Origin of the sequence: Sphingobacterium sp. UBA2610, assembly GCF_002339225.1 — a bacterium.
Taxonomy (GTDB): Bacteria; Bacteroidota; Bacteroidia; order Sphingobacteriales; family Sphingobacteriaceae; genus Sphingobacterium; species Sphingobacterium multivorum.
The window spans coordinates 1-115,343 of sequence record NZ_DDKA01000004.1; the positions used below are offsets into that span (position 1 = coordinate 1).

A 115,343-nucleotide genomic window follows, 5' to 3' on the forward strand; every position below is an offset into this window, starting at 1 on the left:
AATATAGCAATTTTGCTATACCCAATCACCGCCACTTTTTAAACGTTTAGGACGCAAGTGATTCCTTTTATATTGTTTTTCATCGAATATCGTCCTTTATCCACTTTAATTCCCCACGTTGTATCAGGACTATATATTTTTACACGTGATCATCGGTCAATAAGCCATTGTCTTCAAGGTGGTAATTGAACTGCTTAGTGAAGGTGTCATACTGAATACTCCCTACATAGGCATTATTGAGATAAATATGCCAAAGGCTGTATTTCTTGGCCCGAACTTCCACGACCTGGCGTTTTCCATGATGATAAAACAACTCAGGCACATCCGTATCAAAGCGAAGTATAAGAGCGTCAATGCACGCTTCCTTGATGTCATCGGCGAGTAGACCGAATGCCAATTCCCACTCTCCCTGAGATTTCCTGAAAACATAAAAAGCAAGACCATTTTTGTTGTAAAGATGATAATCTTTCATGCCCATGCTTTTATCATGCACGGTAATTTGAGCGTACATTACCCGATTTCGGCAAAAGATTTCTAGCGGTTTCATTACACAATATTACTAATAATATTAGTAATATTGTGTACGGTACAGATATTTAGGGTTTCCCATTTTTTATATGTGATCGGATGTATTAAGCCTATCCTAGCCCGATAGTAGCGTTAGCATAAATTGTCTGGGCATGTCGCTTGAGATTGTACATTTCCTGCATCTTCTTCTCATAGCTGGTAGAGCGACCGCCAAAGAAATCGACATAGCTCGCTCTTATATCGCCAAAAACAGTGGTGTCGATGACAACATTGGCAGCTATTGGAATTTTGGTATTGGTATTCGTATGGTATGCTGAATTAATATGTTTTTACAGCTAATAACTTTCAAGATCATTATAAACTGTAAGGCGAAGATATTGGTTTGAAAGTAGGATTGGTTAAAGGAAACCGTAAGACATTATAGGCTATACGATAAACCCAATAGAAAAATACGGGGCATCGTATAGGTAATTTTTTCGGAACTGATGTACTCTGTCAGTACCGCAGTTCGGTAACTCGTATTTTTTAACACGTTTAGCCCTTGAATATAAAAACTGAACGGAGATTTCACTTTCTGGTAACGCAATTCAAAATTTCCATCTATAGTAGTAGGATCAGCACTGCTATCACCCAGCCCTGTCTTCAAGAGACTCCAGTCTGTTTTAAACACAAAATTCTTCAGCTGATATTTCCCGGTAATGCTCCATTTATTGAGCGCGACCTTTTGATTATCTGCCAAACTCTTTTGCCAGCTATCTGTTCTTGTCCAGGCCACTTTTACATCTGCCAACTTTGGTATGAACCATCTTAAGGAAAGGTCTGTCGAAACAGTATTCTGTCGTAGATAAATCTCGCTGTTATCGATCCCTTGTGCTAACCTCATATGGATATAGGACAGATATACACCCGGTTCAAACCTACCGTATCTTATGCTATAGCCCCCAATGTTTGTGAAATTGAGATCAGGCCGATCAAACAACTGCACGGTCTTCAACTGCTCGTAGGAAGAAGTCAAAAGGCTGTTCCCTTTTATCTTATCTTTCAAAGTCAATGTACTGTTAAAGTGGATTACCCGAAAGTCCGTAAGTCTAAAATTGTTATAGGTAAAAGTAAGTTTATGGAATGTCTGTCCCTCCAGCAGGATATTTCCCCGGGACAAACTATTGTAACCTGTGATCCAATAAGACGGATTAAGGTCCATTGCTGTCGCAAAAGTATAACCTCTTCGGTAATTAAGACGAAATCCATCCAACGCACTTTTGCCATATTTAAGATCGACCTCCGGTTGTAGAAACCATTGCCCATGACGATCATCGTTTGTTGGAGTCTGGTTGATTAAATATAAGTAATACTGCTTTAGGGAAAATAGTATCTTTAACTTATCAAAGTCCAACCGATAGCTCCCACCCAAATAATTGCTGCTGTTTCGATAATATTGCTCGTGGTCAAATAAGTGCGCACCTGTTGTATCCTGGGCTCCGATTGACTGCCCCTTCTGCCGTAATAATTCATTTTGAGAGTTCGCTTCCAGATGAAGTTGCTGGTTCTGATTGATGACCCAATAGTATTTATAAGACCCATTGAAAAGATGCGTCTTCCTCTCCACAGGTCTCCTGATACTATAGTTCGGCAAAGAATCAAAACGTATGAAGCCACGTAGGAAAAGGCTGTCCGAAGAAAGGGAAAAATTATCTTTCTCTGAGGTATACTGATGCTGAAAAGCAAAAGAACTATAACTTCGCAAAGAATGCTTCCAGCTCCCTTCGAGATATTGTTTTAATACAATGGAATGTCCATCCTGGATTTGTATACTATTGTTGTCTACTCCAAATCTGTCAATGACATTGTTCGTATGTACCTCCTGCTTGGGCATTGTCCAGAATGTACCCAGGTTGTAACCCAAGCTAAAATAGGGACTTGGCTTAAAATTGCTCGAAATATTGAAAGACGCCTGTCTATTGACCTGCGAAGAACGCATATTGGTTTGTTCTGTATACCGAAGATCGGGAAAAGAATAATGATTAGTGCCTTCTAACATGGTACCCAACCTGTTTTCGGCATACACGCCATAGAGGTTTACGCTAAATTTCTTCTTTAGTCCCTTTTGAAAACCGTTGAATGCGGCGAACTTATTGATGTTCTTTATCACATTTCGATTGTCGCGATCATATCCAGCCAGGTTATTCTTATTAACTGAATTAGAAAAATATTGTAACTCGGCACCCTGAACCCGATCAATATCTTCTTTGGAAACCGGTGAAGTACCGATATTATTGATATCCCCAATAAAAGACATGGTTTTTTCCGGTGAGTAATAAAATAGGGCGGCGTGTTCTTTGTAGGATTTTTCGCTCCCCAATGACGATTCAAGATCCCCAAAGATGAAATTCTTCTTATTCTCTTTCAGTTTGATGTTCATGGCGAGCTGATCATTTACCTGCACGTTTTTCAGCAGGTCGTTCTGGGAAAACCTACTGATCATTTCAACCTTGTCCACTGCTTTTGCGGGAATATTCTCGATAGCGAGCTTACTGCCGCCACCAAAAAAGCGTTCATTTTCCACCAAGGTTACATTGACTTGCTTCCCCTGAAAACGCACTTTTCCATCTTCGATGGAAAAGCCGGGCATCTTTTCAATAAGATCCTGTAATTTTCGGTCGGTACTGTCCCGGAAATAGTCAGCAGAAAAACGGATCGTATCTTTGGCAATTTCAACAGCACGGTATTGGTAGTCGATCTTTACTTCTTCAAGTCTCTTGACGGATTTTAATAATTTGAATTTTTGTTCTACCGATCGAATATCCAAGGTATCAACAACTTTCTGATAGCCTAACCTGGAGATCGTAAGCTCAATTTTTCCTGTGTTCGAAAATTCTAGCTGAAAATGTCCCTGCTGATCAGTTTTCTGAAATACGGGAGCAATTCCGGAAGAAGGAATACGTTTGATCACGATACTTGTGTTCTCCAACGGTTTGTCGCAGTCATCCACAACAAGACCTTTAAATAACAAGCTTTGTTGTGCCAGTAAACTAGTGGGAAGAACTAATAAGAGAATAAATAACAGTATAAATCTTAACTTCACGCGCTATTGATAGGGAATATTTAATTCTTTGGCCAATTTATATAACCTTTCCCGCCACTCGTCTTTTGTTAGGATTTCTTTATCAGGAAATGGTGCAATCTCAGCCTTTGTTGTTAAGTTAATATCAGTTAGTCCATAGACAATCCCGTCATATTGAAACTCGAATATCAAACCTGGTAGGTCACGTGCGAAGACAGGGCCAAAGGGTACAGGAATTTCAGGACAAAACCAGGCAATAACAGGTGTTTTTCTAATTTTGTATTCGCCGCCCTCCCTATAGCTTATTACTTTATCTCCTTTTGCTTTATAGCAGGTAAATTCACCTATTTTTTTCGTTTCCTCAGTGATTTTCCAATCAAAATTGTTATGGGTCTTCAATATAAGTCCTTTTTGACCCGGACCTTTTCTGAGATCCCTGTCAAAACTGTAAAAATACGAAGCATCATGCCAGCTTGTATCTCTATAACCGACCAATGTTTCAGTTGTCTTAATATCTTCATTCGAGACTTTTTCAAGTTCCCTGGTTTTTACCCGATTAAACATTGCGTTCGTGGTTGTAAATTCCAGCTTAAAACGCATCATTGCAGCCACCTTAGGAACAAAAGGATATGCGTTGAGCATCCATAAACCTTCAGGGCCATTATTAATACTATCAGTACTCCTTAATACAGCGTAATGAGCATGGCCCGCAACTTCTTGGGCATTGGACTTGACCTTCACGATGAAGACCAATATTAAAAGAGGAAAAATGTGTCTTAGTTTCATTTTTTATATTTTGAATATGGTTGGGTTAATACCCAACCATATCTTACACTTAAATACTCAATATAGTGTTAACACTATAATTTTTTACAATGAAGAATGGGTACCATTAAAACATTTTTCAATTTCCATTTGTAAGATCTTATCAAGAACATCAGCTGGGTAATGACCCTCCATCTGTTCTCCCCGGATTACAACTCCTGCCAAGCATTGGACAGGTCCTTGCTCTTGTTCAACCAGCACTTCCATTTGTGCAACCGGAACTTCTTCAGCGATGGTTGATGCTTGAACTTGGCTGGCTCCAAAGATAACACCACCTAGTAGCATTACCTTTAAAATACTTTTTTTCATAATTTTTATTTAATATATTCTCGAATATATTTATAAAAATTACATTTATAATACGGTTTTTTAAAATTCACACAAATGTGTAGTAAACAAAAGATTGTCTGAATTAATTAAAATCCCTATAACTACTATTATTTAAATATCTATCACATAACACGCTTAAGAAATTATCGACTTATAGTAAATTACACGAATAAGCGAGCGCCAAAGAAATCGACATAACTCGCTCCTATATCGCGAAAGACAGTGGTACCGATGACAACATTGGCCGCTATTGGAATATTGGAATTGGTCGTGGTTACTATCATGGCATTATACTTTTAATCGGGAAAGGTTAATACCCAAACCTAATATACATTATTTATGCTGAATTGATATGTTTACAACTATTAACTTTCAAGATTATTAAAGATTGTTAGGCTAAGGCATGGGTTTGAAAGTAGGACTGGTTACGGGAAACCATAAGTAACTTATTCAGGTGTTTAGAGAAAAATTTGTATGAAACCGTTAGAACATTGTTCGAATTATTCTTTATTTTTAGTCTATGAATGACTATACTATTTCGCTTGTGCCTAAAGTGTCCAGGTATGTTTTTGATGAAGTTGTTGTAAATGATATTTTAAAGTGGTTAGTTTCGAAAGATATCGTCAAAGCTGAATTATCGGATTGCATACTCGGCAACCTTGGATTTACGTTTTGGAACGGGCCTGAATTGAAACCTGAATTTATAGTTGCATTGCAGTAGAAATTAAACTGTTACCTGGCGGTTGTAAGATCTCATATTTAGTCATTATGAAAAAAGATAACAATGAAGGAAAAAGCATTATTAAGGGAAGCGGTATGCTTCATATTAATTGGGGTGATGAAAAAAATGGATCAGTACTATTTTTTCAAGGAGATACGGTCTTATTAGGAATTAGCAATGTCCCCTTTGCCTTATATACGACAACGATGTTTGACAGAAATACCTTGCCAAATGAACATGTAAAAAGCCTTTATCAACTTGAAAAACTATTTTTAACAGGCGATTACAGTAGTAGAAGGGTAAAAGAAAATAGTCCCTATGAGATCCCGTTATGGATAAATGACCTTGAAAATTTGAGTTTTTTATATTTGGATCATTTTGATTTAATCGGTTTGACTAACCTCAGAATACAAAACCTAAAAACACTGGTTCTTAAAAATGCTCATATTATTGATATTCCCAATCTTTTAATTGAAATATTAACTTTTAAAAACCTAACACATATTGCTTATGATGCGTCATGTATTCCGTTAATCGACCAATTAAGGGAGCATCATACTGGAGAGATTACTTTTGAGCTCTTAGATGGTTTGAGTTAAATTTATCCACCAATCCAAAAATTCTATATATATATTAGATGTAAGGTAAGGTGTGCAAAGGGATTGTACAGAAAAGCCTTAAGCGAGCGCTCAAGGCTTTGATATAATACGAAATACAATTCATTTCTATTCTTGAACTGTAGGGTACTCAATAACTGTAGATAATCCACATGCAGTTTGAGCAGTGGCTGAAATATAAAAATACGGTAAAGCCCCATTTTGCGTGTTAAGTACTTTGACTCTCACAGTATTTGCTGTCGTTGATAATATTGTTCCCCCACCGACAAAGAAACTGACATTCCCCAATGAAGCATCGACTGTATAGGTATAAATCTGGCCCGGATTAACAATAGGTCTCCCAGAAATGTTAAAGCCTGCACCTACATCTATAACTTTTTCAACTGAATAACCTTTCACATTTTTGGTCTTCAGTTTTACAAAACCGGCATAATTACCAGTTCTTGTAACTTTCCACTGATTATTACCTAATGAAGTTAAAGTTGCTATTCCATCAGCGTTTTCCAAGGTTACTGTTCCCGGATTTACTATCGTATATATACCATCAGAACAAATGCTAGACGGTCCATTAATTTTAAATCCATAGAATTGATTTAACCCTTAGATATCACCCTCACTTAAATCATCTCGCTGAGCTGTCCAGGTACCACCGCCGACTTTAGTCATGACATTCGAAGCAAGATACATCATGATTGAATTAAAGTCCAAAATACCGTATGAAGTTGAATAAGGCTGTATCTGATACTGATATGCCTGACTAAGACCAAATATTCTTTTATCCAAAAATGTTGGCAATCTATCCATGGTACTCAAGTCATTCGTCCATTTGTTATCATCAAAAATTCAATCGGCCCACGACAAATTTTAGTATCTGCTGATATTAATCCTTTTTTTTCATTGTAGTAACAATAAACAGTAAATTGTCGAGATTTTTATTCGATTTTGCATGGCCAAAAATGTGAAGCAATTCATTCCGCCCCTCGCCACTTTTACTATCCATTATGCTTTGAACTGAATAGTCTCCATTACAATTATAAATCGTCCAGTTAACATTTTGATCAAACATTTCACTTTTCCGCGTCTCTGTTCTGCAACTTTCATTTTTAGCTGGAAATTGACGAGGATGATTACCAAAATAAAAACCGCCCGAAAAACCAGTGTGATTTGTAGTGTCGACAGGATGAAAATGATAAATGGAAAAATCTTCTCCATTGGTTTCATCTAAAGCGTAAAATGTGGGTAAAGAAATATAATACTTACTTTTCCTATTTGCCTTTCTTCCAATGATTTTATAAAAACCTTATCTGCAGAACTATGTACAGATTTATGATCATTATTTTGTCCGAGGCTGGTCAGAGTTAATATTGTCATGAGGACAGTCATTGTCAATTGCGTATTCATATCTTGGTTGTATTTGTAATGATTGTTGGCTCTAAATTTTATACTTCATAACCGTTAGATAAATTGCAGGTTCCCCTTACCTGAGATTTCGTCGAAATCAACCTTAAGCCCTATAGTAACATCAGCACGAATTGCCTGTGCACGTTACCTGAGCGTTTCAGTAACACGCTTGTACATCTCATGCATCTTCTTCTCATAACTGGTAGAGCGACCGCCAAAGAAATCTACATAGCTCGCTCCTATTTCGCTAAAGATATTGGCGCCGATGACAACATTGGCTGCTATTGGATCATTATATCGTGAAATCTCCCTCCCTTCGATGGAATTGGTCGTGGTTACTATCATGGCATACTACTTTTCAATCGGGCAAGGTTAATACCCAAGCCTAATATACATTATTTATGCTGAATTAATATGTTTACAGATATTAACTTTCAAGATTATTACAAATTGTAAGGCTAAGGTATGGGTTTGAAAGAATGGTTCGATACGGGAAACCGTAGCTGATTTATTCAGCAATTTTAATAAGGCAATAAAATAAACAAAAGGCCTCCCTCGTTAACCGTCGAGGGAGGCCATGTTGGCTAGATGTCCGCTTGGGCTAGATGTTAACCGGCTTTGGGCATTCATCTACTGTAAAGATCGCGAGATTAGTTGAGATAATTGTCGTTCATTTTATTCAAAAGCCTGCTAAAATTCGAATTTTTAATTTTTTTATAAAGTAATAAGATTTTACTGCTAATGATTAGTGATCTTTGATCCAGATTTTGTTAAAAACAGTTAGGTTCATTTGGAAGTAACACAGAGACCAGCATGTTTCACCAGCCTTTGACAGAGTGCGTTTTGTACTCCCTCACGGTCTGCAATCTTTGTCCTTTTTTCATTTCTTATATTATCTAACCAGCTTATCTATATTACACGAGTAACGTGTAAAGCTGATTTCAATTCCCTATTGTATTTCAATCAGAAGAATGGTTCTTAAAATCGAATTACTTTTCTATTATTACCTGTATATTACCTGTGCATTATCTATACATTATAAGCGAGTTACAAACTTTCACACAAATGTGTAGTTTTTTAATCTAGTAAAAATTTCACGATAAATAACTTTAGCTTTATTCCTATAAATCGTTAAGTGAAAAGTAAAATAGAAGTAATGAAAAGCCATTTTTTTACAAGAAACTTTATCTGGCTCCTTATCTTGCTGTTTATCGTAGTAAGTTGTCAGAAAGATTCGTCCCAAGTATTAGATAATGAAAATAAGCCGACTTTGGCTGATATAAAAGAATTTTATGCCAAAGAAGGAATATTTAAAAAGATCAATCCAAACGATAACTTACCAATTCAATGGGAACCTTTATGGGATGAAGTAACTGTCCGTAAAGCAAACGATTCAGTTGAATATATGTTCATTCCATTGCATCCTTTTCTCAAGGAAGATAAGAAGAAAATTACGTTTGAAAAAGGTGGTAAGACATACTTACTCGTAAAAAATGGCAAAGAATTTTACAAAGGCTTTTTTTTCAATGATACGAAGGAAGAAATTACTGATCTCCGCTCCTTTACTGGAAAAATGTTATTCACAAATCTAAAAAGTAACGCTGCAAATTTGATAAAATACCGGAATGGTTCGCCTTATTTTGAAGGAGATGAAAATGTACAGAAAAAGAGGGCTTCATCAACGAAAATGGCATGGGAGCAAAATTGCAACTATCAAACGGTGGATTGTATCTATCAATCAGGAGGATATGGATGTGGTAGTGGTATTACTATATATCATAGCAGAGATTGTTCTTACCCCTCATTTTGTGCTGGATATGGTTGGTCGCTTATTGATAGCCGAGATGAGTACGTCTGCGAAAATGTTTGGGTTCCAGATGCACCTGGTACGGGTGATGGTGGAGGTGGCTCGGACGGAAGTGATATTGCAAACTTCAATGCTAAAATCGATGATACAAATCTTCCAGACTGTATGAAAGGCGTATCGGATACACTTAAAATGCTGAATGGAAATTCTGTCGCTGATATAATCAAAAAGTTTTCGGGAGAAATACCAGGGTATAACCTTAAGTTTACTACAGAAAATTTTAGCGATCCGATGAAAGTGGCTGGTACAAATCGAAATAATAATACAGGAGAAATAATTATAGCTTTCAATACCAATCCACTAGTTATAGGTAATGTTTCCGACTTAGCATTTGCAACAACAATGCTTCATGAATCTATTCATGCTTACCTTACTGCATTTTTTTATGATGATCCAACGGCAGCAACAATGACTTATCCTCAATTATTTGAAAAGTATACAAAGAAAAAAGCTTTTTCAAATGGCGCTCAACATGAGACCATTGCTAGAGATTTTATTACAGATCTAGCCGCATCCATTAAAAATTACGGAGAATTAAAAAGCTATCATTTAGATAAGCAAATATATGACGATATTGCCTGGAAGGGCTTATTAGAAACGGATGCATTTAAAAACCTTTCAGATGTAGATAAATCTCGAATTACAGATAGAATAATGGCTGAACAATATGATACTAGAAAAGACAAAGGAGTTACACAAAAAGGAGTTCGCATGGGTTGCTAGCATTCTTTTATTTTGGACATTGGCAAGTTGTGCAACGAAAAAGAATCTTGACGACTTTGCTGAAATTGATCGAAACAATTGCAGTAGTTTTAATCAGATGGGCAAAGGATATACGGAAAGCGAGGTAGCTCCATTAATACATGGAAAAGTAAGATTATGCTATAATAATGAAATAGTGCCTTACGCGAGAGTCTTTTTTCTTAAAAATGGCAGGGACACCATAGCTTCGCTTACCACAGACGAAAAGGGTGAATTTTCAAAACAAATCTCTCCAGATGGTTTTTGGGGAAAAGTAATTATAGAAAAATTTGGATCGAATTTGACAATTGATGAAGTGAGAATAGATGCATACTTTAAAGATTACTATCTGGATATAAAATTACCAAGGCAACCTGCTTATATAAATGAAGTGGGCCCAAGAAAAGATCAGAAAAAGTTAAGAAAGGAAGTTGAAAAAGCAAGTCGAAAACATCAGTAAATAATTGCAATCTATCCACTCACTAACTTCAAGTGGGGAGGTTGATGTTATCTATTTTTTGAATGTGTAGCTTTTAAAGATCATCCACACCTGATCCGTCAACGTAAAATATTTTTGGTGCTTAGATCATTTACAGTCAAAAATCCGGTAACAGCAAACTTTTTGACAGCTAGTACTCCATGCTCAACAGCTAGAAATAATATTTTTTAAAAACCAAATAGGATTCGATATTGTATTAATAGTACTTTTCAAAAGCTTTAGCATTTGCAAATAATTATGCAACCTTTGGTAATCCACCTGTTGAAATAAATGAAACCTGGGTAAAAAACCCAACTATCACCGTGACGAGCGCCGATGGTCAACCACAAACGATCAAACCATACGCAAACTTAGGCGATGGGAAAAACTGTCCGATCCATAGCGTATCCTCTAGCCCCAATTAATTGATAACAAATGAAGAATAACATTTTAACAATTTTGGGTATTTGTTTTTTAACATCTGCCTACAGTCAAAAAAAAGAAAAGGACTTATCGATACTACAGACTTTGGTCGAAAAAATACATTTGGATCTCCGTGATGTTGCAATGATGTCTGGTGTTCCAAGTAGGACATCTGCTACTTGGGCAAATTTGGTATATGTTCAACGGGGGGATTCCATAACAACTGTGCCGTTTGACAGTCTCACTTCTCCCAAATGGAATCGCTTTGAATATGATATAACGGTTGAATTCGACAGATTTACAGGGAATAGCACTCAAAATTTAAAGGGGGTAATTGTTCTAAAGCGTATCAGCCCTGAAAGAGAGGAAAAGCTCCGAAACTGGATGCTTAAAGAAAAGGAAAAGGCTTTGAAAAGATAAATCTTAAAGTCCGGTCGATATATACGGCTGGACTCATAATAGTGTTTATATTAATGGATGCTTACATAGGTTGTGAATTGCTTTCATTCTTTGGTTTAATTGTATGTAAATCCCACAGATAGTAATTATTCATTTATTTGAATATGTTGTTTAAAAGTTCCTTCCTGATAATACTTTCATTCCGGAATGCTAGTTTATTGCTTCAAATATTATTATCATGTTCACGAACACTCCAGATCAACCCCCTGTCTCGGTAATGACAGCATTCTATTATCAAAAAGTTTTTCCATGATCGTCCACACCTGTCGCACCGTCCGTTATCATTGCTGCAACTTGGGTGATTTCTAATTTTGGAAAAGACTTTATAATATTTATTCATTTATGAGGATGAGGAGTAACTCGGCCTTTTTTTGTTTTTAAAACCAAACAGGATTCGCCCCGCCCAGACTCAAGGTTTTTTTATTCGTCATAGCCCAACTCATCGAGGATAATAACAAGTTCATCGGTGGTCAACCAGCTCGTATTGTTACATAGCATTACCCAATCGCCACTGCGAAAATCTACATTCATTATAAAAAACCGATCAATCATAATTTGCAAGGTTCCACCACCATGCAAAACAGAAACCTCAACCACTTGCTTCTGACCACACACGTCACATTCGAACTTTATATTCTTTTTCATCGAATATCGTCCTTTATCCACTTTAATTCTCCACGCTGGATCATGGCTATATATTTTTGCACGTGATCATCGGTCAATAAGCAATTGTCGTCAAGGTGATAATTGAACTGTTTAGTGAAGGTGTCATAATGAATACTTCCTACATAAGCATTATTGAGGTATATATGCCAAAGGCTGTATTTCTTGGCCCGAACTTCCACTACCTGGCGTTTTCCATGATGATAAAACAACTCAGGCACATCAGTATCAAAGCGAAGTATAAGGGCGTCAATGCACGCTTCCTTGATGTCATCGGCAAGTACACCGTATGCCAATTGCCACTCTCCCTGAGATTTCCTGAAAACATAATGAGCAAGACCATTTTTGTTGTAAAGATGATAATCTTTCATGCCCATGCTTTTATCATGCACGGTAATTTGAGCGTACATTACCCGATTTCGGCAAAAGATTTCTAGCGGTTTCATTACACAATATTACTAATATTATTAGCAACATTGTATACCGTACAGATATTTAGGGTTTCCCATTTTTTATATGTAATCGGATGTATTAAGCCTATCCTAGCCCGATAATAGCATTATGGGAAACCTTAGTCTATATTAAGATTGGAATTGACGTAAGCCGTCGCTACGCGGACAGCTTACCATAAGCGACTTGGTTAAACAGCTCCACTTTCGTATCTTCGATACGGCTACGTTACTTCGCAAAGTCGCCGCTCTACATATACAATGCTAAAAACTACCGTACATACATTCAACGACCTTGACAAATGGTTGTCCGACAACTTCTATTTTGAAGACGGACACGTTTTGGCAATAAAAGAAAATCCGCTTGAAATTATTGTTGGTTATAATGTGAAAGCAAATTATAAGGCAAATTCAGAAAGACACATCTTGCCTTTCAAAATTATTCCATCAAAAATTTATGAATGGACTTTTGACATAGATGTAACAAATGTTGGTGACGACAATTACATTGAATATATTGAAGCATGGGAAGTTGAAAATGGAATTTGCTTAGAGTTCGCTACACCTGCGATTTTTCGACTTGTTACAAACAGCCTTGAAATTGAAGAACAAGAACTAATAAAAACAACATTTAAGCCTTGGACAAGTGAGAAGGAAATATATTTGACCGCTGACCTTTCTGAAGTTCCGAGACCTTTATTTTGGAAAGAAAAATTAAGCAAATACGGACACGACATTCTGTTTCGTTATTATTCAGGTGAAGAAAGACAACCAGAGCAAGTTCCTTATCCAGACTATCAAGGTTACTATATACAACTTGCGGACAGAATTAGCTCGACACAAGAAGGTATTTTTCTCAAGCATATTAAAGTAGAAAACGGAAAATTTAGTTTGAATTTTGAAAACAAGGACGATAAATTGAAAAATGTTTGGAACGACTTAACAGCAATTCTTGCAGAATTTCCTAATGCTCAAATCAAAAGCGGAAATTGCGAGTTTACCGGGACAAAATGGAAACAATATTTAGCGGACAAACTATTACCGAATACAGGATGATGGGAAGCACAGCATATAACGGGAGAGTATAACATAAACTGTGTCAACCAATTTAATCGGCTCGTGCCCTTCATCTATTGGTGGAGCAGTCATCCAAAATAAAGAAACTTAGAGTTTTTCGACCTCTTCGACAGAAAGCCCTGTGCCCTTAGCAATATCAGCTATAGGTAGCCCCATTTCCTTAAATGCTTTAGCGGTTTCAAGAGCTTTTTTACGCTCTCCTTCTGCTAGTCCTTTGGCTTTACCTTCTGCTAGACCTTTGGCTTTACCTTCTGCTAGACCTTTAGCTTTACCTTCTGCTAGGCCTTTAGCGTGACCTAAAGATTCTCCGGATTTCTTGGCCGAATTAAATACGCTCTCAGCATCACGCTTATGTTTTAAACTTGCTTCGTATGACATTAGCTCCTCCTCCGTTAGTTTACCTATCTCTCCTATCTCAAAGATAAGACCAAATATTCTTTTATCCAAAAATGTTGGCAATCTATCCATGGTACTCAAGTGTTTAAGTAAGTACAACCACTGATCCATAACTGTCTTTAGTTCTTCTGGCTGTTTATTAAATAATGGAAGCGAAATCATTTTATATCCCAATTTATCATAGAATATTTCTTTGGTCAATTTGTCACACAGCGCAACATCATAGAAATAAGGCCGCTCTGTGACACGAGATATACCGGTACTACCATTTCTATCCATGTGAAACTCCAAAATACCAATAAAGTAAACCTCCGGTAGGTAATAATCACTACCCTTCTTACCTCGCGCTAATTGTTTATTGATGAGACGTGAGGTATAGTACACTGCACGGTCCTTAAAAAATTCTTGAAAGAGCTGCTGCATCTCAATGATGAAAACCTCACCATCGCTGCCGATACAATGTAAATCAAATACAACACGACGCATTCCCTCATAATCACCATCATGTTCTACAGGCTTATATCTTAGATCCGAAATTATCTTCTCTCCCTGAAACAGACTATTGAGAAACTCAATCAGTAAGATTTTGTTGTCCTCCCTACCAAAGTAAAATTTCCAACCGAAATCGGTACGTGGATCTACATACCTACCCAAATGTTTTTTTGATCTAGCCATAATATTTATTAATTGATTATCAGACAAATATATAACAATAAATTGATTATTGCTAACATATTTAGTAAAAAAACAAGTAAATTATATGGATAGTCAATCACATGAGCTGAAAAATTACAGACAGACTATTCTTTATCAAATTTTATGAGTTATTTAGTATGTAATAAATTAGCACAATAACCTAGTAAATAATATCGATTATGTATAAATTACTTTTAATCACTTTTCTTAGCGTTTGATAGTGAATTATATTAGACTAAAGTAGCCCTTTGCTAAGCGCTAATCTCCAGCAAAGCTGTTTAGGTTTTTTTCCAATCTCCATTATTATTTAGACGATCAGATATATGTTGATTTAGCATTAACTTTTTTTCTTATTTTTGAAATTATTGCAGATTTGCGAGGTGGAAAGTTAAAAATGAAGGAATTATTTCAAACGTTCAAACCAAAAAATCCTATAGTCAAAAAGTATGTTGATTATTACTATTTGGACATTAAACCAAATAATGTGATCAATAAATTCCTATGTTTCCCCCATTTTAATAATACAATTTCAATTTATAGATATCATGTGAGATTGGAAAATGGAGAAATAAAATTTGATGATAACGCAAACCCATTTCAGATTTTCACCCCTATTCGGCAAAAAGTACTTAATGTAAAACAATCTGGAACAGTTTACAGAATCGTCATTGTATTTCATCCTTTAGGTATCCAGCAATTTTACGAAAATTTAAATTTTGCAGATTATATAACAGATTACGAGTTTTTCAGTCCAGAAGAACTAAAAGAAATCTTTTCTACAACTCAAACAAAACATATTTCAGATTTTTTAGACAACGCTTTATTACATCGTTTTAAAAAATTTGAGAGCCCAATTTTAGAACAAGCAATTCAATATATTTTCAGTAATGACGAGAAAATATCTGTCACAGAACTTTCAACTTACATTGGAATCAGCAGACAACATTTAAACAGATTATTTCAATTTCATTTGGGAGTTTCCATAAAAAAATTTTACGAAATAGTTCTTTTTAGGCAGTCCGTCAACAAGAAACTTTTTGAGAACCCTGAAAGTAGCTTCACTGAAATTGCTTATGAGTTTAATTTCAGCGACCAATCTCATCTTAATAAAATCTATAAAAATCTGGTTGATAATTCACCTAGAAACTTTTTTAGCAAAGGAACTATTTTAGGAAAAGAAGATACTTTTTGGCATCTGGATCCTTAACGAGTAAAGTTCCATTTTTACAAGTTCGAGTAAAGTTCCATTTTTACAAGTTTCCGAAATAGTTTGTCTGTAGATTTGCCTGATTAAATTTTGATTTATGAGATATTGTATTGTTTTATTTTTAGTTCTGTTAAGTTTATTTGCCCAAGCACAGGAAAATTATTCAACTTTGATTCGAAAAGCGGTCGAAAACAAAAAAAAAGCAAAAGATTCAATTGCGTATCTGCATGCATTAGGATTATACGAGGATGCATTTGCGCGCTTTCCGGATAGTATAGATCAATTTAGCCGCTATAACGCTTCAATCTTAGCCTATAAATTGAATAATAAAGATAAAGCATTTACCTATTTATCTGCGCTGGCAAAGAAGGAAACCGACTGGAAAACTTATCCCGCTTGGAATTATATCATTAGAGATTATGCTTCGGAAGAATATAAAGATCTAATAGGTGACCCAAGATGGCAAATTTTGAAAAGTAATGCTATTAAAAATAAAGATCGTTTTTACAGCCAATTAAAAGTAAAGGAAGATGAATTTTTCAGCATAGAGCCAACTAACCTAGATAAATTTCAGGATGAAAAATCTCTTTATGAGAAAATAAAAAACTTTAATCCCTACAAAGCGAAAAAGAATCAGGATTATTCTATTTCATTCAAAATAAACGATTCAACCAAAACTTCGTTTTTTATTCATTTACCAAAAAATTACAATCCTCATAAGAAGTATCCCCTGCTTTTCTTTCTTCATGGTGCAGTAAGAAGTAATGCGTTGATTGATTATCAGTTTGCAGATTGGAATTTAGGTGGTTGGAATAGATATTACACAAAATATGCAGAGCAAAATGATGTCATTTTAGTTTTTCCAAAAGGGAGCAGGCAATACAATTGGATGACATCAAATGAGGGCTTTTTTATGATTCCCGAAATGCTTGAAAGTATCAAGAAAGCAGTCAACGTTGATGACAATAAAGTTTTCATTTCGGGACATTCTAACGGAGGAACGGGGTCGTTTTCATATCTGATGAAACAACCTACACAATTTGCAGGTTTTTACGGATTTAACACTTATCCAAAAATATTTACGGGTGGTACTTTCGTTGAAAATATTAAAAACCGTTCATTTATCAATTTTTCAACAGATGAGGATTATTATTATCCACCAAACGCAAATGATGATTTAACAAAATTAATGAACGGAATAAATGCCGATTACAAAGATTATCGCTACAATGGATTTCCGCATTGGTTTCCACAATTTGACGAATCTGAACCAGCTTATCAGATTCTTTTTAACGACCTAATAAGCCGGAAGAGAAATCCTTTTTCGAAAGAAATATCTTGGGAATTTGATGATGAAAAATACGGAAATATTGATTGGTTTTCTGATATAAAACTAGATACCCTAAGCCGAAAATCAAATTGGCACAAAGAGTTAAATTTCAAAATCAACCAATGGTTGAAATACGACAAAAACGATAGCTTAGTTGTGCAGGAGGTTAATAAAAAAGCTTTTGATTTTCCAAGAAAATCAGGAAAAATAAAAGCTGAATATCAAAACAACATTTTCAGAATTAAAACTTCATCTATTAAATCATTTTCAATCAATATTTCGCCTGAAATGGTCAATCTGAAGAAGAAAGTAAAGGTTTACGTAAATGGTAAATTGTATTTCAATGGAAAAGTAAAGTACAATCGTGAATATATGTTGCAGAACTTTGAAAACAACCAAGACCGAGAACAAATTTGGATAAATCGTATTAACCTTAATATATCCTAAAATATGTACGCGTCCTTTTCATCAAAAGGTTGTTAAAAAGAATATATACAGCTCTTAATTTCAAGATGATGACGCATTGTTAAGGCTACGGTATGGGTTCGAAAGAAGAGTTGGTTACGCGGAAGAACAGTCGATTCGTTCGGCAGTTTTAACAAATTAAAAAAAAGGCCTCCTGAAATGCAGGTCTAAATCAATGCACAGCTTGGAGTGAATCTTGCGAGAGGAGCCAATATGGTAGGAACTAATCCTGGGACTGGAGTGAAGAACTGGGATACTAATTGTAAATAAATTCAGATGCGAAAGGAACAAATAACAGAGCAGTTAAAAGAGTATTATCCGGAGGGTGTTACCCTCGACGATATCATGGCTTATTCCGCTTCAGAAGCTTACAATAACCGGAAACAATGTATTGAATCAGCCTGGTCAGACCGCGGGCAATGGGAACAATTAAAAGAGTCCCTTACCGACCTGTCTGCTGAAATCTGGGACTATTCCTTCTTAGGGGGAAGCCCTTCATATCACTTTTCCTTCCCCCTTGAGCAGAATGAAGACATCTTATACTCTTTATTTGTTAGTGTTATTTTACCCTATTTTGCGATCAGGATAATGCGCCTCCCCGATCGGAAAAAATCATTTACCCCAGTATGCGATACTGATTTTCAGGTATTTGAAAAGCTGACAAAGAAAGTACAACATGTTTTCCCCGAGCATCTGATAATTAAAGACGATAGGTTGCTACAAACAAAGGTTGATATCTTCGAGGCAGATGGGGAAAATCCTCCATCAATACAGCACCTTTTATTCTCGACGATAGAAACATAGTTACAGCAGCACTATTCCGCAGTATTTAGGAAGCCTTAAGATCCTCCCAGACTCGAGGTTTTTTTATTCCTTTTATATCGTTTTTCATCGCATATCGTCCTTTATCCACTTTAATTCCCCGCGTTGGATCAGGACTATATACTTTTGCATGTGGTCATCGGTCAATAAGCAATTGTCATCTAGGTGGTAATTGAACTGCTTAGTGAAGGTGTCATACTGAATACTTCCTACATAAGCATTATTGAGATAAATAGGGCAAAGGCTGTATTTCTTGGCCCGAACTTCCACTACCTGGCGTTTTCCATGATGATAAAACAACTCAGGCACATCCGTGTCAAAGCGAAGTATAAGGGCATCAATGCAAGCTTCCTTGATGTCATCGGCAAGTACACCGAATGCCAATTGCCACACGCCCTGAGATTTCCTGAAAACATAAAAAGCAAGACCATTTTTGTTGTAAAGATGATAATCTTTCATGCCCATGCTTTTATCATGCACGGTAATTTGAGCGTACATTACCCGATTTCGGGAATCCGTAGCCAATCTATTTATTCAGTAACTTTAATGAGACAAACAAATTAAGCAATATAAGCTCCTCTCGTTAACCACCAAAGGAGGCAATCTTAGCGAAATATGTTCATACGTATAAAGCTCACAAGATTGGATAGATTCCTATCCCGGTCTATCAAGGATAGAAACTGACTGAAAACACTATCCGCCACTTTTTTATACGAATTATCTTATCGTTTTGGACGTTTCCTCTGTTCCAACTTTGCTTAGAAGATATTGAAATTAGACCTGATATTTTAGCTGATACAATGGTGATTACTGTTTTTATAGCAGAAGAACTTCCAATGGATATAACTGCCAACGGAAATGAATGGCTTTTGCGAGAATATAAAAAATCAGACAAATTAATAATTAAAGAATTAAACAATCCTGATTCAGGACTAAAACCATTTCCCCTAAAACCTTCAAAAATAGAAGAAGATTATCCTGTGTGGATGGAGGTGGTTTAACAAGTGAAATGGAAGATGAAATATTAAAACTTGAAAATTCGGGAGTAATTGAAGGGTATTATGATATAGCTGACAATCAATATGGACACAAACTTGGAGGCTATCCAAGCTTTTGTCAACCAGGCGTTTATTTCGGCAAAGACTTTGAATTTGTATTTCAAATTGCATCCGACGACAAAGCAAATTTGAATATAGTTGATAGCGGAACGATGTATTTTGCTAAAAATGCGAAGACAGAAGAATGGAATTTCTACTGTGACTTTTATTAAAAAAACAGCAGATAACATCGATTTGGCAAAATCTAGTAACTTTATAAAAGCCCGCAATATTTTATTTTCGCAGCATTGACTTTCGAGATATCGAATTCTTTGGTAACTGTACTCTATTTTTGGCTCGACTCACCTGCACTAGCCATACAACGCGTAAAGAAAAGAGTAGAAAACGGGGGACACAATATTCCTTCAGATGTAATAGAAAGACGATATCATCGTGGTTTAGAAAATTTGTTTAACATTTATATTCCAATATGTGATCGCTGGTTGTTTTTTGATAACATGGATTTAATCCCCGAAATTATTGCTCAGGGTGATAAATTTGGAGAATTCGTTTCAAATAGCGAAATTTGGTCAATACTAAAATCTAAATACCGCAATGAACGATAAGGTAAATATTGAAAATATTAATCTTGCTGAACGAATTCGTTTAGGAGTGCAAAAGGCTTTACGAAAACTAGCCGAAGAAAGTGCAGCAAAGGGTGAGAGTTTGGTGGTAAAAGTTGACGGAAAAATACAAGAAGTACCTGCAAAGGAACTACTTATGAATTTACCAAAATAGTTTCTTCTGTAAACTATTTAACTAGGCCCCCGGCTATACGCCAAAAAATCTTTAATTCCTTAACGCGTATATTTATTATCTGGAGTTTCTCTTCTGTCTCTTGATTAAAATAGCCTTACCACTGCATATAAATCTCTGATATATCATACCGAGTGGCTTCATGCTTCACTGCTTTTAGATAGACCATCTATTCCTTGGCAAAAATTCCAGTCGGACTTTGACTTCGCCTGCATGTACCCCGAAATCTAAAGCGCTATTCCGTCCCTGTGGTAAATCGATAAAGTTTTCAATGCACCACCATGCTTCGTAATTTGGGGCTAGCGGTATCTCAATAAAAATTCCGATAGCTTCAGATTCCTCATTTAATGGCGCATCCACTAAATTATAACAAGTGACTTGGCAAAACAGCTCCACTTTCGTATCTTCGATACAGCTACGACAAGTCGCCGCGCCAATTACCTACAAGCATAACACGACACATCAAGAAAACACAATTGCATTTATGACACCGACAGAAAAACTGACATCCATTTTGACAGAACAATATATTTCAGAAGATGGCGACGAATATAAAGTAGAACTAAAAGAAGGTTTGACCAATCAACAGATTGACGAATTGGCCAAACGACTGCCGACAGGACAAATTCCGCCAGAGATAAGAGAATTGCTACAATTTGCAAGCGGTTTTGAATTTTTTGGACTTGAAGAAATCACATTTGACGGAGTAGGTCAATTCGGATTTGAAGAGTTTTTTAATAATTCAGTTCAACTAGCGGGAGATGGGCATACATGCTCAACACGTGTCCCTCAAGCTGTTCAGTGATAATTAATTGTCTGTTAGGCACTACTTTAGGCTCGAACCTTACCGATCTATCCCGGCCTGTCTCCAGCTCAAAAGTTCCGGTATTGAGACCTCGGACTGTCTTTTTTGTCTTGCCATTTCGACGATTGCTATTGCTCGAAGCTTTCTCTTCGTTCAAGTGGTTTTACAGTTGCATACCCAATTTTCATATTTAGTTACATTAAACTCATGTGATATAAATTCATGAAACTTTGTTTACTGATACAAGTTTTGATACAACATCTTTTAAAATTAATCATGCTAATTAAGGATATCGAATAATCTCAATAAACCTCCGTTTTAATGTCTGAGAGGTTACAAATATGTATTGCTTGACGATAGTTTAGGTTAGATCTTTTCCACATTTTTAACATACTAAACCAAGCCTATGTTAGAACGTTTAATCAACAACAATGGTAAGATATCGAGGATTTGATAAAGAATCTTGGGGTGAATTAAAAAGGGTCCATACAATAGCGTTATTTTAGGCAGTTTGATGCAGGGATTCTAACATTCTATTACAGTAAGTTAAGATGGGTTTATTGATATCCCCAAAGGCTACGTTATAACGCTAGTTGACCTTTTTTCATAAGTTTTTGAACCAAATAAAAAATCCTAAAAAACTTAAATGAGCTACATTTGTTATAAAAATGTGTAATTTAAAAAAGATAAACATATATGAAAAAATTAGGATTATTAGTTCGACTAGAAGCAAAAGCTGGAAAAGAAAAAAACGTTGAAGAGTTTATTACAAGTGCGTTGCCACTTGCTAATGAAGAAGTCGGCACTATTACTTGGTATGCGTTTCGTATTGACTCTTCTACATTTGGCATTTATGACACATTTTCAGATGAAGAAGGCAGACAAGCACATCTTGGTGGTAAGATAGCAGAATTGTTAGCTAATCCGCCATCTATTGAGAAATTGGACGTTTTAGCCGCTAAATAAACATACCATAATTATTCTAAAATGGAAGTCTGTCAAAGTTCTGTAAATGAATTTGGACAGGCTTCCTTTGTTTACAAAACAGGTTAATGTTCTATCTGCTATGCTTAGTCTCAATATTTCTTTTCCCTAAAAAGTTTTGAAATCAGGTCCCTATCTGCTTGATTAATGTCTATTGCATCTGTAACCGTTTTTAATAATATATTTATCATAATAGCGACGTATTGGTTCTTTAAAGATCGTAAAAAATTTTATGCCAGGATCAGAAAGTCAAAGGGTGATCGGGATAGCTGGTGTCCTATAACTTAAAGGAAAGCTTGCCGAAGAAAATGCTGCAAAGGATGAGAGTTGATGGTAAAAATTGACAAAAAAACAATAAGCCCCTACAAAGGAGCCACTTATGAAGTGGCCAAAATAGTTCCTTTATTTCGACACTTATAACTTATTCTCAGATTTGGACTTATCTGGAAATTTTATTCGTTGAGGTCGGCCAGGGATCTCGATACGGAATCGGTAGAGATTATTCTCACCGCAGCTACTGGGATAACGCTTCGGTTTCAAAAACGAAACAGGACAATAAATACAGACGACTATTATTGCCGCTACAAATTCAGGCACAATAATACCAAGATAAAATCTATCATATATATCTAGTGGTCATTGATATCGAAATATCCAAAGAAGAAGAAAAATCAATTTTAGCTATTTAAAATATACGTTATATTTATTCGAATATAGCCCCGCTAAAGCAAATGACAGAAACAGAAAAATATCTTGCTGACTTTAAAACAGCTGTTACAAGCGTATATCCCATTTCGGATAAGGCATTTGATTTATTGGCTGAAACGGCCTACGTTCAGCAGTTTAAGAAAAATGAAGTTTTACTTAGGGAAGGGCGTGTCGCCAATGACATTTTCTTTGTCTGTAAAGGAGCCTTAAACTCTTATTTTATTGATGAAAAAGGAGCTATCTGGAATAAATGGATTTATTTGGAGAGGGATTTTGCGAGCACAAGATTTTCGGCAATCATAAAAACGCCCAACGATTTTAAACTGCAAGCTATTGAAAACACTACTGTGGTATGTATGCCTTATCATCAAACAAGAGCAGCTATCAATCAAAATGATGAACTAAAAAACCTTTACATTGCCTATTTGGAGAAAAAATGGATCGTCATTAATGAAGAAAGAGAAATTTCTTTACTGACCGAAAGTGCAACCACAAGATATCTCAAATTGCTGGCGGCACATCCGGGAATTGACAGCAGAATTCCACTACAATATATTGCTTCGCACCTGAGCATTACCCCAACACAGTTGAGCCGAATACGTAAAGGGCTAACCAAATAAAAAAATCATTACGCTCAACCTATGTAGAGTGCGTTTTCGAAATCACACTTTATTTTTGCTTATTATCAAACAATAATAAAGGATACTATTAAACTCTTTGAAATAGAACGCATCGTACTATTAATTGAAGTTTGGAATAGGAGACCGTAATAATTAACAATTGAAATTAAATTATGCAAACAATTTCCAAAACACTAAAAATATTTCTAACCGCACTTATTCTTTCCAATATCGTACTGATGGCTTGTGTGGTCTACTTTTTTCTGAACAACAAGCACAGTTTAAGTGCTGAAAGAATAGATATCAAGGACAGATCTGGAAATAATCGTGTCGTTATTGCAAACACAGATAACATTCCGCAACCTATTATCAAAGGGAAAACATATAAAAGGGCTTACGCTCCCGCGGGCCTGATTTTCTATGATAAAAATGGAGACGAAAGAGGTGGTTTGGCAATTACCGATAATGAAGAGACTAACCTGAATGCACTTGCATTTGATTATCAGAATGCCGATGCCATTGGTATCCTGGCACAGGATAATAAACACGACAATTATTTCAGGGCTGGTCTATTGATTAATGATAAAGATCTATCCGGTAAGCCGGGGCATAATATTAACCGGATAAACCTACTAACAGAGAATGGGAACGCTTCTTTGGTGATGAAAGATAACAATGAGATACCGAGAATTATTTTAAAGGTGGACAGTCTGGGTAACCCTTCTATCGAAATGTTGGACGATAAGGGAAAAGTGAAATGGAAACAATAAGCTATAATCGAGAACTGTGCTGTCATTGATAAAATCACTATCTCCGCTTAAGCGATCGAAGCATAAACCGAAAAACGAAAAAGCAACCTATATCAGTAATCTCATTCGACAGCAGTTTGATATTGTATCGCATGGAACCCTAACAGATTTATCCGTTTGGATGGACACGGACAAGACCAGTAAAGATCATTGCTAATTTGTAAAAAAAAGCTTACTCGTCGCCCCGCTATCCGTAAATGGTTGGATCGGGGTACTTATATGGATGATGTAGCACCATTTGATCAATTATGTTTAAATTCACGTTACAATGATAACTTGCTACGGCCCATGATCAATATACTCTATACCTTTCATGCTTTTTCAGCGGGTGCATTTCTGTTGCTCGGCACCTTAATCGTTATGGGTGTCAACCACAGTTGTTCCCACGCAGACCGGTGGCTTGGGACTTGGTATTATTTGATGGCATGCTTATTTACCCAGCTTTTTCTGGAAGGTTTTCATATCGAGAGCAATGGATTGATCCATACGCTGGAACTCCCGCGATGGGCTACACTCCCCTGCTTCTACCTGGCCGTTCACTACATGGTCAAACCAACAGCAAAAATTCGGTATTGGGGACTACATTTTTTTCCATTCCTCGCTTTCGTTTTCTTCTCCATCATTTATTTAATACCCGGACTTTCTAATAGACACATCCATCCGCCTCAATTACCGCAATGGATCATTTTTGCTATCAAATATTTCTTTTTTGCACAATGTATCTTTTATTGGATTGCCTGTTATAACCTCTTTAAAATACACCAGAAAAACATTCGCCAGCTATCTTCCTATACGGAAAAGATAAACATGGCCTGGTTAAAGTACCTATTGATTGCGCTCTTATTGATGATTGTTGTCCGTCTACTCGCTATGGTTCATTTAGTTTTTAGTGCTGTCGCCCCAATTTTATATTTTATGGGCACAGTGGCACTTGGGTACGCAACGCTAACACAACGGTCAATTTACACAATTGAGTCTACAAAAAACCTCATCAACGAAGCGCAGCATAAAAAGGTTAAAGTCGAGGATCGGCTTACAGCACAACAGGTAGACACATTAAAAGAAAAATTATTACAGAAAACTACAGCTGAAAAGCTATATCTCGACCCGGGTTTAACATTATCATCCCTCGCGGAGCATATCGGGATCAATCCGCACGATCTTTCCTATATCATAAACAATGGACTGCAGAAAAATTTTTACCAGTTTATCAACGAGCTTCGCACGGAGGAAGCGAAACAACTTTTATTATCCGAAGAGGCCAAGCTACTTGATATGTTTGGAATCGCAATAAGGGCAGGTTTCAATTCAAGAACAACCTTTTATGCCAGCTTCAAAAAAGCAACAGGCATTACGCCGACAGAATATATGAAAGTCAATAGTAAACAATCAAACTAACCCGACGCAATGAAGTTTGTTCGATTGCATCCATTCGGACGGTTAGCCTATCAAAAAGACCTACTCTTGTATCATATCAACAAAAGAAATTATGATACAATACACCAAACCAAGCGGGTACTCGAGAGCGATCCGCCAATTTTCCAAAGCAACATATGGTCTTCTGGTGGGAGCATGTTGTCTTTTTGCTTCGATTGATACATTTGCCCAGTCCGCCTCTAAAGATAGCCCCCAGCAACAACAGTTGGTTCCGCTAAAATCATTTCAAGGTTACTACCAGCTACCCAATAAAGTAGCTTTCATTGCTTTCGAGGAGCAAGATAACAACCTGTATGCGACACAGCTGTGGGATCAGAAAAAAAGATATCAGCTGGTCCGTAAAGATGATACGCATTTTGAATCCAAAAATGAAGGCTACGCCATAGAATTTTTAAAGGATGATTCCGGCAATTTTAGCCAAACCAAGATACTGGGTAGAATTGTATGCGAGCGGGTGCCATTTGACCCTAATAAAATTGCGACTTTAACCGCATCTCAACTGAAACAGCTTGCCGGAACTTACCTCAAGGTAAATGATAACAACTTTAAGATTCAAATTGACCCCTCCTCAACCGGCTTAACGCTTACACAATTGTGGGATAACAAAACAATTTCATTTACCCCTCGTTCGGAATTTTTCTTCCTCAATGATGATGGCACCTTTCCATTGACATTTTCTGTTGCCAATGGAAAGGTAGAGCAGATGCAGTGTTTCGAAAATGATCTTTGGCTAAAAACTGATCAATAATCCTAATAAAAAAATATTATGAACAGATTTATTGCCTGCTTATTCCTGCTGCTGGGTACAGCTCAGCTTAGCGCCCAACAGGTGGCGGATGAACAGTTTCATTATCCCATCACCGATCCGCACCACCGGATCGGTGATGGACCGCTACTCCTATTTGACGAGGCACACAACAATCCGGTTACTTTGAGAGGAGCCTACGCTCCTTTTTCAGATCTCCTTCTGGCTGATGGATATCGCCTCCGAAGTGCTAAAGAAAAAATCTCTTACGATCAACTAAAAGAAGTAAAAATCTATATCAGTATAAATGCCTTATATAATCCGGAAAACTGGAAATTACCCACCTATTCAGCCTTTACCGATCAGGAGATAGAAACTCTCCGCCAATGGGTATTTGATGGTGGAAGCCTATTTCTAGTCACCGACCACATGCCTTGTGGCGGATCTGTACAAACGCTCGGTGCGGCATTTGGTATTCATATCGTGAACGGTTTTGCCTTACCTAAGAATGGACGTCCCGAGATCTTTTCAAAGGACAGAGAAACACTGTTATCAAATTCTATAACCACTGGATCAGGTAAAGAAATAGACAGTATTATGTGCTGGGGCGGAACTGGCTTTATCGTACCAACGACGGCACGTATTATTTCTTTATTAAATGAAGAATATGACATCTACCTACCCAATGATGCGAATCAGATAAAAAGGCCTATTCCAGACAATATTCCCCGATTGTCGGGCAAAGGGTTTGCAAACGGTGCTTACCTGCAGTTCGGGAAAGGGAGAATTGTGGTATTCGGAGATGGTGCTCCTTTTTCGGCACAACTCCATGGCATCAAAAGTGAAAAAAGAGGAATGAACCATCCGGCCGCAAAACAGAATGCTCAATTTTTGCTCAATATAGTTCATTGGCTTGACCAATGAACTGATTTGGCTAGGCTAATGCTGATTCCTCTGGGAATAAATTTGTCATATAATTGATATACGATAGTCGAGTGGACTAATTCTTGTTTTCTTTTTAAACAGTCTGGTTAATGACTGAGGTTGATCAAATTGCATTTTTTTAGCGATTTCAGCTACTGATAAATCAGTTTCAGCAAGTAATTCCTTTGCTATTTTAACAATAAAATTATCAATATGATACTGTGCTGTATTTTTAGAAGTTTTTAAAGAAACATCATTGAGAAATCGTGTTGTACAATTTAGTTTCCTGGACAATAATGTTAAACTAGGAAGTAGGGACAAGCATTTTCTTTTGCTATCAAAAAGAGTGTGCAGCTCGCTCATGAAATCTTTTTGTAACGCGCTAAACTCATTCAGCTTATCTTCCATTAACTGTTGATAAAACCTTTGCATATGTTGTAAAAGCAAATCAAGATAAGAAATAAGTATTTTAGACTGCGTTTCACTCATGGGCATCTTAGTCTCGAGGTCTATCAGTTCAAAGATATTTTTTATAAGTCTGTAATCGTTATTCGATAAGATCATCGATTCCTGAATGGAGTATTCTAGAAACCCAAATTCTTTCAATTTATTTCGCAGACTATATCCTGTAAATAGATCTGAACGGAATGCAAAATAAGCCCCTTCTTTAAAATATCCTCTTATTTCTTGGACCGGAAAATACTGGCTGCTGAAAAATAATAAGATATGTTGTCCACGATGATCCTTAGTAGAACATCCAAACACAATCAAGAAATATTTATCATCAATCCATCTTTTGGCAGAATCAAAAAATTGCTCCTCATTTCCAAAATTGTCAAAATAATAACTGAAGCTTGCACTGAAAGCATTTTGAAATTCATTATTATTACCAGTATTTATCATATTTTATTTTTTCTTCGAGACTTTGCGCGTTATTTTTTATTGAATTATTCCCTCAAGAAAAACCCTCGTTAAAACAATTTTGTTTGTAAAATAGAGGGATTTCCTAAAGGATACATCCAGCAGCTTCGTTTTCAACGTTATTTTGTCTTCTATTCAAGAAACCAGATTAACACAGATTTCTAATTCTTTTTTTCTTAGATGGCTTAAAAAACACGTTTAGCACCTGAGACTAGCCGTTACTTCTTTTCATGAACAATTGTTTTACCCGATTTTTCGAGCTCTTTAACAAAATCTCGCCCCCAGTAATGGATATCGTAGTGTTCAATATGCTCGTACAGCCTACGCGCCCTGACCTGAGCCTCTCCGGGTTCCATGACCAGGGCTTTCAACAATGCATCTTTCATGCTCTTACGGTCGTAGGGATTGGTCAATATGGCATAAGGCAATTCGACCGACGCCCCTGCAAATTCTGAGAGCACAAGAATCCCAGGAGTCTCCAATAACCCATGGGTCGCAATGTATTCCTTTGCGACTAGATTCAGTCCGTCCCGCAGAGGCGTGATCCAGGCAATATCACTCAGCGCATAGTGTTTGACCACTTCCTCAAAAGGTAAGGCCCTGTAAAAATATTGGATCGGGGTCCAGTTCATCGTTGCATATTTACCGTTGATCTCACCCACGGCCTGATTCACCTGATCCCGGATTTCGTCATAGATCGTCATCCCCTGTGATGGCGGCGTACAGACATTGACCAGTTCGATCTTGCCCCTAAATTCTGGGTATTCGGCTAGAAATTCACCAAAAGCCTGGATTTTTTCCAAGGGGCCTTTGACGTAATCCAGACGCTCGATGGATATGATACGCGTTATTCCGGATCCGGCTTTGTTTTCTTTGAGGGCATTGATCTCAGTCTTGACCTTATCATCCGTCAAAATCTGTTCGATATGGTCCCTGTTCACCCCCACCGGCTGTGCGCCAAGCCTAATCTGCCGGCCATCCACCTCTATGATCTTGGTCATCTGATCGACGCCGAGTGCACAGCTATAGGTCAGGAACTGATTGGCGACATCAACTTTTTTGACCACTTTAAATGGTGTATGGCTGCGGATCACATCCACAAAATTCTCGACGTAACGCGGGATATGAAAACTGATAAAATCACAGAGCAGCAGGCTGCCGATGATCTCTTTGCGCCAGGGAATAATATTGAAAATATCTGCTGCCGGAAAAGCCGTATGATGAAAAAAGCCAATTTTCAGATCCGGGCGCATGGTCTTTAAAAAAGAAGGCACCATCCACAGATTATACTCATGGATCCAGACCAGCGCCTCCTCGTCGGCCTCGCGGGCAATCCGCTCGGCAAAGCGCTTGTTGATCATCAGGTAATGTTCCCAGTCCTCGTGATTGAATTTTGCCCGGTCAACAAAGGAAAAGATCGTCGGCCAGAACGCCTCTTTGGAGAATACACGATAGAACTTATCGATATCCTCTTTAGACAGCGATATGGTGGAAGCGACCAGATTAGGATATCGGCTTTCGTCCACCAACTGATTTGGAACCGGCTTTCCGTCCTGCTGGATGACTTCCTCCCCGATCCAAAGACCGGAGCGTCCCTTTTCAAATAAGCCCAGCAGCGAAGGAATGATGCCGTTCGGGCTTTTGGGCGGTACCCTTACCGTCTTACCGTTTACCGACTCCTTTTCAAAAGGCAGCCGATGGTACACCATCACCAGCTGGTCTGATTTTTTGGATTTTCTTTTTTGAGGCAACGATTTTTGTTCCCCGCGGATCAGCTGCTGAAACGGGCGGTATTTACCCATGTACTCCAGTATACCGCCCGCTCCAGCGGCCTCTGCACTGTACGCTGTATCCAACTGATCAATGGCCTGCAGCAGCCCCGGCTCAGATTTTCCGACAGCAACACCACGAAAGCCGATCTCAAACAAGGCCAGATCATTCAGTGTATCGCCAGCTACCATCACATCATCTGGGTCAACGGCCAAAAATTCAACCAGCTTCTTTAATGTCGTACCCTTATTGACCCCTCTGGGGAGCAAGTCCAGGTATTTATTGGCCGAAGTAATGATGTCGCAGTCGTACCTGTCCGCTACCTGCTGCACAAGGCTATGGTCCACACCGGCTTCAAAATAAAAGGAGCTGCGGCGCTGCTGCGGTACATGCTGGTAATTCAACTGCGGTATTTCCTCCAGCGCCGCCCGGATGGCATAAGTCTGCGGCCATTTTTCCTCGATCTCACTCTGCAGCGGCTCAATCGCTTCCAGGCTATGGCCGTTAACGACCGTGGCGCCCACATCCGCAATAATGAAATCTGGCACCGGAATAAGCGGGTCGCTCAGCAGCGGCAATACCGACTCCAGCCCTCTTCCGGTAACAAAGACCAGCTGCATATTCGGGCTAGTTTTTATCAATCTATATAATCTGAGGCGGTCTTCCATCTTTCCGCCCAAAAAAGTTCCATCTAAATCTGTTGCTAATAGCATATTATTTTATATTCCTTTCTAAAAGTTTAAATTCATCAATTGCAGCCTTATGGTTGTATAGCACACGATATGTTGTCTGTAAGAGGGGCAAATTGAGCCCGAGGCTCGAGACCGTCGCCATCAGCCCCCGGGTTGCAAAATATCCTTCAGCGACCATGCCCATGAGTTGACGGGCTTCGAACACCGAATATCCCTGGCCAAGGTATTTACCGAAAGTCCGGTTACGGCTATGCGCGGAGTAACCCGTCACCAATAGGTCGCCCAAATAGGTGGAGCTCCCCAGCCGGACATCGGGCGCACCAAGGGAATGCAGCAACAGCCCCAGTTCGTCAATCGCATTGGCCACAAGCACCGCCATAAAATTATCACCATAATGCAGTCCTTCGGCCATGCCACAGACAATACCGACGACATTTTTGTAAATAGCGGCGTACTCCACGCCCAGCATATCGCAGCTATAATTTACCTGCATATAGCTTGAAGCGAAGCCCTTGGAAATCTTACGGATAAAGGATTCGTTGGGACCGCACAAGGTCATATACGTTTTCTTGCTCCGTGCGATTTCTTCGGCATGGCATGGTCCTGCAATGATTGCCTGCTGAAAATCTTCCAATTCAAAATACCTAGCGAGATAAGCACTGGGGAGCAGGTTGTCCGGGCCGACGGTTCCTTTAATAGCGGTGATCACAAACTTTTCGGCAAGGTCCTCTTTGGGGATTGCGGCGCAAACTTTGTCCAAATGCGCACTGGGCACGACGAAAAGAATTACTTTCGATCGAGCCACGATCTCGTCCAGCTGATCGGACGCATAAATTTTTGTATTGTCAAGTTTTAAAAACGATAGGTAGTCAGGGTTAACAGCATCCCGGTTTATCGCGCGAACCTGCTCTGAACGCCGCAAATACCAGTTGGTATGAATGCTATTTTCTGTCAAAATTTTAACCAGGGCCGTGGCCCAACTCCCACCACCTATCACACTAATCTCATTCAAATCGTTGGGGGTTTTAAAGACGCGAAACACAAGAAATTTCGCCGTCGGGTTATCTATTAATTTACTAATATACGTAAAAATTAATCAATAAGCAAACTTTACACGTAAAAACAGCGTTAAAGGGGTATTTTCACGCCAAAATCCGTGTTTATATTTCTTCGTAAATTTGTTTGTTCATATGAAAAATTTAAACATGCTTAACTTCAATGAACAATCATCAAGTTCAATTTATCAGTACATTTTTGATTTCTTTGCCAAATTGGGTTTACCCGAGCAGCAGGCACATATTGTTACGGCCGCCGGATTACTTTTTGCTTTTGCGGTGATGCTCTATGCGCTCGATTATATCATGCGCAAAGTATTTTATTCCGCATTGAACCGGATTGCCCAGCGAACCTCGACCAAATGGGATGATTATCTATTGGAAAACAAGGTGCATGTACGCGTGAGCCGCACCCTGCTCGTGCTGCTTACACGGCAGCTGCTACCGGTGATCTTCGTTGGTTTTCCGGTGCTTACAGCCGCTATTGTCAAGTTTCTGGATATCGTGGTATTGTTCACCATCTACCATCTGGCCAATAGCTTGTTAAAAACCTGCCGCGATATTTTTCGTGGTTCAAATGCGTTTAAGGACAAACCCATCGACAGCTACCTGCAGGTGGTACAGATCTTTTTAATATTTGTGATCGGTACACTGGTCGTTTCCCTGCTGACCGGCAATTCGCCCTGGTCCTTTCTGGTCTCGCTTGGGGCAGCGTCCGCCATCCTCATGCTCGTCTTTAAGGATACTATTCTGGGCTTTGTGGCCAGTATTCAGGTGTCGGCAAATGACTCGGTCCGCGTAGGAGACTGGATAGAAATGCCCAAATACGGTGTGGACGGCGACGTGCTGCAGATCAACCTCAACAATGTGAAGATACAGAACTGGGACAAGACCATTGTCACCATTCCGACCTATACCCTACTGAGCGATTCATTTAAAAACTATCGTGGGATGCAGGAGACTGGTGGCCGTCGGATAAAACGGGCATTGAACATTAAAATGTCTTCGGTGCGCTACCTCAGTGCGGAGGAAATCACGGCATTAAAAACGATACGGCTGTTGGCTCCCTATATCGAAAAGAGGGAGCGCGAGATTGCCGAGTACAATAAAACCTGGCATACAGACAGCTCCTCGCCCGTCAATGGTCGCAGGATGACCAATATCGGCCTGTTCAGGGCCTATGTACTCGCCTATGCCAAACATAACCCCAATATCCATCAGGAACTTACTTTATTGGTCCGTCAGCTAGCCCCCAGTGAATACGGTATTCCGCTGGAACTCTACATGTTTACTAAGGGAACACAATGGGCCTATTTCGAAGATACGATGGCCGATATATTTGATCATCTACTGGCTGCAATTAAGCACTTTCACCTGCAGATATTTGAATTGCCAGCATCTGATGACCTGAGGCTGCTAGGCGCAATGGAGCGCCGCTCCTAACAGCAGCGCCTCTGTTGCGATCTAGGTTTGCCCAGTGGTTTCAATCTTATTGCCGCTGGGTAACTACAATCATTAACTGCGGAAAACAAAACATCAAAATATATCCTCAATTGCTCTTCCGAAAGTACAGGAATTTCTTCATATACCAATGTGATTCCTTTTTTACTAATCCAGCTAAAATCTCTTAGACAATCAAATACAGCACTCCAATTTTCCCCAAAATAATCTGGAAAAGTAAGAATATTGCTCAACTTTCTAAATAATTCATTTTCACCTTCTACTTTGGGCAGATATGCAACGTACTCAACTTCGTTGAAGTAGGCAATCGGATATTCTAAAAATTTAATTTTCTTCATTTTATCAATTAATCAAGTTAATCCTACATTACAAAAAATAGGATTTCTTACTAACAGAGTATTATGACCATTACCGCCGGCTCCTTTTGGCACATTTAAAATTGCTACAAATGTTCCACCTTTAAATTGTCTTTGAAATGGCGTTCTGCCCCCTTCACTTTGTTGATGTTAAGCTACGTATTTTCGTAAGTATAAGAAAAGCCGTCATCCCCTTCTGCATTCCGGTATCTCCCTACTCAACAGCTAGAAATAATTTTTTTTAAAACCAAACAGGATTCAATATTGTATTAATAGTACTTTTCAGAAATAGGTAGTAATTATGAAGTCTTGAGATCCTCCCAGACTCAAGGTTTTTTATTCCTTTTATATCCTTTTTTCATCGAATATCGTCCTTTATCCACTTTAATTCCCCACGTTGTATCATGGCTATATACTTTTGCACGTGATCATCGGTCAATAAGCAATTGTCGTCAAGGTGGTGATTGAACTGCTTAGTGAAGGTGTCATATTGAATACTTCCTACATAAGCATTATTGAGGTATATATGCCAAAGGCTGTATTTCTTGGCCCGTACTTCCACTACCTGGCGTTTTCCATGATGATAAAATAACTCAGGCACATCCGTATCAAAGCGAAGTATAAGGGCGTCAATGCACGCTTCCTTGATGTCATCAGCGAGTACACCGAATGCCAATTCCCACACTCCCTGAGATTTCCTGAAAACATAAAAAGCAAGACCATTTTTGTTGTAAAGATGATAATCTTTCATGCCCATGCTTTTATCATGCACGGTAATTTGAGCGTACATTACCCGATTTCGGCTAAAGATTTCCAGAGGTTTCATTTCACAATATTACTAATAATATTAGTAATATTGTATACAGTAAAGATATTTAGGATTTCACATTTTTTATATGCCCTTGGATGGATGAGGCCTCTCATAGCTGGTAGAGCGACCGCCAAAGAAATCGACATAGCTCGCTCTTATATCGCTAAAGGCAGTGGTGTCGATGTAGCGATTTATTATTGTGCAATTGGTTTATGATCTCGCTTACAGCTTCCACAGTTTGTCCGATTTCTTCTGCTGTAGTGAAACGCCCTAAACTAAATCTTAGTGCATTAAATGCCTCATCCCTACTCAATCCCATAGCTTGAAGTACAGGAGAAGGTGCTGCTTCAAAATAACTGAGTACTGAGCAGTTGGAAACACATATATTATCGAGTTTTTGAACAATATTTTCGCTGTTAATACCATCAAAACGTATTGTACATGTTGTATAGATCCTGTGTGTTTTAGAACCTATTAATTTCGTCCCTCCGATTGCCAATAATTGTTGTTCTAAGATATCACGTAGTTTGCCAATGCGTTCTTCGTCTTCATTCATCTGCGAAGCTGCGAGTTCAGCGGCTTTGCCCATACCAACGATACCCGGCACATTAAGTGTACCATTTCTTGCCTCGCCTTCATGTCCACCAGAAAAGATAAGCGGTTTCATAGGTACTTCGGGTCTAAAATAAATACCGCCTATACCCGTTGGCCCATAAAATTTATGGGCAGAGAATGTGAGGATATCTATTAATGATCGTGCGCGAACAGGGAGTTTTCCGACAGATTGGCTTCCATCGGTCATAAAAAAGGCGTCATGAGCATGTGTTATTTCCGCAATTCGCTCTATGTCCTGAATCACACCAGTATCATGGTTGACATGCATCACACATACTAAAGCTGTAAGAGGTGTAAAGGCCCGCTCTAGTTCTTCAAGGTCTATCAATCCGTCGCTATCAACAGAAAGGTAAGTAACCGCAATACCATTGGTCTCAAGATACCTGCAGGTATCCAAAACTGTGGGATGCTCTGTCTGTACAGTTATAATATGTTGTTTCCCGGGCCTCAATAATCCACGTAATCCCATATTGATAGCTTCAGTAGCACCAGCTGTAAAGAAAATATCTTCTGCATTGGTATCTATAAGATCAGCAATCTGTCTCCTACTCTTCTCGACCGCAGTATCTAAATATTTGCCTAGTTTATGACGACTTGCTGCGTTACCATACTTGTCTGTCAAATAGGGCATCATTTCGTCTAAGACCCTAGGATCCATTGGAGTGGATGCGTTGTTGTCAAGATATATAATTTTGTCCATGTTAGTCGATTTGTCTTGCGTCATTCTTTTCATCCTCATCATACGTTTTGAGCATATAATCTTTTCCAAGGTTGCCTTTAAAAACTTTTACTTCGGCAGTTGTTGGCGGATGCGGAAAATCACCTTCCCATTTCAAAAAAAATAAATTCATCCACCGAGTTCCCCATTCTCTGTTCTCAAATATGGCATCGTTGTAATTTCCTCCAAAAGTAATTACCCAGGATGGTAGCCCCACTTCAGCACGCTCCCATTTAACGACTTGCCGCGCATTAAAAATGTTTATAAGAGATAGCAGCCCGTAGGAATAGACAGTTGAAAAGAGAAAAATAGCGCTTATATAAAAGAATTTCGAAAGTGCTTTTGGAATAATGATTTTTTTTAACCCGATTAACATACTAATGGTTACCATCACAGCTCCACCCAACAGAACCGCCCACGGTAAAAAGTACCAATCATCTTTCAAATGAACTTGATCATATAGCAAAAATGCAAATTCTAGCACTATAACAAAAGTTAATAATCCCAACCCAGATCTGTTGATGAAATATTCAGTCCGCCAATTTTTAAAAAAAAGAACTAATATTAATCCAGAAAACAGTCCGTAAAACAAAGCTATGTATTGATTAAAAAGCATAAAACCTGCACTGTAAAAAATCATAACTAATAACAAACCGATTAAAACTAATCCATCGAATTTCTCGTTTAAATAAGTGCTAAGCTTTTGTATAATACGCATAAATTAGGCTTTTGGTTAACCTTATACGCCTAAGATTAGCCGCATAGGATAAATAACATTAGTTTAAAGATAAGCATTATTCACCAATACTTAATAAGATTAAGGAGTAATTATTTGTATTGTTACATAGAGAAGGCTCCAAACTTCCCCAAATGAGCTGTTAAAATAGAAACCTCATTTTGCTTTAATTTTATCTCTATGCTTTAGACCAAATTTAATTAAAGCATTGGCAACTTCCTCCGTTTCTTTAGCATAGGCGGTGAGCGCATAAGAAACAGTTACAGGTTTGGTGTCATTAACCGTTCTACTAATCAGTAAATTATCTTCTAATTCCTGAAGTTCCTTGGATAGAACTTTTGGGGATATTCCCTGAGCCATCTCTTGCAGATCTTTAAACCGCATTGGGCCGTGTTTCTGCAAATTGTGTAGGATACAAAATTTCCATTTACCACTGAGCAATTCAATGCCATCTTTTAATGCCAATATAGTTTCTTTACCAATATTTTTATTGCTCATAAGATAGTTACTTTCCTAAAGGTAATGAATAGTAAATATATATTGAATATCCAATAGTTTTGTTGTACAAAAATTTAAAGAAAATCATTATGAAAGTAACAGTAATCGCAAATATTTCGGCTAATGGAAGAATTTTGATATCCGATAATCCGCATCATAAACTGCCACCGGAAGCAATGGAATTTTACATACAATTTGTAAAACGGATTGGAAATGTAGTGATAGGATTGAAAACATTTGAAAATTTTCTAAATTTTCCAGCTCAAGTAAAAGAACATTTTAATGGCATAGAAATCATCGTATTGGTTGATAAATCTTATACGGCTGATGGCTACAAGACTGTAGCAAGTCCTGAAGAGGCAATTGCATATATGTCTGCAAAGGGAGTGCGGGAAATAGCCGTTGGAGGCGGAGCAGGTACTTTCAACGCTTTTTTTGACAAGAATTTGGTTACCGATATTTATTTTAACGTCAGCCCTATAATCACTGGAGCAGGAGCAATTTTAGCAAACAATGAGGAGTTAAGTTCAACGTTCAAGTACAAAGGACAGAAGCTTAAAAACGGTTTTCTTCAATTGTATCTAACTAAAGAAGACTGAATATCAGCAGACCAAAAATGTCTTTCAAAAATAGTTGAATGACGGAAACAAACCCGCTAAAATTATTTCTTTCGGATCTATATCTTTCAATTGGCGACTGAATCCACACGACGATAAGTATATACATCATGGTTAAGGGCGCCGGCGAGCGGAAAGAGAATAAGAAAACCGCCAGCTGTCGACTCACTCGGCACGACTAAATCACCATGGTTATCTAGTGCAAAGCAAATAGTCTCGGTAAAGAATCTATTAACTAATACATAGATGTCAAGGTCGGTATTTCTGAAAGAAGCAAAGTTTTGCGGTTCGGGCTTAATTTTCCTCGTTCTTTCACGCACGACATTTCCTAAGGTATCAATTAGTTTGAAATGGATTTTATTTTTTTTTGGTGAGCTGTGGTCAAACGAACAGCTTTTGCACCTAACAAAGAAATAATTGGTGCATATTTCAATGTTGTATTTGCTCTAAACTTACCAAATTTCCATTATCCCAAAGGAGAATAAAACTTTAATAAATCGTTGACGTTTTTGACCAATGTCAACGACTATATCCTAATATAAAGTGCATCTTTGACCTATAAATAATAAGCGATGAGAGAGCAACTATTACAATTGTTACGTGAAAAAGCGTTGTTAAACGAACAGCAATTAACGGAGGCCCTAACTTATTTTAAACCCCAATCGATAAAGAAAAATGACCATCTGCTCAACGAAGGTTCCATTGCAGACTATCTTTTCTTTGTCGGAAAGGGCTGTCTGCGCCTATATTTTCGCAATGACGAACTATCAACGGCAACCCGATTCATGGCTTTTGAGCATACTTTTCTAACCTCTATCGTCAGCTTCATTTCCAGACAGCCAGCTACAGAATTTATCCAAGCCGTAGAAGATACGGAGGTCCTAAGCATCAGCAACACTGATTTTATCTTTTTGAGAGCAAATATGCCCGGCTGGGACAATTTTTATATCTACATCCTCGAATATGGATTAACTGTTGTTAATAATAAGCTCAGCAGCTTATTAACCCAAACTGCTAAAGAACGTTATCGCGATCTATTGAAAAATAATCCCGAACTCATACAGCGTTTGTCTAATGCTAACCTTGCGGCTTATCTGGCGATATCACCCGAAACACTAAGTAGGTTAAAATCTACTATTTAACTAATAAAAAATGAGAAGCGACGAAGTAAAGAAGGGATACCAACGTACTCCCCATAGAGCCCTATTTCGGGCCACAGGCGTAAATGATAACGATTTTGATAAGCCTTTTATTGGAGTGGCAAATTCCTTTATCGAAATTATACCCGGACATTTTTTTCTGAATAAGGTTGCTGAGATCATTAAAGACGAAATCAAGGCAAACGGATGTATTCCTTTTGAATTCAACACGATCGGTATTGACGATGGTATTGCTATGGGACACGATGGAATGCTGTACTCGCTCCCCAGCCGAGAATTGATTGCCAACTCAATTGAAAGCGTCATGAATGCACACAAATTGGATGCTATGATAGCTATCCCTAACTGCGATAAGATTGTACCCGGCATGATTATGGGTGCGCTACGTGTAGATGTGCCTACAATCTTTGTCAGTGGAGGCCCCATGAGAAAAGGGTATATCAAAGATGGCACTGCCATTGACCTGTCTACAGCTTTTGAGGCTGTAGGCAAACACGAAGCAGGATTAATCAGTGACGAAGAGCTCAAAGACATCGAGTGTAATGCATGCCCCAGTGGCGGTAGTTGCTCGGGTATGTTTACAGCAAATTCCATGAACACCCTGATGGAAGCTATGGGTATAGCACTACCTGGTAATGGAACCATATTGGCATTAACACCCGAGCGTGAAAATCTATATCGGGAATCAGCCAGAAGGATCTGTGAAATCGCCAAAGACGATCAGCTTTCCAAACAATTCAAACTTAAAAACATCATCAATGAAAAAGCCATCCAGAATGCTTTTGCAGTGGATATGGCCATGGGCGGTAGTACCAATACTGTCCTTCATATGCTTGCTATAGCTCACGAAGCGGAAATAGATTTTCAGCTTAGGGACATTAACTCAATATCAGATCAAGTAGCGCACATTGCAAAAATATCGCCCAGTTTAAGCACCGTCCACATGGAAGACGTCCATCGCGCCGGAGGAGTAAACGCTGTAATGAACGAAATGACCAAGCGCAACAACCATGTCCTTCAGGATAATATAACGATCAGTGGCGAAATGTTATTCAAAAAGATTGCCAATGCAGCGATCAAAGATGCAACAATCATACATACAATAAATAATCCATACAGTCCTGTTGGAGGATTGGCGATTCTATTCGGAAATCTTGCAGAGCAGGGAGCTGTTGTAAAATCTGCAGGAATCACTGGCGAAAAAAATTTTAGCGGGACTGCGGTTTGCTATGATAGTCAAGAAGAGGCCATAGTAGGCATCCTTGCCGGTGAGATCAAAGCTGGAGATGTTGTGGTGATCCGTTACGAAGGTCCCAAAGGTGGCCCGGGGATGCAGGAAATGTTGACACCTACTAGCCTGATCATGGGGATGGGATTGGGCAGTTCTGTAGCGTTGGTAACAGATGGCCGATTCAGCGGAGCTACCCGCGGAATAGCTATTGGACATGTCTCACCTGAGGCTGCTGAAGGTGGATTGATTGGATTACTAAAAAACGGAGACTATATCGTTATTGATATCGACCAACATATGCTTTCAGCTGACATTAGCGAAGATGAGATTCAATTGCGAAGAAAAGGCTTTATTCCGATCAGAAAAAAACTAAATTCTAAATGGTTGAGTCAATATCGGCAGCTTGTTGGCAATGCTAGTAGTGGTGCCATATTAAATTGTGATTTTTGAAAATAAAATCGTTTCAGCTTAGCAAATTGACGTGATAGCCAAATTCTAATGTATTTAGGCAAATAAGGAAGGTAACAGAAAAAGAACAGAACTGGTGGTGGTTACCATCATGGCATGCTATTTTTCAATCGGGCAAGGTTAATACCAAAGCCTACTATACATTATTTATTCTGAATGAATATGTTGGTCAATTTTAACTATCTAGATTATTACAAGCTGTAAGGCTAAGATATTGGTTTGAAAGTGGGATCGGTTACGGAAAACCGTAAGAATGTCTAACAGGCAATCCTTAGGTTTGAAAAGACAATACAAACCGCATTAATCAATAACATATGAAAGATAAAACAACCGCAGCTTTAATGGCATTTTTCTTGGAGTATTTGGTGCACATAGATTTTACCTAGGGCAGACCGGATTAGGTTTCCTTTATCTCCTTTTCTGTTGGACGCTTATACCTGCTTTTATCGCATTGATCGACTTTATTGCTTTTCTAACAATGCGCAAAGAGAATTTTGATTTAAAATACAACCGCGTATATTTTTCACAACCCGTCGTTCATAATTATGTGCCTATCTCCCCCATTACCCAAAAAGATGCTGCGACTGAAATAGAACGATTACATGGATTGATGGAAAAAGGAATGATTACACAAGCAGAATTTGAGGATGCAAAACTTAAACTGCTGTAAAGGATTGATGAATGTCAAGAGAGACATTATTAGCTATGACCTGGAAAAATAGGGCATCAAATGGCACCTTTATAACGGTTAAATGAGGCAATATGAAATCAAACTTTTATTCGAAGATTTGGGAATTGGTTATAAAAAAGAATGTGAAGTATGGCATTATTACAATGATGAGCTTGGTGACCATCGCTATAGTCGGTGGTTTCACTTTAAAGGATCATTTCAAGACAAAAATTATGTCAGCCAAACAAATCAAATTTGTCCCATAATCGATCTCGTTCCAATTAATGAGAATTTCAGCATAGGCTTTAGCGAAAATAATCAACCTACGGCATTGTCCCAAATCAACGTGGCTATGGTAACTCATCCTGCCCAACTGAAGTAACGGATTATAACATAAAGCACTTGACTGCTGACCTTATCCGCTCTACTTGATCATTTCGGATACAAAGATGCTACCTTCGTCGGTCATGACTGGGGTGCTAATGTGGTGTGGAATCTCGCACTATTGTATCCTGAACGGGTAAATAAAATAATAAACTTAGCGCTGCCTTATCAGGAGCGCGGAGAACAACCATGGACTGAACTGATGGAAATCCTATTTGGAGAAGACTTCTACTTTGTTCATTTCAATAAGCAGATCGGAATTGCAGATGCCATAATGAATGAAAACGTACACCGGTTCCTGCGGAACATATTCCGCAAGGATATCCCTCCCGCTCGACCTGATCCCGGCATGCTCATGATCAATCCCGCGAGAGCAGTAGAACCAATTGGCAAGCCTCTGATGGAAGAAAGCGAACTGTCTGTATTTGTCTCGACCTTTGAATCCGCTGGATTTACCGGAGCAAACAAATCGTATTATATCTGCTTAATGAGAAGGCTAATTTGTCATTTTACGTAGCAAAAATTGGGAGTGTTTTCGTGGTCATGTTGTGGAATTTTATTGACAATTATTTCTTTGTATTCCATCAATAGCACTGAGTGTAATTAGATTAACAGGATAATAGCAAGTTCATCGATTGTCAACCAGCTCGTATTGTTACATAGCATTACCCATTCGCCATTGCGAAAATCTACATCCATTATAAAAAAACCGATCAATCATAATTTGCAAGGTTCCACCGCCATGCAAAACAGAAACCTCAACCACTTGCTTTTGACCACACACGTCACATTCGAACTTTATATCCTTTTTCATCGAATATCGTCCTTTATCCACTTTAATTCCCCACGTTGTATCATGGCTATACTTTTGCACGTGATCATCGGTCAGTAAGCAATTATCTACGAGGTGGTAATTGAACTGCTTACTGTCATACTGAATACTTCCTACATAAGCATTATTGAGATAAATATGCCAAAGGCTGTATTTCTTGGCCCGAACTACCACTACCTGGCGTTTTCCATGATGATAAAACAACTCAGGCACATCCGTATCAAAGCGAAGCCTCATATATAGGCTGCTTAATATGAGTAAGAAGTGGCGCGACATACTTCGGTAATTTTGTAGCTAAATATATAGTGGTATGTCGCAAAGTCTAATAAGAGTACCATCTGATCAGGAGAGCAAATATATACGCCTCCGACGTCATTGTTCTTGCCTTCAGAATACTATAGTGCCGGCAAGCTATATTGTGACGATTGGGCATTACGATTCACTTTCATAAACAAATCTTCGTATGTAGTTTTCCAGATCAGTAAGTTCAAAAGGCTTTGCTAGAAAACCCTCGGCCCCACATTCCAAAGAGATTCTTCTTCCGTCGATATGACCTGACATCATAATCACAGGCAGCTTATCATATTTAGCTGAACTCTTGAGATCACGCAGTATCATGTCACCATTCCGTGCATGCATATGAATGTCCAAAAAGAGTATATCAGCATTCATAGTATCCAACACTTCCGTCAGGACTAAACTGTTTGCTACAGATATAACAATCGTATAATGATTCTCTAATACCAAGGAAAATGCATTTAGTATTTCTTTATCATCATCGCACACTACTATTGTCTTTTTCATCTTATTTTTTTAAGAAATATTTTTTTCATCACTTATTAAAAAATGGATCTTAGGCATAAGATCCACCTTCCTTGATTGTTGATTAGCTCTTAATGAGCTCTTCCATTGAGTAAGTCTATGGCCCTAGAGCTTTTTAAAATTGAACGCCCATCGAATATATTTGGTTCTACTTCAAACGTCATTACCCATACTTCACGTGTATATTCAGACGAAGACGTATAAAAACATCGCTTTGTGATGAAACTCATTTTGTTGTCAAAACAATGGGTATATCATTCAGCTTTGCAAATTAAAAAAGCGAGCAAAAGCCTGGTGATAATCCAGACTGTATACCCGCTTCAAAATAATCTGCCTTGTGCAAGTGCAAAAAATAAGCTACCTTTTCGATTGCCTATTTCTTTTTTTTACGGAAAACATTATCCGTTAACTCTTTAGAGGAGCCATCTTTTTCCTTTTGATAAGAAGATTGTGCTTTCTCTTTGGTGCTTTTTTCCTTTTTAATGTCTTTACTCATGATGTATGGATTTTATAAAGTGATGGTCCTTTTACTTTCAATAGCTAAGATTGATCGGAAGGAATAATATTAAGCTGAATCGTATTTACTCTTTGAAGTACGCAAGCTGCTAGTTGTTGAACTGAAAATTTCCGAAAGGTATATCGTGGAGAATTTAGAGATAAAACAAGTGTATTTATCATATCGGATCTACTGAATGGGTTAAGATGAATAGCAGATCGCAGTAATAAATGTACGCATAATAATTGACAATCAGGCATCAAGTTTTTTAAATACACTAACGAACAGGTTCATTCATATAATCCGCCATCTTAACCCGGGCCATTAAATAGCTTATTGTGGATTCTGCGCCTTGATTGATGTTGATCGTGTGTTCACAGAAAAGCTTCAAATAAAAACGGTCAAATTTTTTCACCCTATAATTTGTTTAAATAATACATGGTATTATTCTTCTATACTCTTCTTGAATTCAAGGCTTTGCTCCATTGTGTTTTATTGCATCTTGGACATGCCTTTGATTCGTTCTTAAAACTAAATACGACATGGCCGCAATACATGCATGCGAATGGCCCTTCAGCACTCATTACATCAACCTTTTTGAAAGAAGACGGGAATAATGGTAGCCCATACCTCACATCACTATCAGCATAAAATAAAACGCTTAATGTTCCATCGACTTCTAGAATGCCTTCCTTAACCTGCCCCAAATGTTCGACATTTAAATTTCTCAGTTCAGAAAAAAATTCCATACGCGAAAAGGTATTATCATTTTCATGTTTTATATCAAATACGCCATCCTTAACTACAGGTAAAACTTTACCTTCCAATAAATGGGCAATATTCTCTGATCGGGAGGTAATCCAGGTTACCAACTTATAGACAAAGATTACACATATAAAGACAACAATCGCATAAAAGATGGGTATTTCTTCTTGAAACATGGGATCTCCCGCAGCTGAGCCCAAACTGATTATAATCGCAACCTCAAAAAGAGTTAACTGCCGAACTCCCCTTCTACCCGAAAGCCTTAGAATGATCAATATTAGAAGAAACATTATAATTGTTCTCGCACCTATTTCAATAAGAAAGGAGCTTTCCACCCCCTCTGCAAATATTTTTTGTATATCAATCATAACCTTTTAAAATTCAAAAATCTTACTATAGCCGCCGCCATTCAATCCTAAACATTCCTCCGGTCGCAATAGTTCATCACTTGGCAAAAACAACATACATAAGGTATCAATCTTCAATGATGGAAACAATCCCGCTAAAATTATTTCATTCCGATCTATATCTTCAATTTGCGACTGTATCCATACGACAACAGGTATATGAATCATGGTTAAGGTCGCCGACGAGCGGAAAGAGAATAAGAAAACCGCCTGTTTCTCAAACTAATATTAATTCCAGCAACAATTCGTACAACAAATCTGTACTTATTAAAGAATAATACTTTGTCAACAAATTTAGCTAGCTCGAGTCATTCATTCATTGGCGGGGCAGTCACCCCATAGTAGAGAACATTTTGAAAAACTGAAAGCCTTATGTCGATTGACGACTTGCAGATCTGATTGTGACTTATTCATTGGTTAACCATTGACGACTTCTCCGCCATTGGGATGTAAAACTTGACCGCTCATAAAATGTGAATCTTTGCTAGCTAGAAATAGAAAGCTTGGTGCAATTTCATTTGGCATTCCTGCCCTTCCCATTGGGGAGTCGCTTCCAAATTCGGAGTTTTTTTTAGGATCAAATGAAGATGCTATCAATGGAGTCCATACCGGACCGGGCGCAACAGCATTGACCCTAATTCCTTTATCCATAAGATTTGCTGACAAGCTTCGTGTAAAAGAAATTATTGCACCTTTTGTTGCAGAATAATCGATCAACTTTGGACTGCCTCGATATGCAGTCACCGAGGATGTATTAATGATACTTGCCCCCTTCTTAAGATAAGGCATGGCATACTTCGTAATCCAGAAATAGGAATAGAAATTATTCTGAAAAGTCTTGTGTAACTGTTCAGTGGTAATTTCTTCAATTGATTCTGTTTGCCAATGTAGCCCCGCGTTATTAACGATAATATCAATTTTCTTATGCGTTTTTATCGTAAATTCAATTACTTTTTTACAGTGATTTTCTTTTCCCAAATCACCTTTAATCAGCGTACATTTTCTTGAGAAGGATTCAACCTCTTTCTGGGTTTGTTTTGCATCTTTTGTTTCACTAAGATAGGCAATAACAATATCAGCTCCCTCCTTGGCAAATAACAAAGCTACAGCTTTCCCAATGCCGCTATCTCCTCCAGTAATTAATGCTACCTTATTTTTCAATTTTCCTTCTGCAGGATACTTTAACGGCGAAGTGTCAGGAACTGGTGTCATATTTATTTCTAATCCGGGTCGCTTTTGCTTTTGCAACGGTCGAATCTTTTTACTTGCTGCTTTTTTCATACCATTTTTTAAAATAATGACAGACATAGCTGATTTCCAAAATGTGTAAGGGTCAGTGCAAATGGCAAAGTCCTAAAGTTTCGGTAATCTTTTATAACCTTTATTGATAAATTGATGTAATCGGCATTTTGCGAAAGAGTTTAACCGATTCATCCATAAAGTGAACAAAGCCAAAGTCTAAAAGGTTTGAGCTATCTACATTTGCGCTATTGCTTTTGCCTTATCTTCAATTAAAGCCTTCTCATACTTAAATACAAAACCCGGTGGTCAATAATCCCTGGTCACCTGTAAGTCCTTTTACGTGAACTATAGCAATGCAATCCAAATAGCTGAATTTGCAGGAAATACTAAAGATGACGAGCTACTCCTACTGGCTTTGATTCATCTAAAAATTCTTTTCTATGATGCTCCCCGAGCCCGAAGACATGCAATCCTGCCTGATCTGCAAACGCTATCTTTGACAATAGGGCTTTCATTGCTGTTATATTTTCCGCTGAACTCAACCCACCATCATATGCTCCGGTAGCGATAAAACTATCTATTCCTATTTCGTTAATTACTTTTAATCTGATAGACTTCCCTTATTGAAAGCTATTCAAATTTCAATTTTCCCGACGGCTTAAAACGATGATCTAGATCAAAAAAGATGTTTTTTCATTTTAGATTGGCGCTTAAAGGGGCATGCATTGAACAATGTAATCTGATAAATTTACCAACTCTAGTCTTTCCTAACTCTTGCTCATCGCTTTCATGGCTAGACCAGCGGCCACTCCTCCGATCACATACCAGGCCAAGGTCATAAACTTGGTACGATCAGTCTTTTTTATTGGCTTGGCATCCAGTCCGGCCTGTTCTGGAATAGTCAGTGTTGCCAGACCAACTACCGTTCCGAGCAACGCTCCTTTGAGCAGCATATTTTTCTGACCTCCATATCCGATGAGGGTATATAACATGGCATTGGAAGCTACATCTGCCCCAAAAGTTGCCGCCACCAATGCATTGCCCTTTGGCGGTTTAAATCCAGCAAAGCGCACCGTTTTCTGCATCGCTTCTTCGCCCACTTTATCCACTTCTGGAGCTTTGGGATCGAATCTCTTGGCAGCACTATGGACCACATTGAGTACGAGCGCACCGATCAATCCGCCCAACATATTTTTATTAAATCCATTCATATTTTGCTTTTTACGTTTTCAACCTTTTTTGTACTGTTTTTGTACAGTTATTCTGAGAACAATGGACAACCTAAAATCGTTTAATCAAATCCACAGAAGAAATTTTTGCTACAATGTATTAAGCTTTCAGGACAGTCCGGAGAAGTTTGTTCAGAACTGGCAAATCGATCGTATGGTCATATGCTAGCCCTTGTTGAGGACGGTTTCAGAAATACCTTACACGATATTGAAGTAACTTTTTCGGAAGATTATTTTAAGTTTTCTTTTGTGAATGCTGCGATGTCCCGAAAAGCTTCTCTGGTTTCTCTTAAAACAGCTCCCATATGCAAAAAACCATTGGCAATCTCTTTGTAATGAGTAATTTTGACTGGAATTTCGGAGGTTTTCATATTCTCTGCCAATTGTTTTCCTTCATCCCGCAACCGATCGTGCTCAGTCAATAAAATCAACGTTGGAGGCGTATTCTTAAAATATTCAATCAAAAGAGGAATTGCTATGGGGTTCTGTTGATCCATTTGGTCGGTTAGATACCAATTCCAGGCTTTTATTCCTTCCTCCTTATTAATAATCGGACCATTTTGATAGTCTTTCTTTGACTGTACTTAATTGATTATCAGCTGCCGGATAAATCACACATGAAACCTCAAATGCTCACCAGGCCTTGTCGAAACTCCTACGGTTAAAGCTGCCCCGCACTGTCGCCAATAATTCCAATCATAGTTTTATCGATGTTTAAAGAGTCCGAATTATTAACGATCCACTCAGTCGCTGATTGAGCATCATCGAAACCAGCCGGAAAAGGATACTCTGGCGCCAGTCGAAAGTCCACAAAAACAATGGCACAACCCGTAGCGTTGGCCAATTGACAGACAATAGCATCGTGCGTCTCAAAACTTCCAGAAATAAACCAACCGCCATGAAGATAAATGATGGCCGGTGATTTTTCATTTATAATTTCATTGGGTCGGTGTATTCTCACAGGAATTTCGTGATTCTTGCTACGAATATTAAATTCTTCTAACATTTTCACTGCTTCTTTTTTGCCGCTGAGCCGAATGCCATTGCCTCATATCCTTTGCAGCTTTATTTCTAATGAATTTATGCCGTCAAACACATGAAGCTTGTTCAGGTTTTCAATTATTTTAATTATTTCAGGAGTCAATTTAGTTGTATTCATTTCTTTACTATGATTTATGTTTTTATAGAAAATCATTGCCGGTATCACGCGTATTCCGAGAATCTTTTTGGTAGGCTATCAAAATTTCAAGTAAAATTAACTAGAAGTCATACATTTACTACAATATACCGCTGAATGTACGTTACTAACAAATTTGTATGTAATATTTTAGGCAATATTAGCATATGTTACCAACACTCAGTTTATGTTGTTTGGTGTACAGTACCACGTGCTAGCTAAACTCCTGACGCGGATTTATACGTGTTTTTCAAAAAAAACAGGCTGTTTTTCATTGGTTTTAGTTTTATAGATTAAATTGGACAACGATATTTGGAATACAACACTATATGGGAAAACGTGCGTCAGGCATTAATGAATTAAATATATATCTTAAGGCTTTAAATTCTGCTTATTCAGGCATTATTATCACCGATAATTTGCAGCATGATAATCCGATTATCTATTGCAATAAGGCCTTTGAAAACATCAGTGGTTATTCACACGATGAAATTATCGGTCACAATTGTCGCTTTTTGCAAGCGCAGGATCGTTCTCAACCTGAACGCTACATCCTCAAAGATTGTATCAAAAATGGTGAAGAATGTAAGATCGAAATTCGCAATTAACGCAAAGACGGAACACTTTTTTGGAATGAGCTTTTCATTTCACCTGTGAAGAATGAGGCCGGCCAGGTGACGCACTTTATTGGTGTTCAAAATGATATTACCTCGCGTAAAAAGGCCGAACACGAACTCCGGGAGGAAAAAAACAATGTTGAGATCAAAATACAGCAACGAACCAAAGAATTGCAGGAGAAGGAAAGCTTCCTCTCGAGCATGATTGAAACGGTTCGCGAAAGTCTTCTAGTACTCGATGGCAATTATATTGTGCTGAGTGCAAATAAACATTTTTTAACATCATTTCACGTCTCCTCAGAAGAGACTGTAGGAAAATTATTGTTTGATCTGGGCAATAAGCAATGGGATATCCCCTCCTTGAAGGAACTTCTTACGCATATTTTACCAACCAGCAATCCCGTAATTGATTACGAAGTAGAACATGTATTTCCGCATATCGGCCGCAAAGTGATGCTATTAAATGCCTATCGCATAGAGTTTGAAGGGCAATATAAAGACCGTATCCTGATCGCCATTGAAGACATCACCGAGAAAAAAGAACAGGATCTACTTTAATACGATTTTTTGTCCGTCGCTAGTCATGAACTAAAGACGCCCCTAACGACCATTAAGGGGCTTGTACAGATTCTGCAACGACTTAGTATAGACCATTCCGACAATAAATTTGTCAGTACACTGGATAAAATTTCGGCCTATATAGATCGACTGAATATATTGATTACTAAATTACTAGACACCTCAAAAATACAGTCTGGCCATATTGAGCTCCACATGGAGCCATTTGCCATAGATCATACAATTCGGGAAGCCATTGACAATATAATGGTAGGTGTACCTGGTTACAAAATAAACCTATTAGGCTCCACAGATGCTACAGTTAGCGGCGATGAATTACAAATTATTCAGGTAATCAATAATCTGTTGTCCAATGCGATCAAATATTCACCGGGTTCAAATAGAATCGACGTTGCCATTCACAGGGTTGCCAATTTTGTCAAGATCTCTGTACGAGACTATGGCATGGGAATAGCAAATGTCGACAAGCAAAAAATATTTGAGCGCTTCTTTCGCGCCGGCCATACCCAAAAGAAATTTCCGGGATTAGGTATTGGACTGTATGTTTCGCACGAGATCATAACGCATCACAACGGAACCCTTTGGGTAGAAAGCGAACCCGGAGAAGGTTCTACTTTTAATTTCACATTACCAATAATGAGGACAGAAAACGATGAAAAGTAAGAAAATAATGATCCGTGACGATGACCAAGGCATTGTTGAGATGCTGGAATTATTCTTGGATCTGGAGGGTTACCAGGTCTTAAGCGAAACAAACAGTACAAATCTGACCAAACAGCTCATAGCATATCAGCCAAATCTTTTGTTATTGGATCTCTGGATGCCCGTGCTTTCGGGCGACCAGCTGATTAAAATCATACGCAATACACCCGAAATCAAAAATATACCTATCCTTGTTCTATCCGCCAGTGTAGATGGTCGCGATGTTGCCGAAGGACTTGGCGCAAACGGATTTATTGCGAAACCTTTTGATTTAAATGAAATTACATCCAGTATTCACGACGTATTGGCTAGTTAAAAGTATAGTACAATCTCGTAATTTCGTCCGACTTCGTTGGGTAGGCCCTACTGGCACACAAAACTATACAGTCGAAAATCCGGATATCCTTGATTTCTTGATCACTAGCGGTTTTTCTAATAAATTAGAAACTTTGACCACTAGGTTGTTGTTATAATAATCAAAAATGTGACTTAAATAAAGTAAAATATCATGGCAAAAAAACAACAGAACTCAAAACAGGAAATTGCGAACTTTTTAGGTGAAATGATTTCATTCAGAAACGCATTGAAGCTGACCCATTGGTCGATAACAGGAAAAGGGAGCTATGAGGCTCATATTTCTTTAGACCAAGCGATTGAGTCTCTTATTGATATTACAGACAGACTGGTGGAAACCACTTTTTCATTGGAAGGTACACTTGATATCGTGATTCCCCAAACGTCAAAACCGGCTAATTACATCAAATACATTGAGGATTTTTACAAGCAAGTTGAAAACAAACGAGAAGGACTTTTTAAGGAAAACTTCTCACAATCCATTATTGATGATGCGCAAGAAGCTGTCCAACAGTTATTGTTCAGATTAAAAAGATTGGAGTAATGCCCATGTTCGGGAGCTTTTCCTGAGTAACGGTCGAACCTATATTCGGCCGTTTTTTATAGATTAAATTGAGTAACCAATTGCTCTCCCCTCCAGTAACAAAAATAATAGCACGCTATTTTTACTAGCCAACGTCTTGATTACTGCATTTTTTAATGATTTTATTTTCTTGCTCTTTGCAAGAAAATAAAAGAGAAATTTTGTATAAACTAAAATACTTTACCGACTAGAGCAATTAGGGGTATTATCCTAAAATTCTTTTTAAAATTATTGTCCGCAGTCTATCTTCGTTTTGATCACCCCACTGTCCTAATGCGGAAATTATGGGTATTAAACTCATCCCTAAATCTGTAAGCGAATATTCAACTTTTGGAGGAACGACAGGATATATTTTCTTCATGACTACCTCATGATCTTCCAGTTCTTTCAGCTGTATATTCAGCACCCGTCTGGAGGCGTCTGGTATCTTACGCTGCAATTCACTCGGTCTTTTATGTCCCTGGTCAATAAACCAGAGCAAGCGTATTTTCCATTTTCCGTAAAGCACTTCACCTATCAAGTCGAGACCGCAATTTAGGTTCGGAATTATTTTTCTCTAATACATATTTTCAAAATTAAAGGTATGTTCCGATTTGTACAATAGGGGAAAAATTTATCCCTATATGAATCGTAATGCCGTACTTGCACAGGCTGGTTTTATACCTCAATTTTGTCCTATAAACAATTTGTAAAAATGGAACAATTTAATTTCAACAACGAATTATCAGACAAGATTGCCTTGGTAACAGGGGGTACAAAAGGCACTGGAAGAGCAATCGCGGAAAGACTATTACAAGCTGGAGCAACAGTTGTGATTACCGCAAGAAACGTCCCCGACCTGGAAAACAGCAAGCTGCATTTCATTGCTTCCGATCTGAGTACAGCAGAAGGGGCTCAAAAAGTGGTGAGCGGAGTGCTTTCGAGCTATGGTAGACTAGACATCTTGGTAAACAACCTTGGCGGATCTTCTACCCCCGCAGGAGGATTTGCTGTGTTAAGTGATGAGGATTGGGAATCGACACTGCAAGCTAACCTTTTGGCTCCGATCCGTCTAGATAGGAGCTTTTTACCGCAGATGATAGAACGCAAAAACGGTGTGATCATCCACATTGCTTCTATTCAGGGCAAATTACCCTTATATGATTCAACATTACCTTACGCAGCGGCAAAGGCTGGATTGAGGAACTACAGCAAAAGCTTATCGAACGAGGTTACTCCTAAAGGTGTCCGCATACTGACGGTTTCGCCTGGCTGGATCAATACCACCGCATCTGAAGCCTGGCTAGGCGAAATTGCAAGAAATTCGAACAGTACTATAGAAGAGGCGCAACAGGGCGTAATGGATGCACTGGGCGGGATCCCTTTCGGGAGACCTGCAGAGCCTGCAGAGGTAGCTGAACTTGTTGGCTTTCTAGTTTCACCAAGAGCCAGCTATCTAACGGGGACAGAATACGTAATTGACGGCGGAACATTACCAACCATTTAATAATCTTCCTAAGATTTGAAAATATGAATTTACCAAACATTATCTCCGAACTCCTGAAAGCACAAAACAAATTTGACAGTGGTGCTTATGCGAAGTTTTGAGATATCATTTCCAGTTGTTTAATGATCGAATTAAATATCTGAAAATAACAACTTAACAGTGCAATATATTATTGGCGCCGATAGTAGCATTGTCCACCTTTGGATTATTATTCAAAGTATTCAATAGGAAATCTGGGGTAATTATTTACTTTTTTAGTATCTTAACAGTAAACAACCATCCTATGCCAAAAAAAATTATTAGAAATCTTCAGATCGGTGTAATGCTCTCTTTAATACTGCTGATTACGGGTTCTATAGCCTCTTATATTAGCATACATAAGCAGATGGAAAGTAGGCAAAGCCTCTTAAAAACGAAGGAATCTATCAGTTTAATAAAGGATATTTTAAACACGCTGTTAAATGCTGAAACTGGCAATCGGGGTTACCAGCTTACCGGCAAGGAAGAATTTCTTGAACCGTTGGATAAAAGCGGGAAAGAATATCCCCTGCTTATTGCTGACAAAGAAAGGTTTAATCTTAAAGATAAACTCCAAATTAATATCTTTCATGAACTGCGGCACACCTCAGACCTGCTGATGAAAGAATATGCCTCGCTGATTAATAATCGTAAAAAGGGTATATTAATGACCCCAGAAGAGCTTGAACAAAACAAGCAGATCATGGATAAATGTCGAATGCTTGTTCAGGAATTTGTAAAACATGGAGAAAATCAGCTTGCTATAAAAAATGAAGACCTGAATAACTCCACCAAACGGACCGTTTTGTTCATTATATTTTCTGCAGTTGCGGCAATCGGTGTCACCATTTTCGTCTATATTCAACTAAAATCTGACATAATGCGCCGGGACAGGTTGGAAAAAGATCTGTTTTATACGAAGGAAATGCTCGAGGAAACAAGTGCGGTTGCCCAAGTGGGAGGCTGGGAAGTCAATATGAAAAGCGGAAAACTCACTTGGTCTCAAAGTGTGCGAGAAATTCATAAAACTAACATTAATTTCCAACCAACTTTTGAAAATGCCCTTGGATTTTACGAAGGAAAAAATAGAGAGCGAATAGAATATCTATTTGACAGAGCAGTACAACAAGGAATTTCTTTTGATGAGGAGCTGCAACTCATGCGTAATGACGGCGTTACGATTTGGGTAAGGATAAAGGGTATTCCCGAATTTGAAAATGAAATATGCCACAGGGTTTTTGGAATTATTCAGGACATTGATGCCTTCAAAAAAATGTTTCTAGAGGTTGCCGAGAAGGAGGCTATGATGCAGTCTTTTGCCACCGATGTTCCTATTCCATTGGCAATGTTGGACAAAGCCCTTAACTACGTTGCTGTAAGTAGTAGATGGCGAGATGAATTTAATATGAATAATGTCGATCTTATCGGCAATAATCTATTTACAATATCGCCTAATATTCCAGAAGAAAGAAAAAAAATTTACAGGAGTGCGCTTTTGGGAGAAACGTACATCGATGGGGATTTTGCGGTAAAGGTGGAAGGTAAAGAAGAAATTCAGCATTACGACCTTAAAGTCGGGCCATGGTATCTTACAAAAGATGAGGTTGGAGGTATAATTATTTCCATACAGAATATTACAAATGCCGTAAAAATAAACGAAGAACTGAAAAGCGCTAAGGAAACTGCGGATATAGCCAGCAGGGCAAAATCCGAATTTCTGGCCAATATGAGTCATGAGATCCGTACGCCTTTGAACGGAGTTATTGGATTTTCAGACCTCCTCCTCCGTACACCGCTGAATGAAACACAAACACAATATCTGAATTACATCAACGAATCAGGAGAAAACCTGCTCAGCATCATCAATGATATACTGGATTTTTCTAAAATAGAATCCGGAAAAATGGAACTTTTGATCGAAAAAAGTGACTTGTATGATATGTTAAGTCAAGTCATCAACGTGATTCTTTATCAATCCCAGAAAAAAAACATCGAACTTCTTCTCAACGTTGAGCCGGGCCTCCCGAAAACACTTTTTATTGATGAAGCCAGGTTAAAACAGATCTTGATCAATCTGCTAGGGAATGCTGTGAAATTCACAGAAAAGGGTGAGATCGAACTAAAAGTAGAGAAATTGCGCATGGATGATCATACGATTGCTTTGCGTTTCTCGGTAAGAGATACAGGAATCGGCATTCCTGTTGAGAAACAGAAATATATTTTTGATGCCTTTACCCAAGAAAACAGTTCAATCAGCAAGCGATTTGGCGGTACGGGACTAGGGCTAACGATCTCAAACAATATCTTGGGCTATATGGGGAGTCATTTATCTCTAAACAGCGAGATAGACAGCGGATCTGTATTTTTCTTCGATCTCACGGTTCCATACGAAAAGTCTGAATGGAAGGAAGAAGATGAAACGGCTATTAAAACGGCATTAGTGGTAGATGATAATGAAAGCAACAGGATTATCCTTGAACACATGCTTACCTATAAAAATATCAAATCCACATTGGCTTCTAACGGCATGGAAGCACTGGATATCATGTTGAAGGGTGAGCGGTTTGATGTGATTTTGATGGATTATCATATGCCTATCATGTCTGGATTGGAAACAATTGAGAAAATAAAAGGCTTGTTAAATCAGCGAAAGGAGATCGCTCCATTTATAGTACTTTCTTCTTCTTCGGAAGAACTGGATATACTTACTTCAGTTAGAAAAATAGAAAATACACATTTGCTGTTGAAGCCTATAAAATCACATGATCTATACAAAACCCTAAAAAAGGTAGACAGAAGTACTGTATTAGAAATTATTCAGGATCAGCCAGAAAAAGATTCGCATGCATTTGCACGGGAATTAGATGTGCTTTTGGTTGATGATAACCCAGTAAATATGGTCCTGAACAATAGGATAATGAAGTCTCTAGCTCCCAACATACATTTAACGGAAGCTGCAAACGGTTTACAAGCTTTGGAAGAATGCAGGAAAAAGCAGTTTTCCCTTATTATTATGGATGTACAGATGCCGATAATGAGTGGTATTGAGGCGACACAACATATTAGAATGCTGTCAAGATATCAACACATCCCGATCATAGGTGTTACCGCCGGAAATGTGCTGGGAGAAAAAGAAAAATGTCTTGAATCCGGAATGAACGACTTTCTTCCCAAACCAATACGGCGGGCAGACCTTCTCGAAGTACTCAAAAAATATATTAGTGTTTAATAATTATAGAAAATGGGCGTGCTTAGCATATAAATGAGTTCATATTATCGCGTCATATATAATTTATCGTCCACCAAAATGCTGATAAGATAATTGTTAATACATGTGCTATGTCAAGCTTAGGCTGGATACTAACGCTTAATTTTGGTTATCACAACAAAAATTATAAAACCGTCAATTTGGAAAATTACAGTATTACAATACCGCTGCATTCACCTGCAGAAAAAGTATTCGGTACATCGATCAATGATATTCCACTATGGTGGATTGAAATTTTTGAAGGCATTTCAAATAAACAAGGGGAATCTTTTACGATTCTTTTGGGAGAACCGGTATTTAATCAATTTCGCCTACAGGAGCTCGAAGCAAACACAAAAGCTGCGTTTTATAGCATCCTCTGAGTTATTTTGCCGGTATTAAATAAAACTATTTACTTTAACTAAAAACCTCCAATGAAACTATTTAACCTTCTTCTTTTCATGCTATTGACCACCTGTGTATCCGCGCAGACAGCTTCTACGACATGGCATAAATTCCTCTCAGACTTTAAGAAGTTAGAACAGGAATATAATAATTATTACCCGGCAAAGGATTATCAAAAAGCAGCCACAGTATTAAATGCCATATCGGCCAAAATGGACAGCTTACAGCTATCTGAAAAAGAAAAGCAGGAATATCGAACTACGATAAGTGAAATCAATGCGAATATAAACTACAACCTTGCTTGTTTACAATCATTACTCAATCAAAAAAAACAAGCTGTTTCAAGTTTTGAAAAGGCAATTTTGTGGGGATATACCGACTATCGTAATGCTTTAAATGATCAGGATCTAGATAATATTCGAAAGGAAAGCAAATTTGTAAAAGCATTGGTCCAACTGAAGCAATACGATAAATTAACCCTGTTGCAGCAATCAGGAGGATACGTTTCAGCAAATAGTGACTCTTTGCCGATATTTACCTACGAGGTAGCGAGCGATCGTAATTTATTAGCAGTAAAAAATTTTTTCAACCTGGACTCGATAGCTGGTAATGGCGACGAAATTTCCAAAATCCGTAATATCATGTTTTTCGTGGCAAATAGCATTAAATATGACGGCAGCAATTGGGCGCTATGTGAATTTGACGCAATTGATTTTTACAACTACCACAAGGCAACGGGAAAGGGTATCAACTGTCGGCACAAAGCGATGACGTTAAATGAAATGTACCTCGCTATGGGATTTAAGTCACGCTATGTTACATGCATGCCAAAAGACGACAAAGATACTGATTGCCATGTGATCAATAGCGTATATGCTGAAACTCTAAAAAAATGGCTGTGGATGGATCCTTCCCATGGTACATTTGTGATGGACGACAACAACAATTTACTGAGCATTGAAGAAGTTAGGGAGCATTTAAAAAATAATCAATCGCTCAAGCTAAACGCAGAGTCCAAAGTAAGCAAACTTTGGTATCTGGATTATTATATGGCAAAAAATTTATACTGGATTCAATGCACGAATAAAAGCCAGTTTAACACAGAAAGTAGATATAGGCCTGCCGACCCCAATCTGCAGTACATTTCTTTAGTTCCAAGCGGGTTTGACAAAAGCAATAACAAATATTTAAAAAACAACGTTATTACGTTTGATCCCGCCTACTTTTGGAGATCTCCGCAATAAATAACAACATACCCGTCTTTATTAACGATTTTTGCAAATTGTGCATTCGCTAATTGGCTTACTACAATGAAAATTAGTGCTATTAGATTTTTGTGGTTCATTTTTTATCATATTATTGCTCATCATAATTTGGCAACGTTTCGAAATAGAATTTTAATTTCTCACTCGGACTCGAAGGCTTTGACTTTACGTGAATGCCCTTCATTACCGCGTATTTATAAACACAATTTGTTGATCGCAGATTTTCATACGCTTAAATTCAACTTGTCGGACTATCATTTTTATTTACAATCAATTCTTCAATTTCCTGCTTCCAAAATTCCGAACTTGATAGCAAATTAGCGTTTATTTTTGAGAATTTTTGTTTGAGTGTCTCAATATCCTCTTGCCTGTACAAGTTATCAAATAAAGCTTCCGCACCATATTTTGATTGTACAACGTTAATAAACATTCTGTAGGCCAATATTGAATCCAAAAACTCATCTATGTTTCTGTTTGTTGAGACAATCTTCTCCAGTTCAAAATCTAAAAGGACAATTTCGCTGTTGTTTAATTTATTAATACAAAAAGGATTCCCAGCTCCGTCTGATCCAAATACAATATATTCTAAACCATTTTCAAAATTCTTATCGAAATAATCATTTAGTGTTTGAAAGTATATAAAGCTCTCTTTCCTATTAAAACTTGAAAACGGAGCAAATGATTCTGGAACACCGTCGTTTAAAGCTTTTACTACTTTGTTGTCAGAAATTAAATTACCAATCAGATCAAGGTTTAATTCGAGCCATTCTTCATATTCATGAGGCCTCCAATTTTCTTTGCTAAATTTCATATACGATTGTTTTGGTACACATAGGTTCACCATCCATTCTAGACTTATCCCTTATAAACTGAAAAAGATCTATCTTTATTTCTTCTAGATTTTCCATCATAATTTTTTTAACATAGCTAATAATTTTGTAAGGCTGGTTTTAAAGCATCTATACTTGAGGTGATAACCATCAATTTCAATGACAATTAAAGCTTTTCAGTTCAAAGTAACAGTCTTCACATATAAGTTTGATATTTGCGAATTTCTCAGCATCTTCGTTCCAACCATTATTTCTGAGCCTGACCTTTTCACATTTATCACACCAAGCTTGAAAATCGTCTTCGTCACCAAGTTCCATCCCTCTATATGTTTCAAAAGCCTTTTCAAAACCTTTGGGATCCTCTAAGTTTAGATGCTTACAAACGAATGCGGGTCTCGATCGTCCATGGATTTTGCATTCAACTTTTGCTTGGTTAAAATTGATAACTTCCCGAGAATCTTCCTCCAAAACGGCAATAATGAGAAAATAGTTTTGGAGCTTTTCGGTGGAAACCCTATACACACCGATGCCGCCCAAAAGATCAAAAGATATCGCCGCAAATTCCCAACAATCGAACTCATCGGCCGGGAAAGTTCCATCTGTCAATTTTCGGTAATCGTTTTTGATTCCAAATTCTCTAACTGCAAATGTGATATCCTTATTAGGCTCGATACAATGGTCATTGCACCAACTCCACATCCACGTTTCTGATATAAGTGAAAAAGTACCAATAGGAATATATTTGAAATACAATTGATCTTTATCGTCATTGTATAACCGCAAGAGTGCAAGTTCAGCATCGTAAAACCAATGTTGATAGCCGTCCATGCCCAATTGTTCTCTAAATATTTCCTGGATTTGCATAAGTTCACGACACTTTTTACCAGCAAACTGTCCGTAATTTATTCCCAACTTTGTATATGTTTTATTTTTGGCAGTCTTTACAACATTTCTAACTACTTAAAACTGAATGACTATCTGGCCTTTCAGCTTCTATCAGAGTGACAATATAATGATATGGCATCTATTGATCAAAATAAAATTTTCTTCTGTATCCCGCAATGGAATAAACCTGAATCAATGTAATGCAGTCTCATCTATGTCATTTTAGAATAATAAACGTTTGCTTCTTCCTATAACTAATTGTCCGAAATCAATTTATACAATACTTTTTTTAATTCACTACTCCGAAGGTTTCGTGCTACAATCTTTCCTTCTTTGTCTAAAAGAAAGTTGTCAGGAACTCCTTTTAAACCAAAAATCTGATAAAGTTCACCACTAAAGCCCCCTTTGTCCCTTACATTAGTCCATAAAAGCTTTTCATTATTTATCGCTGTAAGCCAGTCCATACGTGATTCATCGATCGATACGGCCAGGATCTCAAAGTTTTTTGATTTGTATTCGCTATACAAAGATTGCAAAAGGGGAAATTCCTTGCGGCATGGCCCGCACCAACTTGCCCAAAACTCCACCAAAACATATTTACCTCTGAAGTCTTCAAGACTAACGAGATTGCCGTTATCGTTTGCAAGCTCAAATATGGGAAGACTTTTGCCGATTTCAAGCTGAGGCTGAGCCTTTACCTTTTTGTTCAAAAGTATGCCTGTGAAGCTATTTTTTTGCTCGGTTGACAATGCGTTATACAAAGTATTTAGCAAATCGGGGTGTCTACTCAAGGACGAAAAAGATTTGTTCAAAAGGTACAAGCTATAGAAACTGTTAGGGTTACTTTGGATAAATTTGCTTATTATGCTGTCCTCTAGTCCGGTCGCTTTTTCTTGGTCTTTATTTGATAAATAGATGGCTCTTCGGTTTTCGCCATAGGTAATTGCTATCTTATCCAATGTGGAACCTTTCAATACATATTTGCTATCATCTATTCTCAAATTGCTTTTAGGGCCCACAAGCCAACCTGTTAGACCATGAAAGTCTACCGTATCCCCCGGCGAAACCCAAAATGAGTAAACAATTTGATCTTTTACACGTCGTGGATTGAAATCATTATCAATAATAAAATTAACCCGCGTCGGCTCACCAATACTACCATGAAAAGTAAACGTTCGATCCGCAGATAATTGTAACGAATCATCTATTTTCTTTTCATTATTTCTATACATAATTCTATATTTCGCATTCGGAACAGTGTCGATCTTTCCTTGAATAATAAAGCCGTTATTTCTCTGCCCTAAGATTATCAAAGGCATCGATAACAAGAATGAAACGATAGCCAATAATGCAGTTGACCGTTTTCCCATAACTATTAAATTAGGTTTATACTAATCAAATTACTAGTTATAGATCACAAATGCAATTCATCTGCAAAAAACTAATCCTTTGGTTAGAAAATTACCATTGTAGTATCAAGAAAAGATAGGTTGTCAGTTCCCATCTAATCACATAGCCTCATTGAACGAAATCTATCCTATCATAAATATTGAGAAAAAGTCTCCCTTGATGATGGTCAAAAGAAGCTCTATTAATTTGCTCTTCCCCAAATGATCATTTATCTAGTTCCATTCAAAACTATAATATGTTAGATACCAATGTCCTGACACAGATTGAAATCTAAAAAATAAAACAATGTCGTCCAACTTTGACCGATAGGTTATCTCATAATAATTATCTCCTTTCTTCTTTAAAAAGGAATAATCTTCAACATTATTAAGAATAGCGGACTGGATGAAGGTCCAATTCATTTTAGTCCAATAAAATTTCCTGTCCTTAATGAAAAAGAAGTTTCCTACTGAATCTCTTGCTTTTTCTTCATTAAAAACAAACTCAGTTGACATGCCTCTGAGTGGAAAATCTATTCTGCTCATTTGAAATATTGAGTCACAAAAGAAATGAACAAGAAAATCATCAAACTTCTCAACATACACTGTACTCTCTTTTTCAGTAAATGTTAACCTGTTTTCTTTATTAAAATTTGAATTTTTATTTTCTTTTTGGTGACAATCCGTGAAAAATCCAAAAATTAGGGCAGCGACTATTAGATTATAGATTCTTTTTTTCATTTTCTTTGTGCTCCGTTTCTGTTTGTTGATTATTTGGATTCTCCTATTTTAGCTCCAATGATTAATAAACTTTGAGGATCACTAGCTAAAACAAAGTCATCATATTAAACCAATCCAATCCTGATATTGTCAATAAAAAGTTTAAACAAATGAAGTTTTTTACCATTGAATCGATTTGCATTTTTAATGCTTTTATAGGTCATAAGTTAGCACCCAAATTGTTGAAAACAAAGAAAATTATCGGGCGAAATTTGTAGTCTGGTTGCAGGACATGAAATGCTTAAACAATTCTTGAAAAATATAGGTCATCCTATACTTTTTGAAAAATCGGTTTGATCCGTAAAATACTCAAGCCCTATAATCAATACAATGGTGCTGCCATTATTTATTTTCTGTATCAATGAAAGCAAATCCCACTGTCCTGTAACATACAAATAGGTTGCATAATAAAAGATGAATAAACATAACACGCAATAATATTTAAAAAAAGTGAGTTTAGATTTAAGCACGTATACGGTAATACATACCACGCATGAATAAAACAGATTAGTTGAAATAGCCAACATCAAATCATGAAAGCGTGTAATTATAAAAAATGTAAAGGGCATGGTAAGTACTCCAACATACTTTATGAAATTTGACGCTGTTGTATTTGGAATTTTTTTTGACATACGAACAAAAAATACAGCACAGCTTATGGAATAGAAAAACATACCTATAAATGCCCAGTATTTAGCGTGTTTTCGGCTCCATTTAATGCTTTTTCTCCAAATAAGTTACTAAAAAAATTCTTTGACCAATCAAATCCAATCGATGATTCATTCTGGTACGTCCCACCCGGATAAATCGAAATTGCAATGTACATAAAAATCAATGCAATGATCATCCCTATCAACACAAAATATCGTTTTAATAACTTCATTTACAGACTATTAATAATTTGTTATATTGGGATTCAATTTTCTAGCGCCAGCTTACCAATGGCATACGTTTTATTTTAAGAGCAAATTCACTTATTTTTCATAAGGAAACCTTAATCGCATATTCATTGAAAGGTATAAAATCAAATTCCCATACAATATAGTCTTTCTCTAAACGGCAACCCGCGCCTTGAATTATGATCAAAGGTTCTTAAAAGCTGAAACATTTGTTCCAGAATACTTTTTGAAAAACCGGCTAAAATGGGCAGGACTTTCAAAACCAAGTTCGTAGGCTATTTCCTTCGCTGACTTCTCGGTATAATGGAGGTACCTTTTAGCCTCAAGAATTATTCGGTTACGGATAAGAACAGATGGCGCTGACTGTTTCAACAGACCAAATACATTACTCAGTGTTTTTGGTGATTTGTTGAGTGCAGCGGCATAGAACCTGACTTCATGTTCCTCTTTAAAGTTACATTCCAGTAGCAATGCAAACTTTCTCACAATATCCATTTTTTCGTCGGGAAATAGCTGATGGCTTTCACTTTGGAGCTTTGCAATTCTTGTGGTATTGATAATAACTCTCTTAAGAAGGGTGCGCAGCATTTCACCCTGAAAATTATCTTTTACCATCATCTCATTGGAAAACACATTCTCCAGATGAGACATTTCTTCGACAGCAGTATCATTTAATACAATGAACATTGGATGTCGAATACCATAGAACAGAAAACCAACACAACCGACCTCAGCATCGTGGTCAACGATACAATAGAACTCCCTATTAAACTGCCAGGCAGTCAGCGCATCGGGCTGCTCAAATACAAAATGCTGATTGGAAACCAAAGGAAGTATACACCTTGCTGGCATCGTATAGCTAATCTCATCGATCGTCACTTTCTGTTCGCCGCCCTTGTTGTAGATAAATGTGTTGATAGGCAGAGAACCCGCACTTCGAAGTCCCCTACCTGAAAACTGGTTGTTGTCACTATGCATCACAAACCGTGCTGCGGTCACGTTATCATTATACTCCCTAATCATGTTGTCGTTTACTTACAGCATTTCAATTCGCTTAAATTTAATCATTTTCTTAAGAGTCTACGACCCAAAAACTAGAAATTTAAAGGTCTTCTTTAATGCTGCTTGCAGCTGCAAGCAGCAGATTGGAGGACAATCTCTGTTTAAAATTGGGATTGATAAATTCGAAGTGTATGGTTCCCATTTGATCGACTATAAAAACCGATGGCACTGGGAGCAATAACTCGCTGTCCTTACCTCCAGTTGTTTTCGGAAGCATCTCCCAATAGTCTTTTGGAGCTTTATATGCAATCCCCATTTGTTTCGACAGCGCAAGATCTGAATCCGATAAAAGTGTATAGCTTAATTTTTCTTTTGCTGCAGCTTCCATTAGTCCTTCAGATTCGTCTGTGCTTATGGCAATCAACTGATACCCCATTTCTTCCAATCCTGAAAAGGCCTCTTGTAAGCCCGAAAGTTGTCTGATACAATAAGGACACCAGCCACCGCGGTAGAAAACCAAAATGGTCGGTTTTTGGGAAATCGCCCTATTGAGATCAAATCGTTTACCGGAAACGTCAAACAATACGGCCATCGGTATTTTTTCTCCACACAATAGCGGGCTGATGTCTTCCGGATTTTGCGGAATATGATAAGGGGATTCCTTCATTTCGATTTTATGTATCACGACGTCAGCTTTACTCATGCGAGAAGGCTCTTGCGCATTGGCTATGCCTGCGATGCACGTCGTGAATAACAGCAACGCAATAAACGCAGCTAATTTTGTTTTTATATAATTTTTCATTTTACAACACATTTACTACTTATTAAACTGAATCTATACTTTTTCCCCATGGAAACTCAATCGATACTTTAGCCCCGCATGTAATAGGTTGCTGATTGTCCTGTCTCCAGTAAGGACAATAATATCCATGAGATTTTCGTACGTATAAGCGGACTCAAAAATTAGTTGATTGTTACTTTTATCATGCTGGAAATTGATGGCAGTGTGGTGAACCCATTTGGATTAGGCACTTCTATAACAGGTTTACGTTCTGTCGCAGGAGTGCCGCCTAATCCTGCTTGCTCATTGCCGGCTCCGGGAAACTGATTAATCGCTGTCCCATTGTCAAACAATCCGATTGAATAGAATACATCTCCTTTTACTGTTGCATCAATTCCATTATCTTTTGTGGCGAAGAACCAATCGTTGGAAAGCCCATACATGCTTGCAATGGCAATTCGGTCTCCACTTGCTACACTTAACTGCTGCGAAACGCTACTTCCCGCCTGCGCTCCGATTTTAGGAAGTAATACAGTTGAGCTAGCCGCCGGAAGGATATAAACAGCTTTTACACCTGCGAGTGTTTTAAGATAAGTCGCCAGGCCTGATGCATCACCTTTTTGCGCTAAATCTTTCAGTCCTTTTCCACGGTCATTTTCACCGGTTTTATATATCGGGTTTTCGATGCCTTTATACAACACTACCAAAACCGGAGATAATGGTGTAAAAATACCTGTTTGTGTATTGATATAATTTCCTAAAACGCTATTGTCTCCCATTTCCGCAATATTTGTCATGCCATTTGCACTTGGTTTTCCTGCCTCAAATAATGGATTAGAATTTATCAGCTTGCCTCCTGCGATATATGAAATCGCCCAAACTCCGGGACTGAAGGGAGTCGGATTGCTCGTATCGCCAGAGGTATTCGTGATTATAAGTGTAAAATTGGAATTCCCTTCATAATGAAGTGTTGCCTTCATTAAAGTAGAAGCTGCAGCATAAGTATTGCCCTGTGCATCGGTTCCATTTACTTCGCTAATAGCTTTTGGAGCAGTTTCTGTGGTTCCCGGGTGCATTACAGCTGCGCCTGGTTTCTGATTGATACGAGTACCATTATCCCATAATTTGATCTGTACCGAAACATCGCCCTCAACCGGAGTTCCATTGTCCTGATACAGCTTTATGCCAGGATTTTCTGGAGCAAAAAACAAATCATTCGACCAACCATACATCGTTGCAAAGCTAAGCGCTTGTCCCTCGGCTGCAGAAAACTTAATTGAAATTGCTTCACCAGGCATAATCACTGGCGAAGCACCATTGTTTTTAAAACGACCAGACTCGACCAATGGTTTCGAATCCAATACATTTTCTATCGTGATGGTCGTCTCCGACATCGATGGCATAGCATCATTTCTTTTGCAAGCGGTAATTAGCGAGGGGAGTGCTGCTATAGCCCACAAAATTGAATGTTTATATTTCATAATGAATTCTTTTTAAATTACATTACAAATGTAAATTTCATCAGAGGAGCTGCAGGTATCTGGATTTCCCGCTGTGTTGCCGATATTTCCCGATGGAATAGTTTATAGGGAAGTAGGTGTTGGACTGTATTGATAGTACAAGAGGACTGATCCGCCAGAAAAAGGCTTTGTTTTTAATAATTTAAAAACTTTTCTATCGATTATATTTTCAAAAAGTGAAAGCCCCTGTCCTACAACAACAGGATAAATGCACAGTTGAAATTCGTCGATCAAATTGAGATTCAACAACTGTACAATTAAACTTCGACTCCCAACCAAAATATCCCTACCGGATTGCTGTTTCAATTTCAATAATTCATCTTTAAGTATACCATCGGCCAATTTTGCACTTGCCCAGTCTATATTTTTCAGGCTATTTGAAAAAACAACTTTTGGAATTTTATCGATAGCCAATGCAAAGTCATCCATTGATTTTTCACCTGAGGGACTTTTCACAAAAGGCCGCCAATATTCCATAAGCTGATAAGCAATCCTACCATACAAAATGACATCAGCGTTATTTAATAGATGCGTATAATGAAGATGTATTTCCTCATCGGGAATGCCTGCTGTATGATCACAAAACCCGTCAAGGGTCATATTGAATGCTGCAATTACTTTTCTCATATCCTTACGATAAGCTTCTTTTACACCATAAATCTAACATTTTATATATTGAAAAGACTTTGCATACGACAAGAAATAAAACTGATGTGCTATTTTACATTTTTCACCATCAAGATTATTATTTTAATTCTTATTTTCACAAGCGCAACAGGAAGCAAAATCCGTTACCCCTGCTGTAGGATCAATGCTTTTGCAGGTGCAGTGGCGTCTGTTAGTGAAGTAGTAAAGAAATATACTTAGCAATGCTCAGACAGTTTCTGGATCTGAGATACACGTTTAGAAAAGAATATATGAAAAAAATCGTGTTGTTAAATACCATGTTTATTCCATTAATCGGATGGGCTCAATTACAGCCAGTTTTTAAGCATAAAGTAGATTCTATTTATGATAAAAATAAAGATGCAATCGGGATTATTGTTCATGTAGAAGCGCCGAAATACAATATTTCCTGGAGTTATGCAAGAGGAGTAGCAGATACCAGCACGAACCAAGCGCTGGAAGACCAACAGCCTGTTTTGATTGCTAGCAACACAAAACCTTATGTTGCTGCAGCAATGCTAAGATTGGTAGAAAAAGGTGAATTTTCTATTGATCAACCGATTGCCAATTTATTATCAAAAAAAACACGTCACCTATTTGAAAGCGATGGCTATAATCTAGCAGGAATTACTATAAAGAACTTGCTGTCACATACTTCGGGAATTCAAGATTATGTAGATGAAGCTTATTTTGAATTCGTCAATCAGCATCCTAAATATAAATGGAAAAAAGACGAGCAGATCAGAAGATCCATCGATATCGGGAGCCCACAGCCTGTCGGGGAAAAGTTTAGTTACGCTGATATTAATTATTTGCTCCTCACCGAGATTATTGAGCAAAAAACGCATCTGCCATTTTATACAGCTATTCGAAATTTACTGAAATACAAAGAATTAAATCTTACAAAGACATGGTTTATAAACTTAGAGCATTATCCTGAAAGCACCTTGCCACTCGCCCATCAATACGCTAACAAATACAACTGGGACTCTTATGCTATTGATCCTTCCTGGGATCTGTACGGAGGCGGCGGAATCGCAACAACAGCCAAAGAGACTTCCCTGTTTTTCCAATATCTATTTAACGGGAAAATCATTCAGGATAAAAAGCTTCTAGAAGCGATGCATACCTATGTTCTTTCGTCGGATAAATCTAAATATTGTTTGGGAATTTATCATTTTGACATGGGATTCAACGCCTACTATCATGGGGGTTGGTGGGGAACAGATGTGATCTATTCGCCGGAGTCTGATGCGACTATCACTGTCTTTACATTGCAAAAAGGATTTCAGCACGTCATCAATCCATTTATCGGAAAAGAATTTCAAAAGCTATTGATTGCAAAATCAGCAATAAAATAATAGTTGGTTTCGCTGCATTACTATGGAAAGCTTAAAATTCGATTGCCAACAGAATCATGCACTTTATTAGGCAAGGACTAGAAAGGCTGTCGCTTACGATATTGAATAAAGTACACAATTACATTTAGCAAAACAATAATGGCTGCCATTATAGCCGCTGCATATACAGTGCTATTAACTAATTTATTAGCAGCTGCAATGGCTATTAAAGCCCATACGGCGACAAGTCCAAATACCGGCAAATGACGTTGCCAGATCATCAATAAGTGAAGAATTAATGCAATTGAAAACATGATAATAGCCCACATGGTAGCTGATAATCCAAAACCTCCCCAGCCTATCTTCGTCAGATAGGCTGCAATATTGGCAATCAAAGCGACAGAAATCCACCCTGCATAAAGTTGAAAAGGGATCTTAAGAAATATACGCTTGCTGCGTGCAGCATGAAACGCAATAGTTTGTGTATAGTAAATTATCTTTAATAGCGACACAAAAAGTAAGACCATCAATAAAATAGTTAAAAAGGTATAGTCATACAACCAGGTAATGACCCATAAACTATTTGCTAGACAAGAAATCAAGAACCACCATCCGACTTTTAAAACTACTTTATCTTTTTCATTTGTCTGTCTGACAAAAGGACCAAAATAAATTACAAATCCAAACAACCCCAAATAAATGAGACCCCATATGGAAAAGGCATATCCCGCAGGTGTAAATAGATTTTGATATTTAGCAGAAATTGTTGCCATGGTCTCCCCATTAAAAATCCCCGTATTGGATAGGTAATTAATGATCACAGTGATGACCAAAGCAACTCCATTGCTTATTTGATAAAATTTCTTCATTGTAGACTACTTCTTTCTTTTCGGTCACGTGAACTGCAATAGATTCGTTACCACTAATTCTGAGTTTGATTAAATAATTTTTCTAAAACCTGATGACGGTAATCGAAGATTCGCTCCAACTTCCTTTTAACAAAAATTCCATGCGCAATTGTGCCTAGAATCCCCAAAGGCAATTCATAGTCAACCCTGTCTTTCATGAGTACCCCATTTTCGTTTGGAATAAATTCATGAAAATGATTCCAATAGGCATAAGGTCCCTTTAGTTGGAAATCAGTAAAACTTTTATTCTTTTCCACCTGCGTTATTTTGGTCTTCCACTTCAGCGGAAACCGAAGAATCGGAGATACCAAATAATCGATGATCATTCCTTCAAAAATTTCTTGTTGATCACAGTCTGAGGTGACTACAAAACCCATATCTTTTGGAGTAATTTCTGAAAGATTCATGGGTGACGAAAAAAATGCCCATGCGGTATCCATATCGCAGGTCAATTGCTGTTCTCTATATAATTTGTACCTCATCTGATTTGAGCTAACTTTATTGCTTGCCAATATAACAATATTAATGCAATTTAGTTTATTATTACACCATAAAACGCCTTTACGAGGTACTGAATCGGTGTTATAAAGAATATTTTTACACAAATACATTATTTAAATTGAAGCTAGCTTTTAAAGCATACTTTTTATCAATGGCTATTTAGCAGCAATATCCTTTTCCAATGCTTTTACGAGCGCCTTTGTATAACTTTTAGAAAAATCTGCTAAGCTGGAAGGGTTGATCGTTTCAGACTGTACACTCCAAAGCAGTTGTTCGGAGCTAACATCATATAGATTGCTTTCCAGATAGTACATTTTATCCGTCGTGTAATAACCAGGATCGTATGCAATTGGGTACCAATGGGAGTAATAGCTCCAAAAATTACCATACCAACCAAATCTCGGATAAGGCATATAAGGCCCATTTCCCGGTACATATCGGGTCTCGCTGGCTTTGTCGATCAGGGTAACAGTGAAAATGGCATCTGCATTCAAACTGTGTACTGCTTTCATCACTAAATCTTTGTTTTGACTTTCATCTTTGGTAAACGTCCGTTTAAAAACGTCGCTGCTTTTAATAGCCTTGTAGCCATGCATGGAAGCTGCTTCTGCCAAATTGGATTCAATGACCTCCTTTGCTTTAGCGTGGTTTGTCATTGCAATAATGAATATTGTTTGATATTGTTTGGGAGTAAGGTCTCTATTTTTATAGATATCTGTTATCCTTGTTGAAGTGCTACAAGCCAACAACAATAAGCTTGAGACAATTGCGATTAAAAATGACTTCGATTTCATATGTTTTAAAAATTAGTGTCGTTTAAATTGTTGAAGAGCGTCTTTTCCGAGGGATGGTAAAATTACACCAGTAAATAGAATTATAATGGACAGTTTAATAGCACATCCTATCTAACCTTTTGTTAAACAACACTTTTACAACAACATTTGTTTTCACAATTATTGATCGTAAATGAAATACTTTAATTTTTAATTGATATTATCAGAAAATCATCTTGACCATTTCAATCTGGTTGATTGTGTTGACCAGGCCTTGTCTTTGTAGAAATAGTTGCAAGTTTTTGGCTTTTTCATCAACGTTAGTAATTTGTACCTTTGCGCTGGACACAAACACTTTCAGCTCGGATAAAAGCTGTGTTGCAATACCTTTCCGCCTATGCGGCTGTGCTACCGCAATTTGGTAGATCCGTCTATTGGACGAATTGAACAAGATATATCCCACCAAATCGGAGCCAATAAATGCCCCCAACCCTTTAAGCTGAATTAATTCACTACGCTCACTTCTATTTTGCCAGCTGGGTTCAACATCCCAAAAAGACTGCAAAATATCCCAAGAAAAGTCATGGATAGACTGTATACGGATAGGCTGTGTTCTGCCAGATAAAGCACCCATCTTTACATGAAGTTCTCCTCCAAAGCACAGTAATCTACGGCCTTTAACAAAACCATTTTTTTCATATACCCGAATAGCACGTCGATTACTTTCTATCACTTCCAATAGTAATTTTTTCACGCGATACTCTCTGAAGGATGGCTGCATAAATCTGTACATTTCACCGACTAATCCGCTGTTCCGATAGGCGGGCAAAACACCTGTACCAGCATTGTAGATCACTTTACTACCCTCAATTTCTCGCATGCTATGCATAATAAAAGCTACCAGTTGTATTCCGTCAAAAACACCAACTGACAAGTCCATTAAAATATCCTCGCCTCTGATCTTCGACTCCAATTGCAATGCGTCTAACTGAAATGGTACAATATAGTCGGCAAAAGCTCCATTAATTGCCTTTAATAAGTCAGCACTATCTCCCGCTTTCAATTTCCGTATCTCCATCCCTTATTTTTTATGGACTATTAAATTTACTGATGCCTGAACAAAGAGCTCTCATGCTATCCTTTCCTAAATTTTTTTATTCGGACAAAATCTGATTTCTGTGATGCTTCAAATGCACCACATAGTCAAGCATTAAAAATTCGAGGCTATGGTCATTACAAGTCCTTTGAATCAATTTGTTCGCAATTACCTGCTTAAACAAAAACAACAATTGTTCGTTTACCGATCGCCATAGATTGCATAATTTCTCGGTCTCAGCATGTTGGTAACCTGCAGATGCACAATAGGCTACCTGATCATAGTATATTTTTGGATTTTCTTCAAATTGAGCTCTTATAAACCGTTGGTAATTAACAAAAGCGCTATCGACTAGATGACCCAGAATCTCTTTTTTGCTCCATTTATCTGGTTCTAATTTGCGATTAAAATCGTCATCATTTATTTCCAAAATTTGCGAAGAAAACTTCTGAATAATATGCTCAAATTCTTCCAATAATGTATTCATACCTAAATTTAGCTAGTATAACCTTAATTTCTTACCAATTTAATCCGATCCATCCACGCTGCTTTGTCCAAGGTTCTCATTGTAATACCATTCTATTGTTCCGCAACCTTTATTGTACCACTCCACAGCTTTTGCTTCATGCTCTTTCAAAAATTCATCTTTCGCATCATTATAATCGTTACCATCTTTCCATTGCTGCAGTACCAATTTTTCTTTGAGTGCCTGATAGCGATCTCTTACATTGTCGTGCGCACGCAGGTAATCGCGAAAGGCTATATGGCGCAACCAGTGTTTTGATTGCAAGGGTATGCTATGGATATGTGCTACTCGTAACGAATGGTCATGCAATCGTGCTGGAATTTCATCGCCAGGTGCGATTTGCTCTGGTAATCCTAATACTTCAGGACGATCAATCAGGGCGATAAAAAAACGTCTGTAAGGCATATCCTCATTGTATTTTTCATAATATACATAGCAATTGTCCCGCAACAGGAGCGGAATACGATCAAGATCGTTTTCTTCCTCTAAACCGATCAATATATCAATGATTGGTTTGGCAGACAATCCCTCAACGGCCGTACTGCCTATGTGATCAACCCTCGACCTTATTGGTTTCAACAACGTAAAAAGTTCATGTTGAATACTGTCAAAATTCGCTTTCCATATCGGATTATAAGGTTCAAACGGTAAAATCATACGCTGTTTTCTTTGCCAATACAAGATAAATACACATCATTCGATCAAATACGCCTCGAATGACACCCTAAAAGTTAAAGTTAATAAATTTATCGTTTTCCGAGAGAGCCTATAATCCAGTTCTCTTTTTTCTAATGCATTTATCGGGCAAATCTCTTCGTTCCAACGACACAAAGAATAACAGCAACTGTTACGGCCAGCATGCCAACACCGACTTGTTCATGAAGAAGCCCGGCGGCTAAAGCCAGACCGAAAAAAGGCTGGAGTAACTGTAATTGTCCGATGGTCGCCGTGCCACCTTGGGCGAGTCCTTTATACCAAAAAACAAAGCCAATAAACATACTGAACATCGACACATAGGCTAAACTGGCCCAGGCCCCGATAGGCACAGTGTCAAAAGACGATGGAAGGTAGACAAAGGTAAGTGGCAACATCAACGGCAGCGACAAAACCAAGGCCCAGGAAATGACCTGCCAGCCCCCTAGCGTCTTGGTCAATTTTGCACCTTCAGCATAGCCCAAACCACAGAGAATGACCGATAAAATCATTAAAACGTCGCCTAAAGGTGAGGCTGTTAGTCCTTGTGCCAGCGCATAGCCGATCACCAGTAGACTCCCTAGAGCAGAGAACAGCCAAAAGATTGGCTTCGGACGCTCGCCACCGCGTATAATACCAAATACGGCTGTCGATACGGGCAAAATACCGATAAAAACGATGGAATGCGCGGACGTGATGTGCTGCAGAGCCAAAGCGCTCAGTAAGGGAAATCCAACGACACATCCTATTGCCACGATGCATAGCGACCCCAATTGCTTTCTTTCTGGACGTTTTTCCTTAAAAACCATCAATGTTATCAGTGCCAATATGCCTGCAATGGAAGCCCTTGCTAATGTAACAAATACAGGGTCAAAAGCTAAAACCGCCATGCGTGTTGCCGGCAACGAACCACTAAATAATACCACACCAATAAAACCATTTAACCAACCGCTCGTTGTATTTTCCTGTAATTTACTTATACTTAATTGCGCCATGTATCAATCTTTTACACAAAGTTCGTCCATTACAAGAATTAAGCACAGTCACAGTTTTTGATAATTCAATGGACACAGTTACCTTTAAAGACGAACACTAATCCTAATTTGATGAAAAAAGATTATTTGTATAATGAAATAGCAGACAATATTGCCAATAAGATTAAATCAGGCGTCTTAAAAGCTGGCGAAAAACTACCTTCGGTGAGGAACCTAAGCGCTGAACACGGTATCAGTATAAATACCGCAAAAAGGGCATTTCTAGCGTTGGAAGAACGTTCTCTTATACAGTCCAAGCCCCAATCCGGCTACTTTGTTAGTCCTCCAAACTATTTGCAACTTCCGTTGGCGGCAGCCAGTCAACCTATTCCAATCGCCAACAACAGAGAACCGGATCAATTGATGAATAAGGTGTATTCAACCATGGGACGTCGCGACTTAACCTTATTTTCAATCGGTGTTCCTTCCGGAAGTCTCCTACCTACCGCAAAATTAAAAAAAGAAATCGTCCTCGCTACACGGGAGCTCAGCGATGGTGGCACAGCATATGAACCCTTGCAAGGCAATATAAAATTACGTCGTATGGTGGCCGTACGTTCATTGGCCTGGGGTGGAAATCTAAATGAAGATGATGTCGTTACCACCAACGGCTGTATGAATGCTTTAGTTTTGTGTCTGATGGCCTTAACCAAACCTGGAGATACACTGGCTCTGGAAAGCCCCTGCTATCCGGGTATCCTCCAACTTGCCGTCAGTCTAGGGCTTAAGGTGCTGGAAATAGCTACGGACCCCATCATAGGAATAGACATTGAAGCCCTCAAAAATCTGTTGCCCCAAATTAAAGTCTGTTTACTGGTCCCCAATTTTAACACCCCTTTGGGTTATTGCATGCCGGATGAGCATAAGCGGGAAATTGTGGCATTGCTGTCAAAACACCAAATTCCGCTAATCGAAGATGACACCTACAGCGACCTCCATTTTGGCACGCAACGCCCCAAATGTTGCAAATCTTTTGACCGGGATGGCAATGTCCTCTGGTGTGGATCCGTTTCAAAGACGTTGGCTCCAGGCTTCCGTGTCGGATGGGTTGCTCCTGGAAAATACAAAGAACAGATTATCAAACTAAAACTGATCCATTCCCTGTCATCTACGGCGATCATCAATGAGGCGGTTGGAAATTTTCTATTAACCGGAAAGTATGAAAACCACCTGCGTAAACTTCGTAGATCATTAACGGAAAACTACCAGCGCTACGCTGCTATCATTTCGGCCCATTTTCCGGAAGGCACTAAAATTAGCCGTCCACAGGGTGGACTTGCCCTATGGGTCGAGTTTCCAAAACACATCGATACAGGCAAGCTATATAACTATGCGCTTAAACTACAGATCAGCATTTCACCGGGGCGGATTTTCACCTTACAGGATCAATTTCACCATTGCATGCGTCTCTGTATTGGTTTACCCTGGAGCAATGAACTCGCTTTAAAATTAAAACAGCTCGGTAAACTTACAAAAGCACTCTAATACATAACATGATAAGAGCATAATACCAACGGTCGGGGCAATAAAACAACAGATCGGAGCCTATGATTACTTGAGTTCCAGCTCCAGCCTATGTTTACCAGCCTCCAATTGGACGGCATCGCTACTGCTAATGCTAACATTATCCGGCGGATAAAATGTCGCCGTGGCATTTGCGGGTATTTGGATATCATAAACAATCTTTTTATCCTTTAACTTCCATTCGGAAACAATTTTACCGTAGGGTGAATCATAAGAAATAGAAGATTCTTTCAGTTCCTGGGGAAAGATGGGTTTTAAAAGCACATGTTTAAATCCAGGTTGTTTAGGATCTGGCAGAATCCCGCCGATAGATTTAAAAAACCAACCACCGATTTCGCCAAACATCATGTGGTTGTCTGAAATATCACGCGTTGCTTTTAAATCCCAGTTCTCCAACAATGTTGTCGCGCCATTTACAATCCACCATCCCCAAGACGGATAAGTATCTTGTACCGCAACCTTATAGGCTGTCGTTGCATAACCGTTATCTTTTAACGCATTCAATAATGCTTTTGCACCCAATACTCCTACATCTAAGTGAAAGTTGGCCTCTTCCACTTTCTTATTCAGGTTGGCTGCAACCCGGGCTTTCATTTCGTCAGGTACCACACCCCAATAGAGTGGAACACTCAGTTCAGTCTGTGTTCCATTGCTATAAATACCCTTGGAAGCATCTAAAAATTTAGCGTTGATGGCCGTCTTAATTTTTCTGCTCAGCAGTTCATATTTTTGTTGATCTGCTGTGTATCCAAACAATTTAGCCGTAGCAGCCAAGATGGTCGCATCCACATAAAAATAAACCGAGGAGGTCAACTCCAGATTCGACTGTGACTTCACTGGCACCCAGTCTCCACGCCCAAAAGTTGTCAACCCAGATGGGCTGATTCCGTCGACATAATCCACATAGCGTTTGATATTAAGATAGCATTCTTCTAATGCACGTGGGTCTCCATAAAACTGATAGATCTGCCAGGGAATGATGGCAATGGTACTTGTCCAATCCAAACCATTCGCTGTACCATAACCCCATCCCCCAGTTGGAATAATATCGGGTAAGACACCGTTCTCCTGTTGCTCATCACGATGATCCGCCATCCATTTTTCATAAACTGTTATCCCGTCAAAATTGTACAAAGCTGTTTCAATCGCAAGGTGCCCATCCCCTGTCCAACCGTTCTTTTCGCGCTGCGGACAGTCTGTCGGATAGCCCATCAAATTGGACAAGTAGGCATTGTTGGTCGCTTCCCATAGTTTGTTGACCAACGCTGATGACGTCTTGAGCTGTCCAATGGCGGGCACATCACTATGCATAAAATAAGCGGTCACAGCCGAACTATCCAATGCAATTGCCGCACTACTACTAATTTCGACGTAACGAAATCCTTTGTAACCGAACTTTGCCATAAACTCATCATTACGACCGCTTAAGGTCAGAATGTCCGTTTGAAAGGGCTCCTTTTCCTTATCGCCCCGATAATAAACATCAATATTGGACAAGTCAAGACGCCCATCTGCCGACAATCGTTCACCATGCTTGATACGTAGCATAGTCCCTGCAGCTCCTTTGACTTTGACTTTTGTAATCCCAGCCATATTTTGGCCCATATCGAAAACATAAGTACGTTGGTCTATCTTTGTCGCTGATTTGGGCTTATAGGACTTCATGAGCCGAATCGGTACCATCTGTTGGGAAACGATATGTGCAGATGGCGCATTTCTATACTGAACAGCCTGCCAAGTTGAATCATCATATTTAGGTTTGTCCCAGTTGGGTATTTCCAGTCTTGCATCATAATGCTCACCAGTGTAAATATTATTATAAGTAATTGGTCCCGAAGCTGTTTTCCACTGCTCATCTGAGACAATAGTTTCTACTGTACCATCTGTATAAACGATTTTCAGCTCTAAACAGAATGTTGGTCGGGCCCGCCACGGTGCTTTATCAAAGTTCCAAACCGCCAGTGGTTGGTGATTATACCAGCCATTCCCCAAAACAACGCCAATAGCGTTCTGTCCTTGTTGGAGCTGCTGGGTTACGTCCGTCACGACATATAATGTACACCGGTCGAATCGAGTATACATTGGATCCAGGCGATGGTCTCCTACGCGTTGACCATTCATGGAAAGTTCATATAGCCCTGCTGTGGCAATATACGCGCGTGCAGACTTTATCGGCTTATTTATCTTAAATTCTGTTCTAAAATAAGGCGTTTCTCGCGCATGAATATCCTTATTGTCGCTTATCCATTTTCCCTTCCAAAGGTCCATTCCCATCATTCCAGTTTCGAACGATGCTATTTTAGAACTTGTTGATATACCATCCTTATCCCATACTTTAACCTTCCAGAAATACGTGGTCTGTGGCTTTAACTGTGCGCCGTTATAGGGCACTAACATGGACGAGCTGAGCTGTTTGCCACTATCCCAGCTATTTTTCGTCTCCTTCAGTAGTGCCAGCGAATCTTGCCCTAAAAGGATCTGATAAGCCTGTTGTACCGCACCATTACGTTGGTCCTCAAGTCGCCAGCTAAGTCTCGGCTGGGTTGCATCGATACCCAATGGATTGACCAGATGTTCGCATGTCAACTGTACCGCGATACAGTTGCTTTTAGGTTGGGCATAAGTGCTGTTCGTTATACACAACAGTATTGTAAATAAAATCCTACGCATGAAAAGATACTATCTTGGTGGTTGTTAAATTGTTTTAGCTGATTTAAAAATCTAATATATCAAATATTTTCCACATGGTGACCTGTACTTTCCTGCACGATATACCTCAGGCAGCAAAATAAATTCTTGCAACTTTCATAAAAATAACCTTATATTAGTCGCAACTTTAGGGGTGTCTGCTCATGCAGGCTGAGATTTTACCCTTAGAACCTGATCCGGATCATACTGGCGTAGGGAAAAGTGAGCTGTCTACAAGGTGCATTGCTGCGCCTTTGTGTAGCCATTCCTAAAGTTTTACCAAAAAAAATTAAGGAATGGAACTTACAATAAACCATCAAATTCGATTTTTCGATCCCGCACTTACTTCACTAGAAGACTTGTTACTTTTGGAATTATCTGGCAAAACCCAGGGCGTGGCTGTAGCCATCAACAACCAAGTCATCCCCAAAAAGGACTGGGCTACGACAACACTTAAACCTTATGATCAGATTATCTTAATCACTGCATCTCAAGGCGGCTAGCCTTTCAAAAAAAATCAACCGAGTAATTCACCACAATACAGAAAAAATGACAGCTGAAACAATTACGCAATCCCCCTTTCCAAATGCAAAGAAAATTTTTGTAGCCGGAAAACTATTTCCTATTCAGGTCGCTATGCGTCAAATCTCCTTGAGCTCAACCAAATTAACGAATGGACAGATCGAAATTAATCCGCCGGTAACAATCTATGATACTTCTGGGCCTTATACAGATGACACCATCCTTATCGATATCCACAAAGGACTCCCTCGCCTTCGCGAGCAGTGGATCTTGGATCGTCAGGATGTCATACAGTTGGCTGGCATCAGCTCTGAATATGGACAAAAACGACTTTCTGATCCAACGTTGGACGAACTCCGATTTGCCTATAGCCACAAACCGAAAGTAGCCTCCGCCGGCAAGAATGTCACCCAATTACATTATGCAAAGCAAGGCATCATTACCCCGGAAATGGAGTATGTTGCTATCCGAGAAAACCAACGTATTGAGCAGTTGGAAGCTAGTACCCCTGGAATGGATCATCAGCATCGGGGGCAAAACTTTGGTGCGAGAACACATGATAAAGCTATTACACCAGAATTTGTCCGTGAAGAAATCGCCGCCGGAAGAGCGATCATACCCAATAATATTAATCACCCTGAAAGTGAACCCATGATTATCGGACGCAACTTTCTTGTTAAAATCAATGCCAATATTGGCAATAGCGCCGTAAGTTCAAGCATAGAGGAAGAAGTTGAGAAAGCGGTATGGGCCTGTCGTTGGGGGGCTGATACCATCATGGATCTATCCACTGGCAAAAATATTCACGAAACCCGCGAATGGATTATCCGTAACTCGCCAGTCCCAATCGGTACAGTACCGATCTATCAGGCGCTCGAAAAAGTAAAGGGGGTGGCCGAGGATCTTACCTGGGAAATATTCAAAGATACCTTGATTGAACAGGCCGAACAGGGTGTTTCGTACTTTACCATACACGCCGGCGTATTGCTTCGTTATATCCATCTCACGGCATCCCGAGTTACTGGAATTGTCTCCAGAGGCGGCTCTATCATGGCCAAATGGTGTCTTTTTCATCACAAAGAAAATTTTCTCTATACCCATTTTGAGGAAATATGCGAAATTATGAAACAATATGATGTGGCTTTTTCACTTGGCGACGGTCTTCGCCCCGGAGCTATTGCAGATGCAAACGATGCAGCTCAATTTGCGGAGCTCGAAACCCTGGGCGAACTCACCAAAATCGCCTGGAAACATGATGTTCAGGTGATGATCGAAGGGCCAGGACATGTTCCTATGCAATTGATCAAAGAGAATATGGACAAGCAATTGGCCTGTTGTGACGAAGCGCCATTTTATACCTTAGGTCCCTTAACAACAGATATTGCTCCAGGCTATGACCATATCACATCCGCCATTGGAGCGGCTATGATCGGTTGGTATGGCTGTGCAATGCTTTGCTATGTTACCCCCAAAGAACACCTGGGTCTACCAAATAAAAAAGATGTCAAAGATGGTGTAATCACCTATAAACTAGCTGCCCATGCGGCCGATTTAGCCAAAGGACACCCTGGTGCACAATATCGTGATAACGCCTTGAGTAAAGCCAGATTCGAATTCAGATGGGAAGATCAATTCAACCTTTCCCTTGATCCAGATACCGCACGGGAATATCATGACGAAACATTGCCGGCAGATGCGGCTAAAGTTGCGCACTTCTGCTCCATGTGCGGTCCCAAATTTTGCTCGATGAAAATAACGCAGGAAATCAGGGATAGTGCCGCCCAGGGGATGCTGGAAAAATCGCAGGAATTCATCGCACAAGGAAAAGAGATCTATTCATGATTATTGCATTGACAGCAGCAGAAACAATCCGTTCTGAACAGGCGATTATAGCAGCGTTGTTTAAAGAAGGTCTTGATATTCTACATTTGCGTAAGTATCATTTTACAGACTTACAAATGTCGCGATATATAGAAACTATAGCTCCTATATACCGCGACAGATTGGTTCTACACTCACATGCGCATCTATCGGCTGAGCTTGGGATTGCACGAATCCACCTGAACGATAAAAGTAGACTGCATCGATCTGCAAATCAACTGGGGCCTACAACAATCTGTTCAACATCTGTGCATGATATTGATCAATTCAATAGCCTTGATGAACGTTGGGCCTATGCTTTTTTCAGTCCATTATTTCCGAGCATCTCAAAAGTGGGGTATGGAACGCATAATGCAAGACTAGGTCAACTACCGTCACGCGCCAACTTTGCTGTTCGTCTCATCGGTCTTGGAGGGATAAACCAAAACAACTGTCTTATTCCGATGCAGCAAGGTGCAGATGGAATTGCCTTATATGGCACTTTATGGAAACATCGGGATCCTATTCAAAATTTTATTGCATGCAAACAAAAACTATGGAAAGACTCCAATATATCTCACAAGGTAAAACTATAAGGGAACAAAAAAACAACATGCTGAAAGCGCTGGACGCTGGGGCCAAATGGATACAGATCCGATGGAAGGAAGCCGAGGAAAAAGATCTTTATGCGCTCGCCGAAGAGATCAGGCAGGCTTGTTCCGAATTTGGTGCCAGCTGTATCATCAATGACCATCCTTCGCTTGCAGCGGCTGTAGACGCTGATGGGGTGCACTTGGGACTGGACGACTGCAGTGTAGCAGCTGCCCGGCACCTATTGGGTGCAGGAAAAATAATTGGCGGTACAGCCAATAGCTTTGCCAATGTAAAGCAAAGAATAAGTGAACATTGTGACTATATCGGGCTCGGGCCATTCAACTATACCACGACAAAACAAAAACTAAGTCCCCTACTGGGGATTGCAGGATATGAAAACATCATCCAACAAGTCCACCGAGAAGGCCTAACCCCTATTCCAATATTCGCAATTGGCGGTATAAGCCAACTTGAAGATATCCAACATCTATTAGAAATTGGCGTCTACGGTGTAGCACTCTCGGGAATCGTAACCAAGACTCCAAACATTGTTTCATCCATCAATAAAATTTTACTATGAGCAACTTACATATAGCCGATCGCGTATTTGAATCCAGATTATTTCTCGGTACGGGCAAATTCGGTTATCTCACGGAAATGAGCGCTGCCATTGTGGCTTCGGCTTCCCAATTGGTCACCGTCGCCCTCAAACGAATCGACCAGACCGGCTCATACGACAGCCTCATCAGCGCGCTCGATCTGGCGGCAATCCATTTGCTTCCCAATACTTCGGGAGCACGAACAGCTGAAGAAGCAGTACTTGCGGCTCAACTTGCTCGCGAAGCACTGGAAACAAACTGGGTGAAATTGGAAATTCATCCCGACCCACGTTATCTGCTGCCCGATCCTATTGAAACCTTACGCGCAACCGAATCACTTGCTAAATTGGGTTTCGTCGTCATGCCCTATATTCACGCAGACCCGGTACTTTGTAAACGTTTAGAAAATGCAGGCACAGCTGTCGTTATGCCTTTAGGTGCCCCTATTGGAAGCAATAAAGGGCTGCGTACCTTGGACTTTCTCGAAATTATTATTGAGGAAAGTAATGTCCCAGTGGTCGTAGACGCTGGAATCGGAGCGCCTTCCGATGCCGCTAAAGCCATGGAAATCGGAGCTGATGCGGTGCTTGTCAATACGGCAATTGCAGTCTCTAATAATCCGATACGTATGGCCGAAGCTTTCAGAGAGGCCGTTATCGCTGGACGGAAAGCTTATGAGGCCGGATTGGGAAAGATAGGCTCCCACGCAATCGCTTCGAGCCCCCTAACTTCATTTTTATTTGACTGATAATTCACTATGACAGATTTCAAAATGATACGCGATGAATACTCCTGGGATGAGGTCCATGCACAGATTTATGACGCTACGGATCAGGATGTACAACATGCGTTAGAAAAAGACCATTTAACGCTCTCTGACTTTAGAGCGCTCATCTCACCGGCTGCAGCACCATATCTGGAGCAAATGGCACAAAAAACCCAACAAATCACGCAACGTCGTTTCGGTAAAACCATACAGCTCTATGCCCCGCTTTACCTGAGCAATGAGTGCCAAAACATCTGTACATATTGCGGTTTTAGCATGGACAATAAAATCAAACGCAAAACGCTGAGCAACACCGAACTATTACTGGAAGCAATGGCACTTAAAGCCATGGGAATCAATCATATCTTACTGGTCAGCGGAGAAGCCAACAAAACTGTCGAGATCACTTATTTCCTAAATGCTATTCGGCTTTTAAAACCTCATTTTTCACAGATATCCATTGAAGTACAGCCATTGGAAGAATCCGAGTACCGATTACTGCAGGCAGCCGGAGTCTATGCAATATTGGTCTATCAGGAAACCTACCATCGCGAAGTTTACAAACAATATCATCCGAAAGGAAAAAAGTCCAATTTTGACTATCGTTTGGATACGCCTGACCGTATAGGCCGGGCGGGAATCCATAAAATCGGACTGGGCGTATTACTTGGGCTGGAGGACTGGCGGGTGGACAGCTTTTTCACCGCGGCACACATCGCCTATTTACAAAAACGATATTGGCAAACACGCTATTCGATTTCCTTTCCACGCCTGCGACCAGCCGCAGGTTCTGTTGAGCCAAATTTTCATTTGGCAGACCGCGATCTACTGCAGTTGATCTGTGCATACCGCCTGTGGAATGAAAATTTAGAAATCTCCATTTCCACCCGAGAGAACGAAACCTTCAGGGATCATATCATACCTATTGGCGTAACGACCATGAGTGCCGCTTCAAAGACCAATCCGGGAGGCTATGTTGTTGATCCGCAAGCTTTGGAACAATTTGAAGTAAGTGATGAAAGAGATATGGAAACAATAAAAAATCAAATCCGAAAGATGGGCTATTCTCCAGTGATGAAAGACTGGGAGAGCAATTATGCCGGTATAGTACGTTAAATACATGAAAAATAACATTTTTGATCGCTATAGCAGACAGATTTTTATTGAAGAGATCGGCGTTGCCGGACAACGGAAGATTATGGATGCCAAGGTATTGGTCGTCGGTGCAGGGGGACTCGGGAGCCCTGTCGTTCAATATTTAGCCGCAGCTGGTATAGGCAAACTTGGCCTGGTTGATTTTGACAGGGTTGAAATCCACAATCTAAATAGACAGATCATTCATTCCGAAGATAATATACACCAGGCAAAAACAGAAAGTGCCACAGCCTATATACGGCAACACAATAGTACAATTCATTTTGAGCCCTTTCAGGTAAAAATAGATGCAGACAACGCGCTAGCATTGCTCGCTCCCTATCATATCATTGTCGATTGCTGTGATAACTTTACAACACGCTACCTGCTTAATCATACGTGCCTACAACTCGATAAACCTTTGGTGTACGGTAGCATCTATGGTTTTGAAGGACAGCTGGCTGTCTTTAACTATCAGGGTAGTAAAAACCTATTGGATATCTTTCCAACGCCCCCCGATCCGGAACAGGTTCCAAATTGCGATAAAAATGGGGTGCTGGGTCCTTTACCTGGTATTATCGGCAGTATGATGGCCATGCAGGTGCTTAAAATAATAACCGGATTACCCGTAGACAGCAACCAGTTAACGGTTGTTGACACATTCCATTGGCGTTTTTCGAAACTCTCCTTCTAAGGATTATTTCGGAAGGCGTTCCGCAAAAAGAGATAGAACGCTTTAAAAGAGCTCAAAAATTTATTTTAAAACAAAAGCAGACAAACAAAATTTGCTAATTTTAGTTTATATATTAGCAAGCTTAAATGTCAACTTTACGATCTAGAATGAAAAAAGTAATTTATCCATTACTCTCCCTCTCTTTATTACCCTTATTTTCAATTGCGCAAGAGACGAAACTCACTGCTGATGATCTCTTTGTAAAAGCGCGAAAGGTAGCCTTTGATTCAAAAGATTATCCGCAAGCCATTCAATTATCCAAACAGGCGCTACTTCAAGCACCGGATTACTCGGATATCAGTATCTTTCTCGGACGGCTTTATACCTGGTCGGACAAAATTGATTCGGCAAGAACCATCTTCACAGAACTGGACAAAAAGAATACAAGTGATGAAGATTTCTTTTTAGCATATGCCTCATTGGAATATTGGAATGATCAGACTGACAAAGCTATTGCAATTACAGACAAAGGGCTTAGCCTACATCCGCAGTCGCAGGATCTACTTCTGTTAAAAGGTAAAATTAGTTATGACAACGATCATTATGAAGCTGCCGAAAAGGCAATTCATAGTTTATTGGCAATTAATCCTAAAAACACAGAAGCTCGAGCACTGGCAAAAAGTATTGAAGAATATACGGCTAAAAACGCAATCGGTCTGACCTACAACTTCGTCTATTTTGACAAACAGTTTGATCATAATTGGCACATTGTCGGCTTAAGTTATAAGCGGGCAACCCCCATAGGATCAGTTATTTTCAGGACCAACTATGCAAATAAATTTGCAGAAAATGGCGTACAATTCGAGATGGAGGCTTATCCTCGTCTTTCAAAGATATTTTACCTCTACGTGGGTGCTGGATACTCCAATAATGTGGGGATTTTTGCGAAATATAGAACTGGCGTGTCTCTCTATGCCAATCTTCCGAACAGCTTTGAGGGAGAGATCGGATATCGTCAGCTTTATTTTAGTGACAACATCTGGATGTACACGGCTTCAGTCGGAAAATATTACCAAAACTTTTGGTTCAATCTGAGGACTTATCTTACACCGGGCGAAAAGAATATTTCCCAATCCTATACCGGAACAGTCCGCTATTATACAAAAGGAGCAAACGATTACTTCGGATTTAGTGCCGGAACGGGTCTGAGCCCCGAAGAAAACCGAAATAATCTATTGGACAACGCTTCCTATAAATTAAAGACATTCAAAGTAGGTGCCGAGTATAACTTCTCGGTGAAACAAAGTAACCTATTTTCAATTTCGGGCACCTATTATAACCAAGAATTCAGGCCAAAAGAGAAAGGAAATCAATTGGACATCATCCTTGGTTATATTCGAAAATTCTAGTTCTTCTTTGTTCTATTAAAGTAATTTGTATACACACTGTCTGGAAGAAGTCGCTTCTGGGTATAAAAGAGTTTGTTCTTGCGCTTAAATAATTCAAAGTGCTTGGACAATTCTTCTTTCGCATTATCCGCGGTGGCATCTTCATTGAGTATTCCATCCAGTTTATACAGTTGTCCATCGGAAAGATGGTAACTGCCTTTTACAAAATCAATCAATTGATTTTTACTCTGCATCATGGCAATGCCATCTCCCTGAGCTGAAGTGCCCTTGTCAAGGCCCTGACCGATCCAGGTAACTTGTGTAGGAGTTTTCATACCAAAATTCTCGCGATAGTAGGCCAATATGGAAGGCGCGACATCAAAATGGCTAACAAAATTATGAAAAGTCTTTGGCCCTTTCAAAAGTGGTGAATAAATCAACAGTGGAACATGATAACGATCGATTTTGCTTTGCAAGGGTATCTCAGGCATCGCGTGGTCCCCAGTTATGACAAAAATAGTATTTGCAAAATCTGGTCTCTTTTTATATTCATTAAAGAACTGCTCCATCGCATCATCTAGATTCAGCACCGAAACAAGCTGGGTACGGTTTTCCAAAGCCCACTTTTTTTGTTCGGGTGTAAGGTTCAATGTTGCGATACGTTGATCAAATAGTTGCTCATAATGAGCCGCATTATTAATCAAAAACGGATTATGGGTTGATAGTGTCAAAAGAACATGGAAATAAGGGTGTTCCTGTACCTTCTGTACTTCAAGAAGTTTGCTAAAGACAGCTTGATCTTCATATCCCCAGCTCTCCCCACCCTTTTCGGGTAATTTTTTATAAGGAGGTCCGAATGCGGCTTGGTCCATGAGCATATCTATTTTATTATAATCCATGAACTTTTTCATGAAATCAAAATTAGAATGACCGCCATAGAAAAACCCAGTATTGAATCCATTACTCTTCAGAATATTAAATAGATTAAAGTTGTCAGGCAAGGTGTCTTGTTCCATGAATCCATGTGTTGCAAAAGGCAACGAACCTGTTATGGTCGGCAAAACGGAAAATGTCCGACCCGAGGAACTCATATTATTATCCCAATACAAAGACTGTTGCTTCAATGTACCTATAAAAGGCGTAAAGTTGCCAATATAGCCATTTTCAGCACTATAGGCATGTCCTAAACCCTCGATAACAAGAATGACCAAATTGGGTACTTTCGCCGTTTTCTGCATGTATGCCCCTAGGAAATCTTTAGTATCCTCTTTTTTCAAAAAGGGAAATTTAGTATCTACCACTTTTGCATCATCGTCGTCTTTATTGAACATAGCGAGCATCCCAGGGTGCTCATCCACGTAATTAGTGAAATTGGAATCGAAAAAATAACGCCACTTACTCCGGCTTGCATTGGCGACGAATTCATCTTTTTCGGAGCTCCCCCCCAAAAGCGAAGCCGAGGAGACAAAAAACGATATGATCCCCAAAGATAACAGTGCAATACTCGCATAAGCCTTTTTGAATGTCTGTTTATTGGCTACCCAAAGGGGAACCCAAGAAATTACGATCAATAATAAAAGTAAAGCAATATTGGTAAAACTCAACATACCACTGGCCTCCAAAATTTGCTTCATCTCTTCCGAACTATAATAGAACATATCAGCCCCAAGCAAATTTCTCGATTCGCCAAAATACAAAAACAAGATGAATTGCATAACGACAATAAACGAGAACGATATGACCATAAGAAGTCTTGCCCAAAAACTGCTGATGAACTGAAGCAATAAATAGCCGATTCCCAAACAGGCCAAGGATTGAAAGATAAACAAGATGTTATCCAAAAACAGGTATTTCCCGGCATGTGACTCCGAAAGCTGAGAAAATCGACGACCGTACCACCACCACTCGACACCAACAGATAACATATACAAGGCAAAGACAACCAACATAACAGGTCCTAAGCTCTGTAACGACAGAGTTAATCGCTGACCAAGGTATTTCCAAACCGACTCATTGGCATCTTTTTGTTGAAAGCCTTGCCGTGTCATTTCTCCCCAGCCATGCTGCTTACGAAAGTAATCAACAACCCCCTGTACCCCAGCTTTAACAACAATGGGATGAAAGTATAAAGGTTCTAGTATCGCGGTAGTTATCAGGGTGGAAAGATCTCGTTTCTTCGAATAGACCTGATGGCTAACAAGATCAACCAAGATGGCATAGATCGAATACAAAATTCCGGAAGCAATCACCAGTGCAAATAGTGCAACGAAAAATGGCCAATTGATTATTCCTAGAATAAAAAAGATTAGAAAAACAATATAGCCCGTAAATTCGACAATGGGTCCCAAGAATTCAAAGAAAAACCAATAAGGCATACTGAGCATACCAAAACGGCCATATTTGGGGTTGAACATAAGTTTACGATGTTTCCATAAGGTTTCCATCGTGCCCCGCATCCAACGATTGCGCTGCTTACGCAATACTTCTTTTGACTCGGGTACTTCCGTCCAGCACAATGGATCAGGAATGTTGACCACCTCGTAGGCTTGCTTTTGCTCCTCCATATAGCGGCGCATACGAACAACGAGTTCCATGTCTTCTCCCACCGTATTTCGGTCATAGCCCCCGCACGCTAATACAATCTCCCGGTTAAAAGCGCCAAATGCCCCGGAAATAAGAATTAATCCAGAAGCCCTGGACCAAGCCATACGGCCTAAAATAAAAGCGCGGATATACTCCAAAGCCTGCGTACGTCCCAACCATGATTTTGGTAGATTAACGTCGACCACCGAACCGTTCACGACATTACAGTTATTAGCCAAACGTATAACGCCGCCACAGGCTATAACCCGTTTGTCGGTCTGCTCCAAAAATGGCTTTGCTAATTTTAGAATAGCATCCTGTTCCAAAATGCAGTCCACATCAATACAGACGATATAATCTCCCGAAGAAATATTAACGCCGACATTGAGCGCATCAGCCTTACCGCCGTTTTCCTTGTCAACAACAATCAGCTTCTTAAAAGCTGGATTTTTGCTCTTATAGATCCCCCTTATATCCTTGGTCTCAATAGTTCCCTGAACAAAAAAGGACGTTGGTTCAAGTTCATAAGAAGCTATCAATTTCAAAATTGAGTCGTCTTTACTACCATCATTAACGATAATAATTTCCAGATTATGATAATACAGCGACAATAATGAACGTACGTTTTCAACGATGGTCATCCCTTCGTTGTATGCTGGCGCAATCAGACTGAATGTTGGCGCGTTGGGGTTGGTGGCAATAATACTATAATCCGTAAATGTATTATTGTGTTTGTAACGAAACACCGCTCCATAAGCGTATAGCCCTATCCAAGTATAGATAATGAATACTGCTGCCGAATAAAGCAAAAATAACCAAACTATAATTTCGTATACGATATGGGAAAACTCTAACATTTTTTCTCTTGCAAAGCGTGTTTAATAATTTGTGTAAGTTCGTCGTATGTATCTTCACGTTGTGAAATCTCGCGCAAATACTGTTCTTCGCCCAGTACAACGAGTACTTCTGCTGCAGAAATTTTAATTGACACTTGGTTATGATTCCACAGTTGATCCTTTAGAAAATACTCACTTTCTCTACTTTTGGCAATCTTCATTGCTTTAAGGATTTCGATCTGAACTTCTATTGGTTGCAGATCAAAATTTTGCATAAATTGCTGAATTGTCCCACTGTTCTCAATAGCCTGCAACGTTCGTATGGCTTGTACACGAACCTTCGTAGATGGATGATCCAATAGGCTAAAAACTTCGGTATAAAAAGTCATCAATCTAAATTTTCGGATCAAACGCAATGTAAATACGACGACAGAATCATTTGAACTCTTAAGCCAGGTATCCACATGTAACTCCGAAAGCTCGGGTATTTCATGAATAGAAAACAATAAACGCAATTGTTGCCAGTCAGATAAGGGACGATCGAAATGGTCCAAAAAACCAAGTCCCTCATATCCCTTAAAACTTACGATCGCATATTGTGCTTCTTGATATACCGCAGTACGGGGATCATTAAGCTTGGCTGTTATCTCAGGGATTGCCGGTTCAACATTCATCGCGGCAAGCTCTTGAACCCCACCCGCAACCAGATAAGCTTTTCTATGCCGAAGCTTTCGCCAAGCCTCATCCTCCAATTTAAAATCATGAAACAACCTATTGATCGATTGTTTCGCTCCACCAGAAAATTTTCGATCCGAGTCGACTAATACATCCAAAAAAAGAGCCCGAAAAGAAGGTTCCTTCAGGTATTTCGCAAACTCCAGGTCTCGATCGCCATTCTCATCGCCACCTACTATAGTTTCCATAATTTTGTACTCGATGATCTGTCGCCAAGATTGCCTATTATGAAGGATTCTATAGCTATAAAAGCTGTATCCCAGCACTGTGATAATCAATAATAGTACTAAAATCAATACGATAACAATCGCCAGAATAAGCTCATGTAGCTCGATATGGTGGTGCATAATTTTATTTATTTATCAGGCGTTTTATCCTAAGAATCAGTTCGTTTGGACTAAATGGCTTAACCATAAAATCAGATGCGCCTAAATCAAATGCATCCACCACGACCTCCTCTTGGCCCATACTCGATAATACAATAACCGGGATTTTCTTTCCGATACTCTTTATTGCCGAAAGAATTTCAATACCAGAAGCAAAGGGCATCATAATATCCGTTACAACTAAATCCAAATTCAGTTCATTAATTTTCTCGATGGCTTCACGGCCATTTCTGGTCAGCACCACTTCGTGTCCTTCTTTCACTAATTTGTGTTCAACAGTACGTAGTATCAATTCGTCGTCTTCCGCTATTAAAATCAACATATCATTATTTATTTAAGATTTTTGCAATTAATTCCAATCCGATATCCATTTCTTGTTCGATGGCCACAAAAGCGATCGCAAGGTCTGTTTCAATCGTTGGGCTGATCTCCAGGTCCTTGGTCATTTGAGCCAATTTAATAAGTCCGGCTGTCGATGAAGTTCCCCGCAACTTATGAAGGAGTTCTTTGATGCGTACAATATCGTTTGTATCAATGGCCTCCTTTAACTGCTTTCTAGACCCCTTTATTTCCCGTACGACCAAATCCAGAAAAAAGGTTAAAAATGCGGGATCATCGCCAGCCTGTTCTTCCAGCCGTCGCATATCCAAATGCTCGTCCAAATCTTCCAGATCCGAGGCTTCGGCAGCACTGGGTTTAACCGATAACATGGCTTTTTCCAAGGCCTTGAATAAATCCTGTTGACGAATAGGTTTAGCTAGAAAGTCTGACATTCCCGCTTCCAGACAGCGTTCCTTTTCGCCTGAAATATTACCGGCAGTAACACCGATAATAGGTGTCTCAGCATAGGATGACATTTGCCGGATCTGTTTGGTTGCTTCAATACCATCGACCTCGGGCATCTGAACATCCATCAAAATAAAATCAAATTGTTTCTCTTTGCAAGCACGAATGGCTTGGGCTCCGTCAGAAACTTCGGTTAACTGGGCGCCAGGCATGATGCTAGCCATCATGCGTAAATTAAGCGCCATATTAACGGCATTGTCGTCTGCCAGGAGCACCTGAACGTCTTGACCGTACGAATCTGATGATAACGATAAGTTTGCATTCGCCTTTACTTGCACAGCATCTTCCCTATTTTGTTGTATCGCCCTTCTTAAAGTCGAATACAGTTCTTCAGATTTAATCGGCTTAAGTAGACAGAATGACCGCTCCTCCTGTCTAAATGCAGAAATCACCTCATGCTCTTCCGAGGAAGTATGTAATACAATCAATGGAATGCCTTCTTCTTGTTTTCTAAAGAGTTCCTTAATCTTTTCTATCGTTTCCAGACCCGATAAGATAGGCATATGATAGTCCATTAAAATCACATCGAATCGTTCACCTTTCATCAGCAACTGTAAGGCTTCCATACCGTTTTCTGCGAGGACAGACTCAACGTTTTTATAGGCCAACATATGTTGAAGGATAATCCGATTATTAGCATTGTCATCGACAACGAGGACACGATTTAACGGTAAGTCTGTATCTTCCTCCTCCATTTCTTCGCATCGGACCTCGATATCAAAATAGAACGTCGATCCGACGCCCAGTTCGCTTTCCAGATTCAATTTACTACCCATGTATTTCAGGAGGTTATTGGAGATTGTCAAGCCTAGTCCCGTGCCGCCGTATCGTTTACTGACGGAGCTATCTTCTTGTGTAAAGGCATCAAAGATGCGTTGTTGTTTCTCTGGTGGAATTCCTATCCCCGTATCTCTAACCGAAAAACGTAAGGTCAATTTATCCTCATCGTTGCGAAGTTTACTGATCTTAAATTCAATCTCACCTTTTTCCGTAAACTTAACGGCGTTACCTAATAGATTCACCAATACTTGCTTAATACGTGCCTCATCAATCCAAACAAAAGCCGGCAGCCCCTGTTCAATGTTCAAAAGCAGTTCGACTTCTTTGCGTTGTGCTTGATAGAGAACAACATTAATAACCTGATTCGCTACATCATATACATTATACTTATCGACAAATAATTCAAGCTTACCGGATTCGATTTTTGAAAAGTCTAAAATATCATTAATAATATTGAGTAAGCTATTTCCAGATTCATTGATATAGCCTAAGTATTGTAACTGTGTGTCATTTAATGGTGTTTTTAATAACAAATCGGAGAATCCAATCACACCGTTCAATGGCGTTCGAATTTCGTGACTCATATTGGCGAGGAATTCGGACTTTGCCTTACTCGCCAGATCGGCCAACTCTTTCGCTAATTTTAATTCATCATTTATTTTAACCGATTCAGTGATATTTTGTGTAAAAATAATGATCCCACCTATACTTCCATCAGCGAGATGCCACGGTCTTACTTCCCAATTGAAATGTTGTGCTTCGGCAAGTCCACCAGCCTGTATGACTTCATCCGTATTCTTATACGGTATTCCCTCCAGCGCATCAAGGTAGATTTTTTTTCTATTTTCCGGTATATTTGGAAACAATTGAAAAAAGTTACTATTTGGCGGCAAACTTACTCCTTCGTGAAAATCTTCCAACCATTGATTACTCACCGAAATATAGTTAAAGTCTCGGTCAAACATAGCAACCGAAGCAGGAACATAATCCACAAAAGCCCGTAACATAGATTCTTTGCGTTCCAGTTCCAAGAATAGCGATTTACTTTTATCAATATCCTGAATAATTCCAAAAACACGTTTACACACATCATTTTCAAATTCGGGAATACCTTTTACCCGCACCCAAATTGATTCACCATCTTGTTTTAATAGACGCAATTCGGTATCATAGGGTGTTCTTGTTTTAACGGCGTTTTCAAAAATTCCATGCAAAATAACCTGGCTTTCCGGCTCATAAAATCCGATTGCATGTTCAAAATCAGGTGTAAAATCAGGATCCACACCATGAATTAACTTCGTGGAGTCGGACCAATAGACCTTGTTTTCAGCTAAATTGACCTCCCATCCGCCTACCTGAGCGACAGCATTGGTCTGCTCCAGGATTTGTTTGGTATGCAAAAGATCATTTTCAAGGCGCAGTCGATCCGTCATATTCAAGGCCGTACTGACAACATAAGATCGTCCATTTTCATCCGTTTCCAACATATTATGGTATAGCCAAGAAATGTCTTCACCATCTTTTGTTTGAAGAACCATCATTCCCGAGTCCTCTTTGTTGCTTGCAATACGTTTGAGATAGTCTTCAACAAGACCGACATGATGAGACGGCACCAATTTCTTGAGGTTAAGTCCTTTTACCTCTTCTTTGGCATACCGCAATATCTCCCGTCCTTTTTCATTCACGGATAGAATATTACCGTCCAAGTCATGCATGCTCATCAGACCGATCGCATTTTCAAAAAAGCTACGGAATCTACGTTCAGAATTCTCCAACTTGAGTTTTTCTTCGCGCTCTTTTGTTACGTTTCTGCCAAAAGCCAGAATATCATGATTTATTGGATCATATTTGAAATGCCATTCAATTTCAACAACTTGGCCATTCTCTATTTTAGTCCTACTCGTTGATTGAACGCCGTATTTGGTTTCCTCAACCCGACCTAAGTCCGACACTAATTCCCTTTCAGTATCTCCCAATAAGGTAAAAATAGATTTGCCTAAACTATTCGACCTGGACAATCCCAGGACTTTACTAAATGCGGGGTTAACTTCTTTTACCTTGCGCGCCTCATCCAATACACAAATAATATTGTTCGTCAAGTGAAAAATTTCGGAGAAATAACCAGCCTGTACTTTTCGTTTTTTTCCCAATAATATTTTGGTCACCGCTTTGCCTAGCTCCTCCAACGAGTCTTTTTGCTTATCCGAAAGCTTTTTCGGATGGAAATCAATGACACAGATTGTTCCAAGAGCATCACCATCATCATCCAAAAGAGGAACCCCAGCATAAAAACGGATATTTCCTTCGCGAATCAATGGATTGGAAGATGAGCGTGGATCTTCAAAAGTATCTTCAATAACAAGGACCTCCTTGCTCATTATCGTGTATTGACAGACTGTATTCTTCCTTTCAACGGTATCCAGCTCCATCCCAACGCAACTTTGAATCCGTTGTGTTTCTTGCTCCATCATAGCAATTAAAGCTGCAGGGCAATCTGTAATCAGACAGGCTGCCTGCGCAAAAACGTCCAGCTCAGGGTCTTTCCCGAGTCCCATTAACTCATAGGACTTTAATTTTTCTATCCTTCTTAACTCATTTTCAGGAAAAACATTATTTGCCATTCACTTCTACTATTTAGATCTGGTTTATTGTGACCGTGAAGTTAATAAAAACATTGTTTAACGCCTAAACAATAAGGAAATATTGATCAGTAATGTTTTATAAAGAACAAACAACTGGTCAATTAGTTGGTGCAATACAAAGATTTACGATACATCTTCTTTATAATTTAGTTATTTACTAATTGAATTTTATAAAGTTTGACCTTATTAATAAAGGCGATCTGTACCTCTAGGGAATCTGTACAAACTATTCAAAAAATAGCGTAAAAACCAAAGAGCCCCCGCTAGATTTGATAGCGGGGGCTCTGCGATAGGTATAAGTTAAAAAAGTTTTTCAATACTCTATTCGGCATAGCCGGCACTTGCTGTCATTCCCTTCCCTCCGATACCGGTTCTAACATGTATCTTTGAGCTAACGTCGATTTCAAGAATATGATCTTTGTGCTGCGAATAATAACCTGCCCAAGAGGATGAAATCGAGGCACGCTCCATCGGCATGATACGGTTGGCTTCTGTAATCATCAATTCATTGATATAGGAATTCACAGCGAAGCCCAATTCATCAAGTCTGTTGCCCGCTGCATATTCGTGCGAATCACCGATAATAATACTACCATCCGTGGCCTGTTTAAAAAGTATATGAATTCCATAATTGCGTAGCTCCTGATAGTGATCAGGCAATGGAATTGTTTGAAAAGATGGGCAGTATTCTTCAAAACTCTCGTATCGACGAATGGTCAGTCCTGTTAAAATATTCCCTGGCAAATGGATATGGGCCAAAGGTTTCGTTCGCATCATTTGCAACTTGCTAATTTCAAGTCCACTATTGTCAAATAAGGAACGATATAAAATTTTAAACTCGTATCCATTGCAAATAAGCAATTTCTTCCCTTCAAAGTTTTGCAACGTACTGCTTGTGACAACAACAGCATCATTTTTATCCTCACAGGCCACAATTGTCGTATCGTATTTCAACGTATAGTCCACAAACTTATTTTGCATATAAATATGCAGCTGTCTAATCATTGACTCGGGTTCTACACTGAGTTCCTGCGGAAAAAAGATGGCCTCTTTAACATAACTAGCATTCATCACAGGATATTTCAATAAAACCTGTTCCTTCGACCAAAGTTCATGTTCATATCCTTTCGCTTGATAATGCTTAGATAACTCATGAAGTACCTGAACTTCATCATTATCTGAAGCAATATAGATACTACCATTTTTTCTAACGGATATATCCATCTCCCGCTGAATAGATTGATATATTTCAAGTCCACGTACACCATAATCAAACCATTCACCGGCCATCCCCGATGGCACTACTTGTCCAAAATTACGAACGGTAGATCCCACGGGAAAATTATCCTTTTCGAGTTGGAGCACACGTAACCCCTTTTGTAACGCATGATAGGCATGAAAGGTCCCTAAAATCCCGCCCCCAACAATAATTAAATCATATGTATTTGTTTTCATCTTTATAAATAGAATATCATAAAAAAGTATAGTTAACTAATTTGTACTTCTCCTTTTGTCGCATGCCAAGGAGCCAACAACTCATCGTCGCTTTCTTTCATCTGTTCTTTTTTTCGAATAAAATAAAGTAGGGAGAAGATGCCCAAAATCGCTCCGATAATAGACGCCGAAAAAACCAATTGAATAAAGTAATTTCCCCAGGTAACAGAATTTGGCATAAACTCTTTGTTCACCAATATCAGAAAACTACCCAAATAGCCGATTGAATCAGCCATATACATCACAAAACCAATATTACTTTTCATACGATATGTAGCGATCATTCTTTCAAAAAATATAGCGTTATAAGGAATGTATGCCATATATAACCCCAAACCGACAAGCAACATCCAACTTAAACCATCAATCCATTGCCTCGTAAACAAATAGGTAGAAATACCTGCAGTAAGGAACCCCATAATGATCATATAGTGAATCAACTTAAACGCTTTAAGATTGTTTTTAACCATGATAAGACAACTCACCAACAGCAATACAATTAAGGAAATAGTCCCATCAACTTTTGCAAAAATACCCGCTCCTTTTACATGTAACATCTGCCAGATTTCTACCTCAAAGTTATCCCGCACGTCACGTAAAATAGTAAGCATCGTGTACACGATAATAGTCAATACAATCCCGGGATTAAAGGTTTTAAAAAAGTGTTTTCGCATTTGACTGTTCATTGCAACGCGTTCTGTCCGTAGCTTCTTATCCTCCGTTGTAGGTTCTGGGGCATTTTCAAGTATCCATACGCACAAAATAAAGGGTAGAAAAAAAAGTAAACCCGTCAAAAATGGCATCCAAAATTCATTAATATGAAAAGAAGACATCAACCACCGTCCAACAGTTTTTATCAGTCCAGAAGCAAAAATCAGACTCACGGACATTACTGCCCCCATAATCTCTGTAAAACGCCTTCCTTCTAAATAACTAAATACCAATCCCCAAACCATTCCCAATGGAAAACCATTGATAAAAAGAAAGACAACATTCCAAGGCCTTGGACAAAGTGCAAATGCCAAAAGCCCTATCCATGAAATACAAATCAATGCGATTAAATACCGTCCTCTATTACGTTGTTTACTTTCAGAAATAAATTTAATGCCATAGAACTTTGACAACAAATAGCCCAGCATTTGAATGACCACCATACAGACTTTATAATCGACACCAAAAATAGTATCATTTGCAAAGGCAGATGCCGTAAATGACTTTCTAAATGAATACATACTCGTATAACATAAAAATGCTGTAACAGCCAGAACAATAGCCACAGATTTCTCATCCAGTCTATTTATGCGTCGTTTTATTCGTTGGTTTAACTCCATCATCTAAACTTGTTAACAGACCTCATCGTCCGCAATCAAAAGTAAATTTTGGAAATTAACACAAGACTAAACTTTTTGTTAAGTATTTATAAACAAATATAATTGTCCATTTGTAATACGAAAAGTATAGAATAAAAAAAGCATCATTGAATGATTCAATGATGCTCTAATACTTAACGTGTTATTATCTATTTCTTATTTTCAAAAAAGTATACAATTAGCATGACGGCCTTTCCATTTCCAACATTGCGCGGTGTATGTGATAGTCGTCCATTAAAGAAAATCGAATCGCCCTCCGCTAAGCTAATTTTTTGATCATTGAAGATATACTCCACCTGTCCGCTAATGATATATTTATATTCATAGGCTTCGGTCTCCACCATGGGGCGTTCTGCATCTGGAAGCAACTCCAAAAGAACAATATCCATGGTCGAACTATCCATCGCAGTTGTAAAAATCCGTTTATAATGAAAACCTATCGCCGACTCTTTTTCAAACGGACTATACGTATCTTTTTTCCGAACGACCACAGGGCCTGAATCCAATTCAGAATTAAAATCTTTAAAAAACTCGTTAAGATCAATATTCAGTGCATTGATGATATTAATCAATACGAGTAAGGAGGGTATTGTTCTGTTATTTTCAATCTGCGAAATAAGCCCCTTGCTTACACCCGCTCTATCGGCAACTTCCTGTATGGTAATTCCTTTTTCTTTTCGAATTTCCTTAATTTTATTGCTAATCTTGAATATCGTATTATCTTCCATAACTTGGCCAAAAGTAAACATTTTTATGAGGTCGTGTATATTAAGTTTTTATCACTTAATCATAGGTCACCTATAAAATTATGATATTTTACTGTTCTCAGAAAACTAAGGTTCAATAACAGTAGATTTTTTTTCATCATTCATTTTGCTCAGCATTGGTGAGTACTATTGGTAAACTTTAACCCAGTCAACACGCATCTCAACGGGTAGCTTGTCTTGATTCACTTCACCAACCCAGCTTCCGCCCAACTGTTGGTCAATCAAAAGATAAAAGGGTTGATCATAAGGCCACTGAGAGGGATCTACACCATCAACTCTTGGGTAAGTAAAGGTGTCAACACCATTTAACTGAAATACGATACGGTCGGGATACCAGCTTATACCATATATATTATACGCGTCAGTGTTGACCGAAGCGGTACCAAAATGTTTCGGATTCTCCTTTTGCCCCAGATCCAACGTATAATAGGAATGCGTGGTCTGGTATATGATATTGTCAAAATTAAGATGCTCCATAATATCGATTTCACCATTTCTAGGATATTTCCCATACTTGTCCAACTCTGCCAGCATCCACATGGCAGGCCATGCTCCTTTTGCACTTCCTAGCTTGGCTCTGATTTCTATGCGTCCGTACTGAAAAGCAAACTTCCCCTTGCTCCATATCCCGCCTGTCAAAAATGGTCTTGAATCGCTATTTTTGTCTGTATTTTTTATTCCTTTGAGAATTAACTCACCATTTTCCCATCCAAAACAGGCGTCATCCATGCTCATATGCCGATTCCAATCGGCTTCCCCTGCTGGAATCCGGGACCATTTACTACTATCTAGCTTTGGGGAATTGAAGTTTTCTTCCCATACCAGCTTCCATTCTTTAAGCTCACGATCCTTCTTTTGCATATACACATAAGGATATTCTTTTGGACTATAATGAACACTACATGCAGAAAACAGTAAGAAAAAACAACTTAGGCTTAGGACTCTCTTCATAATTAAAATAGTGGTTTCGCAAAAAATGATTTAGGCCTTAATTTAGACATAAATTACCATAACCGACAACTCCGCTAAAAATTAATAGAAACAAAGATTCAAACGCAAAAAATGAGATTGCGCAAAGTCCTTAAAACATAGGGTGAGCATTTGCCGCGTTCTTAGGTACATCTTGCTGCGCGTCCCAATGCTCTACGATTTTACCTTCTTCCAATCTGAAGATATCGATTGTCGATTTAAGGCTACCATCTGGATTCTTATTTTTTAGGTGTATGAAGACCAAGTCGCCGTCAGAAGCAATATGCTGTACATCAATCTTTGTCTTAGGCTGCCCTTCAAACCACTTTGTCGCAGCGAGCTTAAACGCTGCTGCCCCATCCGCAACAGCGGGATTATGTTGGATATACTGAGGAGAAATGTACTTGTCAACTGCAGAAATATCCTTATCACCAAACATTTGCTGATAAAAATCTAAAACGATTCTTTTATTCTCTTTGTTTTCGTCAAGTTGTTTTTGCGCAGCTTCTTTGGATTCATCTGTCGAAGGTTGCTGACAACCCAGCGTTAGCAATAAAACAGAGAAAGTCATAACCTTAACCATTATTCTATTTTTCATCTTTAAATCCATTTTAATTGAAGTCATCGATTCACACCTCACCTTAGCACACTCCAATTTACCTAATTTATACAATATAAACAGCTTTTATCTGAGGTCTTTTACTTTATAAATATTGGCATGATAATTGGATTTATTCCTATAGTATAATATTCAGAAATATACATTTCATAAATTTAGGTTAATAATTGGTTAGGTTAAACACCTGAAGTCCCCAACTTCAGGTGTTTTTTATATATTTTCGAAAATCAGTATTGCTATAAAAACAAAAATGACAATTATCGCTTTTATTAATCTAGTTCAATAAAATTCCTTATTGCGCGATGTAACTTTACGTCAGTTAAGAAAATAAAATTATCAACTATGGAAAATAAAATATTAGGACTACATCACATTACGGCGATAGCAGACAATGCAAAGCGAAATCTCGATTTCTATACAAAAGTACTGGGCGTACGCCTTGTCAAAAAAACAGTTAATTTCGACGACCCAAGCACCTACCACTTCTATTTCGGTAATGAACAGGGCGAACCAGGAACGATTCTTACGTTTTTCCCTTGGGAAGGTATCGGAAAGGGTACTCCGGGAGCGGGAATGGCGACTCATATTGGCTATGCCGTACCTCAAGGGAGTTTGGATTTCTGGAAAAATCGCTTAGCGGAACATCAGATTAGTTTACAGGAAAATGAGATTTTTGGAGAGAAGCTGATTTCATTTAATGATCCCGATGGATTGCAACTTCAGTTTATTGAAACTAACGACCCTAGAAAGGCATGGACAACTACCGACGTCAATGCAGATCATGCGCTAAAAGGATTCCATAATGTCACGCTTTCATTAAAAGAAGCAGATCCAACTATACGCGTATTGACCGATATTTTAGGTTATTCGTTTCATCAGCAGGATGAGAACCGCTATAGATTAACAACTGACAGCATTGAAACAGCAAACATTGTCGACATAATAGCGGATAAAAATCTGCCCTATGGCAAAAATGCGGCCGGCACAAACCATCATATCGCATTCCGGGTAAAGGATGATAATGTATTGATGGAGTATCGCGAAAAGGTCCTTTCGGCAGGGCTGAATATCACAGAAAAAATAAATAGAGATTACTTTTTCTCACTCTATTTTCGTGAACCTGGCGGTGTCTTATTTGAAATCGCGACAGACAATCCCGGGTTTACAGTAGATGAACCCTTATCCACTTTAGGAGCGGCACTCAAATTGCCAAAACAATATGAAAGCTATCGTTCGCAGATTGAACAGACATTGCCAAAAATCGATTAATAAAAGTTTATAAAAATCATTTTACAAAAGAAAAAGTTATGGAAAGAACTGAAATTGTATTAGACAAAAATCAACGTGGGGAGCTCCAATTATTCTCCGACGATCACAAAGCAGGTTTAATGAGCATCGCTATCATTGACGGGAATTTAGTAGTTTACCATACAGAGGTAGACGAAGCTTATGAAGGCCGAGGATTTGCCAAAATACTTCTTGAGAAATTGGTATCTCATGCGCGTGAAAACAACATGAAAATTGTTCCTTTATGTCCTTATGTAAATGCACAGTTTCATCGTCATCCAGAGCTTTATCAGGATGTTTGGTTTAAAAAAACGGTATAAATTACCATAAAAAGAAGGGACAAAATGAGTCATTCAATCAATATTAAAACGGCTGGGCAAAGTTTGGAACAGGCAAAAAAAGCCATCGTCATGATCCATGGTCGTGGGGGAAGTGCAGAAGACATCCTTGGTATGTCATCCTATCTTCATGTCGATAATTTTGCGTTACTTGCACCACAGGCAGAAAATCACAGCTGGTACCCCTATTCTTTTATTGCTCCCGTACAAGAGAACGAACCCTGGTTGAGTTCTGCAATTGATCTGATCGATCATACGGTCAAACTAGCTTTAGCCAATGGAATCCTCACCGAAAACATCTATTTTTTTGGTTTTTCTCAGGGTGCCTGTTTAACACTAGAATACCTTACACGGCATGGTCAACGCTATGGTGGTGCTATAGCAATTATTGGCGGAGTAATCGGTGAAGAAATTAACAGGGATAATTACAAGGGTGACTTTGCTCAAACACCTATTTTTATAGGCACTAGCGATCCAGATTTCCATGTTCCTCTTGAACGGGTGGAAGCTACAGTAGCCATCTTAGAACAAATGAATGCCAATGTAAAGCTCATGGTATATCAAAACGCAGGCCACTCCATCAACCGCGAGGAGATCGATCTTGCAAACGAATTCGTTCTTTAAGAAAGACAGAAATGATCCATTGGTAAGAGTGATCCATTGGTTGTTGATTAACTATGATTAATCAACAACCAATTTTTTCGACACATTAGACTTTAGGGTATTTATAGCCATTATGATAAACTGATGCCAGGTACCTATTCGCTTTCTGATCCGTAAAATGCTGTTGTTCTTTATCCCAATAGAGTTTTTGTCCTGTCCTAAATGCAATATTTCCCAATTGAGAAAAGATGGCAATATGGGCTCCTACTTCAATTGGTGCATGGAGTATTTGTGGATTACATTGGCGAATGGCAGCCACAAAATTTTCCATATGTTTATCCAAGCCATTGTCTAAAGAAGGTTGGATAGAGACCGCTTCCATCCTTCCTTTTTCTGGAATGACCTCCCATCCCGATCTATTCAACACCAGCGTACCATTGTTACCAATAAATGCGACACCATGATTACGATTATAAGGTCCGAGATCAATACCCTTAGCATGCTCCCATTGGATGTTGAAGCCCTCAAACTCATATACGGCAGTCATGGTATCAGGCGTTTGGCCAGCATCGTCCGGGAATGCGAACTTACCTCCTGAGGCCATGATGGATTTTGGATCAGAAACTTTCATCCCCAGTAAAGCATAATCCAACATATGCACGCCCCAATCTGTCATCAAACCACCCGCATAGTCCCAAAACCAGCGGAAATTAAAGTGGAATCGATTCGAATTAAATGGTCTTTTTTGTGCCGGACCTAGCCATTCCGTATAATGCACACCTGCGGGAACCGGTTCATCGGGTACAATGGGAATAGCACTTTTCCACCCCTGATAAGACCAAGCTTTCACCAATCGTATTTTACCTAATTTACCCGAATGAACAAAATCAATGGCGTCCTGGAAATGTTGCTGGCTCCGTTGCCACTGTCCAACTTGCACAATAGCCTTATTCTTTTTTGCCGCCTGAACCATTAATTGACATTCAAGGATAGAGTTACCAATAGGCTTTTCGACATAGACGTGTTTCCCCGCATTTACGGCATCGATCATTTGCAGGCAATGCCAATGATCCGGAGTTGCAATAATGACCGCATCCACCATTGGGCTGTTGAGCATTTTTTTATAATCTACAAATGTTTCGACATGTATGTTTCTTTTTTGAAGTTCTTCCGCTCTCTTTTTAAGAATATTTTCATCCACGTCGCAAAGAGCGGTACAAACCAAGCCATCATTCTTTAACAACGCATTCAAATCAGCCCAGCCCATACCATTTACACCAATTAATCCAACCCGGATGGATTGATCTAAAAAGGTTGAACCTTTCGCATTTAAAAAAAAAGTTGAAGCAGCTAAAACAGTAGACGTTTTGATAAAATCTTTTCTATTCATTGGATATTGGTTTAAGTTTTGTTTTTAACGGATATCATCTAAATATCAAATATGAATAGACTACATATGCTTGGATGAATGCCATTTAACAAGAATTACGTTCTTTATTATTAAAAACAAATTGCTTCGATGAAAATACAAAAATGAATTTAGGTGCTCGCAAAAAGCATTGTAAAATATATATCGACAATTGTTGTGGAACCTTATGGACAAAACGAAAAAATGGTCGAGTTAGAATCACTCGACCATACATCTACCTATGAAAAACATGCCCTTGGGAGGGGCGCATGAAGTTAATACTAATTTCACGAAGAACAAACATTTTAAAAAATATTTATCTAAATAATTAATAATACTATTAACAATGGAATTATTAATTGATCATGTTACATTGGTTGGAGGGATTGTGTTTTATTAGGCATTTATGTTCAATAATTTCCTTCCTCTAGCGCTGTTCCAATCAACATCTTCTTCAAAAAAAGCCTCAGTTACATAACACATTTTATAATTCATTTAAAAAAAATAAAAGATTAATCATTTATTATGCCTACCTTGCCGCACTTAATTAAAAATAATGAATACAGGTAAAATTAAATTTTTCAATGAAACTAAAGGTTTTGGTTTTATTACACCAGAGGATGGTAGTGCAGATGTTTTCGTACACGTTTCTGCGCTTAAAAACCAAGTATCTGAAGGCGACGTTGTAACTTATGATGTAGAAAGAACTCCAAAGGGGATCAGCGCTACAAATGTAAAATTGGCGTAATCCAAAAAATACACTTTCTTGTTAATGGGGTAATTCTTAATGACTTATCCCATTTCTTTTTCCTATTCTTCCTTTACAATTTTTCAGCAATCCTTTACTTTTCCGTTGAAGACTTTTAGTTTTCAAATAAAAGCATAAAAAGGATTCTCAAAGGTTTTATTTAAGACAAAATTCGAACATACTATTTATGGAATTTAAACAACTCAGTTTAATCGCTCCGCTTTTAAAAGCAATAACAGAAACAGGCTACACACACCCCACTGCAATTCAACAGAAAGCCATTCCAGTTGTATTGCAAGGCAACGATCTTATTGGTTGTGCACAAACGGGAACAGGCAAAACCGCCGCTTTTGCACTTCCGCTTTTACAACGTCTTGAAGAAACTAAGACTTCAGGTAAGCTCGTTCCGATTAGGGCTTTGATCCTTACGCCAACACGTGAACTAGCCATTCAAATTGGAGACAATATAAACTTATACCGGAAATATCTAAAACTAAACTACTGCACTATTTTCGGTGGTGTAAGCCAAGAAAAACAAGTTAAAGAAATTAAAAAGGGCGTCGATATTCTTGTAGCTACCCCAGGCCGCTTACTGGATTTAATGAATCAAAAAATAGTTTCTCTAGATAAAATCGAAATCTTAATATTGGACGAGGCGGACAATATGCTGGACATGGGCTTTATTCATGACATCAAAAAGATCCTGGCCAAAGTTCCGTCAAAACGACAAACATTATTCTTCTCGGCAACGATGCCACCCAATATCCGTAAATTTGCACATGGCATATTACATAAACCTATTGAAGTTGACGTCACCCCGGTAAGCTCAACGGCCGAGAAAGTCAATCAATCTGTATTTTTTGTTGAAAAGAAGGATAAGATAAAATTATTGACGAGCATACTAAAAAAGCTGAAGCATGAGCGTACCATTGTCTTCTCCCGAACAAAACATGGAGCGGATAAAATCGTTAAGTTACTTGCGAAAAATGGTTTGAGAGCAGCAGCCATTCACGGAAATAAATCTCAAAATGCGAGACAAAAAGCGCTAGGTGAATTTAAGGACAGTCATCTTAAAATATTGATCGCTACCGATATTGCTGCAAGAGGAATTGATATCGAACAACTCCCCCTTGTGATTAATTATGATCTCCCTAATGTACCGGAAACCTACGTTCATCGCATCGGAAGAACAGGAAGAGCTGGACAGGAAGGAAAAGCCGTTTCTTTTTGCGATGTAGAAGAAAGACCATATTTAGCTGATATTGAAAAATTAATCGGACTAAAAATCAAAATAGAAAAGATCAATAAATAGATCTTTATAAAACCTCAAGTAAAAGCCCCTAAATTATTGGATTTAGGGGCTTTTATGTTTTATTTATGGTTTGCGATCTGCCATCAACAGTGTCGATGGCGTGAAAGGAAGCCAATGTACTTTTTTATTGACAATTTTGTTCCAGCTGGGAAGGCTGATCAACATTAAGTCTTGCTCCTGCCAGGTCTCACGGTTTAACTCTTTTTCAGTTATTGTAAGATGATTTGGTACAAGTTGTTCCAATTGCCTCAATTTCTCTTTAAAGCTCTCATTGGTTTTCAGCACTTGGTTGAGATCCCACACAATGACTTGAGCATCGGAATGCTGTATTAGACGCTGTATCATTTCACCAAGAAATTCATCGTTTTTTAAGACAACAGGAACAACCACACGCTTTGCCTTTAGAAAATTTTTATCGATTAAGATACCTACCTGTGCATTTACTTTAGCATTGATTTGCTGATTTCGATCGAAAGTCATGAAAGGAGACTCTGCATTTGTAACCGTATGGAATAACTTCTCGGGATTCACAATCCGGGTAGTAAAATCTAAAAAACGCCCCAATAAGCTTCCCTCATAAATTGATTCACTGACACCCAACAATAATAAGTCCTGATTGCGCTCATTGGAAGTTTGAACAATCTCGCTGTCAATATCACTGGAGATTTTAAAAATTGTCTGGATCGGTTGCTCAAGCTGCATCGCCACCTGCTTAATTTCACGGAAACTATCCAGCTCCTGGATTTCCACTTCATAATGATGTAATTCGTTGGCAGGCTCAATATGTAATGCCGTAATTTCAGCGTTCTTTTTTGATTTCAACGTTAAAGCATCAGCCAGATACAATAGTGAAATCCCCGTGTTACTTTTCGCAAAAGACAATAGAATCTTAAATTTTGATTTATCACGGAAATCTTCCTGTAGTGAATTTTTCTTAGGTCGATAGAGGAAATTGATTAAATCTAAAGATGGTCCCGTCATAAAAGTAGTGACCAACGCCATTACAACCATCATCGAAAATAATTCAGCACTTAAAACGCCAAGATCGTATCCAATATTGAGGACGATAAGTTCCATTAGCCCCCGCGTGTTCATTAAGGCACCAATACTCAAACTATCTTTCCAGCTTTGACCAACAAAGCGCGCCGCTAACGTACTACCTGCAAATTTACCAATAACCGCAACCAAAATAATCCCAATGGTAATCATCCATAACTGAGGGTCATTAAGCAGACCGATCTGCGTGCGGAGACCTGTAAAGACAAAGAATAAAGGTAATAGTAACAAGGTTGAAACATCTTCGATTTTTTCGATAAATGCTGTCCGGAATCGACTCCCTTCGGGCATAATAGCTCCGGCCATAAATGCTCCAAAAAGTGCATGGATTCCGATTACTTCGGTCGCATAAGCCGACAATAACAGTACAATAAAGAAAATAGCAACAACAGGCTTACTTAGTGCTTCTTTACTTCCTTTTACCTCTCCAACGCGCATCAAAAATGGACGAACGATCTTAATCATGATGAGCACATAGGCAACAGCCAGCCCGATGGTATATAATGCACTAGCAAAATCACCCGCTTTGACAATTGCTATCACGACAGCCAGAATACACCAAGCTGTAATATCGTCTGCAGCGGCGCAGGTAATCGCCATTGCACCTAACTTACTTTTTTGCAATCCCCTTTCTTGTATAATTCTAGCAAGAACAGGAAACGCTGTTATACTCATGGAAATACCAATAAACAAGCTGTAGGATAGAAACTCTACATTTGTGGGTGGATGGAATAGGTATAAAAAATAAGCCAGTGAAATTCCCAACGTAAATGGGATCACAATGCTTGCATGAGAAATGACAACAGCATCATGCGCTTTATTTCGCAGCACATTCAAGTCCAGCTCCATGCCAATGATAAACATAAATAAGATTAGCCCAATTTGGCTCAGAAACTGCAAGTTACTAAGCGATTCTACAGGAAAAAGTGTATGCGAAAATTCGGGAAAATGGAGTCCCAGCAACGATGGCCCCAATATGATACCGGCGAGCATCTCTCCGATGACGACAGGCTGCTTAATCTTTATGCAAATCCAGCCCATGATACGTGCAGCGATAATGATTGTCACGATTTGCGCCAGTAATATCGCTAGCGGATGCTGCAGACTATGGAATAAGGTTGATGTAAAATCGTTCCAGGCACCTTGACTTGTTTTCTGTCCACGCAGCAGCTCTGGAGCCTCCAGCTGTGTCCCCAAATGAATCACCCAATACATCACACCGAGTAATGTACCCACTAACACTACGTAGAAAATTGTATTCCTATATCTCCTCATCTTCAATGGCAATTAAAATAAATATAATGACAATAGCATACTAAGTCCCGACCAATATTCTTTAAATAAAGGGGGGATAAAATACATTCTCAACAAAAATATAATTCTGTTGCAGTTTTAATGCCTTTCAGCAGGTAGGTCTAAGAAAATATGTAATGAACCAAAAGAATTTTGTAATCAACTGAATTTCTCGAAAAACATTTTCTTGTACGATTCGCCCAAATTAAAAACAAGGGGTAGATTTTGTTCGTCCAACAAAGTGCTTGTAATTTCATCAGCCGAGAAAAATTTGACGATCTTGGCTGCAATGATCTCTTTTTTATTGATACGGATAAAATCCTGTTCAGGCAAGATCTCCATCAGCTTATCAAAGCTTATATTTTTCAATAAAATAAATGAACCATCCGCCAAATAAACTGTTTTATCCCGGCTGTCTACTTCAGCTATTTGAACATAGTTAATCTGTTCGAAATACAATACTGTTTTTCCTTTATTCGTATTAAATTGCGCAAATGAGACAGTTTCAGATCGCTTGCTGATTAGCTGCTCAACCTTCATAATGGCTTGTTGAAGACGTTCCAAGGACAGTGGTTTACGCATATAATCTACTGCGTTGATGTCAAATGCCTCGCTCGCATATTGTTTATATGCGGTAGAAAACACAATTGGAAAGTCTTTTAGCTCTATGGCTAGATCAAATCCGTTAAATTCCGGCATTTCAATATCCAGAATACAAAAATCAAAACTCAACTTGCGGTATTCACTCAATAATACAGTTGGATCATTAAAAGTTTTCACCACCTCCAAGCCAGGAATCTGTTCACATAGCATTTTCAAAAATCTCAAGCTTGGTATTTCATCATCCAAAAGAATACATTTCAAATTTTTTTCAATCGGCATACAATCTGATTTGAAGGTGGGCAGTATAAACATCATTTTCTACAAATCTGCGCAGATGATGTCTACCTGGATAATACAACATGAGACGCTCTTCCAAAGTTTTGCTACCTATTCCACTTTTAGACTTTTGCAATGGTGAACGTTTTGATATTCGATTGTTTACAACTAATTCGAATAAACCGTTCTTAAAGGTCAACATGATTGCGATAAAAGAATCCGGACCGTGAAAGTCCGCATGCTTAAACGCATTTTCAATTAAATCAACCGACATCAGAGGAACAAAAGAAGGTGTGTTCAATATAGCGTCATTTAGTTCATCAATATCAAATTTTACGCGGATATCAAATAAAGGGCTTAATTTTACTTTATTAATCTCAATGAGATTGCGGGCAAATTCAATTTCGGCCTTTGGTGAAACGAGCTCATCTTCACTTTCATACAACACGTAATCCAATACCATGGCCAATTTGTCCATCGTATAATAGGTTTGATAAGCATGGGAAAGTATTCCGTTCAACGAATTTTTAAGCAAATGTGGATTTAATTGAGCCCGATGGAAATGTGCTATCTTTTGATTGTCCATACGATTAAAAAGATCTTTTTGTCGTCTATTTTCGACCTCCAGTTTCCGGTATTTTTGTCTTAACAATAGAAACAAAACCAATACTACAGCAACAATGGTCAGCAATAATAGAATGATTATATTCGAGATTTCAGTCGTCATGTTCACCCAAACTTAGTTAAAATTTCATTCTAAACGAAAAACCAGTTGCAGAAAACCTGGATAATCAAACTCGTTAACGATCAAATGAAATCTGAGCAATCTAAACAAAATACAGCACTGTAAAATTCTCATGTATTTATTACAAAAATTAACAGTTTCATTACAATTTAGTCACTTTGAAACATTAATTTCAGATTATTATCCTTATATTGAGACTATTGTAATTAGCCGATCAAATGATTGTCTACGCTATTTTGGTTAAACCCGCCTGATTTTTAATCAGGCCTAATATGAAACACTATGGAAAAGCTCATTTTCGAAACTAATGCACAACATCCCAGTCTTGTAGACAAAATTAAACAAGCTGTTGAAAAACTGAATGGCATCCACGAATGGAAAATCGACTTGGATTCTATTTACAATCTGTTAACCATAGAAGGAATTCGATTAAACCCGACGGAAATCGAATCGGAGCTTGCGCTCCATGGCGTCGAAGCAAGTCGTCTATATGAAGAGTAGACAAACGACTTGATAGCAAATAAAATAAGTTTCTTGGAAGCTAGATGGTTAATAACAACCGAATTCAATAAAACCGAACTTCTTCCAGCATAAGATTAATGCATTCTTATGCTGGAAGAAGCATCAAATCTTTTTAATAACCATGGCAGAGGCACCACCGCCACCATTACATATCGCAGCCAGTCCTAATGATCCCCCTTCCTGTCTTAAGATACTACTAAGTGTTACCACAATTCTAGCTCCCGAACATCCCAATGGATGCCCCAAAGATACCGCCCCCCCATAAACGTTTACTTTGTTCAAGGGTAAGCCTAAAATTTGTGCATTTGCCAAAGCGACAACAGAAAAGGCTTCATTAAATTCGAAATAATCAATATCATCAATGGTAAGGCCTGCTTTTTTTAATACTTTATTTGTGGCAATACTAGGCGTTGTCGTAAACCATTCTGGCACTTGTTCAGCATCAGCATAAGCAATAATCTCGGCTAAGGGGACAAGTCCAAGTTCTTCCAATTTTTCACCAGACATGAGCAGTACCGCAGCAGCTCCATCACTTATCGTCGATGCGTTCGCTGCAGTTACAGTCCCCTCTTTTTTGAAAGCGGGTTTAAGCTCAGGTATCTTGTCAAAATTAACCTGAGAAAACTCTTCATCCCGCGAAACAAGCACCTCTCCTTTTCGACTCTGTACCGTTATAGGTTGGACTTCGCTCAAAAACTTATTTTTTTGCCAAGCATCGAGACTTCTTTTATAGGAACTTATTGCATAATTATCCTGTTCTTCACGACCAATATGATATTTTTCGGCGCATAGTTCCGCGAAGACTCCCATGGCATCATTTGAATAAGCATCACTCAAGCCATCGCGTTGCAAGCCATCACTCAGGCTTTGAGCACCAAACTTAGCACCCCAGCGCATAGCATCTGCATAGTAAGGTACCCTGCTCATGCTTTCCATCCCCCCTGCAATCACAACATCCGCATCTCCCAATAGAATACTCTGCGCAGCAACCGCTATGGCTTTCATGCCACTTGCACATACCTTATTGATGGTTGTTGCAGTTGTATGATCTGATAAACCGGCGAAACGAGCAACCTGTCGAGCCGGTGCTTGTCCTAAATCAGCTTGCAAAACAGCCCCCATAATAATCTCGTCGACTAAATCACTGGCAATTCCAGCTTCATCAACAACCGCTCGGACAACCCGGGCTGCGAGCTTCGTGGCTGAAATTGACGATAGCGCTCCACCAAAGCTTCCAATTGGTGTACGTTTCGCTGCAACGATAAATACGCTTTTTGACATGATATAAAAATTTATAATTGTTTTGCTAAAATTAGGAGGCCTATCCTAAGCGTATCCGCAACAGCCCTTCCTCATCTTAAAGATAAAAAATATAACAGATACCCCACAACAAGTCGGTTTTATTTTTTTTATAAAAACAGAATAAATAGAAAAAAAACAACCCAAAAACTTCCCTACTTAAACTATTAAACGAAAAATAAAGAATAAAAATTTGCAAAAAGCCAAGCCTTTTCGTTAAATTCGTTTAGATAACATCCTAATGGACGGGCATTCAAGAGGCCCCCTTACATAAGATAACCAGAAGCAAGATAAACGATTATGCAGACAATCCGGTTTACAGCTGAACATCAGACTTTTCGCGATACACTTCGCGCATTTATTCGAAAAGAGATTACACCTTACATCGATGATTGGGAAAAACAGGGGGAGATCGACCGGAAAGTGTGGAAGAAAATGGGTGATATGGGATTTATGGGCCTCAATTATCCAGAAGTGTATGGCGGACTAGAACTCGATTTTTATTATTCCTTGATACTCTGCGAAGAATTATCGTGTTGTTTTTCTGGCGGATTTACCATTTCCGCGCTTGTCATTCAGTTTATGTCGGCTCCATACCTACTGAAATATGGATCAGAAGATCTGAAAGAACGCTATCTTAAACCGGTTATTGCTGGTGATATGATCAGCGCTGTTGCTATTACTGAACCCGGGGCTGGTTCTGACGTAAAGCAGATCAAAACAACAGCTGTCCGCGACGGAGATTTTTATATTGTCAACGGATCTAAAACATTTATTACCAACGGTTACTACGGTGATTTTTTCATTACAGCAGTCAAAACGGCTCCTGACCAAGGAACAAAAGGAATAAGCTTGTTAATTATTGACAGAAATGCAAGCGGAGTCACTTCAAGCAAAATCAATAAATTAGGTTGGCACGCCTCAGACACTGCCGAACTAGGTTTTAATAATGTGCGAGTCCCTATTTCTCACCTTGTTGGCATTGCCGGAGAAGGATTTCGCTATTTAATGGATGGACTTCAGTTGGAAAGGCTTACCGCAGCTGTTCATAGTCTCGCTACCGCAGAATCCGCATTTCAGTATACGCTTGATTATATCGCACAACGCGAAGCCTTTGGAAAAAAGATCCAGGAATTTCAAACCATACGGCACCGGATCGCACAAATGGCAGCCAATATTGCTACCACGAAAGCCTTTGTCTACCATTGTTGTGATCTCCAAGACCAAAACGAATATGCAGTCCAAGAATGTTCCATAGCGAAGCTACAAGCAAGTGAGCTCGCCGTCAATGTCGTAAACCAATGTCTCCAATTATTTGGCGGTTATGGCTTTACAGAAGATTATAAAATCGCACGTTTATATCGCGATGTCCGTGTCGGCACCATTATCGGAGGAACCTCAGAAATCATGCTCGAAATTATCGCGAAAATGACAATAGATCATGTGACTTATCAATCCGGAAAGTCCAAACAATAGAAAGCTTTTAAAAATCAGGACCAATACAATGGATGAAAATAAATCTTATAGGACACACCCTCTCTTTCGTGTAGAACAGGATAATCATCATATCATTACAATCCAACCTCTATCGGCAGCAGCTCCAGAGCAGTTGGATATGATAGGCTATCTCACACAATTTGTCGATTTGGTTACGTTCATTCTCGAACGGGAAGATACGGTAGGCGTCGTATACACTTGCCCGATTCAAGACGAAAAAATTGAGTATGCGCAATTATTTAGGCAGTTTTCTTCGAGCCGCTCGAGCCCTTCGGACTTATTCGAGCTTACATCAAAAGTTTTGCGTTGGGAAACGTTTAAAAAGCCAATTGTCTCTCTTTTCACTAACAATTGTACTGCGATTGCCCTAGCGACTATGCTATGGTCTAATTATCGTATCGCCTCCGAAAAACTTCAGTTTGGTTTTCCGGAAAGTAGGTATGGTTTGTTTACGGCTTTTGGTGCAACGATCTATTTGCCAGCATTGATAGGTACTGAAAATGCCCTAAGTCTGCTGACACAAAACAAACTTGTGAGCAGTGAAGAAGCACATCAACTTGGGTTAATCAATGAATTGGCGCAGAAGCCGGACGATTGCCTATCTTTAGCAAAAAACTGGATTCTTCATCCTCCCAGCATTGATGCCAACCAGCACACAAAACAAATGGACGAACTGGGGCCTGAAGCAATTCTCGCTATCCAAAAAAAAGCACGCGGCTTATACCCCGGTACAAATGCAGTTATTGAATTATTACAAAAAAAACAATTATCTACACCGTTTGAGGCCGCCGAGCAGGAAGCAAACTTGTACCTGCATGTATTAAGACGTCCCGAGCCACTCAGCATGGTCCGTACACTTCATTATGGTGTCCAATTGGCGAAATCACCCAAAAGTATAAACCATTTTGAGGATTATAGCCTAAAAAAAATAGGCATTCTGGGTGCCGGAATGATGGGTTCGGGGATTGCTTATGAGGCGGCCCGGGCAGGAATAGAAGTTGCTTTAAAAGACGTTACACTTTCCCAAGCCCAACGCGGCAAAGCTTATGCTAAGCAGGTTTGTGAAAAATCACTGGCTTTAGAGGCCATGACCGCATCCCAAGGGGAACAATTGCTTGCACGCATAAAACCAACGGAACAAGTCGGTGATCTGAATGGATCTGACTGTATTATTGAAGCTGTATTTGAAGATTTCCACCTAAAAGCTAATGTCACACAAGAAAGCTTACCCTATTTAAGTGAAAATGGGTTCTTCGCGACAAATACGACATCATTGCCCATTACGGAGCTTGCGAAAGCAAGCTCCGAACCTAAGAGTTTTATCGGCATGCATTTCTTTTCTCCTGTTGACCGCATGCCTCTTGTCGAAATCATCTGTGGTAAACAAACCGCGCAAAAAACGTTGGAGAAAGCACTCGCCACAGCTTTACGCCTCAATAAAATTCCGATAGTCGTACAAGACGGTCCAGGTTTTTTCACCTCGCGTATTTTCTTCAACTATTTACTGGAGGGTATTACAATGGTATTGGAAGGAATCTCTCCAACTCTTATTGAAGAGGAAGCGATAGCTGCAGGTTTTGCCGTAGGTCCCTTAGCGGTATTAGACGAAATCTCCTTGGAGCTAATGCTCCATGTATATGATCAACTTCCACAACTACATGCCAGCCAAAAGCGCACATACAATTACCTCAAAGGTATGGTGGATCAAGGAAGAAAAGGAAAAAAATCAGGCGCCGGATTCTACGATTATGACACTGAAACCAAAAAGAAGAAAATTTGGAAAAACCCTATAATTGCATCTGTAAAGGAAAATATAACGGCTACAATTATCCGTAAGCGTTTATTGCATGTTATGGCATTGGATAGTTACCGATGCCTCGCAGAAGGTGTACTTCATCAACCCATCGATGGCGATATTGGTTCCATCTTAGGGGTTGGTTATGCAAGCCATACAGGGGGGGTATTCGGTCACATCGATCTCACAACACTTCCTCTATTCGTTTCGGAATGTCAACTATTTCAGCCCTACGGTGAACAATGGGATATTCCAGCATCTTTAAGAGAGCTGGCAGATAAAGATTTCAGATTTTATAATGGTTTCGACTCAAACTGGTCTTAAAACCGACCTGTGCTCAACTGAAGAAGTTGTCTAGCACCTATTAAATGCTACCCTAACAGATAACCATTAAAGGGTTAAAAAACTACCAAACAAAGGATTACATCTTTAAAACTAAATATTCTATATAATTGCGTAATGATGTTATAAAGTACTAAACAAAAGCTAGGGCGACAAATAGGGTGAGTCGCCCTAGCTATATCATTAGCGCACAAACAAATCCATGAGACGCGAAACATCCTGTTCGAGGAAAGTATCGTAGTCCAAGGTAGCTGCAAGTATTTCCTTTTGCTGTTTTTCAGAAAATACCCGAGCAAGATTTGTTTTGTATTTTTCAATTAACTTAGGTATTCCTTCTGCCCTCCTTCTTGGATGACCTATTGGGTATTCGACAACTACCTCAGGCAATAAGGTCCCATCAGTCAATTCAATGGTCAAAGCATTTGATATCGCCCGCTTTTGTGGATCGTGATAATCAAGGGTGAATTGAGTATCTTCGATACAATAAATTTTATCGCGCAGTGCATCAATTCTTGGATCAGAAGCGATATGATTTTCATAATCTTCAGCTGTCAGACGTCCAAAGATCAGCGGCACAGCAACCATATACTGAATACAGTGATCACGGTCTGCAGGGTTGTGCAAAGGCCCCTTTTTATCGATAATCCGGATAGCCGCTTCATGTGTACGAATGGTAACACGGGCAATATCCGAAGTACTTTTTCCGAATTCCTTCAATTGCTGATGAAGTAACATTGCTGCTTCGGCTGCAGTCTGTGCATGGAACTCAGCGGGAAAAGAAATCTTAAAAAGAATATTCTCCATCACATATGATCCGTAAGCACGTTGAAATTTAAATGCACTTCCTTTAAAGGATACATCGTAGAATCCCCAGATTGGAGCTGTCAAAACAGATGGATAGCCCATTTCTCCTGTTTTTGCGATCATGGCCAGTCGAACAGCACGTGAAGTTGCATCTCCGGCTGCCCATGATTTTCGGCTACCTGTATTTG

The 115,343-nt window shown here is 38.9% G+C and carries 117 protein-coding genes, 3 pseudogenes and 1 riboswitch (1 of these 121 running past the window's edge); of the genes and pseudogenes, 54 read left to right on the top strand and 66 right to left on the bottom strand.

The annotated features are described in order from the left end of the window. Window positions 1–139: 139 nt before the first annotated feature. From B4Z47_RS02810 to B4Z47_RS02830, 6 genes are all read right to left on the bottom strand, one after another. Complete coding sequence (locus B4Z47_RS02810) at window positions 140–547, bottom strand: hypothetical protein (protein WP_286726739.1); 408 nt, start codon at window positions 545–547, stop codon at window positions 140–142. A gap of 91 nt (window positions 548–638) precedes the next feature. After that, window positions 639–851, bottom strand: a complete 213-nt coding sequence (locus tag B4Z47_RS24660; RefSeq protein ID WP_159333570.1) for a heavy metal-binding domain-containing protein — start codon at window positions 849–851, stop codon at window positions 639–641. 95 nt (window positions 852–946) lie between these two features. Next, window positions 947–3,517: a hypothetical protein gene (locus B4Z47_RS02815; RefSeq protein WP_286726741.1), complete on the bottom strand. Its 2,571-nt coding sequence runs from the start codon at window positions 3,515–3,517 to the stop codon at window positions 947–949. A gap of 96 nt (window positions 3,518–3,613) precedes the next feature. Next, the gene (locus B4Z47_RS02820; protein ID WP_159333568.1) at window positions 3,614–4,375 is read right to left on the bottom strand and encodes a GLPGLI family protein; all 762 of its coding nucleotides are present in this window, start codon (window positions 4,373–4,375) and stop codon (window positions 3,614–3,616) included. Window positions 4,376–4,459: 84 nt separating this feature from the next. After that, window positions 4,460–4,723: a hypothetical protein gene (locus B4Z47_RS02825; RefSeq protein WP_159333007.1), complete on the bottom strand. Its 264-nt coding sequence runs from the start codon at window positions 4,721–4,723 to the stop codon at window positions 4,460–4,462. A gap of 182 nt (window positions 4,724–4,905) precedes the next feature. Beyond that, window positions 4,906–5,028 carry a hypothetical protein gene (locus B4Z47_RS02830; protein WP_262886169.1) on the bottom strand — a complete coding sequence of 41 codons (123 nt, stop codon included), beginning with the start codon at window positions 5,026–5,028 and terminating at the stop codon, window positions 4,906–4,908. A 236-nt stretch (window positions 5,029–5,264) separates the two neighbouring features. Here B4Z47_RS02830 and B4Z47_RS02835 point away from each other — a divergent pair, with 236 nt between their 5' ends. Together B4Z47_RS02835 and B4Z47_RS02840 are read left to right on the top strand one after the other, a co-directional pair. Next, window positions 5,265–5,465 (top strand): hypothetical protein, encoded by a 201-nt coding sequence (locus B4Z47_RS02835; protein WP_070564605.1) that lies wholly within the window; start codon window positions 5,265–5,267, stop codon window positions 5,463–5,465. 47 nt (window positions 5,466–5,512) lie between these two features. Then, window positions 5,513–6,064: a hypothetical protein gene (locus B4Z47_RS02840; protein ID WP_070564598.1), complete on the top strand. Its 552-nt coding sequence runs from the start codon at window positions 5,513–5,515 to the stop codon at window positions 6,062–6,064. Window positions 6,065–6,190: 126 nt separating this feature from the next. On the opposite strand, the gene B4Z47_RS02845 is transcribed toward B4Z47_RS02840, so the two are convergent. The 3 genes from B4Z47_RS02845 to B4Z47_RS02855 form a co-directional block, all read right to left on the bottom strand. After that, window positions 6,191–6,589 carry a hypothetical protein gene (locus B4Z47_RS02845; protein ID WP_159333008.1) on the bottom strand — a complete coding sequence of 133 codons (399 nt, stop codon included), beginning with the start codon at window positions 6,587–6,589 and terminating at the stop codon, window positions 6,191–6,193. Window positions 6,590–6,682: 93 nt separating this feature from the next. Next, window positions 6,683–6,886: a hypothetical protein gene (locus tag B4Z47_RS02850; protein WP_159333009.1), complete on the bottom strand. Its 204-nt coding sequence runs from the start codon at window positions 6,884–6,886 to the stop codon at window positions 6,683–6,685. A gap of 741 nt (window positions 6,887–7,627) precedes the next feature. Further along, a complete protein-coding gene (locus B4Z47_RS02855; RefSeq protein ID WP_115049168.1) occupies window positions 7,628–7,828 on the bottom strand; it encodes a heavy metal-binding domain-containing protein in 201 nt (66 codons plus the stop codon). A 790-nt stretch (window positions 7,829–8,618) separates the two neighbouring features. Between B4Z47_RS02855 and B4Z47_RS02860 the strand changes: the two genes are divergently transcribed. From B4Z47_RS02860 to B4Z47_RS02870, 3 genes are all read left to right on the top strand, one after another. Continuing rightward, complete coding sequence (locus tag B4Z47_RS02860) at window positions 8,619–10,073, top strand: hypothetical protein (RefSeq protein ID WP_286726742.1); 1,455 nt, start codon at window positions 8,619–8,621, stop codon at window positions 10,071–10,073. Further along, window positions 10,018–10,551, top strand: coding sequence for a hypothetical protein (locus B4Z47_RS02865; RefSeq protein ID WP_070564584.1), 534 nt, complete (start codon window positions 10,018–10,020; stop codon window positions 10,549–10,551). Before B4Z47_RS02860 ends, B4Z47_RS02865 begins: the two co-directional genes overlap by 56 nt. A gap of 453 nt (window positions 10,552–11,004) precedes the next feature. Next, the gene (locus B4Z47_RS02870; RefSeq protein WP_070564582.1) at window positions 11,005–11,412 is read left to right on the top strand and encodes a hypothetical protein; all 408 of its coding nucleotides are present in this window, start codon (window positions 11,005–11,007) and stop codon (window positions 11,410–11,412) included. A 459-nt stretch (window positions 11,413–11,871) separates the two neighbouring features. On the opposite strand, the gene B4Z47_RS02875 is transcribed toward B4Z47_RS02870, so the two are convergent. Beyond that, window positions 11,872–12,096: a hypothetical protein gene (locus tag B4Z47_RS02875; protein WP_115049171.1), complete on the bottom strand. Its 225-nt coding sequence runs from the start codon at window positions 12,094–12,096 to the stop codon at window positions 11,872–11,874. Next, on the bottom strand, window positions 12,093–12,560 hold the full coding sequence (locus B4Z47_RS02880) for a hypothetical protein (RefSeq protein ID WP_159333010.1): 468 nt from the start codon (window positions 12,558–12,560) through the stop codon (window positions 12,093–12,095). Before B4Z47_RS02880 ends, B4Z47_RS02875 begins: the two co-directional genes overlap by 4 nt. A gap of 345 nt (window positions 12,561–12,905) precedes the next feature. Between B4Z47_RS02880 and B4Z47_RS02885 the strand changes: the two genes are divergently transcribed. Beyond that, on the top strand, window positions 12,906–13,619 hold the full coding sequence (locus B4Z47_RS02885) for a metallophosphoesterase (protein WP_147282049.1): 714 nt from the start codon (window positions 12,906–12,908) through the stop codon (window positions 13,617–13,619). Window positions 13,620–13,727: 108 nt separating this feature from the next. Here B4Z47_RS02885 and B4Z47_RS02890 read toward each other — a convergent pair whose 3' ends face one another. Beyond that, window positions 13,728–14,711: an Rpn family recombination-promoting nuclease/putative transposase gene (locus tag B4Z47_RS02890; protein ID WP_070565937.1), complete on the bottom strand. Its 984-nt coding sequence runs from the start codon at window positions 14,709–14,711 to the stop codon at window positions 13,728–13,730. Between the two features lie 415 nt (window positions 14,712–15,126). On the opposite strand from B4Z47_RS02890, the gene B4Z47_RS02895 reads away from it, so the two are divergent. From B4Z47_RS02895 to B4Z47_RS02905, 3 genes are all read left to right on the top strand, one after another. Further along, a complete protein-coding gene (locus B4Z47_RS02895; protein WP_070565939.1) occupies window positions 15,127–15,939 on the top strand; it encodes a helix-turn-helix domain-containing protein in 813 nt (270 codons plus the stop codon). Window positions 15,940–16,036: 97 nt separating this feature from the next. Next, a complete protein-coding gene (locus B4Z47_RS02900; protein ID WP_115049179.1) occupies window positions 16,037–17,716 on the top strand; it encodes an alpha/beta hydrolase-fold protein in 1,680 nt (559 codons plus the stop codon). A gap of 294 nt (window positions 17,717–18,010) precedes the next feature. Then, window positions 18,011–18,538 carry a hypothetical protein gene (locus tag B4Z47_RS02905; protein ID WP_112376275.1) on the top strand — a complete coding sequence of 176 codons (528 nt, stop codon included), beginning with the start codon at window positions 18,011–18,013 and terminating at the stop codon, window positions 18,536–18,538. 84 nt (window positions 18,539–18,622) lie between these two features. Here B4Z47_RS02905 and B4Z47_RS02910 read toward each other — a convergent pair whose 3' ends face one another. After that, window positions 18,623–19,015 carry a hypothetical protein gene (locus B4Z47_RS02910; protein ID WP_147282050.1) on the bottom strand — a complete coding sequence of 131 codons (393 nt, stop codon included), beginning with the start codon at window positions 19,013–19,015 and terminating at the stop codon, window positions 18,623–18,625. 341 nt (window positions 19,016–19,356) lie between these two features. On the opposite strand from B4Z47_RS02910, the gene B4Z47_RS02915 reads away from it, so the two are divergent. The 3 genes from B4Z47_RS02915 to B4Z47_RS02925 all read left to right on the top strand — a co-directional run bounded on the left by B4Z47_RS02915 (window position 19,357) and on the right by B4Z47_RS02925 (window position 20,391). Then, the gene (locus B4Z47_RS02915; RefSeq protein WP_115049183.1) at window positions 19,357–19,557 is read left to right on the top strand and encodes a hypothetical protein; all 201 of its coding nucleotides are present in this window, start codon (window positions 19,357–19,359) and stop codon (window positions 19,555–19,557) included. 8 nt (window positions 19,558–19,565) lie between these two features. Beyond that, window positions 19,566–19,826, top strand: coding sequence for a DUF1963 domain-containing protein (locus tag B4Z47_RS02920; protein ID WP_115049185.1), 261 nt, complete (start codon window positions 19,566–19,568; stop codon window positions 19,824–19,826). A gap of 382 nt (window positions 19,827–20,208) precedes the next feature. After that, entirely contained in the window at window positions 20,209–20,391 is a 183-nt protein-coding gene (locus tag B4Z47_RS02925; RefSeq protein ID WP_028069684.1) for a hypothetical protein, read from the top strand. A gap of 174 nt (window positions 20,392–20,565) precedes the next feature. Here the strand turns inward: B4Z47_RS02925 and B4Z47_RS02930 are convergent, their stop codons facing one another. Then, window positions 20,566–20,769 carry a hypothetical protein gene (locus B4Z47_RS02930; RefSeq protein WP_286726745.1) on the bottom strand — a complete coding sequence of 68 codons (204 nt, stop codon included), beginning with the start codon at window positions 20,767–20,769 and terminating at the stop codon, window positions 20,566–20,568. Window positions 20,770–20,782: 13 nt separating this feature from the next. Here B4Z47_RS02930 and B4Z47_RS02935 point away from each other — a divergent pair, with 13 nt between their 5' ends. After that, window positions 20,783–21,214 (top strand): hypothetical protein, encoded by a 432-nt coding sequence (locus B4Z47_RS02935; RefSeq protein WP_286726746.1) that lies wholly within the window; start codon window positions 20,783–20,785, stop codon window positions 21,212–21,214. Here B4Z47_RS02935 and B4Z47_RS24665 read toward each other — a convergent pair. Then, window positions 21,174–21,377, bottom strand: a pseudogene (locus B4Z47_RS24665) (transposase); the annotation flags it as partial. The gene B4Z47_RS02935 and the pseudogene B4Z47_RS24665 overlap by 41 nt on opposite strands. Window positions 21,378–21,910: 533 nt before the next feature. Between B4Z47_RS24665 and B4Z47_RS02940 the strand changes: the two are divergent. The 6 genes from B4Z47_RS02940 (at window position 21,911) to B4Z47_RS02965 (ending at window position 27,441) form a co-directional block, all read left to right on the top strand. Further along, window positions 21,911–22,180 carry a putative quinol monooxygenase gene (locus tag B4Z47_RS02940; protein WP_286726748.1) on the top strand — a complete coding sequence of 90 codons (270 nt, stop codon included), beginning with the start codon at window positions 21,911–21,913 and terminating at the stop codon, window positions 22,178–22,180. A 749-nt stretch (window positions 22,181–22,929) separates the two neighbouring features. Continuing rightward, a complete protein-coding gene (locus B4Z47_RS02945; protein ID WP_115049191.1) occupies window positions 22,930–23,526 on the top strand; it encodes a Crp/Fnr family transcriptional regulator in 597 nt (198 codons plus the stop codon). 173 nt (window positions 23,527–23,699) lie between these two features. Continuing rightward, complete coding sequence (locus B4Z47_RS02950) at window positions 23,700–24,296, top strand: hypothetical protein (protein WP_070565714.1); 597 nt, start codon at window positions 23,700–23,702, stop codon at window positions 24,294–24,296. Window positions 24,297–24,485: 189 nt separating this feature from the next. Next, window positions 24,486–25,733, top strand: coding sequence for a helix-turn-helix domain-containing protein (locus B4Z47_RS02955; protein WP_286726751.1), 1,248 nt, complete (start codon window positions 24,486–24,488; stop codon window positions 25,731–25,733). 91 nt (window positions 25,734–25,824) lie between these two features. After that, window positions 25,825–26,520 (top strand): hypothetical protein, encoded by a 696-nt coding sequence (locus B4Z47_RS02960; protein WP_286726753.1) that lies wholly within the window; start codon window positions 25,825–25,827, stop codon window positions 26,518–26,520. An 18-nt stretch (window positions 26,521–26,538) separates the two neighbouring features. Beyond that, window positions 26,539–27,441: a hypothetical protein gene (locus B4Z47_RS02965; RefSeq protein ID WP_075993100.1), complete on the top strand. Its 903-nt coding sequence runs from the start codon at window positions 26,539–26,541 to the stop codon at window positions 27,439–27,441. Window positions 27,442–27,486: 45 nt separating this feature from the next. Here B4Z47_RS02965 and B4Z47_RS02970 read toward each other — a convergent pair whose 3' ends face one another. The 3 genes from B4Z47_RS02970 to B4Z47_RS02980 form a co-directional block, all read right to left on the bottom strand. After that, window positions 27,487–28,344 (bottom strand): helix-turn-helix domain-containing protein, encoded by an 858-nt coding sequence (locus tag B4Z47_RS02970; protein WP_286726754.1) that lies wholly within the window; start codon window positions 28,342–28,344, stop codon window positions 27,487–27,489. A gap of 236 nt (window positions 28,345–28,580) precedes the next feature. Continuing rightward, a complete protein-coding gene (gene ggpS, locus B4Z47_RS02975) occupies window positions 28,581–30,845 on the bottom strand; it encodes a glucosylglycerol-phosphate synthase (RefSeq protein WP_286726756.1) in 2,265 nt (754 codons plus the stop codon). Window position 30,846: 1 nt separating this feature from the next. Continuing rightward, entirely contained in the window at window positions 30,847–31,836 is a 990-nt protein-coding gene (locus tag B4Z47_RS02980) for an NAD(P)H-dependent glycerol-3-phosphate dehydrogenase (RefSeq protein WP_286726757.1), read from the bottom strand. Between the two features lie 178 nt (window positions 31,837–32,014). Between B4Z47_RS02980 and B4Z47_RS02985 the strand changes: the two genes are divergently transcribed. Then, complete coding sequence (locus tag B4Z47_RS02985) at window positions 32,015–33,322, top strand: mechanosensitive ion channel family protein (protein WP_286726760.1); 1,308 nt, start codon at window positions 32,015–32,017, stop codon at window positions 33,320–33,322. Here the strand turns inward: B4Z47_RS02985 and B4Z47_RS02990 are convergent. The 5 genes from B4Z47_RS02990 to B4Z47_RS03010 all read right to left on the bottom strand — a co-directional run bounded on the left by B4Z47_RS02990 (window position 33,319) and on the right by B4Z47_RS03010 (window position 37,074). Continuing rightward, window positions 33,319–33,678 (bottom strand): barstar family protein, encoded by a 360-nt coding sequence (locus tag B4Z47_RS02990; RefSeq protein ID WP_070565728.1) that lies wholly within the window; start codon window positions 33,676–33,678, stop codon window positions 33,319–33,321. The genes B4Z47_RS02985 and B4Z47_RS02990 overlap by 4 nt on opposite strands. Before the next feature lie 376 nt (window positions 33,679–34,054). Further along, the gene (locus tag B4Z47_RS02995) at window positions 34,055–34,522 is read right to left on the bottom strand and encodes a hypothetical protein (RefSeq protein WP_286726762.1); all 468 of its coding nucleotides are present in this window, start codon (window positions 34,520–34,522) and stop codon (window positions 34,055–34,057) included. Between the two features lie 148 nt (window positions 34,523–34,670). Further along, window positions 34,671–35,822: a cysteine desulfurase family protein gene (locus B4Z47_RS03000; RefSeq protein WP_286726764.1), complete on the bottom strand. Its 1,152-nt coding sequence runs from the start codon at window positions 35,820–35,822 to the stop codon at window positions 34,671–34,673. A 1-nt stretch (window position 35,823) separates the two neighbouring features. Further along, window positions 35,824–36,558, bottom strand: coding sequence for a hypothetical protein (locus tag B4Z47_RS03005; protein WP_070570598.1), 735 nt, complete (start codon window positions 36,556–36,558; stop codon window positions 35,824–35,826). A 174-nt stretch (window positions 36,559–36,732) separates the two neighbouring features. Beyond that, window positions 36,733–37,074: a winged helix-turn-helix transcriptional regulator gene (locus tag B4Z47_RS03010; RefSeq protein ID WP_070570596.1), complete on the bottom strand. Its 342-nt coding sequence runs from the start codon at window positions 37,072–37,074 to the stop codon at window positions 36,733–36,735. An 89-nt stretch (window positions 37,075–37,163) separates the two neighbouring features. Between B4Z47_RS03010 and B4Z47_RS03015 the strand changes: the two genes are divergently transcribed. Further along, on the top strand, window positions 37,164–37,673 hold the full coding sequence (locus B4Z47_RS03015) for a dihydrofolate reductase family protein (RefSeq protein ID WP_286726766.1): 510 nt from the start codon (window positions 37,164–37,166) through the stop codon (window positions 37,671–37,673). 86 nt (window positions 37,674–37,759) lie between these two features. On the opposite strand, the gene B4Z47_RS03020 is transcribed toward B4Z47_RS03015, so the two are convergent. After that, on the bottom strand, window positions 37,760–38,011 hold the full coding sequence (locus tag B4Z47_RS03020; RefSeq protein WP_159333026.1) for a hypothetical protein: 252 nt from the start codon (window positions 38,009–38,011) through the stop codon (window positions 37,760–37,762). Between the two features lie 252 nt (window positions 38,012–38,263). Here B4Z47_RS03020 and B4Z47_RS03025 point away from each other — a divergent pair, with 252 nt between their 5' ends. From B4Z47_RS03025 to B4Z47_RS03045, 6 genes and pseudogenes are all read left to right on the top strand, one after another. After that, window positions 38,264–38,833 carry a Crp/Fnr family transcriptional regulator gene (locus tag B4Z47_RS03025; RefSeq protein ID WP_070570592.1) on the top strand — a complete coding sequence of 190 codons (570 nt, stop codon included), beginning with the start codon at window positions 38,264–38,266 and terminating at the stop codon, window positions 38,831–38,833. Between the two features lie 10 nt (window positions 38,834–38,843). Beyond that, window positions 38,844–40,532 carry a dihydroxy-acid dehydratase gene (ilvD, locus tag B4Z47_RS03030; protein ID WP_286710005.1) on the top strand — a complete coding sequence of 563 codons (1,689 nt, stop codon included), beginning with the start codon at window positions 38,844–38,846 and terminating at the stop codon, window positions 40,530–40,532. A 364-nt stretch (window positions 40,533–40,896) separates the two neighbouring features. Next, window positions 40,897–41,004 (top strand): annotated as a pseudogene (locus B4Z47_RS24670) (TM2 domain-containing protein); the annotation flags it as partial. 24 nt (window positions 41,005–41,028) lie between these two features. Then, window positions 41,029–41,220: an SHOCT domain-containing protein gene (locus B4Z47_RS03035; protein WP_286726767.1), complete on the top strand. Its 192-nt coding sequence runs from the start codon at window positions 41,029–41,031 to the stop codon at window positions 41,218–41,220. An 82-nt stretch (window positions 41,221–41,302) separates the two neighbouring features. After that, on the top strand, window positions 41,303–41,602 hold the full coding sequence (locus tag B4Z47_RS03040; protein WP_070570588.1) for a hypothetical protein: 300 nt from the start codon (window positions 41,303–41,305) through the stop codon (window positions 41,600–41,602). 27 nt (window positions 41,603–41,629) lie between these two features. Next, window positions 41,630–42,121, top strand: coding sequence for an alpha/beta hydrolase (locus tag B4Z47_RS03045; RefSeq protein ID WP_236560358.1), 492 nt, complete (start codon window positions 41,630–41,632; stop codon window positions 42,119–42,121). 138 nt (window positions 42,122–42,259) lie between these two features. Here the strand turns inward: B4Z47_RS03045 and B4Z47_RS03050 are convergent, their stop codons facing one another. The 9 genes from B4Z47_RS03050 to B4Z47_RS03090 all read right to left on the bottom strand — a co-directional run bounded on the left by B4Z47_RS03050 (window position 42,260) and on the right by B4Z47_RS03090 (window position 48,358). Beyond that, window positions 42,260–42,673: a hypothetical protein gene (locus B4Z47_RS03050; RefSeq protein ID WP_159333028.1), complete on the bottom strand. Its 414-nt coding sequence runs from the start codon at window positions 42,671–42,673 to the stop codon at window positions 42,260–42,262. A gap of 195 nt (window positions 42,674–42,868) precedes the next feature. After that, window positions 42,869–43,240 (bottom strand): response regulator, encoded by a 372-nt coding sequence (locus B4Z47_RS03055; RefSeq protein ID WP_070570584.1) that lies wholly within the window; start codon window positions 43,238–43,240, stop codon window positions 42,869–42,871. 391 nt (window positions 43,241–43,631) lie between these two features. After that, window positions 43,632–43,754 carry a hypothetical protein gene (locus B4Z47_RS03060; RefSeq protein WP_256604652.1) on the bottom strand — a complete coding sequence of 41 codons (123 nt, stop codon included), beginning with the start codon at window positions 43,752–43,754 and terminating at the stop codon, window positions 43,632–43,634. A gap of 452 nt (window positions 43,755–44,206) precedes the next feature. Beyond that, a complete protein-coding gene (locus tag B4Z47_RS03065; RefSeq protein ID WP_070570582.1) occupies window positions 44,207–44,887 on the bottom strand; it encodes a DUF421 domain-containing protein in 681 nt (226 codons plus the stop codon). 6 nt (window positions 44,888–44,893) lie between these two features. Continuing rightward, on the bottom strand, window positions 44,894–45,094 hold the full coding sequence (locus tag B4Z47_RS03070) for a hypothetical protein (RefSeq protein ID WP_070570580.1): 201 nt from the start codon (window positions 45,092–45,094) through the stop codon (window positions 44,894–44,896). 249 nt (window positions 45,095–45,343) lie between these two features. Beyond that, a complete protein-coding gene (locus B4Z47_RS03075; RefSeq protein WP_112376594.1) occupies window positions 45,344–46,207 on the bottom strand; it encodes an SDR family oxidoreductase in 864 nt (287 codons plus the stop codon). Between the two features lie 728 nt (window positions 46,208–46,935). Further along, on the bottom strand, window positions 46,936–47,379 hold the full coding sequence (locus B4Z47_RS03080; protein ID WP_070570577.1) for a hypothetical protein: 444 nt from the start codon (window positions 47,377–47,379) through the stop codon (window positions 46,936–46,938). A gap of 248 nt (window positions 47,380–47,627) precedes the next feature. Further along, a complete protein-coding gene (locus B4Z47_RS03085; protein ID WP_201303624.1) occupies window positions 47,628–47,948 on the bottom strand; it encodes an alpha/beta hydrolase in 321 nt (106 codons plus the stop codon). A gap of 110 nt (window positions 47,949–48,058) precedes the next feature. Next, window positions 48,059–48,358, bottom strand: coding sequence for an alpha/beta hydrolase (locus B4Z47_RS03090; RefSeq protein WP_201639094.1), 300 nt, complete (start codon window positions 48,356–48,358; stop codon window positions 48,059–48,061). Window positions 48,359–48,903: 545 nt separating this feature from the next. On the opposite strand from B4Z47_RS03090, the pseudogene B4Z47_RS03095 reads away from it, so the two are divergent. From B4Z47_RS03095 to B4Z47_RS03115, 5 genes and pseudogenes are all read left to right on the top strand, one after another. Beyond that, window positions 48,904–49,299: pseudogene (locus B4Z47_RS03095) on the top strand (PAS domain-containing protein); the annotation flags it as partial. 63 nt (window positions 49,300–49,362) lie between these two features. After that, a complete protein-coding gene (locus B4Z47_RS03100) occupies window positions 49,363–49,749 on the top strand; it encodes a PAS domain-containing protein (RefSeq protein WP_286726820.1) in 387 nt (128 codons plus the stop codon). A gap of 9 nt (window positions 49,750–49,758) precedes the next feature. After that, window positions 49,759–50,433, top strand: coding sequence for a sensor histidine kinase (locus B4Z47_RS03105; protein WP_112376260.1), 675 nt, complete (start codon window positions 49,759–49,761; stop codon window positions 50,431–50,433). After that, entirely contained in the window at window positions 50,423–50,788 is a 366-nt protein-coding gene (locus tag B4Z47_RS03110; protein WP_286726771.1) for a response regulator, read from the top strand. The genes B4Z47_RS03105 and B4Z47_RS03110 overlap by 11 nt, the downstream gene beginning before the upstream one ends. 192 nt (window positions 50,789–50,980) lie before the next feature. Further along, the gene (locus tag B4Z47_RS03115) at window positions 50,981–51,370 is read left to right on the top strand and encodes a DUF5856 family protein (protein WP_046672983.1); all 390 of its coding nucleotides are present in this window, start codon (window positions 50,981–50,983) and stop codon (window positions 51,368–51,370) included. A gap of 244 nt (window positions 51,371–51,614) precedes the next feature. Here B4Z47_RS03115 and B4Z47_RS03120 read toward each other — a convergent pair whose 3' ends face one another. Beyond that, the gene (locus B4Z47_RS03120) at window positions 51,615–51,929 is read right to left on the bottom strand and encodes a winged helix-turn-helix transcriptional regulator (protein ID WP_286726773.1); all 315 of its coding nucleotides are present in this window, start codon (window positions 51,927–51,929) and stop codon (window positions 51,615–51,617) included. A 174-nt stretch (window positions 51,930–52,103) separates the two neighbouring features. Here B4Z47_RS03120 and B4Z47_RS03125 point away from each other — a divergent pair, with 174 nt between their 5' ends. The 4 genes from B4Z47_RS03125 (at window position 52,104) to B4Z47_RS03140 (ending at window position 57,809) form a co-directional block, all read left to right on the top strand. Further along, window positions 52,104–52,895: an SDR family oxidoreductase gene (locus B4Z47_RS03125; protein ID WP_204991090.1), complete on the top strand. Its 792-nt coding sequence runs from the start codon at window positions 52,104–52,106 to the stop codon at window positions 52,893–52,895. Window positions 52,896–53,178: 283 nt separating this feature from the next. Next, entirely contained in the window at window positions 53,179–56,142 is a 2,964-nt protein-coding gene (locus B4Z47_RS03130) for a response regulator (RefSeq protein WP_286726774.1), read from the top strand. 110 nt (window positions 56,143–56,252) lie between these two features. Further along, the gene (locus B4Z47_RS03135; RefSeq protein ID WP_286726775.1) at window positions 56,253–56,543 is read left to right on the top strand and encodes a hypothetical protein; all 291 of its coding nucleotides are present in this window, start codon (window positions 56,253–56,255) and stop codon (window positions 56,541–56,543) included. A gap of 51 nt (window positions 56,544–56,594) precedes the next feature. Beyond that, window positions 56,595–57,809: a transglutaminase-like domain-containing protein gene (locus B4Z47_RS03140; protein ID WP_286726777.1), complete on the top strand. Its 1,215-nt coding sequence runs from the start codon at window positions 56,595–56,597 to the stop codon at window positions 57,807–57,809. Window positions 57,810–58,068: 259 nt separating this feature from the next. Here the strand turns inward: B4Z47_RS03140 and B4Z47_RS03145 are convergent, their stop codons facing one another. From B4Z47_RS03145 to B4Z47_RS03185, 9 genes are all read right to left on the bottom strand, one after another. Next, window positions 58,069–58,641 (bottom strand): SMI1/KNR4 family protein, encoded by a 573-nt coding sequence (locus B4Z47_RS03145; RefSeq protein WP_146753194.1) that lies wholly within the window; start codon window positions 58,639–58,641, stop codon window positions 58,069–58,071. A gap of 175 nt (window positions 58,642–58,816) precedes the next feature. Beyond that, a complete protein-coding gene (locus B4Z47_RS03150; protein WP_286726778.1) occupies window positions 58,817–59,572 on the bottom strand; it encodes a DUF6882 domain-containing protein in 756 nt (251 codons plus the stop codon). 227 nt (window positions 59,573–59,799) lie between these two features. Continuing rightward, complete coding sequence (locus B4Z47_RS03155) at window positions 59,800–60,915, bottom strand: TlpA family protein disulfide reductase (protein ID WP_112376255.1); 1,116 nt, start codon at window positions 60,913–60,915, stop codon at window positions 59,800–59,802. A 252-nt stretch (window positions 60,916–61,167) separates the two neighbouring features. Continuing rightward, complete coding sequence (locus tag B4Z47_RS03160) at window positions 61,168–61,674, bottom strand: hypothetical protein (RefSeq protein WP_286726780.1); 507 nt, start codon at window positions 61,672–61,674, stop codon at window positions 61,168–61,170. 715 nt (window positions 61,675–62,389) lie between these two features. Next, window positions 62,390–62,596 carry a hypothetical protein gene (locus B4Z47_RS03165; RefSeq protein WP_112376252.1) on the bottom strand — a complete coding sequence of 69 codons (207 nt, stop codon included), beginning with the start codon at window positions 62,594–62,596 and terminating at the stop codon, window positions 62,390–62,392. Window positions 62,597–62,795: 199 nt separating this feature from the next. Then, window positions 62,796–63,635, bottom strand: coding sequence for an AraC family transcriptional regulator (locus B4Z47_RS03170; protein ID WP_286726783.1), 840 nt, complete (start codon window positions 63,633–63,635; stop codon window positions 62,796–62,798). A gap of 79 nt (window positions 63,636–63,714) precedes the next feature. After that, window positions 63,715–64,416 (bottom strand): peroxiredoxin-like family protein, encoded by a 702-nt coding sequence (locus tag B4Z47_RS03175; RefSeq protein WP_286726785.1) that lies wholly within the window; start codon window positions 64,414–64,416, stop codon window positions 63,715–63,717. A 161-nt stretch (window positions 64,417–64,577) separates the two neighbouring features. Beyond that, window positions 64,578–65,876: a spondin domain-containing protein gene (locus B4Z47_RS03180; RefSeq protein ID WP_286726787.1), complete on the bottom strand. Its 1,299-nt coding sequence runs from the start codon at window positions 65,874–65,876 to the stop codon at window positions 64,578–64,580. A 102-nt stretch (window positions 65,877–65,978) separates the two neighbouring features. After that, complete coding sequence (locus B4Z47_RS03185) at window positions 65,979–66,542, bottom strand: dihydrofolate reductase family protein (protein WP_070570559.1); 564 nt, start codon at window positions 66,540–66,542, stop codon at window positions 65,979–65,981. A 290-nt stretch (window positions 66,543–66,832) separates the two neighbouring features. On the opposite strand from B4Z47_RS03185, the gene B4Z47_RS03190 reads away from it, so the two are divergent. Then, entirely contained in the window at window positions 66,833–67,942 is a 1,110-nt protein-coding gene (locus B4Z47_RS03190) for a serine hydrolase domain-containing protein (protein WP_286726789.1), read from the top strand. Window positions 67,943–68,019: 77 nt separating this feature from the next. Here B4Z47_RS03190 and B4Z47_RS03195 read toward each other — a convergent pair whose 3' ends face one another. From B4Z47_RS03195 to B4Z47_RS03225, 7 genes are all read right to left on the bottom strand, one after another. Continuing rightward, entirely contained in the window at window positions 68,020–68,790 is a 771-nt protein-coding gene (locus tag B4Z47_RS03195; RefSeq protein WP_112376248.1) for a tryptophan-rich sensory protein, read from the bottom strand. 53 nt (window positions 68,791–68,843) lie between these two features. Continuing rightward, a complete protein-coding gene (locus B4Z47_RS03200; protein WP_070570553.1) occupies window positions 68,844–69,311 on the bottom strand; it encodes an SRPBCC family protein in 468 nt (155 codons plus the stop codon). 174 nt (window positions 69,312–69,485) lie between these two features. Further along, complete coding sequence (locus B4Z47_RS03205) at window positions 69,486–70,124, bottom strand: hypothetical protein (RefSeq protein ID WP_070570550.1); 639 nt, start codon at window positions 70,122–70,124, stop codon at window positions 69,486–69,488. Between the two features lie 202 nt (window positions 70,125–70,326). Beyond that, window positions 70,327–71,181 carry a GNAT family N-acetyltransferase gene (locus B4Z47_RS03210; RefSeq protein WP_286726791.1) on the bottom strand — a complete coding sequence of 285 codons (855 nt, stop codon included), beginning with the start codon at window positions 71,179–71,181 and terminating at the stop codon, window positions 70,327–70,329. Window positions 71,182–71,257: 76 nt separating this feature from the next. Further along, window positions 71,258–71,686 (bottom strand): DinB family protein, encoded by a 429-nt coding sequence (locus B4Z47_RS03215; protein ID WP_046672965.1) that lies wholly within the window; start codon window positions 71,684–71,686, stop codon window positions 71,258–71,260. Window positions 71,687–71,725: 39 nt separating this feature from the next. Then, window positions 71,726–72,382, bottom strand: a complete 657-nt coding sequence (locus B4Z47_RS03220) for a GrpB family protein (protein WP_159333034.1) — start codon at window positions 72,380–72,382, stop codon at window positions 71,726–71,728. 140 nt (window positions 72,383–72,522) lie between these two features. Next, the gene (locus B4Z47_RS03225) at window positions 72,523–73,413 is read right to left on the bottom strand and encodes a DMT family transporter (protein ID WP_286726792.1); all 891 of its coding nucleotides are present in this window, start codon (window positions 73,411–73,413) and stop codon (window positions 72,523–72,525) included. A gap of 111 nt (window positions 73,414–73,524) precedes the next feature. On the opposite strand from B4Z47_RS03225, the gene B4Z47_RS03230 reads away from it, so the two are divergent. Next, a complete protein-coding gene (locus B4Z47_RS03230; RefSeq protein ID WP_286726793.1) occupies window positions 73,525–74,937 on the top strand; it encodes a PLP-dependent aminotransferase family protein in 1,413 nt (470 codons plus the stop codon). 66 nt (window positions 74,938–75,003) lie between these two features. On the opposite strand, the gene B4Z47_RS03235 is transcribed toward B4Z47_RS03230, so the two are convergent. Beyond that, window positions 75,004–77,646, bottom strand: coding sequence for an alpha-L-rhamnosidase (locus B4Z47_RS03235; protein ID WP_286726794.1), 2,643 nt, complete (start codon window positions 77,644–77,646; stop codon window positions 75,004–75,006). Between the two features lie 158 nt (window positions 77,647–77,804). Further along, window positions 77,805–77,900, top strand: a riboswitch (TPP riboswitch). 60 nt (window positions 77,901–77,960) lie between these two features. Here B4Z47_RS03235 and thiS point away from each other — a divergent pair. The 8 genes from thiS to B4Z47_RS03275 all read left to right on the top strand — a co-directional run bounded on the left by thiS (window position 77,961) and on the right by B4Z47_RS03275 (window position 85,221). Next, window positions 77,961–78,167 (top strand): sulfur carrier protein ThiS, encoded by a 207-nt coding sequence (gene thiS, locus B4Z47_RS03240; RefSeq protein WP_115049258.1) that lies wholly within the window; start codon window positions 77,961–77,963, stop codon window positions 78,165–78,167. A gap of 46 nt (window positions 78,168–78,213) precedes the next feature. Beyond that, window positions 78,214–80,028, top strand: a complete 1,815-nt coding sequence (thiC, locus tag B4Z47_RS03245) for a phosphomethylpyrimidine synthase ThiC (protein WP_115049260.1) — start codon at window positions 78,214–78,216, stop codon at window positions 80,026–80,028. Beyond that, window positions 80,025–80,642, top strand: coding sequence for a thiamine phosphate synthase (locus tag B4Z47_RS03250; RefSeq protein ID WP_286726796.1), 618 nt, complete (start codon window positions 80,025–80,027; stop codon window positions 80,640–80,642). The genes thiC and B4Z47_RS03250 overlap by 4 nt, the downstream gene beginning before the upstream one ends. Beyond that, window positions 80,603–81,220, top strand: coding sequence for a thiamine phosphate synthase (thiE, locus tag B4Z47_RS03255; protein ID WP_070570530.1), 618 nt, complete (start codon window positions 80,603–80,605; stop codon window positions 81,218–81,220). Before B4Z47_RS03250 ends, thiE begins: the two co-directional genes overlap by 40 nt. Beyond that, the gene (locus tag B4Z47_RS03260) at window positions 81,217–81,987 is read left to right on the top strand and encodes a thiazole synthase (protein WP_286726799.1); all 771 of its coding nucleotides are present in this window, start codon (window positions 81,217–81,219) and stop codon (window positions 81,985–81,987) included. The genes thiE and B4Z47_RS03260 overlap by 4 nt, the downstream gene beginning before the upstream one ends. A gap of 9 nt (window positions 81,988–81,996) precedes the next feature. Next, window positions 81,997–83,121 carry a 2-iminoacetate synthase ThiH gene (thiH, locus tag B4Z47_RS03265; RefSeq protein WP_070570527.1) on the top strand — a complete coding sequence of 375 codons (1,125 nt, stop codon included), beginning with the start codon at window positions 81,997–81,999 and terminating at the stop codon, window positions 83,119–83,121. Between the two features lie 4 nt (window positions 83,122–83,125). Beyond that, complete coding sequence (locus B4Z47_RS03270; protein ID WP_070570525.1) at window positions 83,126–83,833, top strand: HesA/MoeB/ThiF family protein; 708 nt, start codon at window positions 83,126–83,128, stop codon at window positions 83,831–83,833. Window positions 83,834–83,979: 146 nt separating this feature from the next. Further along, complete coding sequence (locus B4Z47_RS03275) at window positions 83,980–85,221, top strand: YaiO family outer membrane beta-barrel protein (RefSeq protein WP_286726802.1); 1,242 nt, start codon at window positions 83,980–83,982, stop codon at window positions 85,219–85,221. Here the strand turns inward: B4Z47_RS03275 and B4Z47_RS03280 are convergent. From B4Z47_RS03280 to B4Z47_RS03320, 9 genes are all read right to left on the bottom strand, one after another. After that, window positions 85,218–88,640 (bottom strand): sulfatase-like hydrolase/transferase, encoded by a 3,423-nt coding sequence (locus B4Z47_RS03280; protein ID WP_286726804.1) that lies wholly within the window; start codon window positions 88,638–88,640, stop codon window positions 85,218–85,220. The genes B4Z47_RS03275 and B4Z47_RS03280 overlap by 4 nt on opposite strands. Next, window positions 88,634–89,701 carry a hypothetical protein gene (locus B4Z47_RS03285; RefSeq protein WP_115049269.1) on the bottom strand — a complete coding sequence of 356 codons (1,068 nt, stop codon included), beginning with the start codon at window positions 89,699–89,701 and terminating at the stop codon, window positions 88,634–88,636. Before B4Z47_RS03285 ends, B4Z47_RS03280 begins: the two co-directional genes overlap by 7 nt. 4 nt (window positions 89,702–89,705) lie before the next feature. Beyond that, window positions 89,706–90,062 (bottom strand): response regulator transcription factor, encoded by a 357-nt coding sequence (locus B4Z47_RS03290; protein ID WP_070570518.1) that lies wholly within the window; start codon window positions 90,060–90,062, stop codon window positions 89,706–89,708. Window positions 90,063–90,066: 4 nt separating this feature from the next. Beyond that, window positions 90,067–93,987 carry a response regulator gene (locus B4Z47_RS03295; protein ID WP_070570516.1) on the bottom strand — a complete coding sequence of 1,307 codons (3,921 nt, stop codon included), beginning with the start codon at window positions 93,985–93,987 and terminating at the stop codon, window positions 90,067–90,069. Window positions 93,988–94,329: 342 nt separating this feature from the next. Continuing rightward, window positions 94,330–95,463 carry a TIGR03364 family FAD-dependent oxidoreductase gene (locus B4Z47_RS03300; RefSeq protein ID WP_286726806.1) on the bottom strand — a complete coding sequence of 378 codons (1,134 nt, stop codon included), beginning with the start codon at window positions 95,461–95,463 and terminating at the stop codon, window positions 94,330–94,332. A gap of 32 nt (window positions 95,464–95,495) precedes the next feature. Further along, window positions 95,496–96,836: a DUF5690 family protein gene (locus tag B4Z47_RS03305; protein ID WP_286726808.1), complete on the bottom strand. Its 1,341-nt coding sequence runs from the start codon at window positions 96,834–96,836 to the stop codon at window positions 95,496–95,498. A gap of 185 nt (window positions 96,837–97,021) precedes the next feature. Beyond that, window positions 97,022–97,621, bottom strand: a complete 600-nt coding sequence (locus tag B4Z47_RS03310) for a helix-turn-helix domain-containing protein (RefSeq protein WP_254667692.1) — start codon at window positions 97,619–97,621, stop codon at window positions 97,022–97,024. Window positions 97,622–97,765: 144 nt separating this feature from the next. Beyond that, window positions 97,766–98,590 carry a glycoside hydrolase family 16 protein gene (locus tag B4Z47_RS03315; protein WP_070565327.1) on the bottom strand — a complete coding sequence of 275 codons (825 nt, stop codon included), beginning with the start codon at window positions 98,588–98,590 and terminating at the stop codon, window positions 97,766–97,768. Window positions 98,591–98,720: 130 nt separating this feature from the next. Then, window positions 98,721–99,206 carry a nuclear transport factor 2 family protein gene (locus B4Z47_RS03320; RefSeq protein ID WP_070565661.1) on the bottom strand — a complete coding sequence of 162 codons (486 nt, stop codon included), beginning with the start codon at window positions 99,204–99,206 and terminating at the stop codon, window positions 98,721–98,723. Window positions 99,207–99,569: 363 nt separating this feature from the next. On the opposite strand from B4Z47_RS03320, the gene B4Z47_RS03325 reads away from it, so the two are divergent. From B4Z47_RS03325 to B4Z47_RS03335, 3 genes are read left to right on the top strand one after another with little or no spacing between them, the layout of a single operon-like run. Further along, entirely contained in the window at window positions 99,570–100,496 is a 927-nt protein-coding gene (locus B4Z47_RS03325) for a ring-cleaving dioxygenase (protein WP_070565329.1), read from the top strand. Between the two features lie 38 nt (window positions 100,497–100,534). Next, a complete protein-coding gene (locus B4Z47_RS03330) occupies window positions 100,535–100,834 on the top strand; it encodes a GNAT family N-acetyltransferase (RefSeq protein WP_046672947.1) in 300 nt (99 codons plus the stop codon). Between the two features lie 24 nt (window positions 100,835–100,858). Beyond that, window positions 100,859–101,476, top strand: coding sequence for an alpha/beta hydrolase (locus tag B4Z47_RS03335; RefSeq protein ID WP_070565331.1), 618 nt, complete (start codon window positions 100,859–100,861; stop codon window positions 101,474–101,476). Window positions 101,477–101,561: 85 nt separating this feature from the next. Here the strand turns inward: B4Z47_RS03335 and B4Z47_RS03340 are convergent, their stop codons facing one another. After that, entirely contained in the window at window positions 101,562–102,845 is a 1,284-nt protein-coding gene (locus tag B4Z47_RS03340) for a Gfo/Idh/MocA family protein (protein WP_286726811.1), read from the bottom strand. Between the two features lie 574 nt (window positions 102,846–103,419). Between B4Z47_RS03340 and B4Z47_RS03345 the strand changes: the two genes are divergently transcribed. Both B4Z47_RS03345 and B4Z47_RS03350 read left to right on the top strand, forming a co-directional pair. Continuing rightward, on the top strand, window positions 103,420–103,611 hold the full coding sequence (locus B4Z47_RS03345; protein WP_046672944.1) for a cold-shock protein: 192 nt from the start codon (window positions 103,420–103,422) through the stop codon (window positions 103,609–103,611). Window positions 103,612–103,798: 187 nt separating this feature from the next. Beyond that, window positions 103,799–104,923, top strand: coding sequence for a DEAD/DEAH box helicase (locus B4Z47_RS03350; protein ID WP_070565335.1), 1,125 nt, complete (start codon window positions 103,799–103,801; stop codon window positions 104,921–104,923). A 63-nt stretch (window positions 104,924–104,986) separates the two neighbouring features. Here B4Z47_RS03350 and B4Z47_RS03355 read toward each other — a convergent pair whose 3' ends face one another. The 3 genes from B4Z47_RS03355 to B4Z47_RS03365 all read right to left on the bottom strand — a co-directional run bounded on the left by B4Z47_RS03355 (window position 104,987) and on the right by B4Z47_RS03365 (window position 108,878). Beyond that, the gene (locus B4Z47_RS03355) at window positions 104,987–107,254 is read right to left on the bottom strand and encodes a cation:proton antiporter (protein ID WP_115049275.1); all 2,268 of its coding nucleotides are present in this window, start codon (window positions 107,252–107,254) and stop codon (window positions 104,987–104,989) included. A 177-nt stretch (window positions 107,255–107,431) separates the two neighbouring features. Beyond that, window positions 107,432–108,154: a LytR/AlgR family response regulator transcription factor gene (locus tag B4Z47_RS03360; RefSeq protein ID WP_201303549.1), complete on the bottom strand. Its 723-nt coding sequence runs from the start codon at window positions 108,152–108,154 to the stop codon at window positions 107,432–107,434. Further along, window positions 108,144–108,878 carry a histidine kinase gene (locus B4Z47_RS03365; RefSeq protein ID WP_070565663.1) on the bottom strand — a complete coding sequence of 245 codons (735 nt, stop codon included), beginning with the start codon at window positions 108,876–108,878 and terminating at the stop codon, window positions 108,144–108,146. Before B4Z47_RS03365 ends, B4Z47_RS03360 begins: the two co-directional genes overlap by 11 nt. A gap of 300 nt (window positions 108,879–109,178) precedes the next feature. On the opposite strand from B4Z47_RS03365, the gene B4Z47_RS03370 reads away from it, so the two are divergent. Next, window positions 109,179–109,397 carry a hypothetical protein gene (locus B4Z47_RS03370; protein ID WP_046672939.1) on the top strand — a complete coding sequence of 73 codons (219 nt, stop codon included), beginning with the start codon at window positions 109,179–109,181 and terminating at the stop codon, window positions 109,395–109,397. A gap of 123 nt (window positions 109,398–109,520) precedes the next feature. Here the strand turns inward: B4Z47_RS03370 and B4Z47_RS03375 are convergent, their stop codons facing one another. Next, window positions 109,521–110,699, bottom strand: coding sequence for a thiolase family protein (locus B4Z47_RS03375; RefSeq protein ID WP_112376231.1), 1,179 nt, complete (start codon window positions 110,697–110,699; stop codon window positions 109,521–109,523). Between the two features lie 318 nt (window positions 110,700–111,017). Between B4Z47_RS03375 and B4Z47_RS03380 the strand changes: the two genes are divergently transcribed. Then, complete coding sequence (locus B4Z47_RS03380; protein WP_115049277.1) at window positions 111,018–112,193, top strand: acyl-CoA dehydrogenase family protein; 1,176 nt, start codon at window positions 111,018–111,020, stop codon at window positions 112,191–112,193. Between the two features lie 28 nt (window positions 112,194–112,221). Then, window positions 112,222–114,333 carry a 3-hydroxyacyl-CoA dehydrogenase NAD-binding domain-containing protein gene (locus tag B4Z47_RS03385; protein ID WP_115049279.1) on the top strand — a complete coding sequence of 704 codons (2,112 nt, stop codon included), beginning with the start codon at window positions 112,222–112,224 and terminating at the stop codon, window positions 114,331–114,333. A gap of 201 nt (window positions 114,334–114,534) precedes the next feature. On the opposite strand, the gene B4Z47_RS03390 is transcribed toward B4Z47_RS03385, so the two are convergent. Continuing rightward, window positions 114,535–115,343 carry the 3' portion of a bifunctional 2-methylcitrate dehydratase/aconitate hydratase gene (locus B4Z47_RS03390; RefSeq protein WP_115049281.1) on the bottom strand. 643 nt of this gene lie beyond the right edge of the window, so only the last 809 of its 1,452 coding nucleotides appear in the window; its start codon lies beyond the right edge, outside the window; it ends in the stop codon at window positions 114,535–114,537.

What these genes read in the sequence shown, in the direction of transcription:
- B4Z47_RS02810 (WP_286726739.1), bottom strand. Translation starts at nt 547, where the DNA reads ATGAAACCGCTAGAAATCTTTTGCCGAAATCGGGTAATGTACGCTCAA.
- B4Z47_RS02820 (WP_159333568.1), bottom strand. Translation starts at nt 4,375, where the DNA reads ATGAAACTAAGACACATTTTTCCTCTTTTAATATTGGTCTTCATCGTG.
- B4Z47_RS02825 (WP_159333007.1), bottom strand. Translation starts at nt 4,723, where the DNA reads ATGAAAAAAAGTATTTTAAAGGTAATGCTACTAGGTGGTGTTATCTTT.
- B4Z47_RS02830 (WP_262886169.1), bottom strand. Translation starts at nt 5,028, where the DNA reads ATGATAGTAACCACGACCAATTCCAATATTCCAATAGCGGCCAATGTT.
- B4Z47_RS02835 (WP_070564605.1), top strand. Translation starts at nt 5,265, where the DNA reads ATGAATGACTATACTATTTCGCTTGTGCCTAAAGTGTCCAGGTATGTT.
- B4Z47_RS02840 (WP_070564598.1), top strand. Translation starts at nt 5,513, where the DNA reads ATGAAAAAAGATAACAATGAAGGAAAAAGCATTATTAAGGGAAGCGGT.
- B4Z47_RS02850 (WP_159333009.1), bottom strand. Translation starts at nt 6,886, where the DNA reads ATGGATAGATTGCCAACATTTTTGGATAAAAGAATATTTGGTCTTAGT.
- B4Z47_RS02855 (WP_115049168.1), bottom strand. Translation starts at nt 7,828, where the DNA reads ATGATAGTAACCACGACCAATTCCATCGAAGGGAGGGAGATTTCACGA.
- B4Z47_RS02865 (WP_070564584.1), top strand. Translation starts at nt 10,018, where the DNA reads ATGATACTAGAAAAGACAAAGGAGTTACACAAAAAGGAGTTCGCATGG.
- B4Z47_RS02870 (WP_070564582.1), top strand. Translation starts at nt 11,005, where the DNA reads ATGAAGAATAACATTTTAACAATTTTGGGTATTTGTTTTTTAACATCT.
- B4Z47_RS02875 (WP_115049171.1), bottom strand. Translation starts at nt 12,096, where the DNA reads ATGAAAAAGAATATAAAGTTCGAATGTGACGTGTGTGGTCAGAAGCAA.
- B4Z47_RS02880 (WP_159333010.1), bottom strand. Translation starts at nt 12,560, where the DNA reads ATGAAACCGCTAGAAATCTTTTGCCGAAATCGGGTAATGTACGCTCAA.
- B4Z47_RS02890 (WP_070565937.1), bottom strand. Translation starts at nt 14,711, where the DNA reads ATGGCTAGATCAAAAAAACATTTGGGTAGGTATGTAGATCCACGTACC.
- B4Z47_RS02895 (WP_070565939.1), top strand. Translation starts at nt 15,127, where the DNA reads ATGAAGGAATTATTTCAAACGTTCAAACCAAAAAATCCTATAGTCAAA.
- B4Z47_RS02900 (WP_115049179.1), top strand. Translation starts at nt 16,037, where the DNA reads ATGAGATATTGTATTGTTTTATTTTTAGTTCTGTTAAGTTTATTTGCC.
- B4Z47_RS02905 (WP_112376275.1), top strand. Translation starts at nt 18,011, where the DNA reads ATGCGAAAGGAACAAATAACAGAGCAGTTAAAAGAGTATTATCCGGAG.
- B4Z47_RS02910 (WP_147282050.1), bottom strand. Translation starts at nt 19,015, where the DNA reads ATGAAAGATTATCATCTTTACAACAAAAATGGTCTTGCTTTTTATGTT.
- B4Z47_RS02915 (WP_115049183.1), top strand. Translation starts at nt 19,357, where the DNA reads ATGGTGATTACTGTTTTTATAGCAGAAGAACTTCCAATGGATATAACT.
- B4Z47_RS02920 (WP_115049185.1), top strand. Translation starts at nt 19,566, where the DNA reads ATGGAAGATGAAATATTAAAACTTGAAAATTCGGGAGTAATTGAAGGG.
- B4Z47_RS02925 (WP_028069684.1), top strand. Translation starts at nt 20,209, where the DNA reads ATGAACGATAAGGTAAATATTGAAAATATTAATCTTGCTGAACGAATT.
- B4Z47_RS02940 (WP_286726748.1), top strand. Translation starts at nt 21,911, where the DNA reads ATGAAAAAATTAGGATTATTAGTTCGACTAGAAGCAAAAGCTGGAAAA.
- B4Z47_RS02945 (WP_115049191.1), top strand. Translation starts at nt 22,930, where the DNA reads ATGACAGAAACAGAAAAATATCTTGCTGACTTTAAAACAGCTGTTACA.
- B4Z47_RS02950 (WP_070565714.1), top strand. Translation starts at nt 23,700, where the DNA reads ATGCAAACAATTTCCAAAACACTAAAAATATTTCTAACCGCACTTATT.
- B4Z47_RS02960 (WP_286726753.1), top strand. Translation starts at nt 25,825, where the DNA reads ATGATACAATACACCAAACCAAGCGGGTACTCGAGAGCGATCCGCCAA.
- B4Z47_RS02965 (WP_075993100.1), top strand. Translation starts at nt 26,539, where the DNA reads ATGAACAGATTTATTGCCTGCTTATTCCTGCTGCTGGGTACAGCTCAG.
- B4Z47_RS02970 (WP_286726754.1), bottom strand. Translation starts at nt 28,344, where the DNA reads ATGATAAATACTGGTAATAATAATGAATTTCAAAATGCTTTCAGTGCA.
- ggpS (WP_286726756.1), bottom strand. Translation starts at nt 30,845, where the DNA reads ATGCTATTAGCAACAGATTTAGATGGAACTTTTTTGGGCGGAAAGATG.
- B4Z47_RS02985 (WP_286726760.1), top strand. Translation starts at nt 32,015, where the DNA reads ATGAAAAATTTAAACATGCTTAACTTCAATGAACAATCATCAAGTTCA.
- B4Z47_RS02990 (WP_070565728.1), bottom strand. Translation starts at nt 33,678, where the DNA reads ATGAAGAAAATTAAATTTTTAGAATATCCGATTGCCTACTTCAACGAA.
- B4Z47_RS02995 (WP_286726762.1), bottom strand. Translation starts at nt 34,522, where the DNA reads ATGAAACCTCTGGAAATCTTTAGCCGAAATCGGGTAATGTACGCTCAA.
- B4Z47_RS03000 (WP_286726764.1), bottom strand. Translation starts at nt 35,822, where the DNA reads ATGGACAAAATTATATATCTTGACAACAACGCATCCACTCCAATGGAT.
- B4Z47_RS03005 (WP_070570598.1), bottom strand. Translation starts at nt 36,558, where the DNA reads ATGCGTATTATACAAAAGCTTAGCACTTATTTAAACGAGAAATTCGAT.
- B4Z47_RS03010 (WP_070570596.1), bottom strand. Translation starts at nt 37,074, where the DNA reads ATGAGCAATAAAAATATTGGTAAAGAAACTATATTGGCATTAAAAGAT.
- B4Z47_RS03015 (WP_286726766.1), top strand. Translation starts at nt 37,164, where the DNA reads ATGAAAGTAACAGTAATCGCAAATATTTCGGCTAATGGAAGAATTTTG.
- B4Z47_RS03025 (WP_070570592.1), top strand. Translation starts at nt 38,264, where the DNA reads ATGAGAGAGCAACTATTACAATTGTTACGTGAAAAAGCGTTGTTAAAC.
- ilvD (WP_286710005.1), top strand. Translation starts at nt 38,844, where the DNA reads ATGAGAAGCGACGAAGTAAAGAAGGGATACCAACGTACTCCCCATAGA.
- B4Z47_RS03035 (WP_286726767.1), top strand. Translation starts at nt 41,029, where the DNA reads ATGCGCAAAGAGAATTTTGATTTAAAATACAACCGCGTATATTTTTCA.
- B4Z47_RS03040 (WP_070570588.1), top strand. Translation starts at nt 41,303, where the DNA reads ATGAGGCAATATGAAATCAAACTTTTATTCGAAGATTTGGGAATTGGT.
- B4Z47_RS03050 (WP_159333028.1), bottom strand. Translation starts at nt 42,673, where the DNA reads ATGAGGCTTCGCTTTGATACGGATGTGCCTGAGTTGTTTTATCATCAT.
- B4Z47_RS03055 (WP_070570584.1), bottom strand. Translation starts at nt 43,240, where the DNA reads ATGAAAAAGACAATAGTAGTGTGCGATGATGATAAAGAAATACTAAAT.
- B4Z47_RS03060 (WP_256604652.1), bottom strand. Translation starts at nt 43,754, where the DNA reads ATGAGTAAAGACATTAAAAAGGAAAAAAGCACCAAAGAGAAAGCACAA.
- B4Z47_RS03065 (WP_070570582.1), bottom strand. Translation starts at nt 44,887, where the DNA reads ATGATTGATATACAAAAAATATTTGCAGAGGGGGTGGAAAGCTCCTTT.
- B4Z47_RS03070 (WP_070570580.1), bottom strand. Translation starts at nt 45,094, where the DNA reads ATGATTCATATACCTGTTGTCGTATGGATACAGTCGCAAATTGAAGAT.
- B4Z47_RS03075 (WP_112376594.1), bottom strand. Translation starts at nt 46,207, where the DNA reads ATGAAAAAAGCAGCAAGTAAAAAGATTCGACCGTTGCAAAAGCAAAAG.
- B4Z47_RS03080 (WP_070570577.1), bottom strand. Translation starts at nt 47,379, where the DNA reads ATGAATGGATTTAATAAAAATATGTTGGGCGGATTGATCGGTGCGCTC.
- B4Z47_RS03110 (WP_286726771.1), top strand. Translation starts at nt 50,423, where the DNA reads ATGAAAAGTAAGAAAATAATGATCCGTGACGATGACCAAGGCATTGTT.
- B4Z47_RS03115 (WP_046672983.1), top strand. Translation starts at nt 50,981, where the DNA reads ATGGCAAAAAAACAACAGAACTCAAAACAGGAAATTGCGAACTTTTTA.
- B4Z47_RS03125 (WP_204991090.1), top strand. Translation starts at nt 52,104, where the DNA reads ATGGAACAATTTAATTTCAACAACGAATTATCAGACAAGATTGCCTTG.
- B4Z47_RS03130 (WP_286726774.1), top strand. Translation starts at nt 53,179, where the DNA reads ATGCCAAAAAAAATTATTAGAAATCTTCAGATCGGTGTAATGCTCTCT.
- B4Z47_RS03135 (WP_286726775.1), top strand. Translation starts at nt 56,253, where the DNA reads ATGTCAAGCTTAGGCTGGATACTAACGCTTAATTTTGGTTATCACAAC.
- B4Z47_RS03140 (WP_286726777.1), top strand. Translation starts at nt 56,595, where the DNA reads ATGAAACTATTTAACCTTCTTCTTTTCATGCTATTGACCACCTGTGTA.
- B4Z47_RS03145 (WP_146753194.1), bottom strand. Translation starts at nt 58,641, where the DNA reads ATGAAATTTAGCAAAGAAAATTGGAGGCCTCATGAATATGAAGAATGG.
- B4Z47_RS03155 (WP_112376255.1), bottom strand. Translation starts at nt 60,915, where the DNA reads ATGGGAAAACGGTCAACTGCATTATTGGCTATCGTTTCATTCTTGTTA.
- B4Z47_RS03160 (WP_286726780.1), bottom strand. Translation starts at nt 61,674, where the DNA reads ATGAAAAAAAGAATCTATAATCTAATAGTCGCTGCCCTAATTTTTGGA.
- B4Z47_RS03165 (WP_112376252.1), bottom strand. Translation starts at nt 62,596, where the DNA reads ATGAAGTTATTAAAACGATATTTTGTGTTGATAGGGATGATCATTGCA.
- B4Z47_RS03170 (WP_286726783.1), bottom strand. Translation starts at nt 63,635, where the DNA reads ATGATTAGGGAGTATAATGATAACGTGACCGCAGCACGGTTTGTGATG.
- B4Z47_RS03175 (WP_286726785.1), bottom strand. Translation starts at nt 64,416, where the DNA reads ATGAAAAATTATATAAAAACAAAATTAGCTGCGTTTATTGCGTTGCTG.
- B4Z47_RS03180 (WP_286726787.1), bottom strand. Translation starts at nt 65,876, where the DNA reads ATGAAATATAAACATTCAATTTTGTGGGCTATAGCAGCACTCCCCTCG.
- B4Z47_RS03185 (WP_070570559.1), bottom strand. Translation starts at nt 66,542, where the DNA reads ATGAGAAAAGTAATTGCAGCATTCAATATGACCCTTGACGGGTTTTGT.
- B4Z47_RS03190 (WP_286726789.1), top strand. Translation starts at nt 66,833, where the DNA reads ATGAAAAAAATCGTGTTGTTAAATACCATGTTTATTCCATTAATCGGA.
- B4Z47_RS03195 (WP_112376248.1), bottom strand. Translation starts at nt 68,790, where the DNA reads ATGAAGAAATTTTATCAAATAAGCAATGGAGTTGCTTTGGTCATCACT.
- B4Z47_RS03200 (WP_070570553.1), bottom strand. Translation starts at nt 69,311, where the DNA reads ATGAGGTACAAATTATATAGAGAACAGCAATTGACCTGCGATATGGAT.
- B4Z47_RS03205 (WP_070570550.1), bottom strand. Translation starts at nt 70,124, where the DNA reads ATGAAATCGAAGTCATTTTTAATCGCAATTGTCTCAAGCTTATTGTTG.
- B4Z47_RS03210 (WP_286726791.1), bottom strand. Translation starts at nt 71,181, where the DNA reads ATGGAGATACGGAAATTGAAAGCGGGAGATAGTGCTGACTTATTAAAG.
- B4Z47_RS03215 (WP_046672965.1), bottom strand. Translation starts at nt 71,686, where the DNA reads ATGAATACATTATTGGAAGAATTTGAGCATATTATTCAGAAGTTTTCT.
- B4Z47_RS03220 (WP_159333034.1), bottom strand. Translation starts at nt 72,382, where the DNA reads ATGATTTTACCGTTTGAACCTTATAATCCGATATGGAAAGCGAATTTT.
- B4Z47_RS03225 (WP_286726792.1), bottom strand. Translation starts at nt 73,413, where the DNA reads ATGGCGCAATTAAGTATAAGTAAATTACAGGAAAATACAACGAGCGGT.
- B4Z47_RS03230 (WP_286726793.1), top strand. Translation starts at nt 73,525, where the DNA reads ATGAAAAAAGATTATTTGTATAATGAAATAGCAGACAATATTGCCAAT.
- B4Z47_RS03235 (WP_286726794.1), bottom strand. Translation starts at nt 77,646, where the DNA reads ATGCGTAGGATTTTATTTACAATACTGTTGTGTATAACGAACAGCACT.
- thiS (WP_115049258.1), top strand. Translation starts at nt 77,961, where the DNA reads ATGGAACTTACAATAAACCATCAAATTCGATTTTTCGATCCCGCACTT.
- thiC (WP_115049260.1), top strand. Translation starts at nt 78,214, where the DNA reads ATGACAGCTGAAACAATTACGCAATCCCCCTTTCCAAATGCAAAGAAA.
- B4Z47_RS03250 (WP_286726796.1), top strand. Translation starts at nt 80,025, where the DNA reads ATGATTATTGCATTGACAGCAGCAGAAACAATCCGTTCTGAACAGGCG.
- thiE (WP_070570530.1), top strand. Translation starts at nt 80,603, where the DNA reads ATGGAAAGACTCCAATATATCTCACAAGGTAAAACTATAAGGGAACAA.
- B4Z47_RS03260 (WP_286726799.1), top strand. Translation starts at nt 81,217, where the DNA reads ATGAGCAACTTACATATAGCCGATCGCGTATTTGAATCCAGATTATTT.
- thiH (WP_070570527.1), top strand. Translation starts at nt 81,997, where the DNA reads ATGACAGATTTCAAAATGATACGCGATGAATACTCCTGGGATGAGGTC.
- B4Z47_RS03270 (WP_070570525.1), top strand. Translation starts at nt 83,126, where the DNA reads ATGAAAAATAACATTTTTGATCGCTATAGCAGACAGATTTTTATTGAA.
- B4Z47_RS03275 (WP_286726802.1), top strand. Translation starts at nt 83,980, where the DNA reads ATGAAAAAAGTAATTTATCCATTACTCTCCCTCTCTTTATTACCCTTA.
- B4Z47_RS03280 (WP_286726804.1), bottom strand. Translation starts at nt 88,640, where the DNA reads ATGTTAGAGTTTTCCCATATCGTATACGAAATTATAGTTTGGTTATTT.
- B4Z47_RS03285 (WP_115049269.1), bottom strand. Translation starts at nt 89,701, where the DNA reads ATGCACCACCATATCGAGCTACATGAGCTTATTCTGGCGATTGTTATC.
- B4Z47_RS03290 (WP_070570518.1), bottom strand. Translation starts at nt 90,062, where the DNA reads ATGTTGATTTTAATAGCGGAAGACGACGAATTGATACTACGTACTGTT.
- B4Z47_RS03295 (WP_070570516.1), bottom strand. Translation starts at nt 93,987, where the DNA reads ATGGCAAATAATGTTTTTCCTGAAAATGAGTTAAGAAGGATAGAAAAA.
- B4Z47_RS03300 (WP_286726806.1), bottom strand. Translation starts at nt 95,463, where the DNA reads ATGAAAACAAATACATATGATTTAATTATTGTTGGGGGCGGGATTTTA.
- B4Z47_RS03305 (WP_286726808.1), bottom strand. Translation starts at nt 96,836, where the DNA reads ATGATGGAGTTAAACCAACGAATAAAACGACGCATAAATAGACTGGAT.
- B4Z47_RS03310 (WP_254667692.1), bottom strand. Translation starts at nt 97,621, where the DNA reads ATGTTTACTTTTGGCCAAGTTATGGAAGATAATACGATATTCAAGATT.
- B4Z47_RS03315 (WP_070565327.1), bottom strand. Translation starts at nt 98,590, where the DNA reads ATGAAGAGAGTCCTAAGCCTAAGTTGTTTTTTCTTACTGTTTTCTGCA.
- B4Z47_RS03320 (WP_070565661.1), bottom strand. Translation starts at nt 99,206, where the DNA reads ATGAAAAATAGAATAATGGTTAAGGTTATGACTTTCTCTGTTTTATTG.
- B4Z47_RS03325 (WP_070565329.1), top strand. Translation starts at nt 99,570, where the DNA reads ATGGAAAATAAAATATTAGGACTACATCACATTACGGCGATAGCAGAC.
- B4Z47_RS03330 (WP_046672947.1), top strand. Translation starts at nt 100,535, where the DNA reads ATGGAAAGAACTGAAATTGTATTAGACAAAAATCAACGTGGGGAGCTC.
- B4Z47_RS03335 (WP_070565331.1), top strand. Translation starts at nt 100,859, where the DNA reads ATGAGTCATTCAATCAATATTAAAACGGCTGGGCAAAGTTTGGAACAG.
- B4Z47_RS03340 (WP_286726811.1), bottom strand. Translation starts at nt 102,845, where the DNA reads ATGAATAGAAAAGATTTTATCAAAACGTCTACTGTTTTAGCTGCTTCA.
- B4Z47_RS03345 (WP_046672944.1), top strand. Translation starts at nt 103,420, where the DNA reads ATGAATACAGGTAAAATTAAATTTTTCAATGAAACTAAAGGTTTTGGT.
- B4Z47_RS03350 (WP_070565335.1), top strand. Translation starts at nt 103,799, where the DNA reads ATGGAATTTAAACAACTCAGTTTAATCGCTCCGCTTTTAAAAGCAATA.
- B4Z47_RS03355 (WP_115049275.1), bottom strand. Translation starts at nt 107,254, where the DNA reads ATGAGGAGATATAGGAATACAATTTTCTACGTAGTGTTAGTGGGTACA.
- B4Z47_RS03360 (WP_201303549.1), bottom strand. Translation starts at nt 108,154, where the DNA reads ATGCCGATTGAAAAAAATTTGAAATGTATTCTTTTGGATGATGAAATA.
- B4Z47_RS03365 (WP_070565663.1), bottom strand. Translation starts at nt 108,878, where the DNA reads ATGACGACTGAAATCTCGAATATAATCATTCTATTATTGCTGACCATT.
- B4Z47_RS03370 (WP_046672939.1), top strand. Translation starts at nt 109,179, where the DNA reads ATGGAAAAGCTCATTTTCGAAACTAATGCACAACATCCCAGTCTTGTA.
- B4Z47_RS03375 (WP_112376231.1), bottom strand. Translation starts at nt 110,699, where the DNA reads ATGTCAAAAAGCGTATTTATCGTTGCAGCGAAACGTACACCAATTGGA.
- B4Z47_RS03380 (WP_115049277.1), top strand. Translation starts at nt 111,018, where the DNA reads ATGCAGACAATCCGGTTTACAGCTGAACATCAGACTTTTCGCGATACA.
- B4Z47_RS03385 (WP_115049279.1), top strand. Translation starts at nt 112,222, where the DNA reads ATGGATGAAAATAAATCTTATAGGACACACCCTCTCTTTCGTGTAGAA.